This is a genomic window from Stenotrophomonas sp. GD04145, from assembly GCF_029835135.1.
GTDB classification, from domain to species: domain Bacteria; phylum Pseudomonadota; class Gammaproteobacteria; order Xanthomonadales; family Xanthomonadaceae; genus Stenotrophomonas; species Stenotrophomonas maltophilia_P.
Genome location: NZ_JAODZG010000012.1, coordinates 1 through 96,019 on the forward strand (window position 1 = coordinate 1; position 96,019 = coordinate 96,019).

General features: G+C 67.0%; 83 protein-coding genes and 1 riboswitch. Of the genes, 39 read left to right on the forward strand and 44 right to left on the reverse strand.

Annotated elements, in window-relative coordinates; all coding sequences use genetic code 11:
* Positions 1-55 precede the first annotated feature (55 nt).
* The 3 genes from N7367_RS08700 to N7367_RS08710 are packed head-to-tail and all read right to left on the reverse strand — an operon-like array spanning position 56 to position 3,383.
* Positions 56-1,123, reverse strand: coding sequence for a homoserine dehydrogenase (locus N7367_RS08700; RefSeq protein ID WP_128990781.1), 1,068 nt, complete (start codon positions 1,121-1,123; stop codon positions 56-58).
* Positions 1,120-2,355: an O-succinylhomoserine (thiol)-lyase gene (locus N7367_RS08705; protein ID WP_279942204.1), complete on the reverse strand. Its 1,236-nt coding sequence runs from the start codon at positions 2,353-2,355 to the stop codon at positions 1,120-1,122. The genes N7367_RS08700 and N7367_RS08705 overlap by 4 nt, the downstream gene beginning before the upstream one ends.
* A complete protein-coding gene (locus tag N7367_RS08710; protein WP_053519886.1) occupies positions 2,352-3,383 on the reverse strand; it encodes a homoserine O-succinyltransferase in 1,032 nt (343 codons plus the stop codon). The genes N7367_RS08705 and N7367_RS08710 overlap by 4 nt, the downstream gene beginning before the upstream one ends.
* 77 nt (positions 3,384-3,460) lie before the next feature.
* A riboswitch (SAM riboswitch) is annotated at positions 3,461-3,579 on the reverse strand.
* Between the two features lie 135 nt (positions 3,580-3,714).
* Between N7367_RS08710 and N7367_RS08715 the strand changes: the two genes are divergently transcribed.
* From N7367_RS08715 to N7367_RS08730, 4 genes are all read left to right on the forward strand, one after another.
* The gene (locus N7367_RS08715; RefSeq protein ID WP_053519887.1) at positions 3,715-4,599 is read left to right on the forward strand and encodes a M23 family metallopeptidase; all 885 of its coding nucleotides are present in this window, start codon (positions 3,715-3,717) and stop codon (positions 4,597-4,599) included.
* 66 nt (positions 4,600-4,665) lie between these two features.
* A complete protein-coding gene (locus tag N7367_RS08720) occupies positions 4,666-6,270 on the forward strand; it encodes a peptide chain release factor 3 (protein ID WP_065174802.1) in 1,605 nt (534 codons plus the stop codon).
* 113 nt (positions 6,271-6,383) lie between these two features.
* A complete protein-coding gene (locus N7367_RS08725) occupies positions 6,384-7,022 on the forward strand; it encodes a hemolysin III family protein (protein ID WP_053519889.1) in 639 nt (212 codons plus the stop codon).
* A gap of 85 nt (positions 7,023-7,107) precedes the next feature.
* Positions 7,108-9,081 (forward strand): AsmA family protein, encoded by a 1,974-nt coding sequence (locus N7367_RS08730; protein ID WP_128990773.1) that lies wholly within the window; start codon positions 7,108-7,110, stop codon positions 9,079-9,081.
* Between the two features lie 302 nt (positions 9,082-9,383).
* Here the strand turns inward: N7367_RS08730 and N7367_RS08735 are convergent, their stop codons facing one another.
* From N7367_RS08735 to mtgA, 3 genes are read right to left on the reverse strand one after another with little or no spacing between them, the layout of a single operon-like run.
* Positions 9,384-9,815 (reverse strand): CBS domain-containing protein, encoded by a 432-nt coding sequence (locus N7367_RS08735; RefSeq protein ID WP_053520201.1) that lies wholly within the window; start codon positions 9,813-9,815, stop codon positions 9,384-9,386.
* Entirely contained in the window at positions 9,775-10,794 is a 1,020-nt protein-coding gene (locus tag N7367_RS08740; protein ID WP_279942205.1) for a glycosyltransferase family 2 protein, read from the reverse strand. Before N7367_RS08740 ends, N7367_RS08735 begins: the two co-directional genes overlap by 41 nt.
* A 45-nt stretch (positions 10,795-10,839) precedes the next feature.
* The gene (gene mtgA / locus N7367_RS08745; protein ID WP_053520199.1) at positions 10,840-11,589 is read right to left on the reverse strand and encodes a monofunctional biosynthetic peptidoglycan transglycosylase; all 750 of its coding nucleotides are present in this window, start codon (positions 11,587-11,589) and stop codon (positions 10,840-10,842) included.
* A 77-nt stretch (positions 11,590-11,666) separates the two neighbouring features.
* On the opposite strand from mtgA, the gene N7367_RS08750 reads away from it, so the two are divergent.
* The 3 genes from N7367_RS08750 to N7367_RS08760 all read left to right on the forward strand — a co-directional run bounded on the left by N7367_RS08750 (position 11,667) and on the right by N7367_RS08760 (position 16,656).
* Positions 11,667-12,560, forward strand: coding sequence for an Hsp33 family molecular chaperone HslO (locus tag N7367_RS08750; protein WP_180876610.1), 894 nt, complete (start codon positions 11,667-11,669; stop codon positions 12,558-12,560).
* A gap of 117 nt (positions 12,561-12,677) precedes the next feature.
* The gene (locus N7367_RS08755; RefSeq protein ID WP_128990771.1) at positions 12,678-13,526 is read left to right on the forward strand and encodes a hypothetical protein; all 849 of its coding nucleotides are present in this window, start codon (positions 12,678-12,680) and stop codon (positions 13,524-13,526) included.
* Positions 13,527-13,911: 385 nt separating this feature from the next.
* Positions 13,912-16,656, forward strand: a complete 2,745-nt coding sequence (locus N7367_RS08760) for a TonB-dependent receptor (protein ID WP_065174797.1) — start codon at positions 13,912-13,914, stop codon at positions 16,654-16,656.
* Positions 16,657-16,795: 139 nt separating this feature from the next.
* Here the strand turns inward: N7367_RS08760 and N7367_RS08765 are convergent, their stop codons facing one another.
* Positions 16,796-17,398, reverse strand: coding sequence for a TetR/AcrR family transcriptional regulator (locus tag N7367_RS08765; RefSeq protein WP_079222832.1), 603 nt, complete (start codon positions 17,396-17,398; stop codon positions 16,796-16,798).
* 141 nt (positions 17,399-17,539) lie between these two features.
* Here N7367_RS08765 and N7367_RS08770 point away from each other — a divergent pair, with 141 nt between their 5' ends.
* The 3 genes from N7367_RS08770 to N7367_RS08780 all read left to right on the forward strand — a co-directional run bounded on the left by N7367_RS08770 (position 17,540) and on the right by N7367_RS08780 (position 21,473).
* Positions 17,540-18,457, forward strand: a complete 918-nt coding sequence (locus N7367_RS08770) for an alpha/beta hydrolase (RefSeq protein ID WP_065174796.1) — start codon at positions 17,540-17,542, stop codon at positions 18,455-18,457.
* A complete protein-coding gene (locus N7367_RS08775) occupies positions 18,454-20,931 on the forward strand; it encodes an acyl-CoA dehydrogenase (protein ID WP_065174795.1) in 2,478 nt (825 codons plus the stop codon). The genes N7367_RS08770 and N7367_RS08775 overlap by 4 nt, the downstream gene beginning before the upstream one ends.
* 74 nt (positions 20,932-21,005) lie before the next feature.
* Positions 21,006-21,473: a hotdog fold domain-containing protein gene (locus N7367_RS08780; protein ID WP_279942209.1), complete on the forward strand. Its 468-nt coding sequence runs from the start codon at positions 21,006-21,008 to the stop codon at positions 21,471-21,473.
* 469 nt (positions 21,474-21,942) lie between these two features.
* Here the strand turns inward: N7367_RS08780 and N7367_RS08785 are convergent, their stop codons facing one another.
* Both N7367_RS08785 and N7367_RS08790 read right to left on the reverse strand, forming a co-directional pair.
* A complete protein-coding gene (locus N7367_RS08785; RefSeq protein WP_279942210.1) occupies positions 21,943-22,293 on the reverse strand; it encodes a DUF1304 domain-containing protein in 351 nt (116 codons plus the stop codon).
* A 29-nt stretch (positions 22,294-22,322) separates the two neighbouring features.
* Entirely contained in the window at positions 22,323-23,651 is a 1,329-nt protein-coding gene (locus N7367_RS08790) for an MFS transporter (RefSeq protein ID WP_279942211.1), read from the reverse strand.
* A 284-nt stretch (positions 23,652-23,935) separates the two neighbouring features.
* On the opposite strand from N7367_RS08790, the gene N7367_RS08795 reads away from it, so the two are divergent.
* The gene (locus tag N7367_RS08795; RefSeq protein WP_279942212.1) at positions 23,936-25,336 is read left to right on the forward strand and encodes a serine hydrolase; all 1,401 of its coding nucleotides are present in this window, start codon (positions 23,936-23,938) and stop codon (positions 25,334-25,336) included.
* A gap of 140 nt (positions 25,337-25,476) precedes the next feature.
* Here the strand turns inward: N7367_RS08795 and N7367_RS08800 are convergent, their stop codons facing one another.
* From N7367_RS08800 to nudE, 10 genes are all read right to left on the reverse strand, one after another.
* Complete coding sequence (locus N7367_RS08800; RefSeq protein ID WP_065174792.1) at positions 25,477-25,977, reverse strand: histone; 501 nt, start codon at positions 25,975-25,977, stop codon at positions 25,477-25,479.
* A gap of 774 nt (positions 25,978-26,751) precedes the next feature.
* Entirely contained in the window at positions 26,752-27,147 is a 396-nt protein-coding gene (gcvH, locus tag N7367_RS08805; RefSeq protein ID WP_053520260.1) for a glycine cleavage system protein GcvH, read from the reverse strand.
* A gap of 93 nt (positions 27,148-27,240) precedes the next feature.
* Positions 27,241-28,353, reverse strand: a complete 1,113-nt coding sequence (gcvT, locus tag N7367_RS08810; RefSeq protein ID WP_279942213.1) for a glycine cleavage system aminomethyltransferase GcvT — start codon at positions 28,351-28,353, stop codon at positions 27,241-27,243.
* Between the two features lie 102 nt (positions 28,354-28,455).
* Positions 28,456-28,890 (reverse strand): NfeD family protein, encoded by a 435-nt coding sequence (locus N7367_RS08815; RefSeq protein WP_053520258.1) that lies wholly within the window; start codon positions 28,888-28,890, stop codon positions 28,456-28,458.
* A gap of 1 nt (position 28,891) precedes the next feature.
* Complete coding sequence (locus tag N7367_RS08820) at positions 28,892-29,851, reverse strand: SPFH domain-containing protein (RefSeq protein ID WP_053520257.1); 960 nt, start codon at positions 29,849-29,851, stop codon at positions 28,892-28,894.
* Positions 29,852-29,917: 66 nt separating this feature from the next.
* Positions 29,918-30,220: a DUF962 domain-containing protein gene (locus N7367_RS08825; protein ID WP_053520256.1), complete on the reverse strand. Its 303-nt coding sequence runs from the start codon at positions 30,218-30,220 to the stop codon at positions 29,918-29,920.
* A gap of 68 nt (positions 30,221-30,288) precedes the next feature.
* Positions 30,289-30,615, reverse strand: coding sequence for a YnfA family protein (locus tag N7367_RS08830; RefSeq protein ID WP_053520255.1), 327 nt, complete (start codon positions 30,613-30,615; stop codon positions 30,289-30,291).
* The gene (gene mazG, locus N7367_RS08835) at positions 30,612-31,451 is read right to left on the reverse strand and encodes a nucleoside triphosphate pyrophosphohydrolase (protein ID WP_279942214.1); all 840 of its coding nucleotides are present in this window, start codon (positions 31,449-31,451) and stop codon (positions 30,612-30,614) included. The genes N7367_RS08830 and mazG overlap by 4 nt, the downstream gene beginning before the upstream one ends.
* A 12-nt stretch (positions 31,452-31,463) precedes the next feature.
* The gene (gene cysQ / locus N7367_RS08840; protein ID WP_279942215.1) at positions 31,464-32,267 is read right to left on the reverse strand and encodes a 3'(2'),5'-bisphosphate nucleotidase CysQ; all 804 of its coding nucleotides are present in this window, start codon (positions 32,265-32,267) and stop codon (positions 31,464-31,466) included.
* Entirely contained in the window at positions 32,264-32,827 is a 564-nt protein-coding gene (gene nudE, locus N7367_RS08845) for an ADP compounds hydrolase NudE (protein WP_053520252.1), read from the reverse strand. The genes cysQ and nudE overlap by 4 nt, the downstream gene beginning before the upstream one ends.
* Before the next feature lie 77 nt (positions 32,828-32,904).
* Here nudE and bioA point away from each other — a divergent pair, with 77 nt between their 5' ends.
* Together bioA and N7367_RS08855 are read left to right on the forward strand one after the other, a co-directional pair.
* The gene (gene bioA, locus N7367_RS08850; protein WP_279942216.1) at positions 32,905-34,296 is read left to right on the forward strand and encodes an adenosylmethionine--8-amino-7-oxononanoate transaminase; all 1,392 of its coding nucleotides are present in this window, start codon (positions 32,905-32,907) and stop codon (positions 34,294-34,296) included.
* The gene (locus tag N7367_RS08855; protein WP_279942217.1) at positions 34,287-35,024 is read left to right on the forward strand and encodes a 16S rRNA (uracil(1498)-N(3))-methyltransferase; all 738 of its coding nucleotides are present in this window, start codon (positions 34,287-34,289) and stop codon (positions 35,022-35,024) included. The genes bioA and N7367_RS08855 overlap by 10 nt, the downstream gene beginning before the upstream one ends.
* 70 nt (positions 35,025-35,094) lie before the next feature.
* Here the strand turns inward: N7367_RS08855 and N7367_RS08860 are convergent, their stop codons facing one another.
* From N7367_RS08860 to pilG, 7 genes are all read right to left on the reverse strand, one after another.
* A complete protein-coding gene (locus tag N7367_RS08860) occupies positions 35,095-35,559 on the reverse strand; it encodes a chemotaxis protein CheW (protein WP_053518915.1) in 465 nt (154 codons plus the stop codon).
* Entirely contained in the window at positions 35,556-36,872 is a 1,317-nt protein-coding gene (locus tag N7367_RS08865) for a chemotaxis protein CheB (RefSeq protein WP_279942218.1), read from the reverse strand. The genes N7367_RS08860 and N7367_RS08865 overlap by 4 nt, the downstream gene beginning before the upstream one ends.
* Complete coding sequence (locus tag N7367_RS08870; RefSeq protein ID WP_279942219.1) at positions 36,859-43,389, reverse strand: Hpt domain-containing protein; 6,531 nt, start codon at positions 43,387-43,389, stop codon at positions 36,859-36,861. Before N7367_RS08870 ends, N7367_RS08865 begins: the two co-directional genes overlap by 14 nt.
* Before the next feature lie 100 nt (positions 43,390-43,489).
* A complete protein-coding gene (locus N7367_RS08875; RefSeq protein WP_053518921.1) occupies positions 43,490-45,526 on the reverse strand; it encodes a methyl-accepting chemotaxis protein in 2,037 nt (678 codons plus the stop codon).
* A 41-nt stretch (positions 45,527-45,567) separates the two neighbouring features.
* A complete protein-coding gene (locus N7367_RS08880) occupies positions 45,568-46,098 on the reverse strand; it encodes a chemotaxis protein CheW (protein WP_053518924.1) in 531 nt (176 codons plus the stop codon).
* Positions 46,098-46,460: a response regulator gene (locus tag N7367_RS08885; RefSeq protein WP_053518925.1), complete on the reverse strand. Its 363-nt coding sequence runs from the start codon at positions 46,458-46,460 to the stop codon at positions 46,098-46,100. The genes N7367_RS08880 and N7367_RS08885 overlap by 1 nt, the downstream gene beginning before the upstream one ends.
* Before the next feature lie 18 nt (positions 46,461-46,478).
* Positions 46,479-46,880 carry a twitching motility response regulator PilG gene (gene pilG / locus N7367_RS08890; protein WP_005418455.1) on the reverse strand — a complete coding sequence of 134 codons (402 nt, stop codon included), beginning with the start codon at positions 46,878-46,880 and terminating at the stop codon, positions 46,479-46,481.
* A 241-nt stretch (positions 46,881-47,121) separates the two neighbouring features.
* On the opposite strand from pilG, the gene gshB reads away from it, so the two are divergent.
* Together gshB and N7367_RS08900 are read left to right on the forward strand one after the other, a co-directional pair.
* On the forward strand, positions 47,122-48,069 hold the full coding sequence (gshB, locus tag N7367_RS08895; RefSeq protein WP_263175378.1) for a glutathione synthase: 948 nt from the start codon (positions 47,122-47,124) through the stop codon (positions 48,067-48,069).
* Positions 48,069-48,953: an energy transducer TonB gene (locus N7367_RS08900; RefSeq protein WP_279942220.1), complete on the forward strand. Its 885-nt coding sequence runs from the start codon at positions 48,069-48,071 to the stop codon at positions 48,951-48,953. Before gshB ends, N7367_RS08900 begins: the two co-directional genes overlap by 1 nt.
* A 155-nt stretch (positions 48,954-49,108) precedes the next feature.
* On the opposite strand, the gene tsaB is transcribed toward N7367_RS08900, so the two are convergent.
* Positions 49,109-49,822, reverse strand: coding sequence for a tRNA (adenosine(37)-N6)-threonylcarbamoyltransferase complex dimerization subunit type 1 TsaB (gene tsaB, locus N7367_RS08905; RefSeq protein ID WP_065174785.1), 714 nt, complete (start codon positions 49,820-49,822; stop codon positions 49,109-49,111).
* Between the two features lie 9 nt (positions 49,823-49,831).
* Entirely contained in the window at positions 49,832-51,874 is a 2,043-nt protein-coding gene (locus tag N7367_RS08910; protein ID WP_180876597.1) for an ATP-dependent DNA helicase, read from the reverse strand.
* A 402-nt stretch (positions 51,875-52,276) separates the two neighbouring features.
* Here N7367_RS08910 and hemC point away from each other — a divergent pair, with 402 nt between their 5' ends.
* Positions 52,277-53,188 (forward strand): hydroxymethylbilane synthase, encoded by a 912-nt coding sequence (gene hemC / locus N7367_RS08915; protein WP_279942221.1) that lies wholly within the window; start codon positions 52,277-52,279, stop codon positions 53,186-53,188.
* A gap of 68 nt (positions 53,189-53,256) precedes the next feature.
* Here hemC and N7367_RS08920 read toward each other — a convergent pair whose 3' ends face one another.
* Positions 53,257-54,033 (reverse strand): DUF481 domain-containing protein, encoded by a 777-nt coding sequence (locus tag N7367_RS08920; RefSeq protein WP_065175204.1) that lies wholly within the window; start codon positions 54,031-54,033, stop codon positions 53,257-53,259.
* A 106-nt stretch (positions 54,034-54,139) separates the two neighbouring features.
* A complete protein-coding gene (locus tag N7367_RS08925) occupies positions 54,140-54,742 on the reverse strand; it encodes a hypothetical protein (protein WP_279942222.1) in 603 nt (200 codons plus the stop codon).
* A gap of 83 nt (positions 54,743-54,825) precedes the next feature.
* Here N7367_RS08925 and N7367_RS08930 point away from each other — a divergent pair, with 83 nt between their 5' ends.
* A complete protein-coding gene (locus tag N7367_RS08930) occupies positions 54,826-55,797 on the forward strand; it encodes a YafY family protein (protein WP_111186222.1) in 972 nt (323 codons plus the stop codon).
* A 25-nt stretch (positions 55,798-55,822) separates the two neighbouring features.
* Positions 55,823-56,617: a MetQ/NlpA family ABC transporter substrate-binding protein gene (locus N7367_RS08935; RefSeq protein ID WP_053520324.1), complete on the forward strand. Its 795-nt coding sequence runs from the start codon at positions 55,823-55,825 to the stop codon at positions 56,615-56,617.
* 73 nt (positions 56,618-56,690) lie between these two features.
* Here the strand turns inward: N7367_RS08935 and glpK are convergent, their stop codons facing one another.
* The 3 genes from glpK to N7367_RS08950 form a co-directional block, all read right to left on the reverse strand.
* The gene (glpK, locus tag N7367_RS08940) at positions 56,691-58,190 is read right to left on the reverse strand and encodes a glycerol kinase GlpK (protein WP_065181792.1); all 1,500 of its coding nucleotides are present in this window, start codon (positions 58,188-58,190) and stop codon (positions 56,691-56,693) included.
* A gap of 63 nt (positions 58,191-58,253) precedes the next feature.
* Entirely contained in the window at positions 58,254-59,765 is a 1,512-nt protein-coding gene (gene glpD, locus N7367_RS08945; RefSeq protein ID WP_279942223.1) for a glycerol-3-phosphate dehydrogenase, read from the reverse strand.
* 158 nt (positions 59,766-59,923) lie between these two features.
* Positions 59,924-60,559 carry an OmpW family outer membrane protein gene (locus N7367_RS08950; RefSeq protein ID WP_053520322.1) on the reverse strand — a complete coding sequence of 212 codons (636 nt, stop codon included), beginning with the start codon at positions 60,557-60,559 and terminating at the stop codon, positions 59,924-59,926.
* Positions 60,560-60,746: 187 nt separating this feature from the next.
* Between N7367_RS08950 and N7367_RS08955 the strand changes: the two genes are divergently transcribed.
* The 3 genes from N7367_RS08955 to lpdA all read left to right on the forward strand — a co-directional run bounded on the left by N7367_RS08955 (position 60,747) and on the right by lpdA (position 65,058).
* Positions 60,747-61,262 (forward strand): DNA-deoxyinosine glycosylase, encoded by a 516-nt coding sequence (locus N7367_RS08955; protein ID WP_279942224.1) that lies wholly within the window; start codon positions 60,747-60,749, stop codon positions 61,260-61,262.
* A 167-nt stretch (positions 61,263-61,429) separates the two neighbouring features.
* Positions 61,430-63,142 carry a dihydrolipoyllysine-residue acetyltransferase gene (gene aceF / locus N7367_RS08960; RefSeq protein WP_279942225.1) on the forward strand — a complete coding sequence of 571 codons (1,713 nt, stop codon included), beginning with the start codon at positions 61,430-61,432 and terminating at the stop codon, positions 63,140-63,142.
* A 107-nt stretch (positions 63,143-63,249) separates the two neighbouring features.
* On the forward strand, positions 63,250-65,058 hold the full coding sequence (lpdA, locus tag N7367_RS08965) for a dihydrolipoyl dehydrogenase (protein ID WP_065175199.1): 1,809 nt from the start codon (positions 63,250-63,252) through the stop codon (positions 65,056-65,058).
* A 784-nt stretch (positions 65,059-65,842) separates the two neighbouring features.
* Here the strand turns inward: lpdA and N7367_RS08970 are convergent.
* The gene (locus N7367_RS08970) at positions 65,843-66,661 is read right to left on the reverse strand and encodes a hypothetical protein (RefSeq protein ID WP_053518741.1); all 819 of its coding nucleotides are present in this window, start codon (positions 66,659-66,661) and stop codon (positions 65,843-65,845) included.
* Between the two features lie 460 nt (positions 66,662-67,121).
* Between N7367_RS08970 and N7367_RS08975 the strand changes: the two genes are divergently transcribed.
* The 9 genes from N7367_RS08975 (at position 67,122) to N7367_RS09015 (ending at position 74,322) form a co-directional block, all read left to right on the forward strand.
* Positions 67,122-67,487, forward strand: a complete 366-nt coding sequence (locus N7367_RS08975; RefSeq protein WP_180876808.1) for a hypothetical protein — start codon at positions 67,122-67,124, stop codon at positions 67,485-67,487.
* Positions 67,488-67,517: 30 nt separating this feature from the next.
* Positions 67,518-68,318, forward strand: coding sequence for a F0F1 ATP synthase subunit A (atpB, locus tag N7367_RS08980; protein WP_053518739.1), 801 nt, complete (start codon positions 67,518-67,520; stop codon positions 68,316-68,318).
* Positions 68,319-68,391: 73 nt separating this feature from the next.
* The gene (atpE, locus tag N7367_RS08985) at positions 68,392-68,697 is read left to right on the forward strand and encodes a F0F1 ATP synthase subunit C (protein WP_005411133.1); all 306 of its coding nucleotides are present in this window, start codon (positions 68,392-68,394) and stop codon (positions 68,695-68,697) included.
* 106 nt (positions 68,698-68,803) lie between these two features.
* Positions 68,804-69,274, forward strand: coding sequence for a F0F1 ATP synthase subunit B (locus N7367_RS08990; RefSeq protein ID WP_053518738.1), 471 nt, complete (start codon positions 68,804-68,806; stop codon positions 69,272-69,274).
* Between the two features lie 2 nt (positions 69,275-69,276).
* Positions 69,277-69,804, forward strand: coding sequence for a F0F1 ATP synthase subunit delta (locus tag N7367_RS08995; protein WP_053518737.1), 528 nt, complete (start codon positions 69,277-69,279; stop codon positions 69,802-69,804).
* 44 nt (positions 69,805-69,848) lie between these two features.
* Entirely contained in the window at positions 69,849-71,396 is a 1,548-nt protein-coding gene (gene atpA, locus N7367_RS09000; protein WP_053518735.1) for a F0F1 ATP synthase subunit alpha, read from the forward strand.
* Between the two features lie 81 nt (positions 71,397-71,477).
* On the forward strand, positions 71,478-72,341 hold the full coding sequence (atpG, locus tag N7367_RS09005) for a F0F1 ATP synthase subunit gamma (RefSeq protein WP_053518734.1): 864 nt from the start codon (positions 71,478-71,480) through the stop codon (positions 72,339-72,341).
* Between the two features lie 38 nt (positions 72,342-72,379).
* Positions 72,380-73,786, forward strand: coding sequence for a F0F1 ATP synthase subunit beta (atpD, locus tag N7367_RS09010; RefSeq protein ID WP_049429233.1), 1,407 nt, complete (start codon positions 72,380-72,382; stop codon positions 73,784-73,786).
* A gap of 113 nt (positions 73,787-73,899) precedes the next feature.
* Positions 73,900-74,322 carry a F0F1 ATP synthase subunit epsilon gene (locus N7367_RS09015; RefSeq protein WP_005419509.1) on the forward strand — a complete coding sequence of 141 codons (423 nt, stop codon included), beginning with the start codon at positions 73,900-73,902 and terminating at the stop codon, positions 74,320-74,322.
* A gap of 67 nt (positions 74,323-74,389) precedes the next feature.
* Here N7367_RS09015 and N7367_RS09020 read toward each other — a convergent pair whose 3' ends face one another.
* Entirely contained in the window at positions 74,390-74,773 is a 384-nt protein-coding gene (locus tag N7367_RS09020) for a GtrA family protein (RefSeq protein WP_053518733.1), read from the reverse strand.
* Positions 74,774-74,853: 80 nt separating this feature from the next.
* On the opposite strand from N7367_RS09020, the gene glmU reads away from it, so the two are divergent.
* Positions 74,854-76,221, forward strand: a complete 1,368-nt coding sequence (gene glmU, locus N7367_RS09025) for a bifunctional UDP-N-acetylglucosamine diphosphorylase/glucosamine-1-phosphate N-acetyltransferase GlmU (protein WP_065175197.1) — start codon at positions 74,854-74,856, stop codon at positions 76,219-76,221.
* Entirely contained in the window at positions 76,190-76,741 is a 552-nt protein-coding gene (locus tag N7367_RS09030; RefSeq protein WP_197600912.1) for a GNAT family N-acetyltransferase, read from the forward strand. Before glmU ends, N7367_RS09030 begins: the two co-directional genes overlap by 32 nt.
* 94 nt (positions 76,742-76,835) lie before the next feature.
* Here N7367_RS09030 and N7367_RS09035 read toward each other — a convergent pair whose 3' ends face one another.
* From N7367_RS09035 to N7367_RS09070, 7 genes are all read right to left on the reverse strand, one after another.
* Positions 76,836-78,188, reverse strand: coding sequence for an ATP-binding protein (locus tag N7367_RS09035; protein WP_053518729.1), 1,353 nt, complete (start codon positions 78,186-78,188; stop codon positions 76,836-76,838).
* Positions 78,185-79,531 (reverse strand): sigma-54 dependent transcriptional regulator, encoded by a 1,347-nt coding sequence (locus N7367_RS09045; protein WP_074899853.1) that lies wholly within the window; start codon positions 79,529-79,531, stop codon positions 78,185-78,187. The genes N7367_RS09035 and N7367_RS09045 overlap by 4 nt, the downstream gene beginning before the upstream one ends.
* 122 nt (positions 79,532-79,653) lie before the next feature.
* A complete protein-coding gene (locus N7367_RS09050) occupies positions 79,654-80,046 on the reverse strand; it encodes a PDZ domain-containing protein (protein WP_279942226.1) in 393 nt (130 codons plus the stop codon).
* Position 80,047: 1 nt separating this feature from the next.
* Entirely contained in the window at positions 80,048-81,271 is a 1,224-nt protein-coding gene (locus tag N7367_RS09055; protein ID WP_053518725.1) for an FtsX-like permease family protein, read from the reverse strand.
* A gap of 16 nt (positions 81,272-81,287) precedes the next feature.
* Positions 81,288-82,592, reverse strand: coding sequence for an ABC transporter permease (locus N7367_RS09060; RefSeq protein WP_053518747.1), 1,305 nt, complete (start codon positions 82,590-82,592; stop codon positions 81,288-81,290).
* A 10-nt stretch (positions 82,593-82,602) separates the two neighbouring features.
* A complete protein-coding gene (locus N7367_RS09065) occupies positions 82,603-83,325 on the reverse strand; it encodes an ABC transporter ATP-binding protein (RefSeq protein ID WP_128988996.1) in 723 nt (240 codons plus the stop codon).
* A 24-nt stretch (positions 83,326-83,349) separates the two neighbouring features.
* Positions 83,350-84,627, reverse strand: coding sequence for an efflux RND transporter periplasmic adaptor subunit (locus tag N7367_RS09070; RefSeq protein ID WP_053518722.1), 1,278 nt, complete (start codon positions 84,625-84,627; stop codon positions 83,350-83,352).
* A gap of 203 nt (positions 84,628-84,830) precedes the next feature.
* On the opposite strand from N7367_RS09070, the gene glmS reads away from it, so the two are divergent.
* Positions 84,831-86,669 carry a glutamine--fructose-6-phosphate transaminase (isomerizing) gene (gene glmS / locus N7367_RS09075; protein WP_065181785.1) on the forward strand — a complete coding sequence of 613 codons (1,839 nt, stop codon included), beginning with the start codon at positions 84,831-84,833 and terminating at the stop codon, positions 86,667-86,669.
* A 448-nt stretch (positions 86,670-87,117) separates the two neighbouring features.
* Positions 87,118-87,549 carry a CBS domain-containing protein gene (locus tag N7367_RS09080; RefSeq protein ID WP_053518718.1) on the forward strand — a complete coding sequence of 144 codons (432 nt, stop codon included), beginning with the start codon at positions 87,118-87,120 and terminating at the stop codon, positions 87,547-87,549.
* Positions 87,550-87,614: 65 nt separating this feature from the next.
* Here the strand turns inward: N7367_RS09080 and N7367_RS09085 are convergent, their stop codons facing one another.
* Positions 87,615-88,043 carry a VOC family protein gene (locus tag N7367_RS09085; protein ID WP_053518717.1) on the reverse strand — a complete coding sequence of 143 codons (429 nt, stop codon included), beginning with the start codon at positions 88,041-88,043 and terminating at the stop codon, positions 87,615-87,617.
* Positions 88,044-88,190: 147 nt separating this feature from the next.
* Entirely contained in the window at positions 88,191-88,709 is a 519-nt protein-coding gene (gloA, locus tag N7367_RS09090) for a lactoylglutathione lyase (RefSeq protein ID WP_053518716.1), read from the reverse strand.
* A 356-nt stretch (positions 88,710-89,065) separates the two neighbouring features.
* Between gloA and N7367_RS09095 the strand changes: the two genes are divergently transcribed.
* From N7367_RS09095 to N7367_RS09115, 5 genes are all read left to right on the forward strand, one after another.
* Positions 89,066-89,473: a CopL family metal-binding regulatory protein gene (locus N7367_RS09095; RefSeq protein ID WP_053518715.1), complete on the forward strand. Its 408-nt coding sequence runs from the start codon at positions 89,066-89,068 to the stop codon at positions 89,471-89,473.
* A 94-nt stretch (positions 89,474-89,567) separates the two neighbouring features.
* Complete coding sequence (locus N7367_RS09100) at positions 89,568-92,282, forward strand: TonB-dependent receptor (protein ID WP_279942227.1); 2,715 nt, start codon at positions 89,568-89,570, stop codon at positions 92,280-92,282.
* A gap of 55 nt (positions 92,283-92,337) precedes the next feature.
* On the forward strand, positions 92,338-93,030 hold the full coding sequence (locus tag N7367_RS19375) for a hypothetical protein (RefSeq protein WP_345781893.1): 693 nt from the start codon (positions 92,338-92,340) through the stop codon (positions 93,028-93,030).
* Positions 93,027-94,838, forward strand: coding sequence for a 2Fe-2S iron-sulfur cluster-binding protein (locus N7367_RS19380; RefSeq protein ID WP_345781894.1), 1,812 nt, complete (start codon positions 93,027-93,029; stop codon positions 94,836-94,838). Before N7367_RS19375 ends, N7367_RS19380 begins: the two co-directional genes overlap by 4 nt.
* Positions 94,839-94,935: 97 nt before the next feature.
* The coding region (locus tag N7367_RS09115; protein ID WP_279942228.1) for a PLP-dependent cysteine synthase family protein at positions 94,936-96,019 on the forward strand (1,084 nt) is incomplete at its 3' end.

Consider the following 96,019-nt stretch of genomic DNA (forward strand, 5'->3'; position numbering starts at 1 on the left):
GCGCAGCGGTGCGGATAACACCGGGCCATGCCCGGCGGGCGCAGCGGGACCCTGCTCATCCCACGATGCGCAGCACGTCATCCAGCAATGCGGCAGCAGTGACTTCCGCGCCCGCTCCCGGCCCCTGGATCAGCAACGGCTGGGTGCGATAGCGGTCGCTGTGGATGGCGACGCGGTTGTCGGTGCCCGCCCCCTGCGCCAGTGGATGATCGGCCGGCAGTTCACGCAGCCCCACCTGTGCGCCGTCAGCGTCGACCCGGCCGACGAAGCGCAGAACACGGCCGCTGTCCGTCGCCTGCTGCCAGCGCGCCCGCAGCGGTGCGTCCAGCTGCTCCAGTTCGGCCAATGCGTCGTCCAGCGGCAGCGCAGCCAACGCCGAAGGCACCAGTGAATCCACGTGCACCTGTGCGGCATCCAGCGCCAGTCCGCTGCTGCGCGCCAGAATCAGCAGCTTGCGCCGCACATCCTCGCCGGACAGATCCAGGCGCGGATCCGGTTCGGTGTAACCCGCGGCCAGCGCCTCGCGCACTGCAGCCGAGAACGGCGAACGGCCGTCATAGCGATGGAACAACCAGGCCAGGGAACCGGACAACACCCCCTCGATCGCGTGGATGTGATCCCCCCCGGCCACCAGCGCGCGCAGGCTGCTCAACAGCGGCAGTCCCGCCCCCACGGTGGCACTGTCGCCGTACCGGGCGCCGCTGTCGGCGCAGCTCTCGGCGATGGCCTTCGCGCGTGACAGCTGCCCGCCCCGGCCCAGCTTGTTGGCCGTCACTACATGCACCCCGCGCGCCAGCCACTGCGCATGGCGGGCGGCCACGTCTTCGCTGGCGGTGGCATCAACCACCACATCGCCACGCTCCAGCCCTTCGGCACCGGCCCACGGTGGCACGCTCTGGCCGCCACGCGGTGCGCGCCGCGCCAGTTCGAGCGGCAGGGCCAGATCGCGGTCAATGGCCAGCGCAGTACGCGAGTTGGCCAGCCACTGCACGCTGGGCAGTTCCAGGCCGCGCGCCTGCAGGGCCTGGTAGCGCTGCACGAACGCAGAGCCCACCGTCCCGGTGCCCAGCAGTGCCAGGCGACCGCCGCCCAGCGCCGGAATCTCGGCAGCCAGCGCGCTCATGCGTCCACCACCTGTTTGCGACGTGCGGCAGCGTCGATCACCGCTTCGGCGCGGGCCAGCGCCGCACCCAGATCGGCCAGCAGGTCGCGCTCGGCCTCGATGCCGACCGACAGGCGCAGCAGCCCTTCGCTGATGCCGGCGGCAGCACGCGCCTCAACGCTCATCGCTGCGTGGGTCATGGTCGCCGGATGCGCGACCAGGCTTTCCACGCCGCCCAGCGATTCGGCCAGGGTGAAGCAGCGCAGTCCATCGACAAACACGCGCACGGCAGCGTGCGGATCCTCGCCGGCGCAGTCGGCCAGCTCGAACGACAGCATCGCGCCGAAGCCGCTCTGCTGGCGTGCGGCGATGGCATGACCGGGATGGTCGGCCAGGCCGGGGTAATACACCCGGGCCACGGCGGGGTGCGCGTCCAGCAGCGCGACGATCGAGGCCGTGTTCTCCTGGTGCACACGCAGGCGTGCATCCAGCGTGCGCAGGCCGCGCAGAGTCAGGAAAGCATCGAAGGGAGAGCCGGTCAGCCCGAGTGCGTTGCCCCACCACACCAGCTGTTCGTGCAGCGCGGGATCACGTGCGATCACCGCACCGCCGACGACATCGCTGTGGCCGTTGATGTACTTGGTGGTCGAATGCAGCACCAGGTCGGCACCGAAGGAGAGCGGCTGCTGCAGCGCCGGCGACAGGAACGTATTGTCGACCGCCACCAGCGCCCCGGCCTTGTGCGCCGCCTCGATGACGAAGCGCAGGTCGGTGATGCGCAGCAGCGGGTTGGACGGGGTTTCCACCAGCACCAGCCGTGGCTGGGTGGCCAGGGCCTGCGCCAGCGTGCGCGGGTCGGTGAGGTCGGCGGTGACCAGTTCGAAATGCCCCTTCTTCGCCAGCGCGTTGAACAGGCGCCAGCTGCCGCCGTAGGCATCGTGCGGTACCACCAGCGTGTCGCCCGGCTGCAGCAGGGCATTCAGCACCAGGTTGATGGCGCCCATGCCGGTAGCGGTGACCACGCCACCGGCTCCGCCTTCCAGTTCGGCCAGTGCTTCGCCCAGCAGGTCGCGCGTCGGGTTGCCACTGCGCGTGTAGTCGTACTGGCGCTTGTTGCCGAAGCCTTCGAAGCTGAAGTTCGACGACAGCACGATCGGTGGAGTGACCGCGCCATGGGCGGTGTCACGATCGATGCCGGCGCGGACGGCGGCAGTGGTGCGACAACAGGACGGCTCGGCGGCGTGCAGGCTCATGCGGACTCTCCAGAAGTGCGGAAGGCGGTAGCGAGGATCGCGTCGATGCGATCGGTTTCTTTGAGGAAGGCGTCGTGGCCGTATGGGGAGCGCAGCACGCGCAGGCTGCCGCGCGGACCCAGCCCCTCGACCAGGCCGACCAGGTCGGCCAACGGCACCAGCCGATCGCCTTCCACGGCCACCACCACGGTTGGCGGCAGGATGGCGGTGGGATCCACGCGATGCAGGTCGATCGATTCGGACAGGCGCAGGTAGGCGGTCACCGGGGTGCGCGCGACGTACTGCGCGCCCGCCGCGTCGAGGTAGTCCTCGGCGGCCACACGGACGCGGCCGTTGACCACCTCGGGCGGAGCGTCGAAGCGCTCGCCGAACTCTTCCGGCGTGCGGTAGCTGAGCATCGCGAACTGCCTGGCCAGTGCCAGGCCATGGTCTTCACCGCATTGCAGCTGTCCCAGGGCGACCGCCCGGCGCTGCAACGCACGCCACGCCGCGGCATAGGGGTGCGGACGGTGCGCACCACTGGCCAGCACCAGCTGGCGCACGCGGGCGCGATGGCGGACAGCGAACTGCTGCCCCACCAGGGCGCCATAGGAGTAGCCGACAAACGCCTTCAGTGTGCGGATGCCCAGGTGATCCAGCAGCAGGGCCAGTGCGTCGGCCTGGTCGGCCGTGTCGATCGGCACGTCCAGCGCGCCATCCGCACCGATGAAGTCGAACGCCAGAACGCGCAGCTGCTGCGGATCGAGCGTGCGGCCACTGCCAACCAGTTCCTCGGCCCAGCCCTTCTCGGCGAACTGCGCGTTGGACGCCACATGGCGATGGGCGGAGATGCCGCCAGCCAGTACCACCACCGGTGCATCGACCGGTCCCACCCATTCGTAGCGAACGCGTACCGGGCACGCGCCGGCGTGGCGCATCGACAGCACCGCGGCGAACTCGCCGCGCTCGGCGTGCACGCGGTCTTCGACCGGCACGCTGACGGGGACAAAGGGTTCGGGGCGAAGCGTGGTGCTGGGGGCGAAGCTCATGGCGGGATCCGTTAGGGGAATCGGCCATCGAGCCTTCGCGGGGCTCGCGTTCGAGATGCACCTGCGGTGCATGGTTCGAACCATCTTCCGGTGGACGCCACGGTCCCCGCAGGATTTGGCACCTACGCCGGCACTTGCGCGCCTGCGGGCTGCCCCGGCTTCAAAGGGCCTGTCCCTCTGCCGGTCTCGATGGTGGAGCCACGATGCCATCGCTTTCCGCCCATGTCAATCCCTTCATGCGGATAAAGCGATGAATGCCCGGAGCGATCGCTGCGGCCCACCTTTCGCGGATCAGGTACAGTCGCGGCGGTCCCCCTGTCCGGAACGCCCGATGCCGCGCCTGCCCTTGTCCTGCCTGCTGCTGCCGCTGCTGGTCAGCACCACCGCCGGAGCTGCCGACTGGCGGCAGGGCTGGGGCCTGGTGCCCTCACCGGCCCCCGCCCCCGGCACGCAGGGCATTGGCCAGGCGGTCCCCATGGCGCAGCTGCGGCTGCAGCAGGTGGGCGAATACTGGCAGGCCCGGATCGACAACACCCTGGCCGGCCCATTACAGGTTGAACTGCGCGCTGGACCCGGGCGCCCCATCGAGGGCCTGCCGGTACGGTCGCTGGTGCAGGGCGACAGCAGCTTCGTGGTCGGTCACCTGCCCTCGCCCGTGGGCGGCAGCACGCTCGACGTACGTCTGCAGTCGGTACCGGGTCGTCCCGACGCCCGCGCCGAAGACGTGGCCTACCGCCTGCCGTTCGACGCCGCACGCCTGCGCGTGGACCAGGCGCCGCAGGGCCGGTTCAGCCACGATGACGAGGAGAACCGCGACGCCGTGGACTTCGCCCTGCCCGAGGCGACGCTGGTGCTGGCCGCGCGCGAGGGAACCGTGATGCAGATCCAGGACGGCTTCCGTGGCAACGGCCAGGACCGCGAGCGCGACGGCGGCAGGGCGAATTTCATCCGTGTCCTGCACAGCGACGGCAGCATGGCGCTGTACGGCCATCTGCAGGCAGGCGGCATGCGCGTGCGTCGTGGCCAGGCCGTGCAGGCCGGACAGCCGATCGGCCTGTCCGGCAACAGCGGCTACAGCAGCGCCCCGCACCTGCATTTCGTGGTGCAGGTCAACCGCGGCATGGCGCTACGCTCGGTACCCGTGCGCATCTTCGCCTCCCAGGGACAGCTGCAGTTCGCCCGCCAGGGTGATGCCGAGGGCGCGGCCGGGCGCTGACCGGCCACGGCCGGTATAATCAGGCGCTTATCTCTTTGAAAAGCGCCCCGGGCGGGCGCCACTGCCATGTCCGAAGTCGCCACCGAAGCGTCGCGTCGCCGCACCTTCGCCATCATCTCCCATCCTGACGCCGGCAAGACCACGCTGACCGAAAAGCTGCTGCTGTTCGGAGGCGCGATCCAGATGGCCGGTTCGGTCAAGGGCCGCAAGGCGGCCCGCCATGCCACCTCCGACTGGATGGCGCTGGAGAAGGAACGCGGCATCTCCGTCACCTCCTCGGTGATGCAGTTCCCGTACGAAGGCAAGATCGTCAACCTGCTCGACACCCCCGGCCACGCCGACTTCGGCGAGGACACCTACCGCGTGCTGACCGCGGTGGACTCGGCACTGATGGTGATCGACGTGGCCAAGGGCGTGGAAGAGCGCACCATCAAGCTGATGGAAGTGTGCCGCCTGCGCGACACCCCGATCATGACCTTCATCAACAAGCTCGACCGCGAGGGCAAGGATCCGATCGAACTGCTGGATGAAGTGGAAACCGTGCTGGGCATCCAGTGCGCGCCCGTCACCTGGCCGATCGGCATGGGCCAGCGCCTGAAGGGCGTGGTCCACCTGCTGACCGGCGAGGTGCACCTGTACGAACCGGGTCGCAACTTCACCCGCCAGGATTCGACCATCTTCCCGTCGATCGACGCTCCCGGCCTGGCCGAGAAGATCGGCGCACAGATGCTGGCCGACCTGCGCGATGAACTGGAGCTGGTGCAGGGCGCCAGCCATCCGTTCGACCTGCAGGCCTATCGCGAGGGCAAGCAGACGCCGGTGTTCTTCGGTTCGGGCGTGAACAACTTCGGCGTGCAGCCCCTGCTGGACTTCTTCGTCGAGCACGCGCCATCGCCGCAGGCACGCGCCACCACCGGCCGCGAGATCGCCCCGGAAGAGAGCAAGCTGACCGGCTTCGTGTTCAAGATCCAGGCCAACATGGACCCGCAGCACCGCGACCGCGTCGCCTTCATGCGGGTGTGCTCGGGCCGCTTCAGCGCGGGCATGAAGACCTTCCACGTGCGCACCGGCAAGGAGATGAAGCTGGCCAACGCCCTGACCTTCATGGCCAGCGACCGTGAAATCGCCGCCGAGGCCTGGCCGGGCGATGTGATCGGCATCCACAACCACGGCACCATTTCCATCGGCGATACCTTCACCGAAGGCGAGGCCGTCACCTTCACCGGCATCCCCAACTTCGCCCCGGAGCTGTTCCGCCGTGCGCGCCTGCGCGATCCGCTCAAGCTCAAGCAGCTGCAGAAGGGCCTGGCCCAGCTCTCCGAAGAGGGCGCGACCCAGTTCTTCCGGCCGCTGACCAGCAACGATCTGATCCTGGGTGCGGTGGGCGTGCTGCAGTTCGACGTGGCCGCTTACCGCCTGAAGGACGAGTACGGCGTGGAAGCCACCTTCGAGCCGGTCAGCGTCACCACGGCGCGCTGGATCCACTGCAGCAACGAGAAGAAGCTGGAAGAGTTCCGCGAGAAGAACGCACTGAACCTGGCGCTCGACGCCGCCGGCCATCTGGTCTATCTCGCGCCGACCCGGGTCAACCTGCAGCTGGCGCAGGAGCGCGCGCCCGACGTGCGCTTTGCCGCCACCCGCGAGGCCGCGCACACCCTAACCGCTGGCTGAATCCGGCCAGTCAGGACATCGGACTTCCGTGTGGAGGCGGGCGTGCATGCGCCCGCCATCGCGGCGATGATAGGGGGGCGCGGGTCCCCCTCCCCGCGAATGATGCCTACGCCATGTCCTCGACTTCCGTTGCTTCGATCCGCGAAGAAATCGCCAGTGCGCTGACCCACGGTCTCGGCGCCGTACTGGCGCTCGGTGCGGGTGCCGTGCTGATCACCCTGGCCGCCATCTACGGCGATGGCTGGCAACTGGCAGGTGCGATCGTGTTCGGCATCGCGCTGCTGCTGCTGTACACCGCCTCCACCCTCTACCACGCCATCCAGCATCCGGTTGCCAAGGGCAGGCTGAAGGTCTTCGACCACTGCGCGATCTATGTACTGATCGCCGGTACCTATACGCCGTTCACGCTGATCGGCCTGCGTGGCCCGTGGGGCTGGGGTCTGTTCGCCGCGATCTGGACGCTGGCCCTGGCCGGCGTGGTGTTCAAGCTGTTCTATACCGGCCGCTTCAAGCGCCTGTCCACCGCCATCTACGTGGCCATGGGCTGGCTGGTGATCGTCGCGGTCAAGCCCATGCTGGCCTCCATCGATGGCTGGACGCTGGGCTGGCTGCTGGCCGGAGGTATCTCCTACACGCTGGGAACCTACTTCTATCACCGCGAATCGATCCCCTATTCGCATGCGATCTGGCACCTGTTCGTGATCGGCGGCAGTGTCTGCCACTTCGTCGCGGTGACCATGCAGGTGCTGTAGATATCCGTGCCACACGCGTTCCTGTGCACACCGCGCACATGAACGCTTCGCGCTGCGTCCACCCGCGCAGGGCAACCATGGCAGCGTGAATGCGACTGCCTCCCCTGCTCCGCCGCGTCCGTCGCGCTGGCGCTTCCGCCGCCCTGGCCCGCGAGGCCAGCGCTGGCTGGCGGTGCTGGTGTTCCTGCTGGCGGCCATCCTGGTATTGATCGCGCTCTGGGACTGGAACTGGTTCAAGGGGCCGGTCGAGCGGGCGGTACAGGCGCGGACCGGCCGCGTGCTGCAGATCGGCCACCTGGATGTCGACCTCGGCCGTACCAGCACGATCCGCGCCGACACCGTCACGTTCGCCAATGCGTCATGGGCGAAGCAGCCGAACATGGCCAGTGCCGACCGGGTCGAAATCGACCTGCGGGTGTGGCCCCTGCTGCGGGGCAGCGTGCAGCTCCCCGAGATCCGCCTGACCCGTCCCGACGTGCTGCTGGAAACCGCCCCACGCAAGGGCGAGCCGGGCAACTGGGATTTCCTGGGTGACAGCCGCGGCGGCGCCACGCCCCAGCTCAAGCGGCTGCGTATCGATGACGGCCGCCTGCAGTTCATCGACGCGGCGGGTCGCACCGACATCCATGTCAATGTGCGTAGTGGCCGGCCCAGGCAGGCGGATGCCGCGCCGCCCCTGCTGGTGCAGGGCAAGGGCCGTTGGCAGGGCAATCCTTTCACCCTTCGCGGCGGCACCGAATCTCCGCTGGAACTGACCGACAGCGATCATCCCTTCCGCATCCATCTTGATGGGCGTGCAGGTGCCACCCATGCCGTCGCCCGTGGCACCCTGACCAATCCCTTCCAGCTGCAGGTGCTCGACCTCGCTTTCGCGCTCAGTGGCCAGGATCTGGCCGACCTGTATCCCCTGCTGGGCATCGCCATTCCGCCTTCGCCGCCTTATGCCCTGGAGGGGCGCCTGAAGCGCGACCATAACGTGTGGCGCTACGAGCAGTTCACCGGCAAGGTCGGCGACAGCGATCTCGGCGGCAATGTGAAGTTCGAAACAGGTGGTGCGCGCCCGCGCCTGACGGCCACGCTGGAGTCCCGCCGGCTGGACTTCGACGACCTGGCCGGCTTTGTCGGCGCCCCTCCCAGAACCGGTGGCGGCGAGACCGCCAACGCCGAGCAGAAGGCCGAGGCCGCACGCGTGGCGGCGCGTACCAGGGTGCTGCCGGACACGCCGTACAATCTCGGCAAGCTGCGCGCGATGGATGCCGATGTGCGCTGGAAGGCACATCGCATCAACGCACCATCGCTGCCGCTTGACGATATGGATGCGCATCTGCTGCTGGACGATGGCGTGCTGCGGCTGGACCCGCTGAACTTCGGTGTGGCCGGTGGTGACATCCGCAGCACGATCCGCATGGATGCGCGGCAGCCGCAGATCGCCACCGCGCTCAAGGCCAGCGTGCGCGGCGTGCAGCTGGGACAACTGTTCCCGGATGCGAAGCTGGCCGAGCAGGCCAAGGGCGGCATCGGTGGCGAAATCGACCTCAGCGGCCGCGGCAACTCGATCGCCGCCATGCTGGGCAGCAGCAATGGCGATGTGGGCCTGGCAATGGGACGTGGCCACGTCGGCAATCTGGTGATGGAACTGGCCGGGCTGGACATCACCGAGGCAGTCAAGTTCCTGGTGACCGGCGACAAGCAGATTCCGCTGCGCTGCGCCTTTGCCGACTTCGGCGTACGCGAGGGATTGATGACCAGCCGCACGTTCGCCGTCGATACCACCGACACGCTGATTCTCGGCGAAGGCACCGTCAGCCTGCGCGATGAGTCGCTGGACCTGCTGCTGAAGCCACGGCCGAAGGACCGCAGCATCCTCGTGCTGCGCTCGCCGCTGCACATCGCCGGAACGTTCAAGGATCCTTCGTTCCGCCCGGACTTCAAGGCGCTCGGCGTCCGCGGTGCGGTCGCCCTGGCACTGGGAAGCATCGCGCCACCGGCCGCACTGCTGGCCACGATCGAACTGGGCCCCGGCAAGGACGCCGACTGCGGCGGGCAGTACGCGAAGTAGTAGCGTTTGTTGGATCGCGAATTGAGGGGCACGCGCGGAACGACAAAGTGTTGCCAACCCAGATTGGCCGCTACCCACCGCGCTCGCCGCAATGTATCCAGAAGCGGAGGGCATGGCCGTGCAGGACCGTTGGCGCCATGGATGGCGCCATCGAGCCCCATGGATGGGTTTACGGCGTGTCCTGCACGGCCATGCCCTCCGCCTTCCGGCCCATCAGCAAGGCGCCGCTTTTGCTTTGGCTTTGGCTTCGGCTTCGGCTCCGAACAGCGGGCCGGCGGGCCGGCGGGCCCGCCAGCGAAAACTCATCCCGCCACGATGTACTGCTGCAGCTGGTCCAGCTCGCGGCGCTGTGCATCGATCACCGACTTCACCAGATCGCCGATGGAAATCACGCCCAGCACTTGTCCCCCCTCCACCACCGGCAGATGGCGGATACGGTAATCGGTGACCAGCTGCAGGCAATGTTCGACCTGTTCGCCGGGCGCCACCGTCACCACCTTCGCAGTCATGATCTCGGCTACCGCCGTATCGCGTGAGGAACGATCGCGCAGGACGATCTTGCGGGCGTAATCACGTTCGGACAGGATGCCGACCAGTCGCGGCCCTTCCATCACCAGCACCGCACCAATGCCCTTTTCGGCCATCAGCCGGATCGCATCGATCACCGCCGCGCCGGGCGCGACCGCATGCACTTCAGGGGACTTGCCGTCCAACAGTTGCCGTACCGACGTCATCTGCCTGCCCTCCCAGGGTGGGTTGCACGACGGAGTCTGCCACGGACGATGCTAGCCAGGCGTCAACCAGGTACAGGGGACGCTGCTTGGACTCCTCATACAGGCGCCCCAGGTACTCGCCGATCAGGCCCAGCGCGATCAGCTGCACACCGCCCAGGAACAGGATCACCGCCATCATCGTCGGCCAGCCCGCCACGCGGTCGCCGTACATCGCGGCCTTCACGATCACCCAGACACCGAACACGAAGGCCACCGCCGCAGTGGCCAGGCCCAGATAGGTGGCCGCGCGCAGCGGCACGGTGGAGAAACCGGTGATGCCTTCCAGCGCGAAGTTCCACAGCCGCCACAGGCTGAACTTGCTGCTGCCGGCCACCCGCGGGTGGCGCTGGTACGGCACCGCCACCCGGCGGAAGCCAACCCAGCTGAAAAGCCCCTTCATGAAACGGTGACGCTCACGCATTTCACGCAACGCGCTCAGCGCGCGTGGCGACAGCAGGCGGAAGTCCCCGGTATCGGCGGGAATCGGCGTGCGCGACAGGCGGCCGATCACCCGATAGAACATCGCCGCGGTCGCACGCTTGACCCAGCTCTCGCCCGCGCGCGCGCGGCGCGTGCCATAGACGTTGTCATAGCCCTCGCGCCACCGCTCCACGAACTGCGGCAGCAGCTCCGGTGGATCCTGGCCGTCGGCATCGAGAATCATCGCCGCACCCTCGCGGACGAGATCCAGCCCGGCGGTCAGCGCGGCCTCCTTGCCGAAATTGCGCGACAGCTTCAGCGCCGACACGCGTGGCTCGGACTGCGCCAGCGTGGCGATCACCTCCCAGGTTCCGTCCTGGCTGCCGTCGTCCACGTAAAGGATGTGGCCATCGATGTCCGGCATCGCATCCAGTACCGCGCACAGGCGCGGGTGCAGTACCGGCAGCGCCAGAGCTTCGTTGCAGGCGGCAATGACGACGGTGAGGCGTTCACGGATCATGCCCGGATTGTACGTCGCCAGTTCGCAGCGGCGCAGACGCCCGCCTCAGTCCTCGGCCAGGTACGCAGCGCCGCCCAGCTGCCGGGCCTGGCGCTGGATCCACGCGGCGCGACGCTGTACGTAGGGACCGGGCGAGGCCGCGCTGTAGCGCCGCGGTGCCGGCAACACGGCCGCCAACCGTGCGCTCTCGGCCGGGCTGAGGCGCGCGGCGTCCTTGCCCCAGAAGGTCTTCGCCGCCGCCTGCGCACCGTACACGCCGTCACCGAACTCGGCGATGTTGGCGTACATCTCCAGGATCCGCTGCTTGGGCCACAGCGTTTCGATCAGCACCGTGTACCAGACCTCCAGGCCCTTGCGGATCCAGCTGCGGCCCTGCCAGAGGAACAGGTTCTTGGCCACCTGCTGGCTGATGGTGCTGGCCCCGCGCAGCCGACCGCCCCGCGCGTTGTGGTCACGCGCCTTCTCGATGGCCTGCAGATCGAACCCACTGTGTTCGGGGAAGCGCTGGTCCTCGGCCGCCACCAGCGAGATCGGCAGGCTCGGCGCCATCTGGTCCAGATCCCGCCACTGGTAGTGCAGCCGGTAGGCCCAGTCGCCCGCCCCCAGCGCCTCCCCGTAGCGCCACAGCATCACGCTGGAAATGGGCGGATCCACGAAGCGCAGCACCAGCACCTGCAGGCAGCTGAAGGCCACGAACAGCACCGGCAGCCACAGCAGCCGCTTCCAGTGCCAACGCCGGCGGCGCGGAACGTCCCCGGCCACCTTCACCTTGTCCTGCTCTCCCCCTGCCCCCATTAGTGGTGCATCCTTCTTCTGCCTGGCTGTCGGCACATTATCCGGCAACCACCCCTGTTTCCGCGCGATGTGAGCCGATGACCGCCCAACCTGATTCCCTGATCCGCTTCCTGCTTCCCGACGCGGGTGTCCGCGGCGTACACGTGCGCCTGCAGGCCACCTGGCAGGAAATCCTGTCCCATGCCCATTACCCGGACGCCGCAGCCGAGCTGCTCGGCGAAGCCTGCGTGGCCTCGGCGCTGTTCACCGGCCACACCAAGGTCGACGGCCGCCTGTCCATCCAGCTGCGCAGCAGCACCACGCTGCGCACGCTGTTCGCCGAATGCACCGCCGCCGGCACCCTGCGCGGCATCGCCCAGCTCAGCGAGGGCGCCGACGCGCCGCGCGACCTGTCCAGCCTGGGCGATGACGCCCTCCTCGCCATCACCATCGAGAACCCCGGGCTGGACCCGCGCGAACCGCAGCGCTACCAGAGCCTGGTCGGGCTCAGCGCCGCGGAACTGGACGAGGCCTTCGAGGACTACTTCCGGCAGTCCGAGCAGTTGCCGACGCGACTGCTGCTGGCCGCCGACCGCACGGGGGCCAGCGGCCTTCTGCTGCAGAAACTACCTGGCGACGAGGGCGACGAAGATGGCTGGTCACGCGCCAGTGCCCTGTTCGAGACCCTGGGCAGGGCCGAACTGCTCGCTACTCCCGCCGAGCAGCTGCTGCACCGCTTGTTCCATGAGGAGAACCCGGAGCTGATGGGCAGCAAGCCACTGTCCTTTGCCTGCTCCTGCTCGCGCGAGCGGGTTGCCTCGATGCTGCAGTCGCTGGGCGAGGAAGAGGCGCGGGCGGCGGCCGAAGCCACCGGCGAGGTCGAAGTCCGCTGCGAATTCTGCGGACGGGAGTATCACTTCCCGTTGACGGAGTTCGGCATACTGTTCCACGGTGCCGAGGGGGCTGTTCCGGCACCTGAACGCCTTCAGTAAGCGGCCGGTCTTGCACCTGGGGAGGATCAAGGCTTGTTAAGAAATCATAAACACCCTAGGATCGAGTCCCCGCCCCTGCGGGAACTTCCGTTGTCTGTCCCTGTCTGAACTGGTCCGATGCGTACCTATCTGCGTCTACCGCTGGCCCTGCTGATCGCCCTTGGCGCGGTCGCGGGCGCGCATGCGCAGAGCAAGGACACCCGCACGGTGCTGCCGGTGTGGAACAAGGGCAGCGGCAAGGTCGAAGCCCTGCTCTACCTGGAACCCACCGGTGAGCAGGCCGCCGGCGCCCGCTGGCATTTCGGCCGCAATTCGCTGGACGCAGCCTTTGGCCTGTCGTCGGGCGACTCGCTGGGCCTGCTCTGCAGCAACAGCAGCAGTACCAGCATCAGCGGTCTGGCCAGCCACTGCATGCTGGCCAGCCTGGGCGACGACGATGACCTCAGCAGCCGCCGCTTCACCGGCACGGCTGCCCTGAACCGGGGCAGCAGCCGCCTGGGCATCACCGCCGGTACCGGTCGCGAAACACTGCCCGCCTGGCTGGCCGGCCCGAACAAGACGCCGTCGCTGCGTGCCGAGCAGAACGACCTGACCGTGTTCGCGCAGAAGAACATCGGCCGCGAAGGATTCGTATCCATTGCCGGCACCTACGCCAAGGCACGCCTGGTTCCGCTGGCCGATGCCTCGCCGGCGCTGGTCGATCGCTGGGACAGCAAGAGCCTCAGCCTCGGCGCCGGTTACGGCAACTTCACCGGCAGCATCATCGGTCGCGTGGTCGACGTACCCGGCCGTCCCGGCAAGTGGGAAGGTCTGGGCATCGGCCTGACCTGGCGGACGCCGTGGTCCGGCCAGCTCACCGTCGGCGCCGAGAACGTGATCAGCCGCGGCAAGAACCCCTTCTCGCCACGCAACGAGAGCAACGACGACGGCACCGTGCCGTATGTGCGTTACGAGCAGGATCTCTGACCGCTCACACCTCCCTCATGCAGTGACATCGCGGGCGCCGGAAGGCGCCCGTTGCGTTTGCGTGCACCGCCTTCCTTTTGCGCCCCCTCCGGCGCTGTCGCAATGTGTGCGTTTCTCGCCGCCGCGACATGTTTCGATACATATCAATGGAAACTTTTTTCATCATTTTTTTTTAACAAACGAGGCGCCATGCCACAAACCCTACTGCAAGCCATTGAAAAGTATTGACATTCCATCAATTTACACAAATCACAGCTTTGATTAACACAGCTTTAATTCTTTGCAGGCGCCCGCTACTATCGGCTCAGCCTCGCGATTTGGAAGCGCACTTTCGCTTCCCCGCCGGGCATAACCCCAGCCAAGATTTCTTGGAGAGAGAGAGCCAATGAATTTCCAGTCCAACAAGCTGCGTGACGCTGTTGTCGTCGCGCTGATCGCGGGTGCGGCCACGTCCGTAACCGCCCAGGCGCAGGAAGCGACCAACCTGGATCGCATTTCGGTGACCGGTTCGCGCATCAAGAGCACCGACATCGAAACCTCGCAGCCGGTCCTGAGCCTGACCCGCGCCGACATCGAAAAGCAGGGTGTGACCTCGGTTGCCGATATCCTGCAGCGCGTCGCCGCCAACGGTGCCGCACTGAACCGCACCTTCAACAACGGTGGTGACGGTTCGGCCGGCGTCAGCCTGCGCAACCTCGGCGCCGAGCGCACCCTGGTGCTGGTCAACGGCCGTCGCTGGACCACCGGTCTGGACGGCAGCGTCGACCTGAACACCATCCCGACCGCGATGATCGAGCGCATCGACGTCCTGAAGGACGGCGCTTCGACCATCTACGGTTCGGATGCCATCGCCGGCGTGGTGAACATCATCACCAAGCAGAACTTCGACGGCGCCGAGGCAAACTTCTACAAGGGCCAGTACAGCCAGGGCGACGGCGATCGTGAAGCCTATGACTTCACCATCGGCACCACCACCGACCGTGCGTCGCTGGTGCTGGGTGCGTCCTACGTGAACGAGAAGGAGGTCATGGCCGGCAATCGCAAGATCTCCGCTGGCGGCCCGCCGTTCTTCAGCGGCCAGAGCGGCACCGGCATCCCGGGCTCCTACGTCCGCAATGATCAGCGCTACGTCATCATCAATGGCGTGGAAACCCCGTTCGTCAGCAACGTGCACGGCTACAACACCGCGCCGGACAACTACCTGCTGACCCCGAACGAGCGCACCTCGCTGTTCGCTGTGGGTTCGTACAACATCACGGACAACATCTCCTTCCGCACCGAGGCGATGTACAACGAGCGCAAGTCCGAGCAGCTGCTGGCGGCCATGCCGGTGACGGGCATGACGCTCAGCGCGGACAGCATGTACAACCCGTACGGCCAGGACCTGACCGGCGTGAACCGTCGTTTCAATGAAACCGGCGGCCGTTCGTTCAACCAGAACGTCAAGAACTGGCACTTCTACGGTGGCTTTGAAGGCTTCTTCGAGTTCGCCGACCGCAACTTCGACTGGGATGTCGGCTACCGCTACGACAAGACCGACCAGAACGACCTGACCTACGGCCTGTTCAACATCCAGCGTCTGGATGAGGCGTATGGTCCGTCGGCGCTCCGCGATGGCCAGGCTGTCTGTCTGACCGCAGGCGGAGCCGTCATTCCGGGCTGCGCACCGATCAATCCGCTGGGTGGCGAAGGTTCGATCTCGCAGGCGGCACTCGACTACACCTCGTTCACCGCGCACGATTCGGCCAGCCTGGTGTCGAAGAGCTACTACGCCAACATCTCCGGTGAGATCGTGCAGCTGCCGGCCGGTGCGCTGGGCTTCGCTGCCGGTTATGAGAACCGCAGGGAAAGCGGCCAGTTCGACCCCGACGCCTTCATCGCAGCGGGCCTGAGCACCGGCAACGGCGCTGCGCCGACCAAGGGTGCTTACGACCTGGACGAGTTCTACCTGGAACTGTCGATCCCGGTCCTGGCCGATCTGCCGGGCGCCCAGCTGCTGGACTTCAGCGTGGCGACCCGTTACTCGGACTACAGCAACTTCGGTAACACCACCAACAACAAGTTCGGTTTCCGCTGGAAGCCGATCGAAGACCTGATGGTGCGTGGTAACTATTCCGAAGGCTTCCGCGCTCCGAGCATCAACAACCTGTACCGCGGCGACACCGATTCGTTCGAGACCTACGCCGACCCGTGTGCCCGGGCCAACAACCCGACCGGCGCAGTGCTGGCGCAGTGTATCGCCCAGGGCGTTCCGGCGAACTTCGTCCAGCCGAACACCGATGGCGAGTCTGGCCCGCTGCAGACCGTCGAGCCGTTCACCTGGAAGTCGAACCCGGATCTGAAGCCGGAAACCTCGACCAGCAAGACGCTGGGCCTGGTGTGGAGCCCGAGCTTCGTCTCCGGCCTGAACGTGACCCTGGACTGGTGGCAGATCAAGATCGAAGACGCCATCACCCGTCCGGCGATCGGCGACATCATGGATCGTTGCTACGGTGGTACCGCGCAGCAGCAGGCAGCCTACTGCGGTCTGATCACGCGTGACCCGAACTACGGCACCATCAACGAGCGCTACACCATCACCAACGTCGACATGCCGCTGATGAACCTGGCGTCGTACAAGGTGGAGGGCTGGGATCTGGGCGTGCTGTACAAGCTGCCGGAAACCTCGTTCGGCCAGTTCACCGTCAGCCTGGACGGCACCTACCTGAGCAAGTGGGAGACCAAGTCGACCGAAGATGCTCCGGTTGATGGCCGTCAGGGCCGCTATCTGGACCAGGATCCGTACTGGCGCGTCCGTTCCAACCTGTACGTCGACTGGTCCTACGGTGACTTCGGTGTCAACTACGGCCTGCGCTACAAGTCGGGCATGACCGAAGACTGCCTGCTGGGCGCATCCACCCGTGCCTACTGCTCGGATCCGGAAGGTCGCAAGAACCACATTGGTGCCACCACGTACCACGACATCCAGGTGCGCTACAACACCCCGTGGAAGGGCACCATCATGCTGGGCCTGAACAACGCGTGGGACAAGGATCCGCCGGTCTCGTACACGGTGTCCTACAACATGTTCGACCCGCAGTACGACCTGCCGGGCCGCTACATGTACATGCAGTACAAGCAGAAGTTCTGATCGGTTGATCGATCGATGACTGCAGCAACGGCCCCGCAAGGGGCCGTTGTTCTTTCTGCACTGCCGGCGCGTACCACCCTGCACCGGCAACAAAAAAGCCGCGATCAGGTCGCGGCTTTTTCGTGGGCAACGGAAACCGTCAGCCGTTCGGAATGAGCGTCTCGATCAGGTGTTCGACATAGGCCTCGAAATCCTCCCGCGCCTGCTTCGGCTGCTGCAGCTGCAGCGACAGCTGCAGGAAGCCCACATAGGCCGCATAGGCCAGGCGCGCACGATGGCGTGCGTCGGTGGAGCTCAGGCCTGCCTGGCGGAACGAGGCGACCAGGTAATCGAGGCGACGCTGCGAAACGCGGTCGATCACCGGCCGCACCATCGGATGGTCCAGCGCCTTCAGCAGTTCGCTGTAGATGATGTGCGGCTGCACTTCGTGCGCCACCATCTGGAACAGCTGACGCAGGCGCGCGCGCGGATCCGGCACGTCTTCCAGGCTGCCGAACACCTGCTCCTGCTCGAACAGCTCCCACCGCTCCAACGCCGCCTGCAGCAGGGCGTCGCGCGAGGGGAAATGCCAGTAGAAGCTGCCCTTGGTGACGCCGAGGCGCCGCGCCAGCGGTTCCACCGCGACGGCACCCACGCCTTGTTCAGCAATCAGATCGAGGGCCGCCTGGGCCCAGTCTTCGGCGCTCAGGCGGCTGTTGCGGCCGGCGCGCGGTTCGCCGGCAGAAGCGTCAGGTTGATTCATGGAGTGATTTAACCATACGGCGGGGTTCGTTGCAGTACGCGGATGCAGCCGAAGGGCTCCGCTGTGCAGACCGGCCACCTGACGCGCCGCACCATACCATGCAGTATTGACATCCCCCGCAACCGATCCATACTAGCAAGTATGGTTACTTCCCCCACACCCGTTGCGTTCCACGACCTGCGTCTGGAAGCCGCGCACGGCACACGGCTGGCCGCCACGGCCAGCGATCACGGCCGCCGCGGCCGGGTGCTGTTCGCCCACGGTTTCGGGCAGACCCGGCATGCCTGGAACGCCACGGCCCGCGCGCTGTCTGCTGCCGGCCTGCAGACGCTGGCCTACGACGCCCGCGGTCACGGCGATTCGGACTGGAATGCCGCCGACCTGCCCTATCACGGCGAGCAGTTTGCCGACGACCTGATCGTGCTGGCCGGCGAACAGCCGCGCCCGCCGGTGCTGGTCGCCGCCTCGATGGGCGGCCTGTTCGGCCTGCTGGCCGAATCGCGCTGGCCGGGCCTGTTCTCGGCGATGGTGCTGGTGGACATCACCCCGCGCTGGGATACCGCGGGCGTGGAGCGCATCCTCGCCTTCATGACCGCCCATCCCGATGGCTTCGCCTCGCTGGCCCAGGCCGCCGACGTGATTTCCGCCTACATGCCGCACCGGCCTCGCAAATCCGAGCAGTCGCTGCGCGCGCTGCTGCGCGAGGATGGTCACGGCCGCTGGCGCTGGCACTGGGATCCGCGCCTGGTCGCCGAGCTGGCCCGCGACAGCGAGCAGCACCAGGATGCGCTGGCCGATGCCGCGCGCCAGGTGAAGTGCCCGATGCTGCTGGTCAGTGGGGGTCGCAGTGACCTGGTCACGCCGCAGACCGTGGCCGAATTCCTGGCGCTGGCCCCGCACGCGCGCCACGTGCAGTTGCCGCAGGCCACGCACATGGTCGCCGGCGACGACAACGACGCCTTTACCGCTACTGTGTTGGACTATCTGGACGTGTTGCCTGCGGTGGACGCCGCAGCTTCGTCCGTCACAAACGAGCACGTCACCGGAGCACGCTCATGAGCATCGTTCTTCCCTTCCTTGCCCTGCTGCTGGCAGGTGCATTCGCCGCCTACCACCGCATGCGGCTGGTCACCTGGACGCTGATCAGCGCCGCGCTGCTGGTCGCCTGCTGGTTCATCCCCTACGTCAACCAGACCGCCACGATCGTCGCCGCCGCCGTGCTGGCCGTGATCGCCGTACCGCTGCTGCTGCCGTTCATCCGCAAGCCGCTGCTGACCGGTCCGATGATGAAGGTGTTCCGCAAGGTGCTGCCGCCGCTGTCGCAGACCGAGCGCATCGCACTGGAAACCGGCTCGGTCGGTTTCGAGGGCGAGCTGTTCACCGGCGATCCGGACTGGAACATCCTGCTCAACTATCCCAAGCCGCAGTTGACCGCCGAGGAGCAGGCCTTCCTCGACGGCCCGGTGGAAGAGCTGTGCCGGATGGTCAACGACTGGGAGATCACCCACGTCCACGCCGACCTGCCGCCGGAGCTGTGGGCCTTCATCAAGAAGAACAAGTTCTTCGGCATGATCATCCCGAAGGAATACGGCGGCCTGGGCTTCTCTGCGCTGGCCCACCACAAGGTGATCCAGAAGCTGGCCTCGGTATCCTCGGTGGTCAGCTCGACCGTCGGCGTGCCGAACTCGCTGGGTCCGGGCGAACTGCTGGTGCATTACGGCACCCAGGAGCAGAAGGACCAGTACCTGCCGCGTCTGGCCGACGGTCGTGAAGTGCCCTGCTTCGGCCTGACCGGCCCGTTTGCCGGCTCCGATGCCACCTCGATTCCCGACTACGGCATCGTCTGCCGGGGCGAATGGAATGGCGAGCAGGTGCTGGGCGTCAGGCTGACGTTCGACAAGCGTTACATCACCCTGGCTCCGGTCGCATCGCTGATCGGTCTGGCCTTCCGCATGTACGACCCGGATGGCCTGATCGGCGAGACCCGCGACATCGGCATCACCCTGGGCCTGCTGCCGCGCGATACCGCCGGCGTCGAGATCGGCCGCCGCCACTTCCCGCTGAACTCGACCTTCCAGAACGGCCCGATTCGCGGCAAGGACGTGTTCATCCCGCTGACCCAGCTCATCGGCGGCGCTGCCATGGCCGGCAAGGGCTGGAACATGCTCAACGAATGCCTGGCCGTGGGCCGTTCGATCACGCTGCCGTCCACCGCCAGCGGTGGCGCCAAGGCCGGCGCTGCGGTGACCGGCGCCTACGCGCGCATCCGCAAGCAGTTCGGCCTGTCGGTCGGCCGCTTTGAAGGCGTGGAGGAAGCACTGGCCCGTATCGGCGGCAAGGCCTACAAGATCAGCGCGCTGTCGCAGGCCACGGCTGCCGCCGTCGACCGCGGCGACGTGCCATCGGTACCGTCGGCGATCGCCAAGTACCACTGCACCAGCATGAGCCGCGAGGTGATCTCGGACGTGATGGATGTCATCGGCGGCAAGGGCATCATCCTCGGCCCGCGCAACTTCGCCGGCCGCAGCTGGCAGGCTGCGCCGATCGCGATCACTGTGGAAGGCGCCAACATCATGACCCGCAGCCTGCTGATCTTCGGCCAGGGTGCGATTCTCTGCCACCCGTGGGTGCTGAAGGAGATGAAGGCTGCACAGGATCCGGATACCCGTGCCGGCCTGCAGGAATTCGACCGCAGCCTGTTCGGCCACATCCGCTACGGCATTTCCAACGCCGTGCGCTCGTTCTGGTTCGGCCTGACCGGCGCCCGCTTCGGTGCCGCCCCGGGCGATGCCTACACCCGCCGTTACTTCCGCAAGCTGGACCGCTATTCGGCCAATCTGGCGCTGATGGCCGACATCTCGATGATGACGCTCGGCGGCAAGCTGAAGTTCAAGGAATCGCTCTCCGGCCGCCTGGGCGATGTGCTGAGCCACATCTACATGACCAGCGCCATGCTCAAGCGCTACCACGATGAGGGCGCACCGCAGGCCGACCAGCCGCTGCTGGCGTGGGCCTTCCATGACAGCGTGCACAAGATCGAAGAATCGCTGTCGGCCGCCCTGCGCAACTTCCCGATCCGTCCGATCGGCTGGCTGATGTGGGCACTGATCTTCCCGCTGGGCCGCCGCGCCGAAGCACCGGGTGATCGCCTGAGCCGTCGCGTCGCCGCTCTGCTGATGGCGCCGAACGAAGCGCGCGACCGCCTGGCACAGGGTGTGTTCCTGACCCCGTGCGAGAACAACCCGGGCGGCCGCATCAACAGCTATCTGGCCAAGGCCATCATGGCCGAGCCGGTGGAGCGCAAGTTCCTGAAGGCGCTGAAGAGCAAGGGCATCGAGGCGCTGGACTTCCAGAGCCAGCTGGACGAAGCCGTGGCCGAAGGTGTGATCACCCAGGACGAGCGCACGCTGCTGGAAGAGCTGCGCACGCTGACCCTGGACACCATCACCGTGGACGACTTCGACACCCACGAACTGCGCGCGGCCAGCTACTACGACCGCCAGCACAAGGACCCGCACTCGCAGGCCGCCTGATCGCCCGCGACACGCGTTGCCTCGACGGCGGGCCTCGGCCCGCCGTCGCTTTATCCGCCCAACGGAATCCCACCATGTCCACGCCCCTGCTCTCGCTCTACAACCGCCTGCAGCGCTGGCCTGCCGGCACCTGGCTGTTCTCGCGCGCGGTGTGCTTCGAGGCGCCCTACTTCGCCAGCATCGCGCCGCGCATCACCCGCCTGGAAAACGGCCGCTGCGAAGGTACGCTGGCGGACCGACGCAGGGTGCGCAACCACATCGGCACGGTGCACGCGATCGCGATGTGCAATCTGGCCGAACTGACGGCCGGGCTGATGGTTGATGCATCACTGCCGAAGGGCATGCGCTGGATCCCCAAGGGCATGCAGGTGCAGTACTTGGCCAAGGCACGCGGCACGCTGCAGGCGGTGGCACTGCCGGCGCAGCCGATCGTGGTCGCGGCCCAGGGCTATGCGCTGCCGGTGACGGTGAGCGTGCGCGACCGTGCAGGGACCGAAGTGTTCAGCGCCGTCATCGACATGTGGATGTCGCCGGCCAAGTGAGGTTCCGGCCAACGGCGCAGCCCCTCGTGGGTTGGTCGCGGCACGCGGTTATCGGTTGGGCCGGATGGGTCGAGCCAGGCGGGGACGCCGTGAACCCATCCCTGGGGGCTTAGCCGCGCCATCCATGGCGCGGATACCCCGCCCGGCCCGACCCATCCGGCCTCTGACAGATCTGTGCGGCGTCCAACCCACGCAGAAGAAAAAAGAAGAGCAGAAGCAAAAGCGGCCCATCGGTCGCTTTTGCTGTTGCTGTTTGCTCTTTTTTTTTCTTCTCCGTGGGCTGGACGCCCGCGGAAACTATCAGGGGCCGGGCGGGTTGGGTTCGCGGGGGTGTCCGCGGCATGGATGGCGCGGCCAAGCCTACAGGGACGTACTTGCGGCGTCCCCCGCGAACCCAACCTGCCTGGCCAAACCCATGACACGCTCTACGCGGCCAACCCACGAGGGGCTGCGCCGTTGGCCGGAACTCTCACACCAGCGCGCGCAGCACCAGCGCCAGGATCGCCGGCAGCGCCTGGATCATGAAGATCCGGCGGCTCACGCTGTACGCGCCATAGCACCCCGCCACGACCACGCAGACCAGCGAGAACGTCACCAGCACCGGCTGTGCCATCACCAGCCCCGCCACGATGCCGGCCGCCAGGAAGCCGTTGTACAGCCCCTGGTTGGCCGCCAGCACCTGTGTGGTCTGCGCCTTCTCCGGCGTGTTGCGGAACGTTTTCAGCCCCAGTGGCCGCGTCCACAGGAACATCTCCAGCACCAGGAAGTACACATGCAGCGCGGCAACCAGCAGCGTCAGCAGCAACGCGATCCATGACATCGGGGGTTCTCCTCAAATGGGGGGCGACCTCAACGGTCGCGGGGCAGCTTCTTCTCTTCGCGCAGCACGCCGAACGCGGCCAGCGTCATGAACGCGGCCACCGCAACGCCTCCGATGAACACCACGTGCGAACCGAACAATGCCAGTCCCTTGTGCACCCAGGTGAAGCTCAGGTCGGCCCCACGATAGACCACCGTGTCGATGGCCGCACCGGCCTTGTAGCGCCATTGCCGGTCGACACGGGTATAGATCGTCTCGCGTGCCGGCTTGGCCAGGGCGAACTCGCTGGCCCGGGTCATCACCTGCACCACCGCCACCATCAGCGGCATCGGCGACGCCGCCAGCACCGAGAAGCCGATCAGGATCGCGAAGCCGGGAATCAACAGCGCCGGAGCGATGCCGTGGCGCGACAGCAGCCAGCGGGTCAGGCCCAGCTGCATCAGCAGGGCCAGCGCGTTCACCGCCAGATCGATGCGCGAGAAAAACGCGGTGCTCGCCGCAGGGTCGGTGAACGACGCGCGCACGATGCTGGCCTGCTGGTTGTACAGCAGCGTTCCCACGCCGACGCCGAACACCACCATGATGGCCAGCCAGCGCAGCAGGGGCTCGCGCGCGATCAGCTTCAGGCCATCGAGCACGCTGCCGCCCATCGGCTGCTCGCCGGAGACCAGTTGCTGCTCGCGTTCACGCAGCACCGCCCAGTGCCGCAGGCGCCAGATGCACAGCAGGCACACGATCAGGAAGCCGGCCGAGACCAGCATCAGGTTGGCGATGCCCACCCGCTGCACCAGCGCACTGGTGATGATCGGGCCGAGGAACGCGCCGAGCGTGCCGGCCGCGCCGATGTAGCCGTAGTACGCACGGGCCTGCACGTTGGAGAACACATCCGCCATGAAGCTCCAGAACACGGCGACGGCGAACAGGTTGAACACCATGACCCAGAAGAAGAAGGCCATGCCCCGCCCCGGCACGCCACTGTCGAACAGTGCGTAGAAGCCCAGCAGGGTCGCGATGAAGAAGCCATACACGGCCGGCAGGAACACCCGCCGCGGAAAGCGGCTGACCAGCCAGCCATAGACCGGCTGCAGCACCAGCATGATCACGAACACGCAGGAAAACAGGAACTGCAGGACGAAATCCTTCAGTGCGATGCCGTGGCTGGCGAACCAGGCGATCAGCACCGGCGGGAACACCGTCTCCAGGTCGGCCGAGGCCGCCATCGCCTCGCGTACCGGTCGCAGCACGTAGTAGCCGCTCAGCAGGCAGAAGAAGTAGAGGAACGACCACCACAGTGCCGGGGACTCGCGCAGCGCTGCCAGCAGCCCGCGCAACGGCCTCCCGTCCTGCGGCGAACTCATGCGGCGCCCCACGCCAGCAGGCAGCGGTTGGACAGCGGCATGGCGGGCTCCGGGGGGCGGCAAAGCGCGTACGTTAGCCAATGCACTGCAACATCGCCAGCGCGGCACGCCGGTGGCACCGCAGGGGACTCGCACGGGCGACCGCCGACACGTTCGGATACACAATCCGGCAGCGTCAAAATTCCAACTTTTTCAACGAGATGCGCATTCATCTTCGCTTTGTTTGTGCACAGGCGAAAAGCGGCGCTAGAATCGCCATCAGCAGTCGCGCACGGGTCCAACCGATGAAAAAGAACAGCCTGCGTCGTCCGATCCGTTCGGCGGCCACCGGTTTGCTGGGCATGCTGATGCCCGTTGCCTTGTCCACCACCGCGCAGACCCCGCCGGCCTTGCCGCCGATGCCGGCCAACATCGAGACCGCGGCCGCGCCGGCCGTCGCTCATACCCAGCCGGCCGCTTACCGTACCGGCCTGACGCCGCAGGTGCAGGCGCCCGCCCCTGGCTTCAACGTTGCCAACATCGAATCGATGGCGCAGCAGCTCACCTATGGCGAGCGCGTGCCGGGTATGGCGGTGGCGATCGTGCAGGGCGGACGCGTGCTGAGTGCGCGCGGTTACGGCGTCACCGACGTCAACAATCCGCTGCCGGTCGATGCCCATACCGTGTTCCGGCTGGCCTCGCTGTCCAAGGCCTTCGCGGGCACCATGGCCGGCCTGCTGGTCAATGACGGCACGCTGCGCTGGGACAGCAAGGTCACCGACTATGTGCCCGGCTTCCGCCTCAACTCGCCGGAAGCCACCGAGCGTCTGACCGTCGCCGACGTGCTCAGCCACCGCGTCGGCCTGCCCTACAACGCCTACGACCGTGACATCGAAGGCAACGCCGAGTACTACGCACTGACCCAGAAGCTGGCCAACACCAGCCTCAAGTGCCTGCCAGGCGACTGCTACGCCTACCAGAACGTGGCCTTCAGCCTGATCGGCGACGTCGTCTACGCCGCCTCCGGCAGCTTCTACGAGCAGGCGGTCGAGCGCCGCATCTTCAAGCCGCTGGGCATGAACGATGCCAGCCTCGGCCTGGCCGGCATCCAGGCCAGTTCGCGGTGGGCTCGTCCGCATGTGCGCAGCCGTAATGGCTGGGTGTCGCTGACGCCGAAACCGACCTACTACCGGGTCGCGCCGGCGGCCGGCGTCAACGCCAGTGCCAGCGACATGGCACAGTGGCTGTTGGCCCACACCGGTCATCGCCCCGACGTGCTGCCGGCACCGCTGCTGGCCACCCTGCATTCCAGCCTGATCAACACGCCGGGCGAAATGCGGTCGGGTTGGCGCCGCGAGCGTCTGCATTCGGCCGGCTACGCGCTCGGCTGGCGCACCTTCGATTACGCCGGTCATGACGTGGTATTCCACGCCGGCGCCGTGCAGGGCTACCGTGGCCTTGTCGCTCTGGTCCCGGAGCGTGATCTCGGCATCGCGATCATGTGGAACGGCGAAAGCGGCCTGCCCAGCGGCCTGCTGCCGACCGTGCTCGACTCCGCGCTTGGCCTTCCCTCGCAACGCTGGCTGGACGTGGATACCGACTTCGGCAGCGACAACCTGATGGCCGAGGGCGCAAGCCCGGCGCAGCAGGACAAGCGCAAGGGCAAGGGTGCATCCAGCAACCGCGCGGTCGCCTCGCCGCGCTGAACCGGCACTCCCTGGCATCACCGGAAGGGCGGCCCATCGGTCGCCCTTTTTTCTTGCGGGCTGCAGGCAGGGGATAAAAAAACCCCCTCCTCGCTGGGCAGCCGAGGAAGGGGTTTCAGGGTACGGCTATCGGGAAGTACTTAGATCAGCGGCGCCGGAGTTGCCGGCAGAGCGACCGGAGCGGCCTTCTTCTTGCGGGCGGCCGGCTTGCGCTTGGCGACCTTCTTCGCTGCCTTCTTCGGGGCAGCCTTCTTGGTCGCCTTCTTGGCCGCCTTCTTCGCAACCTTCTTTACGGCCTTCTTGGTCGCCTTCTTGGCGACCTTCTTGGCCGGCTTGCGGGCAGTGGTCTTCTTGGCGGCCTTCTTTGCAGTCTTCTTCGCTGCCTTCTTGGCGACCTTCTTCACTGCCTTCTTCGCGGTCTTCTTCGCCGGCTTCTTGGCTACCTTCTTTGCCGCCTTCTTCACTGCCTTCTTCGCAGTGGTCTTCTTGGCGACCTTCTTCGCAGCCTTCTTCACCGCCTTCTTGGCGGTCGCCTTCTTTGCGACCTTCTTCACTGCCTTCTTGGCAGCGGCCTTCTTAGCGACCTTCTTCACCGCCTTCTTGGCGGCGGGCTTTTTCTTCGCAGCTTTCTTGGTTGCCATGGGATGGCTCCTCGTCAGTGATAGGGAGTTGAAACGCCCAGGTGGATCAAACCCGCGGATGCTGCGTGCGGGGACCGCCGGCGCGTCAGGCGCGCCGTTACGGATGCGGCAATGCCTGCCTCGATCGGCGGAGCAGGCATCGGAACGGGAGTTGCCTTGCATTTCTCCGGGGGAAGCGGGGCCATGTCCACCGTCTTGGGGATCGCGGTGGCTTTCGAGGGGCTGCTTCGCATCGGACGATTGATTCTGCGCACTCGGTTGGGCAGGCAAGGTCTGCTGAGGCGAAACCTAATCACGCTTTTTTTTACTGTCAACAACCCCCGCGAAAAATTTTCACATTGGCGCCGTCCCGGACACCGTCTCCAGCGTCCTCGTTTCGCTTCCGCAGACACCGCTGGCGTGCGCAACACGACCGCCACGCGCGCCACTGCGTGCGTGCACGCTCAAGAAAAAACACTTGAAATAAGCACTCTGCGTAGATGCGTGCCATTCCTGCGCCACCTCGCGCGCGCACCCGGGCTACGTATCGCAGCGGCCTGCCGCGCCACCACAACGGGGCCGCAACGAGGCAGGAAAAGTTTTCACATTCGAACGCGCCGGCGCGGGGTGGAAACGCGGATTTGCGCAAAACTGCGCGCGTCCGAAGACACCCTTCCGAAGCGCCTGATGCCGCGTAGTGGGTGTGCAGCGAACCGGGCGTCATGAGTCCGGCGCGGTCGCCGGAACGAAAACGGCCACCCGAAGGTGGCCGTTTTCAAACCAGGAAACAACGACTCAGTGGTCGTCGTTCTCAAGGACTTCGGCGTAAGCGTCCGGGTCCAGCAGCTCGTTGATCTCTTCGGCGTTGGACAGCTCGACCACGAACATCCAGCCTTCGCCGTAGGCATCTTCGTTGATGGTTTCCGGCTTGTCCGACAGCGCCGAGTTGACCTCGACGACCTTGCCGCTGATCGGGCTGTAGACGTCCGAGGCCGCCTTCACCGACTCGACGACAGCGATCTGCTCGCCGGCCTTGGCGTCGGCGCCGACCTCCGGCAGTTCGACGTAGACCAGGTCACCCAGCAGGCCCTGGGCGTGGTCGGAAATACCGACGGTAACGCGGCCATTGCCTTCGACACGGGCCCACTCGTGGGACTTGAGGAACTTGAGGTCGCCGGGGATCTCGCTCATGGGACTGCTCCAGGATTTGCAGGGGGTGGAAAAAACGGGGCTAGTGTAACCAACCGGCCGCCACTGCTGTCAGTGACGTCCGGCACGTTCGGATCAGGCGTCGGCGAGCACGCCGGGCTGGGCCTGGCCTTCGCGCACGAAGGGGAACTTGACCACGCGCACCGGCACCTGCCGGCCACGGATATCGACCGTGACCTGGCCGAGGTCACCTGCCGGCACGCGGGCAAAGGCGATGCCCTTGGCCAGCGTCGGCGAGAAGGTGCCGGACAGGATTTCGCCCTGGCCGCCGGCCGTGGTTACCACCTGGCCGTGGCGCAGGACACCCTTCTCGTCCATCACCAGGCCGATCATCTGCCGCGCATTGCCGGCGGCCTTCTGCGCTTCCAGCACGTCGCGACCGATGAAGTCACGGCCTTCGTCCAGCGACACCGTCCAGGCCAGTGCGGCTTCGTACGGGCTGATGGCTTCGTCCATGTCCTGGCCGTACAGATTCATGCCGGCCTCCAGGCGCAGGGTGTCGCGGGCACCGAGGCCAGCCGGCTTCACGCCTGCAGACAGCAGGCGGTTCCAGAACCCGACCACGGCCTCCTGCGGCAGCAGGATCTCGAAACCGTCCTCACCGGTGTAACCGGTACGGGCAACGAACAGTTCGACGCCCTCATCGGACCGCACCTGCAGCGCGGCGAAGCGGCCGAGCTTGCCCAGCGCCTCGCGGTCGGCGGCGCCGACCAGACCAATGACGAGCTCGCGCGCCTGCGGCCCCTGTACGGCGAGGATGGCCAGGTCAGGGCGCTGTTCAACGGACACGTTGAACGGAGCGGCCTGCGTACGCAGCCAGGCCAGATCCTTCTCGCGGGTGGAGGCGTTGACCACCATGCGGAAGAAGTCCTCGCCCAGGTAATAGACGATGAGGTCATCGATGACGCCGCCTTCGGCATTGAGCATGCACGAGTACAGCGCCTTGCCCGGCGCCTTCAGCTTGTCGATGGAATTGGCCAGCAGGCGGCGCAGGAACGGCTTGACCTGCTCGCCGCGCAGGTCCACCACGGTCATGTGGCTGACATCGAACACGCCGGCCTCGCGACGCACCAGGTGGTGCTCGTCCAGCTGCGAGCCGTAGTGGATGGGCATGTCCCAACCCCCGAAATCGACCATCTTGGCGCCGAGGGCGCGGTGGGTATCGTTGAGCAGCGTCTTCTGGGTCATGACCGTTCCGGCAGCAGAGGAAACAAGAACCCCCATTATCCCAGATCGATCGCCCACGGGCGTGCCGCACCGCAGCGGTTCGCGCACGTACCGCCCGCAGGCTCAGCTGGCCGCTTCAACCACCAGCGTGCTGCCCTGCACCGCGACCACCCGCACCCGTGCCCCGGCCGGCAGTTCCGGACCGCTGACCTGCCAGTACGCATCGTCGATGCTGACCCGACCCTGCCCGTCCGTGATGCCCTGCTGCAACGGCACCACCCGACCGATCAGCTGCTCGGCGCGGCGGTTCAGCAACGGCTTGTCGCTGGCGCGTGCCCGCGACCTGCCCCAGCGCCGGTAGCACTGGATCGACAGCACGCTCAGCACGACGAAGGCGACCACCTGCCACAGCAGCGGGATGCCGGCAAAGATCGCCACCAGCACGAACACCGCTGCAGCGCCGATGCCGATCCACAGCATGAACGCGCCCGGCAGCAGAGCCTCCGCAGCGAACAGGAGGAGGGCCAGCGCCCCCCAGGCGACGACGTCCCAGCGCATGTCAGCCTCCGATCGGCGGCGGTCGCTTGCCGGCCGCCTTGTTGTCCTGGCTCGCCAATGCCTGCTTGGCCAGCTCGGCCACGCCGGCGATGGAGCCGATCACCCCACTGGCCTCCATCGGCATCAGCACCAGCTTCTGGTTCGGCGAGCTGGCCAGTTCCTTGAACGCTTCCACGTACTTCTGGGCGACGAAGTAGTTGATCGCCTGCACGTCACCCTCGGCGATCGCCGCCGACACCACCTTGGTCGCCATCGCTTCGGCTTCCGCCAGGCGCTCGCGTGCCTCCGCATCGCGGAACGCTGCCTCGCGCCGCCCTTCCGCCTCCAGCACGGTGGCCTGCTTCTCGCCATCGGCGCGCAGGATCTCCGACTGCCGCGAACCTTCCGCCTCCAGGATCTGCGCACGCTTCTCGCGCTCGGCCTTCATCTGCCGCGCCATTGCGTCGAGCAGATCGCGGGGCGGCTGGATGTCGCGGATCTCGATGCGGTTCACCTTCACGCCCCACGGGTTGGTGGCATGGTCGACCACGCTGAGCAGCTGGGCATTGATCACCTCGCGCTGGCTCAGCGATTCGTCCAGGTCCATCGAGCCGATCACGGTACGGATGTTGGTCTGGACCAGAGCGATCATGGCCACTTCCAGGTTGGCCACCTCATAGGCGGCCTTGGCGGCGTCCAGCACCTGGAAGAACACCACCCCGTCTACGCGCACGGCGGCGTTGTCCTTGGTGATCACTTCCTGGCTGGGTACATCCAGCACCTGCTCCATCATGTTCACCTTGCGCCCCACGCCGTACACGATGGGGATCAGGAAGTGCAGGCCGGGGGTCATGGTGTGGGTGTAGCGGCCGAACCGCTCGACAGTCCATTCATATCCCTGCGGCACCATGCGCACGGCCTTGAACAGGATGACCACGGCCACGAAGGCCAGTACCACGGTAAAGAACATGGTCGGGAACATCAGGCTTTCCTTATCGGTAGACGTCCAACCCCGAGCATAGCGTGTGAATGCGGCGTGCACACGTTCTCACCACCGCACCCGCCCGCGCAGGATGTCGATGAACATCACCCAGTCGCCCAGGAACGAGTACAGCGGGTGGCGGAACGTGGCCGGGCGGTTCTTCTCGAAGAAGAAGTGCCCCACCCACGCGAACCCGTACCCACAGACCAATGCCGTCAACAGCAGCAGCGGCTGGCCGCGCAGGATCGCCGCAGCGACCAGCAGCAGTACGCCGCAGCTGCCGATGAAGTGCAGGCGCCGCGACACCGGATGGCGGTGCTCGCTGAGATAGAACGGATAGAAGTCACGGAAGCTGGAGAAACGGGACATGTGCGCACTCCCAATGCCACGATCGGCCCCATCATGCCCCTTTCCGGCGGGCCTCGCACTGCCGGCGGTCAGCCCGGCTGGCGCGGCCCGAACATGATCACCGCCATGCCCGCCAGGCACAGTGCAGCACCCAGCAGATCCCAGCGGCTGGGCCGGATGCCATCGACCAGCCACAGCCAGAACAGCGCGGTGCCGATGTACACGCCACCGTAAGCGGCATAGACGCGGCCACTGGCGGTCGGATGCAGGGTCAGCAGCCAGGCGAACAGGGCCAGACTGGCCGCCGCCGGCAGCAGCAGCCAGACGCTGCCTCCTTTGCGCAGCCACAGCCACGGCAGGTAGCAGCCGACGATCTCGGCCAGCGCGGTCAGCAGGAACAGGCCGAGTGTCTTCATTCGTTCTCGGCGGCCTTGGCGTGCTGCCAGAGCGCTTCCTGCGCGTCCAGGTCCAGCGAGGCGAGGGATGTGCCCTGTGCCTCGGCCTGTGCCTCCATGGCCCGGAAGCGACGCTCGAACTTGTGGTTGGCACCGCGCAGCGCGGCGCCCAGGTCGATGTCGGCGTGGCGGGCCAGGTTGGCGCAGACGAACAACAGGTCGCCCAGTTCCTCCTGCAGCCGCGCCTTGTTGCCGGCGATGTCGCCGCGCTCGAACTCCTCGCGCAGTTCCTGCAGTTCCTCGGCGGCCTTGTCCAGGACCGGCAGCGGGCCCGGCCAGTCGAAGCCCACCTTGGCCGCGCGCGACTGCAGCTTCACCGCGCGTTGCCACTCCGGCAGGCCCCGCGAGATTCCAGCCAGGGCGGAATGGTCCTGTTCGCCCTTGGCTGCCCGCTCCGCGCGCTTGATCGCATCCCAGTTGCGCATGACCCCATCGGCATCATCGACGCTGACATCGGCGAAGACATGCGGATGGCGGCGCTGCATCTTGTCGCTGATCGCGCGGGCAACCTCTGCGAAAGCGAACGCCCCCTGCTCTTCGGCCATGCGAGCATGGAATACCACCTGCAGCAGCAGGTCGCCGAGCTCGTCGCAGAGATCATCGAGGTCACCGCGATCGATCGCGTCGGCGACTTCGTAGGCTTCCTCGATGGTGTATGGGGCAATGGTCGCAAAGTCCTGCTCCAGGTCCCACGGGCAGCCGCCCTGCGGATCACGCAGGCGGGCCATGATCGCCAGCAGGCGTTCCAGTTCGGTGCTGGCGGCACTGCCGGCGGTGGGGGTGTCATGCGCGCTCATGCGGCCTCCAGGTCAGTCGGACAACCAGTCGCGCCACGGCAGGCTGGTATCGCCAAGGGCGATGAAATCGCCGTTCAACAGCGTCTCGCGGCGGTTGTAGCGGAAGGGCTTGCCGGTCGCCGCCGAGAGGACCGCGCCGCCCGCCGCGTGCAGCACGCACTGGCCGGCGGCGGTATCCCATTCGGAGGTCGGGCCGAGCCGCGGGTACACATCCAGGCCCGCCTCGGCAATGCGGCAGAACTTCAGCGACGAGCCCTGGGCGATGGTCTCGATGCGGCCCATGCGCGCCAGCAGCGCTTCGGTTTCCGGCGAGCGGTGGGAGCGGCTTGCCGCCACCCGCAGCGGAGCGGTCGCCGGGCTGCGCGTGCGCAGCACGGTGTCGTGCAGTCCCTGCCGGCGGTACGCCAGTTCGCCGCGCATGGCGTGCCACAGAATGCCGGTGACCGGCGCCAGCACGACGCCAAACGCCGGGGCACCCTGGTAGATCAGGGCGATGTTGACGCTGAATTCGCCGTTGCGCTTGACGAACTCGCGGGTACCGTCAAGCGGATCGACCAGCCAGTAGGCGCCCCAATGGCGGCGCAGTTCCCAGGGCACCTGGGCCGACTCTTCAGACAGGATGGGCAGATCCGGGGTCAGTTGCCGCAGACCCTGCTCGATGACCTGGTTGGCAGCCAGGTCAGCGGCGGTCACCGGACTGTTGTCGTCCTTGATCCGCACGTCGAATCCGTCGGCGTAGACCTGCATGATGGCCTGGCCGGCTTCCTGCGCGATGGCGATCGCGGTCTCGCGCAGATCCGTGGTCAGCTTGATCATCGGGCTCCCTGCAGCCACTGGCGGGCGATGAACAACGCCGCCAGTGAGCGGCCCTCGGAAAAGTCCTCGCGCAGCATCAACCGGTCCAGCTCGGACAGCTTCCAGGGCACCACCTCCAGCTCCTCGGGCTCGTCCCCGATCAGCTTTTCCGGGTACAGATCGCGCGCCACCACCAGCCACGACTGGTGGCTCATGTACGTCGGCGCCAGCGTCATGGCGCGCAGCACATCGACGCGATGCGCGCCATAGCCGGCCTCTTCCTTCAGTTCGCGATCGGCGGCCTGCTCGGGGGTCTCGCCGGCATCGATCCGGCCCTTGACCAGGCCAAGCTCGTAGCGATGTACCCCGGCGGCGTATTCACGCACCAGCAGCACCGTCTCGTCGTCGAGCATGGGCACCACCACCACCGCACCGTGGCCACGACTGACCAGACGCTCGAAGCGGCGGCGTTCACCATTGGAGAATTCCAGATCCAGATGCTGGCGCTGGAAGGGACCGTTCTCTTCATCGGTGATCCGATGGATGATCGGCAGGCGACGGCTGGCACGGTCATCGTTCATGCGGAATCTCCGCGGCGGCCGACGCGGGCGCCGGGGCCGATAGAATGTGCAGGCAGCAACATGTTCATGAGCCCGAAATGCTAGCAGACCCAACCCCCTCCCCGCTGGCCCTGCACTGGCGGCAACGCGACCTGCAGGTGCTGTGGCATCCGTGCACACAGATGCGCGAGCATCCCGACACCCTGCCGCTGGTGCCGATCGCGCGCGGCGAGGGTGCGTGGCTGATCGACCATGACGGCAACCGCTATCTGGATGCCGTCAGCAGCTGGTGGACGAATCTGTTCGGCCACGCCGAGCCCCGCATCGGCGGCGCCATCGCGGCCCAGGCCGGCCAACTGGAACAGGTGATGCTGGCCGGCTTCAGCCATGAGCCGGCGATCACCCTGGCCGAACGCCTGCTGGCACTGGCCCCGCGGCAGGCCGGGCGCGATCCGCTGGCCAAGGTGTTCTACGCCGACAACGGCTCGGCCGGGGTGGAAGTGGCATTGAAAATGGCCTTCCATTACTTCCATAACCGCGGCGAGACCCGGCGTACGCGTTTCATCGCGCTGGAAAACGGCTACCACGGTGAAACGCTCGGTGCGCTGGCGCTGGGCGACATCCCACTGTACCGGCGGGTGTACGCGCCGTTGCTGGCCGAAGGGCTGTTCGCACCCTCGCCCGACGCCTACCTGGCCGAGCCAGGGCAGAGCGCCGCCGAGCGTGCGCGCCAGGCCGCCGATGGCCTGGCGACGCTGTTCGACCAGCACCCCGGTGAAGTATGCGCGGTGATCCTGGAACCCCGCCTGCAGTGCGCCGGTGGCATGCGCATGCATGATCCGGTGTATCTGCAGCGCGTGCGTGAGCTGTGCGACGCGCACGGTGCGTTCATGATCGCCGACGAGATCGCCACCGGCTTCGGTCGCACCGGCACGATGTTCGCCTGCGAACAGGCCGGGGTGATGCCGGACATGATGTGCCTGTCCAAGGGCCTGACCGGCGGGTTCCTGCCGCTGGCCGCGGTCCTGGCCACGCAGGCCTTGTACGACGCCTTTCTCGACGACTCCCGCGAGCGTGCGTTCCTGCACTCGCACAGCTATACCGGCAATCCGCTGGCGTGCGCTGCGGCGCTGGCGACGCTGGACATCTTCGGCAGCGACGATGTGATCGCGCGCAACCGCGGCACCGCATCGGTGATGGGCACCCTCGCGGCACCGTTTGCCGACCACCCGCATGTGGCCGATGTGCGCCAGGCCGGCATGGTGGTGGCATTCGAACTGTCGCGCGGCGGCGACAGGCGCACGCCCTTCGACCCCGGACTGCGGCTCGGCCTGCACGCGTACAAGGCAGCACTGAAGCGCGGCGTGGTCCTTCGCCCGCTGGGCGATGTGCTGTACTGGATGCCACCGTACTGCGTGGACGACGAACAACTGGATCTGCTGGCGCATACCACGCTGGCCGCCATCGACGAGGCGATTGCATGCGCGTGACCCGCTGTCCCATCGACCTGCCGCTGCACAGCGGCCAGACCGTGACCCTGCCCGAGGAGACCGCCAACCACCTGGTGCGGGTGATGCGCCTGCGCGAAGGCGATGGCTGCGTCCTGTTCAACGGCGATGGCCATGACTACGCTGCGACGCTGACCGTGGTCGGCAAGCGCGAAGTGCAGGCACGCATCGACAGCGTGCAGGCCATCGACATCGAATCGCCGCTGGCCATCACCCTGATGCAGGGCATCGCGCGCGGCGAAAAGATGGACCTGATCCTGCAGAAGGCCACCGAACTCGGCGTCAGCAGCATCCTACCGGTGAACGCGGAACGTACCGAGGTGAAGCTGGACGCGGCCCGCGCGGAAAAGCGCGTGGCGCACTGGAACAACGTCGTGCAGTCGGCCTGTGGCCAGTCCGGGCGCGCGTGCATTCCACGGGTGGGTGCCCCGCTGTCGCTGGCGCAGGCGACCGCTGCGCTGCCCGCCGATACGCTGCGGTTGACCCTGGACCCGATGGGTTCGCACCGGCTGTCGACATTGGCAGCGGCGCCCGCGGGCGGCATCGTGATCGCGATCGGTCCGGAGGGCGGCTGGTCGCCACGCGACCGCGAGCAGCTGACAGCCGCCGGCTTCCAGGGCCTGCAGCTGGGCCCGCGCATCCTGCGCACGGAAACCGCCGGGCTGGCCGCGATCGCCGCGTTGCAGGCGCGGCTGGGTGATCTCGGTTAGGTCCACCGACAACCTGCACGCCAACGGCAGCGCCGGGCCATGCCCGGCGGCCTGTGTCCGGGGGGCGGCCTCAGGCCGCCAGTGAAGCCAGCGCGCTTTCCAGTGCGTCCAGATTCGGCAGCAGCGCGCTCTGCTCACCCAGCAGTACGCGCATGTGCACGATCTGCGGCAGGGTCTCCTCCGACGCATCGGCCAGCAGGCCATCGCGCGGCACCGAGATCAACTGCGGGAAGTTCTGGGTCAGCAACGCGTAATACGGCCGCTGCTGATCGCCGCTGAGCGCCTTCAGTACCACCACCTTGTTGTGGACACCGGCTGCCTCGTCCCCCAGCCCCGAAAGCCGTGCGAATGACACCAGCGGCACCTGCCAGCCATGCCAGGCGATCTCGCCGACCAGCCAGCGGGGGGCGTCGGCCACCGGCTGCACCGGCACCCGCGACATCATTTCAGCCACCGTGGCATTGGGCAGCAGCACGCGTTCGTTGCCGGCCTGGATCAGGACACCACGGATTTCATCGTTGCTGGCGTAACTCATGGAGCCTCTCCGTTGTGGTCACCCTCGCCCCAGCGCGCGGCGATGATCTGCGCCAGTTCCTGCGGTTCGCCAGCGGCCATGCCGGCGGCCACCACGGCGGTGGCGGCGGCCGGGTCGTAGCATCCCTCCCCCACCTGCCCGGCCACCCACGCGCCCGCGGCAGCCAGGTCCAGCGCCGGCCCGACATGGCCCAGATCGGCACCGCTGAGCAGTACCAGTGCGGTGTACTGGGCCGGCAACGCGGCAATCGAGATGCCCTGCGCGTCGGTCAGGAAATGCAGACCGTCGCTGGCCGCGCGGACGCCGATGTCATCGGCCAGCACATGCACCTGCCCGGGCGTGGCGCGCTGGCCGGCTTCGGCCAGCTGCACCGGCAGCGGCGAGACACGCGCCATCTGCTTGACGAGATTGCCGTAGCGGCCCCCATCCAGGCGCATGTGCACCAGCACCGGCACCGCCAATGCCGAAGGCAGCGCGCCCAGCAGGCGACGCAACGCATCAGGGCCACCGATCCCGGCCAGCACCAGCAGCGCACCCGCGCGTGCGCCGGGCGGGGCGGCCGCATCCAGGTCGACCAGGCTCAGGTGGTCGGTATCGAACGACGATGAGCGCGCCTCGACCTCCGCTGCGGCGTACGCCGGGGTGGCGGCATCGGCCGACTCGTCCACCAGCGACCACGCGGTGTGATCGAACGGCACCGGCGGTGCCGCGGGGGGTTCCATCCGTGCGACCGGCGCTTCCGGCGGTTCGGGCACGATCGGCTGCAGCGCGGCCAGAGCGTGTTCGAATGCGACCGGTTCATGCAGCTGCGCCGGCGGTGCGTACAGGCCATCGGCTGGCACGTCGTCGGCCCAGCGGTGTGCCTGTTGCAGGTGCGTCTGCAGCGCTGCCTCCTGCGGCGCAGGTGGCGGCGCAGGACGGCCTGGCTCCAGCTGCAGGGTCGGTTCGTCCTCGGCGCCCGGCGGCAGCACCTGCTGGTGTCCATGCAGCTTGGCGGCCAGGTGACGCCCCCAGCGCTGCGCCTCCCAGCCGTTCCGGCGCGCGGCCAGCTCGGCTTCGTCGAACACCAGGCTCAGGCCGGGGGCCGACAGCACGGGCTCCAGGCGTTCCAGTGCGTCCTCGATCGCCGCTTCCAGTGCGATCACCACGAACTGCGGCCGCGCGTCATGCAGCGCCTGCGGTTCAAGGCCATTCGGGTCGTCTTCCAGCACGATCTGCACGTCGGCGTGCGCCAGTGCTTCGCGCAGGCGCTCACGCGCCGCGCCAGGCCGGGCCAGCAGGGCGACGGCCGGGTTGGCTTCACTCTCGGACACGGGCGATCCCCAGCAGGTCGTACACGTTACGCATCAGGTCCAGCTCCTGATAAGGCTTGCCCAGGTAGCGCTGGACGCCGATTTCGAAAGCGCGCTGCCGGTGCTTGTCGCCGCTGCGCGAGGTGATCATCACGATCGGAACGTCCCGGTAACGCGGGTCGGCGCGCATCGCGGTGGCCAGCTCGTAGCCGTCCATGCGCGGCATCTCGATATCCAGCAGCATCAGGTCGGGAACACGCTCCTCCAGCCGCTCCAGCGCTTCCACGCCATCGCGGGCGACGCTGACTTCAAAGTTGTGGCGCTCCAGGATGCGGCCGGTGACCTTGCGCATGGTCAGCGAGTCGTCGACCACCATCACCAGCGGCACCTGCCGTTCCTGACGCGGCGCGTTGACCAGCACCGGCGGCGTCGGGTTGGCCAGGTAACGACGCACCAGCGGCGCCACGTCCAGGATCACCACCACACGGCCATCGCCGGTGATGGTGGCACCGTAGATGCCCGGTACCGACGCGATCTGCAGGCCGACCGGCTTGACCACGATTTCGCGGTTGCCCAGCACCTGGTCGATCGCCACGGCAGCTCGCAGGTCGCCGGCGCGGACCAGCAGCAGCGGCACCTGCGCCTGGCCCTCGGCACGTGCCGGGGCCTGGCCGACCAGGCTACCCAGGTCGTACAGCGGATAGTCTTCGCCGCTGTAGCGATAGCTGCTGTCGGCGGCCTCGAAGCGCTCGCGCGAGAGGCGGCCGATACCGCTGACCGAAGCCACCGGCACGGCAAAGGTGGTTTCGCCGATCTGCACGAACACGGCCTGGGTAACGGCCAGCGTCTGCGGCAGGCGCAGGGTGAAACGCACGCCCTGGCCACGCACCGACTGGATATCGACCGAGCCACCCAGCTGGCGCACTTCATTGCGCACCACGTCCATGCCCACGCCGCGGCCTGCCAGCTGGCTGACCTGGTCGGCGGTGGAGAAGCCCGATGCGAAGATCAGATTGTCCAGTTCGTGATCGGCAGGCTGCGCGTCGGCGGCCAGCAGGCCACGGTCGATCGCGCGGCGACGGATCGCCTCCCGATCCAGGCCGGCGCCGTCATCGGCCACGTCCAGCACGATTTCCGAGCCTTCGCGATGCAGGCGGATGGCAATTTCGCCCTCTTCCGGCTTGCCGGCGGCACGGCGCTGCTCCGGCGCCTCCAGGCCATGGGCCACCGAGTTGCGCAGCATGTGTTCCAGCGGCGCGACCATGCGGTCGAGGACGTTGCGGTCCAGTTCGCCATGGGTGCCTTCCAGGGTCAGGTGGACCTGCTTGCCGGTGTCGATGCCGGCCTGGCGCACCACGCGGCGCAGACGCGGCACCAGGCCGTCGAACGGCACCATCCGTGCACGCATCAGGCCATCCTGCAGTTCCGAACTGACGCGCGACTGCTGCTGCAGCAGGGCATCGTACTGCCGCGAGAGATCGTCCAGCACGCCCTGCAGGCCGCCCAGGTCGGCGGCGGACTCGTTCAGCGCACGGCTGAGCTGCTGCAGGGTGGAGAAGCGGTCCAGTTCCAGCGGATCGAACTTCTGGTCGGCCTGGTCCTGCTCACGCTGGTAGCGGGCAACGATCTGCGCTTCGGTCTCCAGGTCGAGGCGACGCAGCTGGTCGCGCAGACGCGCGTTGGTACGTTCGAGCTCGCCCATCGCGCCGCGGAAGGCACCGAGCTGCTGCTCCAGGCGCGACCGGTAGATCGCCACCTCACCTGCGTGATTGACCAGCCGGTCGAGCAGATCTGCGCGGACGCGCACCTGCTCCTGCTGGGGACGTGCCAGCGGATCGTCCTCGACCGTGCTTTCGACCGGCAACGGCGCGGACAGCGGTGCATCGACCAGGGCAACGGTCGCGGGTACGACGGTGGTTTCAGTCTCCACCGGGCCAGCCGTGCCGACGGCGGCAGCCGCTGCCGGATCGGTGGCGGTACGTGCCTCGAAAGCATCGACCAGGTCCTGCGCCGGCTCCACCACGCGATGCTCGCCGGTACGGGTCAGCAGCTGGTGCAGGCGATCGAAACCGCGCTCGAGCAGCTGCACGTCGCGGCGCTCGATCTCGGTGCGCCCCGCCGCGACCACCTCCAGCAGCGATTCGATGCTGTGGCCGAGGTCGCCGATGGCGTTGATGCCGGCCATGCGTGCGCCGCCCTTCAGCGTATGCAGGTCACGCTGCAGGCCGGCGAGCACTTCGCGGTCCTGCGGCGCATCGCGCAGCTCGCTGATCAGGCCATCGCAGTGATCAAGCAGGTCCTTGCCTTCTTCGACGAAGATGTCGACCAGCTCGCGGTCATACACAGTGAAGTCAAGCAGATCGGCAGGCTCCTCGCCCACGCTGCCTTCCGGTTCCGGTTCCGGCATCGGCTCGATCGGCTCGTGTGCCGGCACGTCATCTTCGGCAACCGGACCCTCGACCGGCGTGGAACCGCCCGGTCCGGCAGCACCGCTGCCCTGGCCCGGCGCGTCTTCCATCTCGAAGAACGGCGACGGCGGCGCGGCTGCCGGCTGCGGATCGACCGCAGGCTCTGCAAGGGACTCCCCGGCATTCACCGTCGCCGGGGACGGCGGGTCGGCGCTCTCTCCTTCACCGACCGCCGTCTCCCCGCCGACGTCCGCATCCTCGGCAAAGGCATCCGCCTCGCCCGGCGCGAGTTCGCTGGCCTGCAGGCCGAGCACGGACCACTGCCCGTCGTCGGCCGGAGTCTGCTCTTCGTCGATCACATGCAGGCCGGCTTCGAGCGCAGCTTCCAATGTGACCGGTTCCGCAAAACCCGGCGCAGCCATGTCATCCTGCAGGCTCGACAGCGTGCTGTCGAGTGGCAGTGCAGCAGCGTCATCACTCGCATCGAACCCTTCCACGTCATCCCACGACGTATTCAGGTCGATCGTTTCGGTGAACGCAGCGGCGTCCGCCGCCTCATCCGCATCACGGTCGTCGACCGGCAGCGCGCTGGCGTCCAGGTACGGCGACAGGTCGTCCGCGCCTGTCAGCGCGGCGTCTTCGGCCAGCGCGGGGGGCGCATCGGCGACCGCCGGCGACACGACCGCTGCGGATTCATCGGCAGCAGCCGCGACGGGTGGCAGCGTGGCTGCGGCCTCCTGTCCGGTACCGCCCAGCGACGGCCAACCGGCGTCGAAGTAGCGCGAAAGGTCATCACTGGCCGTGAGCTCGGCCACGTCCAGTCCGTCCTTCGCCGGATCGGCTGCGGGCACGTCATGGGTGTCAGCAGGTGCACTGTCGATCCCGGCGTTGATTTCGGCGTCGATGTCGCTCTGCGCATCGGCAGGAAGCTGCGCGTCCACCTCGTGCGCAGGCTCTCCATCGGTCGCGAGCGCCTCTTCGTCATCCAGCCCCACCAGCGGCCAGCGCGCTTCCGGCAGTTCGCCGGCCAGGGCCTGCAGGCGCTGTACCAGCGCAGGCTGAGGCGCAATGCGCGGCTGCTCCGCCTGCAATGCTTCCATGGTCGCGGTAATGGCCTGCGCGGTCGCATCGAGCGCAGCAACACCGTCGTCGCCCGGCACCACATCGGCGGCCAGGGCCCGCTTGATATAGGATTCGGCGCCGCCCGTGACCGCCGTGATCTCCGGCACCTCGGTCATCGCGAAGGCGCCGTTCATGGTGTGCACGGCGCGCAGCAGCGCATCGCTCACCGGCTGTGGTGCCTGCTGCGCCGAGCGCAGCCACGCCTGCAGGGTTGCCTGGTGGACCTCCACCTCGGCTTCGAGGATCTCGCGCAGCACGCTGTCGATATTGGCCGGAGTCCCCTCGACCGCGGTCGCGTTCCCGGCGTCGGCTGTCGTCGCCGCTTCCGCTTCGAGAATGCGGCTGATCTCGTCCTCGCCCTCTTCCGCCGCCGGCGCCACCGGTGCGGGCGCCGCAGCCGGCAGCGGCACGTAGAACGTCTCTTCGCCGGCACCCACGCGATCGGCGACGGCCTGCATCGCCTGCAGATCGACACTGATGCGCTGGCCATGACGCAGTGCGTCGCTCAGCTGCGGCAAGGCGGCATGCGCGTGATCAACCATCGCCAGCACGGCCGGCGTGGCCGGACGGCTGCCGTCAAGCACACGGTTGAGCATGCCTTCGATCTTCCACGCGAACTCGCCCAGCGTCCGCGCACCGACCAGACGGCCGCTGCCCTTGAGGGTGTGGAAGATGCGGCGGATCGGCCGCAGCCGGTCCAGATTGTCCGGCTGCGCGTGCCATGCCGGCAGCAGCGTTCCGAGGTTGGCACGCTCGTCGTCGAACTCTTCCAGGAACACCTCGCGGATGTCCTCGTCGATGTTCTCCGCATCATCGTCGAAGCCGGCATCGAAGCCCGCTTCGGACGCGGCCGTGATCGCGACCGGCGCGTCGGCGGCCGATGGCATCGCCCGCGGGTTGAAGTCCTCCGCGGCGGCGCTCAGTTCAGCGAAGAACCGGGCATCGGCTTCGCTGAAATCGATCGGTGCGATGGTGTCGATCTCGATCAGGGCCACCGCCGGTGCTGCGTCTGCGGCAGGCGATGCGTCCGCGGCGAGCGTGACCGGATCCGTTGGCTCTGCATCAACGCTGTCCAGCACCGGATGCAGGTCTGCGTCGTCTTCCAGCACCAGCGTTTCCATCGCATGCAAGGACAGCACGTCGTCGGCGTTGTCCAGTGCATCGGCGTCGAAACGGAATACGACCTCATCAGCCGCCACGTCCGCGGCGCCATGCTCGGCGGCCACCGGATCGAATACCGGCGCCGACGTGATGTCCGGTGTACCGGATCCGGACGCGAACGCCACCGTGTTGTCGCCGGACACCGACGGTGCATCCGCCATGTCGTCCACCTGGGACAGCGTCCACTGCGGCACCTCGGCCGGTACCGGATCGATCGTTTCGTCGCTGGCCAAGGCCGGCGCATGGGCATCATCCGCGTGCGTGGCACCGACCTCTACAGCCGCCAGGTCCCATTGCGGCACGGCCGGGGCCGGTGCGCTGGACGCGGCGAACACCAGCGAGCCACCGGCATCGGGCGTCGTCCCGGGTACCGCGACCGGTGCCGACAACCCACCGAACATCAGCCCGTTGTCGGTCACTGGCGGTGCCAGCGGCGGATCGAAGACGAAGTCCGGCAGGGCGGCAGCCACACTGCCGGCGGCGGGCGCGGCCGTGCTCACATCGATGTCGACGTGGCCGGGCTGCAATGGCATCACCTGCAGGTCTACCGCCTCGCGCTCGACCGCTTGCACGCCCTGCGGCGCCTCGTCGATCGCGGCGCGCTCCGGCAGCGGCCAGTAGCGCAGCGCTTCCAGGCTGCTGCGGGTGATCTCCAGAATGTCCTCACGGCCCGGACGACGATCACGCAGGGCTTCGAGGTAGTACTCCAGGCTGGCCATGGCGTCGGCGAGCGTATCCAGCTGGCGCCCGCTGGGCACACGCTGGCGACCGATCAGCTCGGCGTCGATGTACTGCTGGACGCCGCGCAGGTAGTCGGCGGCGGTCCCCAGGTCGAGCATCCGCAGTGCACCGGCGACGTCGCCGAGCAGGCGCGGTACGTCCTGCAGTTCCGCGTGGTTCCAGCTGGTTTCGATGAACGCGACAAAGTGCTCGCGGGCCGCAGCGAAATTGGCGATGGCCTCGTGTGCCAGCACCTCGACGGTACGGCGGTTTTCCACGGCGGCAGGGTCATCCTCGCCGCTGCCATCCGCACCCAGATGGGCAACCTGGTCATCCAGCGACGCATCGACGTAGAGCAGCGCGCCGGCGATGTCCAGCAACAGGTTCTCGTCGATCTGCTGGCGGCCCTCGACCACGCCGCGCAGCGCGTCGCGCTGCTGCACGACCACGCCGCGGGCCACGCCCAGGCCCATCATGCCCAGCGTATCGGCCACGGCCCCCAGTTCGTCGGCCTGCGTCTGCAGCTGTTCTGCTGCACCGCCGGTGCGCAGATGCAGGTCCAGCGCATCCTTGATGCGCAGCAGCTCTTCCTTCACCGCGCTGCCGACCGTATCGAGCAGTTCGCGGTTGCGCCCGCTCAGGCTGCCGCGCGCATGGTCGAGCTCGGCTTCGGTGGCGGTGACGCTGTCGGGAGCGAACGCGAACAGGACGCTCTCGTTGATGCCGGCCGCACCGCGCGCGGCGCGGATGTCATTGAGCAGCGGCAGCAGCACGATCGGAATGTCGCGGTGGCCGTTCTGCAGGCGCTCCAGATAGTCGGGCAGCAGCACGCTGCCGCGCATCAGCGTGGCGCAGGCCTCGTCGCGATCAGACGCCTGGCCGCTGCCGATCGCATTGGCGAGCTGCTCCAGCTCCTCGGCCACCATTGCCGGGGCGTACAGTTCGACCATGCGCAGGGTGCCCTGCACTTGGTGCAGGTGGCCGGCGCAGATACGCATGCGGCTGGCATCGGACGGATCCTCGGCGTAGTACTCGACCTCGTTGCGCACCTGGCGCAGGGTCTCGTCCAGCTCGGGCTTGACCCAACCCAGCGCTGCGTGGCTCATCGCATCGCGCAGAGTGCTCATTGACAGGCTCCGGTCGCCGCCGCGCGAAGGCCGCGCTGGATCTGGCGTGGGGAATGGAAATGCTTCATCGACGGGTTCCTTGCTCTTCGCCCTGCCCGCGTCACGCCGGCAGCTTGAAGTCGGCGACCGAACGACGCAGGTCGGCAGCCAGCTGCGCGAGGTGGCCGATCGACTCCGCGGTCTGTCCGGCACCCTGTGAGGTCTGGCCGGTGATCTGGCGGATCACGCCCATCGTGCGGGTGATGTCCGACGCGGCTGCGGACTGCTGCTGGGCCGCGATGGAGATGTTCTTGATGAGGGTGTTCAGTGCATTGGACACGCGCTCGATCTCGGTCAGTGCCGTACCGGCGTCTTCGGCCAGACGTGCACCGGACACCACTTCGGCGGTGGTCTGTTCCATCGAGGTGACGGCCTCGTTGGTGTCGGCCTGGATGGCCTGCACCAGGTTCTCGATACGGCGCGTGGCGCCCGATGTGCGCTCTGCCAGGCGCTGCACTTCGTCGGCCACGACCGCGAAGCCGCGGCCCGCTTCGCCCGCCGACGCGGCCTGCACCGCTGCATTCAATGCCAGGATGTTGGTCTGTTCGGAAATGTCGTTGATCAGTTCCACGATCGAGCCGATCTCCTGCGACGACTCACCCAGGCGCTTGATGCGCTTGGACGTTTCCTGGATCTGGTCGCGGATCTGGTCCATGCCCTGGATGGTCTCGCGGACCACGCCGGCACCCTCGGCGGCAATCACCACCGAGCGCTGTGCCACGTCGGCCGATTCGGCCGAGTTGCGCGAAACCTGCTCGATGCTCGCTGCGATTTCGCCGATGCGGTCCGAGGCCGAGGTGATCTGGTTGGCCTGGTGGCCGGCTGCTTCTGCCAGCTGCATGGCCGTCGCCTGGGTTTCCTGGGTGGACAGCGCGACCTTGGCCGAGGTGTCGTTGATGGTCGTCACCAGGTGGCGCAGCTCGTCGACGGCGTAGTTGATCGCGTCGGCGATGGCGCCGGTCATGTCCTCGGTCACCGACGCCTTGACGGTCAGGTCGCCCTCGCCCAGCGAGGAGATTTCGTCCAGCAGGCGCATGATCGCCTGCTGGTTGCGGCTGTTGAACTCCACCTGGGTCTGGTAGCGCAGCTCCTGCTCACGCGAGCGGCTGCGCACGTTGGTGGAGACGAAACCGATGATCGCGATCAGCGACAGCGCACCGGACGCTACACCGATCCAGAAGTTCGGGAACAGGCGGGTATCGGACACCGAGCCGAACGAAGAGAAGGCTTCGAACAGCTTGCGGCTGTCATCCAGCATGTGCGCCGAGCCCTGGCCCAGCGCGGTGGCCGCCGACTGCGCGGCGAACAGCTGGCGCGAGCTGGCCAGGATCGCATCGGCATCGGCCTTCATCGCCTGCCACTGGGTGTGCGACTGCTCCAGCGCGGCCACGGCGGCCGGGCCACGCACTGCGGTGATGCCCAGTTCCTCGTTGCCGTTGCGCAGGCCGTCGAGCACCTGCGAGAACACGGTGATGTCACGCGCCAGTGCGTCGCCCGCGGCGGCCGCCGAAGAGCCGCCCGCACGCATTTCGGTGACCCGTCGGGCCATCGAGCCGGCCACCACGACCTGCTGCAGCGCGCTGTATACCTGCGCGGCCGGTGCACCCGAAGCCGACATCGCGCGCACCACCTCGTTCAGCTGCGCCTGCAGCCCCGGCACCGCGCCAGTGAAGTTGTTGGCATTGCCGGCCAGGGCCAGCACCGCCGGCTCGCTGGCGACCAGCTGCCCGGCCTGCTTGCCCAGCGGCGCCCAGGTTTCACCCAGCGTCGAGATCGCCCGCGACACGCCCGGTTCCTTGCCGTAGCGCCCCTGCAGCGTCGAGACATTCTGTTCGATCGCGTTGCGGGTGGCCTTGAAGGCAGTGAACGCCTGGGCATTGCCGCCCACCGCGTCACGCCCCTGGTTGGCCAGCTGCTGCGACAGCACCTGCAGGTCCGCGGCCTTGGAACCGGCATCGGCCAGGCGGCTGCCCTGCCAGGTCGCTACGCCGGTATTGACGCCGAACAGGATCATCGATGCCAGCAGCAGGGCCAGCCAGAGGTTGCTGCCGCCCAGCCGAAGCTTGCCGGTCTTGGTGGCGTCCGAAGCAGTACTCATCGTTCAACCTCGATCTTCAGTGCAGGGGGCGATGCCCGGCCTCAGGCCGCGGCTTGCCGGAATTCAGGAGTGCGCGACAGCAGCGAGAGCGAGAACACGCCCCAGTCCTGGCCGTCAGCATGGAAACCGCGCTCGACGAAGTGCCCGTAACGACCCTCGGCCAGGCTGCCGGCCTCGATCTGCTGGTCGGCTTCGAAGCTGCGCTGGCCGAACAGTTCGTCGATGGTCAGTGCGACGTCACCGCCGGCCTGGCGCATGATCAGCACGCGCTGCCCTTCCTGCTGCACGGTGCGTGTGCCTTCCAGGAAGTACTTCAGGTCGACCACCGGGAACAGGTTGCCGCGCAGGTTGCCCACGCCCAGCAGCCAGGGCTGCGCGCAGGGCACGGGCGTGACCGGCGGCATCGGCACGATCTCCACCACTTCGCGGAAATCGGACACCAGCCGGCGCTGGCCGACGCGATAGCCGACGCCTCGCCACAGGTCCTGGACGAATTGCCGGCCCGGCAGCTGCACCGCATGGGCCAGGCTGCGCCGTTCGTAGGCTTCGAGAATGTCGAAAGGCGAGCGCATCAGGCCACCAGTTCGTTGATCCGCGCGATCAGTTCATCCTCGCGCGGCGGCTTGACGATGTAGTCGGCCGCACCCTGGCGCAACCCCCACGCCTTGTCGGTCTCCATCGCCTTGGTACTGACGATGATCACCGGGATGTGCCGGGTCGCGGCGTCGCGGGCCATCGCCCGGGTGGCCTGGAAACCGCTCATGCCCGGCAGGACCACGTCCATCAGCACCAGCTGCGGCACCTGGTCGCGGACAAGCTGCAGGCCATCCTCGGCGTTGTCCGCTTCCAGCACCTCGTGGCCGGCACGGCGCAGCCACTGGGTGAACACCGCGCGGTCGGTCGGTGAATCCTCGATCAGGACGATACGAGCCATTGTGCCTTTCCCCCCTGGTCAGGCGTTGACGTATGTGCGGATGGCACCCAGCAGTTCTTCGCGCGTAAAAGGCTTGGTCAGGTACTGCTCCGACCCGACGATGCGCCCCCGCGCCTTGTCGAACAGGCCATCCTTGGACGACAGCATGATCACCGGGGTCGCCTTGAACAGCTGGTTTCCCTTGATCAGCGCGCAGGTCTGATAGCCATCCAGACGCGGCATCATGATGTCGACGAAGATGATCTGCGGTTGCTGGTCGGCAATCTTCGCCAGCGCTTCAAAGCCGTCGGTGGCGGTGACCACCTCGCAGCCTTCGCGCTTGAGCAGCGTTTCCGCAGTCCTGCGGATGGTCTTCGAATCATCGATGACCATCACCCGGAGTCCTGCGAGTTCCCCGCCCGCAGTCGTGTTTTCAGTCATTGCCTATCCCCAAGCGCACGGCCCGGTCTCAGGCGGGGGCCGCTACGAAAGCGTATCTATATCGCACTTTCCGCGCCCGCTTCAAGGCCGGCCCATCACGCGGGCCGTGCTACCGGGCTGAACGTGACGGGGTTCGCATACGGTGCGCGGCCCGGCGGACGGACGCAGCGTTGCATCGCCGCAGGGAGGCGCACGGCGGGCGTTGCCGCTACCATCAACGCCTTGCCTGACAGGTGCGCCCATGCCGTTGAACGTCATCGTGGTGATGGACCCCATCGCCCACATCAAGATCGCCAAGGACACCACCTTCGCCATGCTGCTGGAAGCCCAGCGCCGCGGCCATGCCCTGCACTACGTGCGGCCGGGCGGACTGGCCCTGGAAGGTGGCGTGGCGGTGGCCCAGACCGCCCCGCTGCGGGTCCGCGACGACCCCGCCGGCTGGTACGAGCTGGGCGGGTTCAGCCGGACCGAGTTCGGTCCCGGCCAGATCGTGCTGATGCGCAAGGATCCACCGGTCGATGCCGAATACGTCTACGACACCCAGGTGCTGGACGTGGCCGCTGCGGCCGGCGCCTGCGTGGTCAACAATCCGCAGGGCCTGCGCGACTACAACGAGAAACTGGCCGCGCTGCTGTTCCCGCAGTGCTGCCCGCCGACCCTGGTCAGCCGCGACGCCAAGGCATTGAAGGCCTTCGCGCTGGAACATGGCCAGGCCGTGCTGAAGCCCCTGGATGGCATGGGAGGGCGCTCGATCTTCCGCAGCGGCCAGGGCGACCCGAACCTGAACGTGATTCTGGAAACGTTGACCGACGGCGGACGCAGGCTGGCGCTGGCACAGAAGTTCATCCCGGACATCAGTGCCGGCGACAAGCGCATCCTGCTGATTGACGGCGAGCCGGTCGACTACTGCCTGGCGCGCATTCCGCAGGGCGACGAGTTCCGCGGCAACCTGGCCGCTGGCGGGCGCGGCGAAGGCCGTCCGCTGAGCGAGCGCGACCGCTGGATCGCCGCGCAGGTGGGACCGGAAATGAAGCGCCGCGGCATGCGCTTCGTCGGCCTGGATGTGATCGGCGACTACCTGACCGAAGTCAATGTCACCAGCCCCACCTGCGTGCGCGAACTGGACGCGCAGTACGGCCTGAACATCGCCGGCACGCTGTTCGACGCGCTCGAGGCCGGCCTGCACTGATGCCCGCCGCACCCGCCGTCCTGCCACCGCCGCCGCGCGAAGCGCAGCGGCTGGGTGCCACCCTCACCCTGTCGGTGCTGGTCCACGTCCTGCTGATCCTGGGGGTGGGTTTCGCCGTGAAGGGCGAGGCCCCACTGGTGCCCACGCTGGAAGTGATCTTCAGCCAGACCCGCACCGCGCTGACGCCGAAGCAGGCGGACTTCCTGGCCGCCGCCAGCCAGGAAGGCGGCGGTGACCACGACCGCGCGCAGCGTCCGCGCGACAACCAGGCCGGGATCGTGCCGCAGGCCCAGGCCGGGGTCAGCCCGGTGCCACAGCAGCAGCAATCCGCAGCGCCCGTGCCACCGCCGCAGGCCCGCGTGGTCAGCAGCCGCAATGGCCAGGACACGGTGGCACGTGCGCAGGCCCAGCCAACGCCACTGGAACCGGTGCCGGACACACCGATGACCGCACGCGAGCAGCGCGATGCGGAGATGGCGCGGCTGGCGGCCGAGGTCCACCTGCGCTCGGCGCAGTACGCCAAGCGACCGAACCGCAAATTCGTCTCGGCCAGCACGCGCGAGTATGCCTATGCCAATTACCTGCGCGCCTGGGTCGACCGCGCTGAGCAGGTGGGCAACCTGAACTATCCGGACGAGGCACGGCAACGCCGTCTCGGCGGCCAGGTGGTCATCAGCGTTGGCGTGCGTCGCGATGGCAGTGTGGAAAGCAGCCGCATCCTGCGTTCAAGCGGAACACCGCTGCTGGATGAGGCCGCGCTGCGGGTGGTGACGCTGGCACAGCCGTTCCCGCCGCTGCCGCGTACCGAGGACGGAATCGACATCCTGCAGGTCACCCGCACGTGGGTGTTCCTGCCCGGCGGCGAACTGCGCGACGACCGGTAGGGGGTGTTGCCCGGGCCTGCGGCCCGGGACCCGCTGAAGGCAACGGCAACGGCAACGGCAACGGCAACGTCAACAGCAAAAGCGGCGGTCAGTGTAGTGACGCCTGGCGGGGCGGTGCCGGGCGGTGGGGACGCCGCAGGTACGTCTGTGCAGGCTCAGCCGTTGGCCTTCGCCTTGGCCTCGCGCGCGGCCTGCTGCTCGACCAGGGTCAAGGCCACGTTGTCGCGCAGGTAGGCCGGTTCCACCCTCTCCGGCGCGATGCCCTCGCCACGTGCCAAGGCCGGCACCGCCAACGCCAGCACGTCCGATGCCCGCGGCAGCGCCGCGGCGTCGAACCCCCGCAGGCCCGCCCCCAGCTGCGTGACCAGCGCGCCCTCGGCCGCACCGAATCCAGTGCCGACACCGAACACCGACAGATCGTCCGGCAACGCTACTGCGGCCGGTGCGCACACCCGCTCTGCATCGCACGGCATCGGCAGGCCGTCCACGCGCTCGAAACGCGCGACGTAGAGTTCGCCCATCCGTGCATCGATCGCCGACAGGATCTGCCTTTCTTCTGCCGGCGCACGCAGCGCCAGCACCTGCAGGGTCGATACCGGCAGCAGCGGACGGTCCAACGCCAGTGCGATGCCCTGGGCAAGGGCGATCGCCAGGCGCACCCCGGTGAAGGCACCCGGACCACGACTGAGTGCGATGCCATCGAGCTGGCGGCGGCTGATACCGGCCTCGGCCAGCAGCGCGTCGGCCCACGGCAGGCTCAGCTCGGCATGCCGACGCGGGGCGATCTCGAAGCGTTCCAGGACCTGCCCGTCTACGTGCAGGGCAACGGAACAGGCTTCGGTGGCGGTTTCAAAGGCGAGCAGTTTCATCGGGTCGGATCAGAACAGGGGGAACGTGCCACCCGGGGCGGGGTGCGTGGCCGCCACAGGGGCGTCCGGCGCTCCAGCATCGGTGGCGGGGTGCCATTGTGGCGCAAAGAAGGACTGCACATCGGCCAGACTGCGGGTACGGCGGAAAGGTGGCAGCGAATCGAGGAAGATCCGGCCATAGCCACGGTTGAGCAGCCGCGGGTCGCACAGCACCAGCACGCCGCGATCGCTCTCACTGCGGATCAGCCGGCCGACGCCCTGCTTCAGCGCGATCACGGCCTGCGGCAGCTGCTCGTCGCGGAACGGATTGCCCCCCTGGCTGCGGATCGCCTCCAGCCGCGCCTCGTAGACCGGATCGTCCGGCGCGGCAAAGGGCAGCTTGTCGATCACCACGACGCTCAATGCTTCGCCGACCACGTCCACCCCTTCGCGGAAACTGGCCGAGCCCAGCAGCACGCCGTTGCCGGAATCGCGGAACTGCTGCAGCAAGGTGGCGCGCGGCGCCTCGCCCTGCACGAACAGCGGCCACGGCCCATCGCGCAGCGCCTCAGCCGCTTCGCGCAGGGCCCGGTGCGAGGCGAACAGCAGGAATGCACGGCCCTGCGAGGCCTGCAGCACCGGCCGCAGGACCTGGATGAGCGAGGTGCCGAACCCCCGCGCGGCGGGATCGGGCAGGCCTTCGGGCAGGTAGCACAGTGCCTGCTCGGGCCAGTTGAATGGACTGGACTGGACCAGTGTCTGCGGATCATCCAGGCCGAGCCGGCGGGCGATGTGATCGAAGCCACCACCGACGGTCAGCGTCGCCGACGTGAAGATCCATGCGGCACGACTGCGCTCGCGATGCTCACGCAGCGGACCGGACACATCCATCGGCGTGCGCTGGCAGCGGAATCCGCGCGGGGTAAGTTCGTACCAGAGCACATCGGCGCTCGCCGCCTGCGCAGGGTCGGCATCGAAATCAAGCGCCGGTTCGTCATCGCCCAGCCAGCGCCCCAGACGCGATACCGCCTCGCGCGCACGTGCGTGGCAGGCATCGAGGCCTGCGGCGGCTTCGCGCAGCGGCTGCAGCGCCTGCTCCAGATTCACCAGGCCGGTCATCACCGCATCAAAGCCATCGCGCACCTGCGGCATCGCCAGTGCGCGCCACTGCGTGCCACGGGATGGCAGGCCATCCATTGCCGAGCGCAGCGCACGCAGTGCCTCCTGCAGCTGATCGACCGGCGCCTGCAGCGCTGACTGTGCGCCACCGACACCGCGCGCCTCGGCCAGACAGTCCCGGCCCAGCTCCTGCCAGGGTCGCATGCCGAAGCCCTCACCGAAGAACTGCGCTGCCAGTTCAGGCAACTGGTGCGCCTCATCGATGACGAAGGCCTGTGCGCCCGGCAGCAGCTCTCCGAAGCCCTCCTGCTTCAGCGCAAGATCGGCCAGCAGAAGATGATGGTTGACCACCACCACGTCCGCAGCCTGTGCGCGTTGCCGCGCGCGCACCACGAAGCAGTCATCCCAGAACGGACACTCGGTGCCCAGGCAGTTGTCGACGGTGGAGGTAACCATCGGCAGCAGGGGTGAGTCATCGGCCAGGCCTTCCAGTTCCGCGATGTCGCCATGTTCGGAACGACCGGACCAGGCCAGGATGCGCTGGAACTGCGCCGCCTGCTCCGGGCTGGAGAAGCGTGGCTCGCCACGCGCCTGCTGCAGGCGGTAACGGCACAGGTAATTGCTACGCCCCTTCAGCAGCGCGCTGCGCAGGCCGACCCCCAGTGCCTGGCGCACGCGTGGCAGGTCGCGATGGTAGAGCTGGTCCTGCAGCGCGCGGGTACCGGTGGAAATGATCGTACGCAGGCCGGACAGCAGCACCGGCACCAGGTAGGCGAAGGTCTTGCCGGTGCCGGTGCCGGCCTCGGCCAGCAGCAGGTCGCGCTGCTGCAGCGCATCGGCGATGGCCTCGGTCAGGCGCAGCTGTGCCGGACGCGGGACGAAGGCATCCAGGTGCGAGGCAAGCGCGCCGCCTGCGCTGAGTGCTTCGCGGCTGGCGTGGACAAGGTCGGACATCAGACGGAAAGGATACCGGGCCGGGCGCTGCCCGGCACCCGATTCAGGCTAGAGCGAGAGCAACAGCGCATGTTCATGGCTCTGGGTGGCTGCGTGCCGGGCTGGTCGGGAGGGGCCAGAGCCGTTTTCCCGTGTGAAACGCACGCAGCGCGCGACCCGCTTCTGATTGTCTTTTTCTCTTCCGTGGCTGGCAGCACACGGGAACTGTCAGAGGCCGGGCGGGGTGGGTTGCGCAGGGGCGTGAGCCGCATGGATGCGGCGACCGAGCTTACATGGACGTACTTGCAGCGGCCCCTGCGCAGCCCATCCCGCCCGGCCAAGCGCAATGATCCAGTAGTCCGCACCAGCCACGAGGGGCTCCGCCGTTGGCCGTATCCGCGCCGAAGGCGCGATAATGACCGGATGGAAACCGTCCGCATCGCCACCCGCAAGAGCCCGCTCGCCCTCTGGCAGAGCGAACACGTCGCCGACCGCCTCCGCCAGGCCCATCCCGGCCTGCACGTGGAGCTGGTCCCGATGAGCACGCGCGGCGATGAAGTGCTCGACCGCTCGCTGGCCGCCATCGGTGGCAAGGGCCTGTTCCTGAAGGAACTGGAGCTGGCCATCCTGCGCGGCGACGCCGACTGCGCCGTGCATTCGCTGAAGGATGTGCCGATGGAACTGGATGCGCCGTTCGTGCTGCCGGCCGTGCTGCCCCGTCATGACCCGGCCGACGGCTTCGTCTCCAACCTCTATGCCTCGCTTGATGCGTTGCCCATCGGCGCGCGCGTCGGCACGTCCTCGCTGCGCCGCCAGGCCCAGCTGCGTGCGCTGCGCCCGGACCTGGAACTGCTGGACCTGCGTGGCAACGTCAATACGCGCCTGGCCAAGCTCGACAACGGGGGCTACGACGCCATCGTGCTGGCCGTCGCCGGGCTGGAGCGCCTGGGACTGGGCGATCGGATCGTGCTGCGCCTGCAGCCGCCGCACTGGCTGCCGGCGCCGGCGCAGGGCGCCGTGGCCGTGGAGTGCGACGGCAGCAATGCGCCGCTGATGGCCTTGTTCGCTGCGCTCGATGACGCCGCGACACGCGCCTGCGTGGAAGCGGAGCGGGCAATGAACCGCGCGCTGCATGGCAGCTGCCATGTGCCGGTGGCGGCGATCGCGCAGTGGCAGGGGCAGGACCTGCACCTGCAGGGGCTGGTCGGCAGCGCCAGCGATGGCCGTGCGGTGCGCGCCGAAGGCGTGGGCCCGGCCAGCGACCCGGACGCGCTGGGCCAGCGCGTGGCGCAGAGGCTGCTCGATGGCGGGGCGGGTGAGCTGCTGAACGCCTGACCCGGCCGATTCCCTCGGCCAGGCGCTGCGGAACAGAAACGAAAACGGGCGCCAGGCGCCCGTTTCGCTTATTTGAACTTGTAGACCACGTTCATGGTGGTCAGCGTATCGGTCTTGCGCTTGTCCACCGCGACGTCGCTGTTGTAGCGGGCCTGCCAGCCGGCCTTCAAGGCCAGGTGTTCATTCATGCTCACCGACAGGCCGAAATCGTTCTGGCCGAAGGTGTTGTACGACCCCGATTCGACCAGCAGCGTGTTGACCAGATCGGTGTTCTCGGTAAGCGAGTACTTCATGTCGAACAGGCCACGACCGATCAGCCCGGTACGGGTGCGATCATCCTCGGTGCTGTGGGTGCGGCGCACACCGGGGCCGACCTGGGCATCGAAATAGAAGCGCTCGGTACTCCACAGGCGGGTGCCGTAACCCAGACCGAACGAGCTCTGGCGGTCGTAGGTGGCGAAGTCATCTCGCTCGGTACGCACCGTGGCCGTCAGCTGGCGGTGCTCGCCCAGCTGCAGCGCGCTGCCGGCGCTGCCGGTGTAGCGGTTGGCGGTGGTGTTGTTGCGGCGGGTGGTGGTGCCGTCGTCGTTGGTCTCGGTCACCTTGGAGCTGGAACGCAGGCCGAACAGGTCCATGCTGTGCACCCAGTCACCGTCGGTGTAGCGCAGGCGCAGGCGGCCGTTGAAGCTCTCGGTGCTGCTGTTGCCGCGTGCCGAGGCGAAGCCGAGCTCGCCGCCGCTGCCGCTCCAGGGCGAGGACATCGCCGCCAGTTCGGATGCATCCTGCGCGTATGCCAGCGGGGCGCAGAGCAGCAGGGGAATCAGCAGGGACACGCGCAGGGACATCGAGGCTTCTCCGAAGCGGTTAACAACCCGTGATGATACTGGAAGCGTGATGGCCGTCCGCCCCATGGCGCTGGCCGCTTCAGCAGGCGTTGTCACCGCTCCCCATTCAGGGCAGCTCGATGCGGAGGGAGGGGTCGTTGAAGCGCGAATAGCGCAGGCGCAGCTGGAACACCTTGCCGTTGCTGCTGCCGCTGCGCACGATCTGGCGTGGCAGGCCCTGCCCATCCACCCAGTACTCCAGGCGCTCGCCGGGGCCGGCGCCACGCAGCCGGTAGCGGCGGGTCTGGACCCCGTCCAGCGTCTGGCTGCCCAGATCCTCGGCCTGCAGCGCCGCGGGCGCGACGTCGGCCGGCAGCGGCGTCCGCCATTGCTCGAGCAGACCGGGCGGCGTCGGCACCTGGCGGATGGCCCCGTCGGCCTGCAGGAACATCGTGTCACCGATGATGGTCTGTGCACCGGCCGCCGTCTGTACCCGGAATCGGTCCGGGGCCACGAAGTCCATCGCACTGCGGACCGGCTGTGGCGTACCCAGCACTTCCAGTTCCGCGTGGAAGCTGCGCAGGGCGGCGAACCGTTGGCTGGCGGCCAGTACCGCCTGCGCCGGGTCGGCCTGCGGAACGACCGCGTCGTCGCCGGACGGCGCTGGGGGGCGACCACAGGCAGCCAGCAGCAGGCAGGCCAGCAGGGGCAGGGCGGGCAACCGGCGCATGGGAGGGCTTTCGCAGAGGGCGGGGCGCCCACGATAGCCCAAACCCCCCACACAAGACCCGCGACTCGGACATAATCGGGGGCATGGACCGATACGAACGCATCACCGCCCTGCATCGTCTGCTCAAGTCCGCGCGCTATCCGGTGACGGTGGCGACCCTGCAGGACAAGCTCGGTTGTTCCCGTGCCACCGTCTACCGCGACCTGGCGTTCCTGCGCGACGCGCTGATGGCGCCGATCGAGGGCGATGGCGAGGCCGGCTTCCGCTATCACGCCGACGAAAGCGACCGCTTCGAACTGCCCGGCCTCTGGCTCAGCTCGGAGGAGCTGCATGCCCTGCTGGCATCGCAGCACCTGCTGGCCCGTACCGGCGGGGGCGTGCTGTCTTCGGTGCTGGCACCGCTGCAGCAGCGCATCGAAAGCCTGCTGGCCGCGCAGGCGGGGGTCTCCAGCTGGCCGGTGGACCGGGTGCGGGTCATTCCGCATCGCGGCCGCAAATTCGACGAAGGCAGCTTCCGCAGCGTGGCTTCGGCCGTGCTCGAGCGGCGCCAGCTGGGCTTCGAGTACCGCGCCCGTTCCACCGACGAACCGACCAAGCGCACTGTTTCGCCGCAGCGCCTGACCCACTACCGCGACAACTGGTACCTCGATGCGTGGGACCACGACCGCGAGGCCCTCCGCAGCTTCGCGGTGGACCGGATCCACAAGGCGCGGGTGATCGACCACACGGCCCGTGACGTGGCCGACAGCGAACTGGACGAGCAGCTGGGTGCCAGCTACGGCATTTTCTCCGGTGCGCCGAAGGGCTGGGCCACCATCCTGTTCAGCGCCAAGGCTGCGCGCTGGGTCGCCGATGAGCACTGGCATTCCAAGCAGCAGGGCCGTTTCCTGGCCGACGGCCGCTATGAGCTGAAAGTGCCTTACAGCGTGTCACGCGAACTGCTGATGGATGTGCTGCATTACGGCTCGGATGCCGAGATCGTCGAACCGAAGATGCTGCGCGAGCAGGCCAAGGCGCTGCTCGAGCTGGCCCTGAGCAACTACGATAGATCCTGACCTCCCCCCGAGAATCATTCCGCCCATGAAGAAGACCCTGTTGCTGCCCCTGCTCGCCGCTGCGCTGGCCCTGACCGCCTGCGGCAAGTCCGGCGAGCCTTCGCAGAAGCTGGTGGTGGCCGCCACGGCCGTGCCGCACGCCGAAATCCTCGAGGTGGTCAAGCCGATCCTCAAACAGGAAGGCGTGGAACTGGACGTGCGCGTGTTCAACGACTACGTGCAGCCCAACGACCAGCTGGTGCAGAAGCAGGTGGACGTGAACTACTTCCAGACCGAGCCGTACCTGGACGCCTACAACCGCGACCGCAAGACCGATCTGGTGACGGTGATCGGCGTGCACATCGAGCCGTTCGGCGCATACTCGCGCAAGATCAAGTCGCTGGCCGAACTGCGCGAAGGCGCGGATGTGGTCATCCCGAACGATCCGAGCAACAACAGCCGGGCGCTGATCCTGCTGCACAAGGCCGGTGTGATCGAGCTGAAGGATCCGACCAATGCGCTGGCAACCCAGCGCGACATCGTCTCCAATCCGAAGCAGCTGAAGTTCCGCGAGCTGGATTCGGCGATGCTGCCCCGCGTACTGGATCAGGTGGACCTGGCCCTGATCAACACCAACTATGCATTGGATGCGGGTCTGAACCCGACCCGGGATGCGCTGGCGATCGAAAGCAAGGACTCGCCGTACGTGAACTTCCTGGTGGCCCGGCCCGACAACAAGGATGACGCGCGCGTGCAGAAGCTGGCCAAGGCGCTCACCAGCGCACAGGTGAAGACGTTCATCGAGACCAAGTACAAGGGTGCCGTGCTGCCGGCGTTCTGATGTTGGGGCAGCGCCGGGCCATGCCCGGCGGATTGGGGATTGATTCGCCGGGCATGGCCCGGCGCTACCGCCCTCAATCGACGTGGAAGGCCAGGGTGGCGGCGACCGCCTGCTGCCACCCGGCATACAGCGTCTCGCGCCGTGCTGCCGGCATCTGCGGCTCGAAACGGCGGTCCAGTCCCCATTGCGCGGCGATCTGTTCGCGGCTTTCCCAGAATCCCACCGCCAGCCCGGCCAGGTAGGCCGCGCCCAGCGCCGTGGTCTCGGTCAGCCGTGGCCGCAGCAGCGGAACGCCCAGAATGTCGGCCTGGAAGCTGGCAAGGAAGTCGTTGCCGATCGCGCCGCCGTCGGCACGCAGCTCGCTCAGGCCGATACCTGCATCGGACTGCATGGCATCGAGTACATCGCGGGTCTGGTAAGCCATTGCTTCCAATGCTGCACGCACGAAGTGCGACCTGCTGGTGCCCCGGGTCAGGCCGAACATCGCTCCACGCACGTCGCTGCGCCAGTAAGGCGCACCCAGGCCCACGAACGCCGGCACCAGATAGACGCCAGCGCTGTCGCCGACCTTCGCGGCCAGCGCCTGGCTGTCGCTGGCCCGATCGATCATGCGCAGGCCGTCGCGCAGCCACTGCACCACCGAGCCGGCGATGAAGATCGACCCCTCCAGTGCATACTCCACGCGCCCGTCCAGGCCCCAGGCGATGGTGGTCAGCAGGCCATTGTGCGAACGCACGGCCTGCGTTCCGGTGTGCATCAGCATGAAGCAGCCGGTGCCGTAGGTGTTCTTCACCATGCCCGGCTGGAAGCAGGCCTGGCCGAACAGCGCGGCCTGCTGGTCGCCAGCGATACCGGCGATCGGAATCGGGTGGTCGAAGAAGAACTGCGGCCGGGTGTGCGCGTACACCGCGCTGGAGTCACGCACCTGCGGCAGCATGGCGCGCGGAATGTCCAGCAGCGCGAGCAGCTCGTCGTCCCAGTCCAGGGTGTGGATGTTGAACAGCAGCGTGCGTGCGGCGTTGCTGTAGTCCGTCACGTGTGCCTGGCCGCCACTGAGATTCCAGACCAGCCAGCTGTCGATGGTGCCGAACAGCAGTTCGCCACGCTCCGCGCGCTGTTGTGCGCCTTCCACGTGATCGAGGATCCAGCGCACCTTGGTGGCCGAGAAGTAGGCATCGATCAGCAGGCCGGTGCGTTCACGGATCAGCGCTTCGTGCCCCTGCGAGCGCAACCGCTCGCAGATGGCCTGGCTTTGCCGGGACTGCCAGACGATGGCGTTGTGGATCGGCTGGCCCGTGGCGCGTTCCCAGACCACGGTGGTCTCGCGCTGGTTGGTGATGCCCAGTGCGGCGATGTGGCGCGGGTCGATCTGTTCGCGGCTGAGCAGCTCGGTCAGCGTGGCGTAGACGCTGGTGAGGATCTCGCGCGGGTCATGTTCCACCCAACCGGGCTGCGGGAAAATCTGGGCGAACTCACGTTGCGCGCTGCCGACGATGTCGCCGGCGTGATCGAACAGGATCGCGCGCGAACTGGTGGTGCCCTGATCGATGGCCAGCACGTAGCGGGGCGTCATGCGGCGTCTCCGGTAGCGATGGGGAAATCCTACTGCATCGGCAGCGACGGGCCATGCCGGGTGTCACCGCGATCGGCCGGGCATGGCCTGGTGCTGCTGTTCCTCCAACCAGTCCTGCAGGCGTGCCACCTGTGCGGTGTCCAGCCGCAGTCCCAGCTTGCTCCGCCGCCACAGTATGTCCTCGGCGGTATGCGCCCATTCGTGATCGCGCAGGAACACGACCTCATGGGCGTGCAGCCCACCGCCGAAGTGTTCGCCGAGATCGTCCATGCCCTGCACCCCGTGCAGCAGCTCGGTGCTGCGGCTGCCATAGGCCTCGGCCCAGCGCCGCGTAGTGTCCTCAGGCAACCACGGTGCGAGTCTCCGCAGGTGAGAGCGTGCCTGCACGGCATCGCCCCAGTCGCTGCCCGGCAGCGGCGTCCCGGCTGCCGTCCATGCCGGCCCCATCTGCGGCAGGTGGGGCCGCAGCAGATCCAGCGCTTCTTCGGCCAGAACGCGGTAGGTGGTCAGCTTCCCCCCCAGCACGTGCACGGCCGGCGCGCCCTGCACCTGCAACTGCAGGCGATAGTCGCGGCTGAGTCGTGCCGCGCGCGGATCCGGGTCGGCCAGCAGCGGGCGCACGCCGGCAAACTGCCAGACCACCTCCGTCGCCGTGATCGGCTGGCGCAGATAGCGGTTGGCCGCCTCGCACAGGTATGTCACTTCCGAAGGCAGCACGTGGCAGCGCGCCGGATCGCCCTGATAGTCGGTGTCGGTGGTACCCACCAGCAGGTGGTCGTGGGTGAAGGGCAGCAGGAATACGACCCGTCCGTCGGGCTGCTGCAGCAGGCAGGCGCTGTCATCGGGCCAGGGCCGGCGCAGCACGATGTGGCTGCCCTGCACCAGGCGCAGGGCCGGTGTGCCGCTGCGCGCCTGCATGCGTTGCAGCAGGCCTCCGGCCCAGGGACCGGCCGCGTTGGCCACGGCATGTGCATGCACCGTCTGCTGCTGTCCCGCTGCATCGACCAGTACCACCCGCCAGTGGCCCTGCTCGCCGTGCAGTTCGACGCAGCGGGTGCGAACCTGTACACGGGCACCGCGTTGCGCTGCATCCAGCGCGTTGAGCAGGACCAGGCGTGCATCGTCCACCTGCGCGTCGGCATAGCTGAAGGCCTGGTGCAACGATGGCGACAGCCACGTGCCCAACGGGTCGTGTGGCAGGTGCAGTGCGCGCGAAGCCGGAAACGCTGCGCCGCGATGGCCGAGGTGGTCATACAGCCACAGGCCGAGCCGCAGCATCCAGCGTGGCCGCAGGTGGGGTTCCCAGGGCAGCACGAAGCGCAGCGGCCGGACCAGGCAGGGCGCCTGCCTGCGGAGCACATCGCGTTCGCCGAGCGCCTTGCGCACCAGGCCGAACTCGCCCTGTTCCAGGTAGCGCAGCCCGCCATGGACCAGCTTGCTGCTGGCGCTGGAGGTATGTGCCGCAAGATCGTGCTGCTCGCAGAGCAGCACGCGCAGGCCGCGGCCTGCGGCGTCGCGTGCGATGCCGGCGCCGTTGATGCCGCCTCCGATCACCAGCAGGTCGACGTTGTCCATCCCCATCACCGGCCTTCCGTCCTTTGCAGAGTCAAGCCCTGCTCGACGTCCGGAGAAAAGCAGTCGAGCACGGCCCGACTCTACACAGAATGCGGGTGACGGAAACGACGACGGGCCCCGAAGGGCCCGTCGCGTACAGACAGTGAAGCAGGCGGTGCTTAGAAGCGGGCGCCGATACCCACGCCGACAGTCCACGGATCCAGCTTGGCTTCGCCGATCTTCTCGCCACCAACCTTCACGTCCGGGCGGGCGCGCATGTAGCGGGCATCAGCACGGGCGAACCAGGTGGAGTTGATGTTCATGTCGACGCCGACGGTGCCGATCACGCCCTTGGCATCCTTCAGGCGGATGTCGGAGCTGCTGCCGTCAGCCAGCGATTCGTTGCTGAAGGCCGACTGGAAGTAGCCCACGCCCACGAACGGGCGGAACACGTTGTCGGCCTGGCCGAAGTGGTACTGGCCGCTCAGCGCGACCGGCTGCTGCTCGACGCTGCCCAGGCGGGTGTTGCCCGGACCCTTGACGCGGTGATCGAACTTGTCGGCAGCGCCCCACAGCTCAACGGCCCAGTTGTCGTTGACGTAGTAGCTGAAGCTGACGGTCGGCGCCGGGCCGCCATCGAGCTTCTTGACGCCGGTGATCGGGTCATTCTTCGGCTGCAGCAGCGTGACGCCGCCAACCACGGCAAAATGCTTGCCCGAGGCGGTGTCGGTGGTGCTGCTGTCCTGGGCGAAAGCGGCCGGCGCGAAGGCGGCGGAGGTCAGCAGGGCGAGACTCAGGATACGGATGGAGCGCATGGGGGTATCTCCTAATGTTTCTTGTTTTTGGGCCCCCGGTTGCGGGGCGAGCACACCGTAGTCGCCTCAACATGAATCGAATCCGACGCGCGTTAAAAAATAGTTCGCTCTGTTCAGCGATGAGTTCGAAAAGCCTGTTTTCATGGGGTTTTTGCTCTGGAGGAATGTTCATGCAGTTGCACAAACCGTGAGCGCGCCAACGCTCTGCATCGGCCTGCCCGCGCAGGTGAACACGCGATCGCGCGTGTTGCTGCTTGGTTCAATGCCGGGTGCTGCGTCGCTGCACGCTGGCCAGTACTACGCGCATCCACGCAATCGTTTCTGGCCGCTCATGTCCGATATCTGCGGCTTTGACGCCGGTTTGCCCTATCCGCAACGCATGCGCGCGCTGAACGCCGCCGGTGTCGGGGTGTGGGATGTGATCGGCCGATGCGAGCGCCGGGGCAGCCTGGATGCGGACATCGTGCGTGGCACGGAAGTGGCCAACGCGCTGCCGGAACTGATCGCCCTGCTGCCTGAGCTGCAGCTGATCGGCTGCAATGGTGCTGCGTCGATGCAGGCATTCCAGCGCTGGGTGCTGCCTGTCCTGGGGGCGCCACCGCGTGTGCTGGCGCTGCCCTCGACCAGCCCGGCCAATGCGGCCTGGTCGCTGCAGCGCCTGCGTCAGGCCTGGCAGCCGGTGGCCGATGCACTGGCGACATGAAGCGGACATGGTGCGGACAATACGCTACCCACTGGAGGTGCCTGCGCCCCATGGGCAACAGCGTGTCCCGGCTGCGTGCGTACTGAAAACACCTGTAACGGTTGGCGCTGGCCCCCGCTGGCCGCACAATAGACGTTTCCCTACACCAGATTGCCGGAGTTATCCCCATGGCCGAAATCAAGGAAGCACTTGTCCCCGATATCGGTGACTACAGCGATATCCCGGTAATCGAGGTGCTTGTCGCCGTTGGCGATACGGTCAGGAAGGACCAGGGCCTGGTGACGCTGGAAAGCGACAAGGCGACCATGGAAGTGCCGTCTTCGGTGGCCGGTGTGGTCAAGGAGATCAAGGTCAAGGTGGGTGACACCCTGTCCGAGGGCAAGGTCGTGGCGCTGATCGAAGTGGCGGCAGACGAGGCCGCAGCGCCGGCCGCTCCGGCCCCGGCCCCGGCCAAGGCCGCTGCCCCGGCGGCTGCCACCCAGAGCGCCCCGGCCCCGGCGGCTGCCGCGCCGGCCGCCCCGGCTGCCGGTGGCGGTGCGGTTGAAGCCCGGGTGCCGGACATCGGCGATTACACCGACATCCCGGTCATCGAAGTGCTGGTCGCCGTGGGCGACACCGTCAAGAAGGATCAGGGCCTGGTCACGCTGGAAAGCGACAAGGCGACCATGGAAGTGCCGTCCTCGGTGGCCGGTGTGGTCAAGGAACTGAAGGTCAAGGTGGGGGACACCCTGTCGCAGGGCAATGTGGTGGCCATCATCGAAGCCGAGGGTGCTGCTGCGCCGGCGCCGACCCGCGAAGCGGCTGCGGCGGCCCCGGCCGCTGCCGAGACCGCCACCAAGGTCGAGCCGGTCGCTGTGCCGGCCCAGCCGGACAAGCTGGCGGCTCGTGAGATCGCGTCGGCCGGCGCTCCGTCCAGCCCGCCCGTACAGTTCAACGCCGATGGCGTGCTGCCGGCCAAGGTGCCGTATGCCACCCCGGCGGTGCGCGTGTTCGCCCGCGAGCTGGGCGTGGACCTGCTGCAGATCAGCGGTACCGAGAAGGGCGGGCGCATCACCAAGGGTGACGTGCAGAAATTCGTCAAGGCCGCGCTCAGTGGTGGCGTTCCGGCCGCGGGCGGCACCGCTGCCGCCGCGGGCGGCGGGCTGAACCTGTTGCCGTGGCCGAAGGTCGATTTCAGCAAGTTCGGCGAGACCGAAGTGCAGCCGCTGTCGCGCATCAAGAAGATCTCCGGCGCGAACCTGGCCCGCAACTGGGCGATGATTCCGCACGTCACCCAGTTCGACCAGGCCGACATCACCGATCTGGAAGCACTGCGCGTGGCACTGAACAAGGAGAACGAGAAGGCCGGCATCAAGCTGACCATGCTCGCCTTCCTGATCAAGGCCAGCGCCGCAGCGCTGAAGAAGTTCCCGGAGTTCAACGCCTCGCTGGACGCCAGCGGCGAGAACCTGACCCTGAAGAAGTACTTCAACATCGGGTTCGCCGCCGATACGCCGAACGGCCTGGTCGTGCCGGTGATCCGCGACGTCGACAGGAAGGGCGTGGTGCAGATCGCGCAGGAAACCGGCGAGCTGGCCAAGAAGGCGCGCGACGGCAAGCTGGGCCCGGCCGACATGAGTGGCGGCTGCTTCTCGATCAGCTCGCTGGGCGGGATCGGTGGCACCGCGTTCACCCCGATCGTCAATGCGCCGGAAGTGGCCATCCTGGGCGTGTCCAAGTCCTCCATCCAGCCGGTCTGGAATGGCAAGGAATTCGCACCGAAGCTGCTGCTGCCGCTGTCGCTGAGCTACGACCACCGCGTCATCGATGGCGCCCTGGCCGCACGCTTCACCACGTACCTGTCGCAGGTACTGGCCGACATGCGTCGCGTGCTGCTGTAAGGCACCCGCTTCGCCCCCACCGTGTGGCCGTCGCCCTTGGCGCGGCCGCCTGACGAAACGCAGTGACAGCCCGCCGGCCACCCCGGCCGGGCATGAGGAAAACCACCATGGCCACGATTGAAGTCAAGGTTCCCGACATCGGCGATTACAGCGATGTGCCGGTGATCGAAGTGTTGGTCGCCGTCGGCGATACGGTGAAGAAGGACCAGGGCCTGGTGACCCTGGAATCGGACAAGGCCACGCTGGAAGTGCCGTCCTCGGCCGCCGGTGTGGTCAAGGAACTGAAGGTCAAGCTCGGCGATACGCTGTCCGAGGGGGCCGTGGTGGTCCTGCTGGACACCGAAGGAGCCGCCGAGGCCCCGGCCAAGGCAGCCGCACCTGCGCCTGCGGCCGCCGCCCCGGCCAGCAAGCCGCCGGTGACCCCGTCGCATCGTGCCCCGGCCGAACCGGCCGCACCGAAGCCGGCACTGGCCAGCGGCAAGCCGGCCGACATCGAATGCGAGATGGTCGTGCTGGGCTCCGGCCCGGGCGGCTACACCGCCGCGTTCCGCGCAGCCGATGTCGGCCTGGACACGGTACTGGTCGAGCGCTACGCCAGCCTCGGCGGCGTCTGCCTCAACGTCGGCTGCATTCCGTCCAAGGCACTGCTGCATGCGGCGGCGGTCATCGATGAAGTCGCCCATGCCGGCGATTTCGGCGTGGAGTTCGGCAAGCCGACGATCACTTTGGACAAGCTGCGCCAGTACAAGGAAAAGGTCGTCAACCAGCTGACCAAGGGTCTGGCTGGCATGGCCAAGCAGCGCAAGGTGCGCAACGTGCAGGGTGTCGGCCGGTTCCTGTCGGCCAACGAGCTGGAGATCACCGCCGCTGACGGCAGCACGCAGCTGCTGCGCTTCCAGAAGTGCATCATCGCCGCCGGTTCGCAGGCGGTGAAGCTGCCGAACTTCCCGTGGGACGACAAGCGTGTGATGGATTCCACCGACGCGCTGGAGCTGGCCGAAGTGCCGGGTTCGCTGCTGGTTGTCGGTGGCGGCATCATCGGCCTGGAAATGGCGACCGTGTACGGTGCGCTGGGCAGCAAGGTCACCGTGGTCGAATTCATGGACCAGCTGATGCCGGGCGCCGACAAGGACCTGGTCAAGCCGCTGGCCGACCGCCTGAAGAAGCAGGGCATCGACGTTCACCTGAAGACCAAGGCGTCGGGCGTCACCGCCGATGCCAAGGGCATCACCGTGACCTTCGAGGCGGCAGAGGAAGGACAGTCGCCGGCGCTGGCGCAGGGGACCTTCGACCGCGTGCTGGTCGCCGTGGGTCGTTCGCCGAATGGCAAGAAGATCGATGCCGAGAAGGCTGGCGTGCAGGTCACCGAGCGTGGCTTCATCCCGGTTGACCGGCAGATGCGTACCAATGTGCCGCACATCTTCGCCATCGGTGACATCGTCGGCAATCCGATGCTGGCCCACAAGGCCACGCACGAGGGCAAGCTGGCGGCTGAAGTGGCGGCCGGCCACAAGAAGGAGTGGGTGGCCCGCGTGATTCCGTCGGTGGCCTACACCAATCCGGAGATCGCCTGGGTGGGCGTGACCGAGACCGAGGCCAAGGCCAAGGGCCTGAAGGTCGGCGTGGCCAAGTTCCCGTGGGCGGCCAGTGGCCGCGCGATCGGCATCGGTCGCACCGAGGGCTTCACCAAGCTGATCTTCGACGAAGAGACCCACCGCATCATCGGTGGCGCGATCGTCGGTGTGCATGCCGGTGACCTGCTGGCCGAGATCGGTCTGGCCATCGAGATGGGCGCGGAAGCCGAAGACATCGGCCACACCATCCATGCCCATCCGACGCTGAGTGAATCGGTGGCGATGGCTTCGGAAATCTACGACGGCACGATCACCGATCTGTACATGCCGAAGAAGAAGTAAGGCGCTTGCGCCGGGCCATGCCCGGTGAAACGGAAAGCCCGGCTCAAGCCGGGTTTTTTGTTGGTGGCTTCTGTGGCTTCGGTGACTGTGGTCGCGAGCTTCCGGGCCGCTGCGCGGGTGGCAGGCATTTGGACACATGTCCCCCGTCGTCCGCCTGCGGCGGTCGCCTCCTCCTTTACTGTGTCCAAACGCCTGCCACCCACGCAGCGGCCCGGTGTACGGACGGTCCAGCCGCAGAGCCACTTCAACAGACGCGTCGAGGCCTGACACGCGGAGGGAGAGGGGGCTGCGTGCGAAGTAAAGGAGGAGGTGACGGCCGCAGGCCGGCGCCGGGGGACATTCGCATGCAGCCTCCTCTCACTCCTGCGCACCCGCGATCCTGCGATTGCGGCCTGTGTAATCGCGAGCGTCCGGGCCTCTGCGTGAGCGGCAGGCGCTTGGACAAATGTCCCCCGCCGTCCGCCTGCGGCGGTCGCCTCCTCCTTTACTTGTCCAAACGTCTGCCACTCGCGCAGCGGCTCGGCGTGCGGAGGGTCCAGCCACAGAGCCACTTCAACAGGCGCGTGGCGGCCTGACACGCGGAGGGAGAGGGGGCTGCGTGCGAAGTAAAGGAGGAGGTGACGGCCGCAGGCCGGCGCCGGGGGACATTCGCATGCAGCCCCCTCTCCCTCCAGCGCTTCGACCATGCCGCTTTTACCCCGGCAGGACAAAGCAGCACAAAAAAACGCGGCCCCCGATGTTCCGGAGGCCGCGCCAGGAGAGAGTGCGATGGAAGGGGCAGGAATCAGAACACGAAGCTGACGCCGGCCACCGGGCCCTTGAATTCCTGCTTCAGACCGATGGTGCCGTCGCTGCCCTTCTTGTCCGCATCCAGCTTGAACCAGTCGTAGCCGGCGAACAGGCCGAAGTTCTTGGTCAGGCGGTAATCGACGATGGCATTGGCGCGGCTCAGGTCACCCTTGTAGTCGTCGAAGCTGCCCCAGCGGGTGTTGAGGTACTGACCCTGCAGGGTGATCATCCACTTCTCGGACGGGGTGAAGCTCAGGCGTGCACCGACCACCGGTGCCACACCGTCGGTCTTCTCGTCCAGGAACTGGCCTTCATACACGGTGCCCAGGTCCGCATAGCCCTTGGTGCTGACCTTGGCGTACTCCGCACCCAGCTGCAGGCCCAGATCGAAGGTGTCGGTGTCGACAACGGAGTAGTCGTAGACCAGGCTGGCCACCTGGTACTTCAGCTCGGCCTTGACGAAGCTGTCAGCCGGCACGTTGACGCCGCCGAAGGAGATGTCCTGGCCCAGCGTCTCGCGCCGGTCCTTGTCGTACTTGAAGTAGTTGAACAGGAAGCGCTGGCGGTCGCTGAGGCGGAACATGCCGTCTACCCGCGGTTCCCATTCCTTGCCGCCGAGCTTGAAATCTTCCGAGAAACCGACGTCCTGGCCGGCGACAGTGGTGTTGCCGCGCAGCGTGTTGTCCGAATCGATGTTCATCGCACCCAGGCGCAGGGCGAAACGGTCATCGCCTTCGGCGGCATGGGCGGCGCTGGCGAACGATGCGCCGGCGGCAAGCAGGGAGAGGGCGAGCAGGGTGGGGACGGAGCGCATCGAAGAGTCCTTGTAGTGGTTCATCAGAATGAAGCCCACTGTGCAGGACGCACTCGTCCACCATGCGTGAACGTATGGTCGATGGCGTGTGCACGGTTCAGCGCTGTCACGACCATGAAAAAGGATGGCCCCGGAGCCGGGCTTCGGGGCCATCGTGGACCTGCGGGGCGAAGCGTCGACGAGGTTGCTGCAGGCAGGTCGGAAGGTCGGACCGGCAAGGTCGCGGAAAGTTCCCAGGCGTGCGACCAAAGTTCAATACGCTGCACCGCAGCATCATGTGGACGTCATTGTCCCTTGGGCGGCACGCAAAAATGTAACCGTTACCGCAACTTGCGCCCTTCCGGGATGAACAGGCAGCGGTTGTCTCGCAAATTGTCCCATTGCTATAATTTGGCGGCTCGATGAGGCCCCCCTGCTGTAGCCGCCTCAGCCCTCCACTTGCAACCACGCGGGACGTCCTGTGCTGAACTCCGTTGAAGCGGGTCGGCGACTGATGCTGCGCGCCGCGGTCTACCCGCTGGCCGCAGTGGCTGTCCTGGCCCTGGCCTTCCTGCTGGTAGGGCCGAAGTACGCGCTCGGTGCCCTGGCATCCGGCGTGGCGATCTCGGCCGGTGGCTGGGTCGCGGCACGGATGGCGCTGGGCGGGGGTGCCCTGGCTGCGGGGTCGGCAATGGCACGGCTGATCATTGCGATCGTGGCGAAGTGGGTAGTCGTTTTCGGCGTCCTGCTGGTGGGGTTCCTGGTCTTCAAGCTGCCTGCATTGGCGCTGTTGGCCGGTATCGCCGTCGGCTTGATGTTCCAGGTCCTGGCGATGGCCAGGCGTTGACAGAATTCAATTAACTAAGGTTCCGGACACATGGCGGGCGAGGCTCTAACCCCTACCAGCTACATCCAGCATCACCTGCAGAACCTGACCGCACCGGTCGGCAACGGCGACGGGATGTTCTGGCATATCCACGTCGATACCTTCCTCACCGCGGTCCTGATGGGCCTGGTGATCGTGGTCGCCTTCTGGCTGGGCACCCGCAAGGCCACGGCTGGCGTGCCGGGCAAGTGGCAGGCCTTCGTGGAGATCTGCCTGGAGTTCGTCGACCGCCAGGCCAAGGACACCTACCACGGCAAGAGCAAGCTGGTCACGCCGATCGCCATCACGATCTTCTTCTGGATCCTGATGATGAACCTCATCAAGATGATCCCGGCCGACTTCATCGCCAAGCCGCTGGAGCTGGCGGGCATCCATTACTGGAAGCCGGTGCCGACCGCCGACGTCAATGCCACCCTGGGCATGGCCATCAGCGTGTTCTTCCTGATGCTGTTCTTCGCGCTGAAGTCCAAGGGACTGGGCGGCTTCATCAAGGAGTTCCTGACGGCTCCGTTCGGCAAGTGGATGATGCCGTTCAACCTGATCCTCAACATCGTCGAGTGGCTGAGCAAGCCGATCTCCCTGGCGATGCGACTGTTCGGCAACATGTTCGGCGGCGAAATCGTGTTCCTGCTGATCTGGGTGCTGGGTGGTGCCGGTTTCTTCGGCGCCATTGCCGGTGGTGCGTTCGGCCTCGGCTGGATGCTGTTCCACCTGCTGGTGATCCCGCTGCAGGCCTTCATCTTCATGATGCTGTCGATCGTGTACCTGAGCCTGTCGGAAGACGCTCACTGAGTTTCAAGCTTCAACGCGTTTCAACCTTCATCCGTTTCATCACCCTTAGCAACTTAAGTTCCTGGAGATAACCATGTACTTCGCCGTCCTGACCAACTTCGCGCAGATTCAGAGCTCCACCGCCCTCGCCGTCGGCATCATGATCGGCCTGGCCGCGCTGGGCGCCGGTCTGGGTCTGGCCATCATGGCTGGTAAGTTCCTGGAGTCGGCCGCCCGCCAGCCGGAACTGATCCCGGTCCTGCAGGTCCGCATGTTCATCACCGCCGGCCTGATCGACGCCGCGTTCATCATCTCGGTCGCCGTCGGCCTGCTGCTGGCCTTCGCCAACCCGCTGTCGGCCGCCTTCGCCGGTGCCGTCACCAAGGCTCTGGCCGGCTGATACAGCGGTTTGAGACGACCGGGTGCTGATGCACCCGGTTTCGGATGAAGGCCGGATGCGCCGCCCCGGCGGCGCGTCCACCCCGAAACCAGCGATCGAGCTAACCATGAATATCAATTTCACCCTTCTTGCGCAGGCGCTCGCCTTCGCTGGTCTGATCTGGATCATCGCGACCAAGATCTGGCCGCCGCTGATGAACGCGATCGAAGAGCGCCAGCAGAAGATTGCTGAAGGCCTCGCTGCTGCCGACCGCAGCCAGAAAGATCTGGCCCAGGCGCAGGAGAAGGTCAACGAAGCGCTGAAGGAAGCCCGCACCAAGGCCAACGAGATCATCGACCAGGCCCACGCGCGCGCCAACCAGATCGTCGACGCAGCCCGTACCGAAGCGATCACCGAAGCCACCCGTCAGAAGGAACTGGCCCAGGCTGAGATCGACGCCGCCGCCAACCGTGCCCGTGAAGATCTGCGCAAGCAGGTGTCCGCGCTGGCCGTGACCGGTGCCGAAAAGCTGCTCAAGCGCGAAATCGACGCCAACGCCCACAAGGCGCTGCTCGACGAGCTGGCCTCGGAGATCTAAGGATGAGCCAGGCCCTCACGCTTGCCCGCCCGTACGCCCGCGCCGCGTTCGCGACCGCGCGCGACGAAGGCGCGTTCGCGCCGTGGTCGGACGCCCTGGCGTTCTCCGCCCACGTCGCCGCCGACCCGCGCGTGGCGGCCCTGCTCGCCAACCCGGAGCTCGGTCGTGACGACGCTGTCGCCCTGCTGGCGCCGGCGACCCACGGCGAAAGCTTCTCGCGCTTCCTGGCCATCCTGGCCGAATCGCATCGTCTGCCGCTGCTGCCGGAGATCTCCGGCATGTTCGACGCCCTGCGCGCCGAAGCCGAGCACGTGGTCAAGGCCACCGTGACCTCGGCCGCCGAACTGTCGGCCGGCGAGCTGGACGCGATCAAGGTCGCGCTGCGCAAGCGCTTCAACCGCGAGGTCGATGTGACCACCGCGGTCGATGCCTCGCTGATCGGCGGCGCCGTGATCGACGCCGGCGACGTGGTCATCGATGGTTCGCTGAAGGGCAAGCTGGCCCGCCTGCAGACCGCGCTCGCTAACTGAATTCATTTAACGTCCGGCCCCGCTGCCGGCACTAGGACTTGACGATGGCAACCACGCTCAACCCCTCCGAAATCAGCGAACTGATCAAGAACCGCATCGAGAAGGTCAAGCTGGCCGCGGAATCGCGCAACGAAGGCACCGTGACCAGCGTGTCCGACGGCATCGTGCGCATCTTCGGTCTGGCCGACGTGATGCAGGGCGAAATGATCGAACTGCCGAACAACACCTTCGCCCTGGCCCTGAACCTGGAGCGCGACTCGGTCGGCGCCGTGGTCCTGGGTGACTACGAGCACCTGCGCGAAGGCGACGTCGCCAAGACCACCGGCCGCATCCTGGAAGTGCCGGTCGGTCCGGAACTGCTGGGCCGCGTCGTCAACGCGCTCGGCGAGCCGATCGACGGCAAGGGCCCGCTGGGCACCGACGTGACCGCTCCGGTGGAGCGTGTTGCTCCGGGCGTGATCTGGCGCAAGTCGGTCGACCAGCCGGTGCAGACCGGTTACAAGTCGGTCGACTCGATGATCCCGATCGGCCGTGGCCAGCGCGAGCTGATCATCGGTGACCGCCAGACCGGCAAGACCGCCATGGCGATCGACGCGGTGATCAACCAGAAGGGCACCGGCATCAAGTGCGTGTACGTTGCGATCGGCCAGAAGGCATCGACCATCGCCAACATCGTGCGCAAGCTGGAAGAGAACGGCGCCCTGGCCCACACCATCGTCGTGGCCGCCACCGCGTCCGAATCGGCTGCGATGCAGTACATCAGCGCCTACTCGGGCTGCACCATGGGCGAGTACTTCATGGACCGCGGCGAAGACGCGCTGATCGTTTACGACGATCTGTCCAAGCAGGCCGTTGCCTACCGCCAGATCTCGCTGCTGCTGAAGCGCCCGCCGGGCCGTGAAGCCTACCCGGGTGACGTGTTCTACCTGCACTCGCGCCTGCTGGAACGCGCTGCCCGCGTGTCCGAGGAGTACGTCGAGAAGTTCACCGAAGGCAAGGTCACCGGCAAGACCGGTTCGCTGACCGCGCTGCCGATCATCGAAACCCAGGCCGGCGACGTGTCCGCCTTCGTTCCGACCAACGTGATCTCGATCACCGACGGCCAGATCTTCCTGGAAACCGACCTGTTCAACGCCGGCATCCGCCCGGCCGTGAACGCCGGTATCTCGGTGTCGCGCGTCGGTGGTTCGGCGCAGACCAAGATCATCAAGAAGCTGTCGGGCGGCATCCGCATCTCGCTGGCCCAGTACCGTGAGCTGGCTGCGTTCGCGCAGTTCGCTTCGGATCTGGACGAAGCCACCCGCAAGCAGCTGGAACGTGGCCAGCGCGTCACCGAGCTGATGAAGCAGAAGCAGTACGCGCCGATGTCGATCGCCAACCAGGCGCTGTCGATCTACGCCGTCAACGAGGGCTACCTCGACGACGTGCCGGTCAACAAGCTGCTGGCGTTCGAAGAGGGCCTGCACGCCCACTTCGCCAACACCCAGGGCGAGCTGATCAACAAGGTCAACGCCACCGGCGGCTGGGACAACGATATCGAAGGTGCCTTCAAGAAGGGCATCGCCGACTTCAAGACCACCGGCAGCTGGTAACAGCGCATGGGGAACGGGGCCTGGCCCCGTTCCACCGTTGAACAACGCGGGGCATCAGCCCCGCGCCACGGGAAACAAGAGATGGCAAGCGGACGCGAAATCAAAACCAAGATCAAGAGCGTGCAGAACACCCGCAAGGTGACGCGCGCCCTGGAGATGGTCTCGGCCTCCAAGATCCGCAAGGCGCAGGATCGGATGAAGACCTCGCGTCCGTACGCGCAGGCGATGAAGCAGGTGATCGGCCACCTGGCGCAGGCCAGCACCGATTACCAGCATCCGTTCCTGGTCGAGCGCGAGCAGGTCAAGCGGGTCGGTTTCATCGTGATCTCCTCCGATCGCGGCCTGGCCGGCGGCCTGAACAACAACCTGTTCCGCAAGATGCTGGGCGAAGCCAAGGCATGGCAGGACAAGGGTGCGGAAGTGGATCTGGTGACCATCGGCCAGAAGGCATCGACCTTCTTCCGCCGCGTCAAGGTCAACATGGTCGGTAGCGTGACCCACATCGGCGACGTGCCGAAGCTGGAATCGCTGATCGGTGTGATCAAGGTCATGCTCGACGCCTTCACTGAAGGCAAGGTCGACCGCGTGTACCTGGTCTACAACCGCTTCGTGAACACCATGACGCAGAAGGCCAGCTTCGATCAGCTGCTGCCGCTGCCGGCGGCCGAGAAGCAGGTCGCGCACCACGACTGGGATTACCTGTACGAACCCGATGCCGCGACCGTGCTCGAGCACGTGATGACGCGTTACATCGAGTCGCTGGTGTACCAGGCATTGCTGGAAAACGTCGCCTCCGAACATGCCGCACGCATGGTCGCGATGAAGGCGGCGAGCGACAACGCCAACAAGCTGATCGGTACGCTGCAGCTCGTCTACAACAAGGCGCGCCAGGCAGCGATCACCCAGGAAATCTCCGAAATCGTCGGCGGCGCGGCAGCAGTCTGACCGCGTTCGTTCAAAGCACACATTTAGAGGATGCAGCAATGAGTCAGGGCAAGATCGTTCAGATCATCGGCGCGGTCGTCGACGTCGAATTCCCGCGTGAGTCGGTGCCGAAGGTGTACGACGCACTGAAGGTCGACAACACCGAAATCACCCTTGAAGTCCAGCAGCAGCTGGGCGACGGCGTGGTGCGTACCATCGCCCTCGGTTCCACCGATGGCCTGAAGCGCAACCTGGTCGCCACCAACACCGGTCGTGGCATCTCGGTGCCGGTCGGCGCCGGCACCCTGGGCCGCATCATGGACGTGCTGGGCCGTCCGATCGACGAAGCCGGCCCGGTCGCTGCCAGCGACAACTGGGAAATCCACCGTGCGGCACCGTCGTACGAAGACCAGTCCCCGGCCACCGAGCTGCTGGAAACCGGCATCAAGGTCATCGACCTGATGTGCCCGTTCGCCAAGGGCGGCAAGGTCGGCCTGTTCGGCGGCGCCGGCGTCGGCAAGACCGTCAACATGATGGAACTGATCAACAACATCGCCAAGGCGCACAGCGGTCTGTCCGTGTTCGCCGGCGTGGGTGAGCGTACCCGTGAGGGCAACGACTTCTACCACGAAATGAAGGACTCCAACGTCCTGGACAAGGTGGCGATGGTGTACGGCCAGATGAACGAGCCGCCGGGCAACCGCCTGCGCGTCGCGCTGACCGGCCTGACCATGGCCGAGTACTTCCGCGACGAGAAGGACGAGAACGGCAAGGGCAAGGACGTGCTGCTGTTCGTCGACAACATCTACCGCTACACCCTGGCCGGTACCGAAGTGTCGGCACTGCTGGGTCGTATGCCGTCCGCCGTGGGTTACCAGCCGACCCTGGCCGAGGAAATGGGCGTCCTGCAGGAGCGCATCACCTCGACCAAGAACGGTTCGATCACCTCGATCCAGGCCGTCTACGTTCCCGCGGACGACCTGACCGACCCGTCGCCGGCGACCACCTTCGCCCACCTGGACTCGACCGTGACCCTGTCGCGTTCGATCGCCTCGCTGGGTATCTACCCGGCCGTCGATCCGCTGGACTCCACCAGCCGCCAGATGGACCCGCTGGTCATCGGCCACGAGCACTACGACACCGCCCAGCGCGTCCAGCAGACCCTGCAGAAGTACAAGGAACTGAAGGACATCATCGCCATCCTGGGCATGGACGAACTGTCCGAAGAAGACAAGCAGGCCGTGTCGCGCGCCCGCAAGATCGAGCGCTTCTTCAGCCAGCCGTTCCATGTGGCCGAAGTGTTCACCGGTTCGCCGGGCAAGTACGTGCCGCTGAAGGACACCATCCGTGGCTTCAAGGCCATCGTCGATGGCGAGTACGACCACCTGCCGGAGCAGGCGTTCTACATGGTCGGCGGCATCGAAGAAGCGGTCGAGAAGGCCAAGAAGATGGCCGAGAAGGCCTGATCCGGGAGGGGCGGGAGCGATCCTGCCCGACCTGACGCCGGCGCCGGGCAGCCGCCCGGGCCGGTGGACCTCCACGGTGGCATCGCGCCACCGCGAACAGCGAAGAGATTTGCATGAGCACGATCCGTTGCGACATCGTCAGCGCCGAGCAGGAAATCTTCCGTGGCGAAGCGACCCTGGTCGTGGCCACCGGTGAGCTGGGCGAACTGGGCATCGCGCCCAAGCACGCACCGCTGATCACCCGCCTGAAGCCGGGCAAGGTGGTGGTGACCACGCCGAACGGCGAGCAGCTGGATTTCGCCATTTCCGGCGGCATCCTGGAGGTTCAGCCGCAGGTGGTGACCGTGCTGGCCGACACCGCGATCCGCGCGCAGGACATCGACGAAGCCTCGGTCCGCAAGGCCAAGGAAGAAGCCGAGCGCATCCTGGCCAACCGTGGTGAAGCCATGGAAGTGGCCGAAGCCCAGCAGAAGCTGGCCGAGGCCGTGGTCCAGTTGCAGGCGCTGGAGCGCCTGCGCAAGAACCTCAAGCACTGAGGCTCGCCACACCCACAAAAACGCCGGCCTCGTGCCGGCGTTTTTGTTTGTGCGCCATCACCGCCGGTCAGCGGTAGACCACGTGGCGCATCAGCAGGAACGACACCGCCGCCAGTCCGCCCTCGACCAGCGGCTTGGCCAGCCACGCGTAGCGCAGGCCCAGAGCCTGGTCGACCAGGCTGACCAGCAGCGTGCTGGCCGCCGTCAGCAGCAGCCACAGCGCGCAGAAGCGCGCAAAGCGCTTCCAGCCCAGCTTGTGCGTGCCCGGCTCGGCGAACGTGTAGCGACCGTTGAGCCAGAAGCCCAGCAGCATCCCCGCCAGCCGGCCCGTGACGTTGGCCGGTGCAACCGGCAACCCCAGTGCGGTGGCCGCCACGAAGACCACCCAGTCGACCAGCAGCTGCACGAGCCCGATGACGAGGTAGGTGCTTCCCTGGCGGATGAGGCTCATCGGCATGCTGAAGAAGGAGGGGCATCCATGTTAACGGGCCACGCTCTAGAATCGGTGTCATCGAACCACGGATTCCCCCCATGACCCAACCCCTGCACGTGATCATCCTGGCCGCAGGTGCCGGCAAGCGCATGAAGTCGGTGCTGCCGAAGGTGCTGCAGCCGATCGCCGGGCAGCCGATGCTCGCGCATGTCATCGCTGCCGCCCGCGAGCTCGACCCCGCTGCGATCCACGTGGTATATGGCCATGGTGGCGAGGCAGTGCGGCGCCACTTCGCCGACCAGACCGACCTGCAATGGGCCGAGCAGGCACAGCAGCTGGGGACCGGCCACGCGGTCGCGCAGGCGATGCCGCAGGTGCCCGACGCCGCGCAGGTGCTGGTGCTGTACGGCGATGTGCCGTTGATCCGCGCGCAGACGCTGCGCGACCTGCTGGCGCAGCCGGGCCGGCTGGCCGTGCTTGTGGCCGATGTCGATGACCCGACCGGTTATGGCCGCGTGCTGCGCGACGCCGAGGGCCGGGTCGGCGCCATCGTCGAACAGAAGGACGCCAGCGATGACCAGCTGCGCGTGCGCACGATCAATACCGGCATCATCACCGCCGAATCGACCGCGCTGCGCCGGTGGCTCTCGCAGCTGTCCAACAGCAACGCGCAGGGCGAGTACTACCTGACCGACGTATTTGCCTTTGCAGCCCGTGAGTTCACCCCGGCCGAGATGGCTCTGGTGGCCGATGTGCAGGAAGCAGAAGGGGCGAACGATCCCTGGCAGCTGGCGCAGCTCGAGCGCGCGTGGCAGCGCCGCGCAGTACGTGCGCTGTGCGCGCAGGGCGCGCGCGTGCTGGACCCGTCACGGCTGGATATCCGCGGCAGCGTGACGGTCGGCAGCGATGTGCTCATCGATGTCGATGTCATTCTTGAGGGCAAGGTGGTGCTGGGAGATGGCGTGACCATCGGCCCGTTCAATCGACTCAAGGACGTGACGCTCGGGCCGGGCACCGAAGTGCGCGCGCACTGCGACCTGGAAGGGGTGGTCACCGAAGGTGCCGCATCGGTCGGTCCGTTCGCCCGGTTGCGCCCGGGCACCGTGCTCGCCGATGGCGTCCACGTAGGCAACTTCGTGGAGACCAAGAAAGTGACCCTCGGCGTGGGCAGCAAGGCCAACCACCTGACCTATCTGGGCGATGCGGTGATCGGCAGCAAGGTGAACATCGGCGCCGGCACCATCACCTGCAACTACGACGGCGTGAACAAGTCGACCACGACCATCGGCGACAATGCCTTCATCGGTTCCAACAGCTCGCTGGTGGCGCCGGTGCTGATCGGCGAGGGCGCCACCATCGCCGCCGGTTCGGTCATCACGCGCACCGCGCCGGACGGCAAGCTGACGCTGGCACGCGCACGGCAGGAAACCATCGATGGCTGGAAGCGGCCGGTCAAGAAATCCTGAGCCACGGATTCCGCATGCCGACGAGCTCGGCGTGCTGCCGGCGATCGAACAGCGTGCCGGCGAACTGCTGAAGGGCCACGAAGCCTATCCGGTGTTCGCCGGCCACGGCCTGGATCTGCAGGCGCTGCGGGACGGCCTCCGGCGTGGGCAGCTGTGGGTGGTGGATGACGCCGAGGGCGGCGGCATCGCCGGTTACCTGCTGGCAGGCGGGCTGTGCGGCGAATTCCATGTGCTGCAGATGGATGTGGACCCGGCGCATGCGCGTCGTGGCCATGGTCGTGCTTTGCTGCGGCACGCGTTGGCAATGGCCAGGACCCAGGGCTATCGCTCTGCGGTGCTGACGACGCTGGCAGACGTGCCGTGGAATGCGCCGTTCTATGCCGGCGAGGGATTCGTGGGGCTTGCGCAGGAGGAATGGGGTGACGGGCTGCAGGCCGTGATGGCGGAGGAAGCCGCATTGGGGTTTCCGATGCATCTACGGGTGGCGATGCGGCGTGTCCTGTCTTCGATGGATGGCTGAAGGTCGTTCCGGGGTGCCTTCGCCAATGATGTCGGGCAGCGCCGGGTCATGCCCGGCGGGCGGAGCGACCGCTTCCGCTTCCCGGAGCGTCACCTCACCCCGCCGGCAGCAGGATCGAAACACACAACCCACCCTCACTGCGGTTCTGCAGCGACACCCGTCCACCGTGCGCCTCCACGATCTCCCGGGTCAGCGCCAGTCCCAGCCCGGTGCCGTTGCGCTTGGTCGAATAGAACGGCATCAACGCATTCTGCAGTACCTGCTCGTTCATGCCTTTGCCGCGATCAAGCACATCCAGACGCAGCCACTGGGGCAGGCGGGTCAACTGCACCTGCACGTCATCGTTGGGCGGATCGGCTTCCGCGCAGGCTTCGTGCGCGTTCTTCAGCAGGTTCAGCAGTGCCTGCCCGAACTGCGCGATATCGATGCGGCTGCTCATCTCCTCGTCCGGCTCCTGCTCCATGCCGAACGGAATCTGCTGGCGCAGGCTGGACAGGAACGGGGCCCAGTGCACGGTCTGCAGCTGGGGCTGTGGCAGCTTGGCGAAGCGTGCGTATCCGCGGATGAACCCCTCCAGGTGGCGGGCGCGATCTTCGATGGTGGTGAAGATCTCCGGCAGGCGGTCGAACCGCTCACGCTTGACCAGTTCCCCTCCGGAATGCGCCAGCGAGGCAATCGGTGCCAGCGAATTGTTCAGCTCGTGGCTGATCACCCGGATCACCTTCTTCCAGGTCTGGACTTCCTGCCTGCGCAGCTCGGCGGTGAGCAGACGCACCAGCAGCAGATCATGGGGCCGTCCATTGAGATGGAACGCGCGCCGCGAGAGATGGTAGACCTGCTCGTCATCCTCGTCGCCGTCCTCGCCTTCGGCCTGCACCGCGAACAGGCTGTCGCCGCCGCGGGCGATGGCGTCGCGCAGTTCCACCGGCACCTGCTCCAGCACCTCCTCCAGGCGCTGGCCCTCCAGCTTCCAGCCACCATGCAGCAGCTTGCGCGCAGCCAGGTTGGAGAACACCACACGGGCGATGCCATCACCGCCTGATGCGATCAGCAGCATCGCCACGGGCGTGTTCTGCACCATCGTGTCCAGCAGCAGTTCGCGTTGCACCAGACCCTGGCGCTGCTCGCGCAGCACGTCGCCCAGCTCGCGATGCGCCTTCACCAGGTCACCCAGTTCGTCATTGCCTTCCCAGTGAACGCCGAAGTTGTACTCGCCATCGCGGTAGCTGCTGGTGGTGCCGGACAACGCACGCATCAGCGAGCGGACCGGTGCGGTGGCGCGGCGCAGCGCCCACCACATCAGGGCAAGCAGGATCACCGTGGATACGATGGCCACCGCCCAGCCGTGGTCGAGCCAGTAGGCCAGCAGCCAGGGCAGCGCGGCAGCCAGCGCCAGCACCGGCAGCAGGCGCAGGAACAGGCGGAAGGTGAACGAGCGTCGCTTCATTCGCGCGGAATGCCGTGGCGGTCCATGCGCCGGTACAGTGCCTGGCGGCTGAGACCGAGTTCGGCGGCCGCCTGCGCGATGACCCCATGATTGCGCGCCAGTACCTCCTCGATGCGCGTGCGGTCCGGATCGTTGCCGGCGCTCGGCGCCGGGCGTGGCGCAGCCGGAGCGCGTGGCAGGTTGAGATCGGTCACTTCGATGCGGTTGCCGGTGGCCAGCAGCTCGGCGCGCTGGATCACGTTGCGCAGTTCGCGCACGTTGCCCGGCCACGGGTGCCGTTGCAACGCGGCAGCGGCGGCGCTGGACAACGGCTTGCCGCCCGCCAGGAAGCGTTCGGCCAGCGGCAGGATGTCGCCGGGCCGCTCGGCCAGCGGCGGCAGCACCAGCTCCACGGTGTTGAGGCGGTAGTACAGGTCCTCGCGGAACGTGCCGTCGCGGATCATCGCCGGCAGGTCGGCATTGGTGGCGCTGACCACGCGTACCTTGACCTGGCGTTCGCGGTTGGAGCCCAGGCGCTCGAAGCGACCGGTCTCCAGCACGCGCAGCAGCTTCATCTGCCCGCCCAGCGACAGGTTGCCGATCTCATCCAGGAACAGGGTGCCTCCATCGGCCGCCTCGAACTTGCCTTCGCGCGCCTTGTTGGCACCGGTGTAGGCACCTGCCTCGGCGCCGAACAGCTCGGCTTCGATCAGCTCGGACGGCAGCGCACCACAGTTGACCGTGACGAACGGTCCCTTTGCCACCAGCGAATTGGCCTGGATGATCTGCGCGATCTTCTCCTTGCCGGCGCCATTGGGTCCGGTGATCAGGACCGGCAGTTCGGAGCGTGCGACCTGGCAGGCCAGGGCGATCACGCGTTCACTGGCAGGATCGGCGAAGACGGCACCACTGAGGTCGTACTTCTGTTCCAGCGCGGTGCGCTGGCGCTGCTCGCGTTCGCGCCGACGGTCAAGTTCGCGACGTGCTTCGGACAGTTCCAGCAGGTTGTTGACCGTGGTCAGCAGCTTGCGGTCGTCCCAGGGCTTGGCCAGGTAATCGGCCGCACCGGCCTTGACCAGGTCCACCGCGCTGCTCAGATGGGTCCAGGCGGTCAGCAGGATCACCGGCAGGTCGGGGTGGCGTGCGCGGATCTGTGCGAACAGAGCCTCACCTTCCTCGCCGGAGGTGGTGTCCTCGCTGAAGTTCATGTCCTGGATCACCAGGTCCACCGGCTGCGATTCGAGCAGGGCCAGGCCTTCGGCCGGGCTCTGTGCCTGCAGCGTGTCGATGTCGTGCAGGGAGAACAGCACGTCCAGCGCGGTGCCCACGCTGGCGTTGTCGTCGATGATGAGGATCGCGGGCATGGACCGGTTCTGGAAAAGGGATGGGCAGCGCCGGAGAGAGCTGTAGGTTCCAGGGCGCCGGCAGGAGCCGGCGCCACCCATCAAGCATAGCTAAAAGCTGCCGCCCTGCAGCCGGTGCCGGATCACCGTCGTGGCGGCGGCGGAGCCGGCGGCGGTGGTGGTGCGGTGGGCGGTGACAGCAGGGGCCGCCAGCCAGCCAGGGACACCGGCACGGTCAGCGTCTTTCCATCGCGCTGCAGCAGCAGCCGTACGCTGGATGCGTCGGTGGCCTGCATCGCGGCTGTCAGCTGGTCGACCTGCTGCACGGCGGTATCGTCCACGCGCAGGATGCGGTCGCCACGGCGCACGCCGAAGCGCGCCTCCGGATGCGCCGCATCGACCCGCACGTGGCCGCCCGAGGAAGCCAGCGCCACATGGGCGCCGTCGTCCTGCCAGCTCAGGGTCTGCTGGTTGCTGCTGCCGGCAAGGGCCGGCAGCGGCAGCATCAGCATCATCGCCAGGAAAGGTGCGCGCATGTCAGGCCCCCCGCGTGGCGACGGCCGGAGGCACGGCGGCCGCCCGGCGCGCAGGGCCGAACACGGCGATCTGGCCCAGTGCCCACAGCAGCACCGCACCCAGCGGCAGGTACAGCAGCGGCATGCGAGGCAGCTCGTACATGTTCATCAACCACAGATTGATGGCGTAGGCCGCCAGCATGCCCAGCACGATGCCCAGCGAGGCCAGCAGGAAGTTCTCGGTCTGGAAGTAGCGCAGCACCTGGCCGCGGGTGGCACCGAGGGCACGGCGGATGCCGATCTGCTTGCTGCGCTGCTGCACCCAGAAGCTGGCCAGGCCGACGATGCCCAGCGCCGTCACCACCAGCAGGGCGATGCATACGGTGACCAGCAGCCCGACCATCGCCCGGTCGTTCTTGAAGTAGTCGTTGCGCTGGTCCTCATAGCTGAGCTTCTCGCGCACCAGGCGGTTGGGATCGTTGCGTTCCAGGGCCGCCAGGGCACCCTTCAGCACTTCATCGCGGCGTTCAGGCGTGGTGCGCAGCATGTACGGGCCGCCGCTGGCGAAGTCGGTGCGCACCGGCAGGATCATCGACAGGGTGGTGTTGTTGTTCCAGTCCGTCGGCGGCGCGAGGTGGGCAACCACGCCCACCACGTGCAGCGCCTGCCGACCCATGTAGAAGGTCTTGCCCAGCGGGTTCTGGCCCGGGAACATCTTCTCGGCCACGGCCTGGTTGAGGATCACCGCCGAAGCCTTGTCCGGTGTGGTGCTGGCCGACTTGCGTGCGTCCTCGAAGTCGATGTACTCGCCGGGCAGGAAGTCACGGCCGGCCACCAGCTGCAGGCCCAGGGTGGACAACGCACCTTCGTTGAACATGTACAGCGTCGCCGAGGTCGTCGGCCGTTCCTGGTCGCGCTCGCGCGAGATGCTGGTATTGGACGAGCTGGGGCGGAACGGCAGCTGGTTGACCTTGGTCACGCTGGTCGCACCGGGAACGGCGCGCAGCGCGGCCAGGTCTTCCTGGGTACGCGCCATGGCATTGGTCTGGGTACCGATGCCACTGGTACGGACGATCACCAGTTCGTTCTCGGCCAGGCCGCTGGGCTGGGTGATCTTCTCCACGCGCTGGCTGACCAGGAACAACGCGTTGCAGACGATGGCGCAGGTCAGCGCGATTTCCAGCACGATCAGGGCAGCGGCGGTCTTGTGCCGGCGCAGCGTGCTGAGGATGGGGCGGATATCCATGGCAGTGTCCTTGTGCTTACTGCGACTTGAGCTGGATGGCGGGGGTGACCTGCATGGCACGCCAGGCCGGAAGGAATCCGGCGGCCAGGCTGGCCAGCAGGGTCAGGCCGAGTGCGAGCAACAGCATGCTGCCGTCCAGATGGGCCAGCTGGGCGTACTCCACCGGCTGCCTGCGCACTGCGGCCAGACCGATCAGGGCCAGGCCGATGCCGAGCACACCGCCGACCACGCCGATGGCACCGGCTTCGACCAGGCACTGCAGGAAGATCTGCCCACGGCTGGCACCCAGCGCACGCCGCACGCCGATCTCACCGCTGCGGCGCAGGAACTTGGCCAGCAGCAGACCGACCGTATTGACCAGGCACACGCCCAGGAAGCCCAGCGCCAGCCACATCTGCAGGCGCACGTCGCTGGGCACCGCACCGTTGAAGTCCAGCCACTCCATGACGCTGCGCACACGCACGTTGGCGGGACGCTCGAAGCGGCCTGCAGCGCGCTGCTGGTCGGAGTAGTTCACCAGATAGCGGCGGTAGTCATCGACCTTGCCCGGCTCCAGCTCGACCCAGTACTGGATCCAGGTGCAGGCCGCACTGAGCGAGTGGCTGTCGCCGCCCGGGCCGCCGTCGCGGAAGCAGTTCATGTTGCCGTTGTTGCCGAAATCCAGATCCATGGCAGTGGAGAACGGCACCAGCAGGTCCTCGTCCTTGCCGTAGGAACCGGTGGTCAGGTCGAAGAACTGCGGTTCGGGATTCCATTCCTTCATCACGCCGATCACGCGCAGCGACTGGCTGTTCACGCGGATCTCGCGGCCCACGCTGTTGGCGCCTTGGAACAGCTTTTCATTGATGGCCTTGGACAGCACCACCACGCGGCTGTGTGCATCGTCGTCGCTGGCAGACCAGGCGCGGCCGTACTGCATCGGCACGTTGAACATCGGGAAGAAGTCCGCCGAGGTCCAGCGCGTATCCACCGAGAACGGCTTGAGGGTGCTGCCCTCCGGCTCGACGATGGCACTGCCGCCACTCATCATCGCCTGGTGCACGGCGCGCTTCTCGCGCAGCAGGGCTTCGGCGTCGAACCGCGTCATCTGGCCTTCCGGCTCCTCGTCCGTCAGGTAGCCGGAGCGCGGCCGCGGATCGAGCTGCGCGTAGAACAGGCGGTCGCTCTTCTCCGGAATCGGATCGCCGGACAGGACATGGAACACGGTCAGGGTGGTCATCGAGGCACCGATGCCCAGTGCGATGGCCACCACCATCAGCGCGGTCAGTACCTTGTTGCGGCGGAAGCTGCGTACCGCCAGTCGAGCGTAGTAGGCGAACATGGGCATGCCCTCACTCGTTGACGGCGGCGATGCGGCGCGGGGTGGACAGCACCGGCTCGCGCACCAGGTCGGTGACCTGGCCATCGACGATGTGCACGTTGCGCTGCGCACGCGCGGCCAGTTCTGGATCATGGGTGACCATGACGATGGTGGTGCCGGCCGCGTTGATTTCCTCCAGCAGCTCCATCACGCCACGTGCCATCTGCGTATCCAGGTTGCCGGTCGGTTCGTCGGCCAGCAGCAGGCGCGGGCTGCCGGCGAGGGCACGGGCAATCGCCGCGCGCTGCTGCTGGCCGCCGGACAGTTCGTTCGGGTAGTGCTTCATGCGTGAGCCCAGGCCGACCTGGGTCAGCGCCTTCTCGATGCGCTCACGGCGCTCGCCGGCACTCATCTTGCGGTAGCGAAGCGGCACGTCGACGTTGTCGAACAGGTTCAGGTCCGGAATCAGGTTGAAGCCCTGGAAGATGAAGCCGATCTTCTGGTTGCGCAGGCGGCTGCGCGCATCATCACCGAGCTGGCTGACATCCTCGCCATCAAGCAGGTAGGTGCCGCTGGTGAAGGTCTCCAGCAGGCCGGCGATGTTGAGGAAGGTGGTCTTGCCGGAGCCGGAGGGACCGGTGACGGCGACGAACTCGCCCTCCTTGACCTGCAGTTCCAGCGAGCGCAGTGCATGGGTTTCCACCTGTTCAGTGCGGAAGACCTTGGCGACCGAACGCATTTCGAGCATGTACATGGGGTGTCCTCTCTCCAGGATGTATCAGTTGACGGAGACGCGTTCGGCGTCCTTGAACAGGTCGCTGCCGGAGACCACGATACGGTCGCCCGGCTGCACACCCGACTTGATTTCCACTTCGCCCAGGCTGCTGACGCCCAGTTCCACCGGACGGCGCACCGCCGTGCGGCCATCCATCACGTAGGCCACGCCGTTGCCCTGTTCGACGAACGGGCCGCGCTCGACCTTCAGCACGTTCTTGCGGGTATCCAGCAGCACCCGGACCGACATGCGCTGGCTCTGGCGCAGGCCTTCGGGCTGCTTGTCGGCGAAGCGCACGCGGGCATTGACCTCGCCGTTCACCACTTCCGGCGACACCGCGCTGATCTCGCCCGGGAACGGCTGGCCGTTGCCGCCGGTGAGCTGTGCGGGCATGCCGATGGCCAGATCACGAGCGAAGCTTTCCGGAACCTTGATCTCGACTTCGAACTTGGACAGGTCCACCACGCCCAGCACCGGCGCATTGGCCGCCAGGTTGGTGGACTGGGTGGCCTGCACCTGGCCTACCTGGCCATCAAACGGCGCGCGCAGGGTCAGCGCATCGACCTGGCGCTGCACTTCGGCCACCACCGCCTTCTGGCGATCGGCCAGCAACCGCTTGTTGCGTGCATCCAGGTCGGCGCCCTGGCTCTGCAGGCGGGCATCGGTGGTAGCGTTGGCAAGGCTGATGTCGGCCTTCTTCAGGCTGTCCTGGGCCTTGGCCAGGTCGATCTGCGGCACGGCACCGCCGTCGAAGCCGCGCTGGTAGCGTTGCAGGTCGCGATCGGCAGCCTGGCGCTCGATGGTGGCCTGATCGGTTTCCTTGCGCGACTTGGCGCGGGCCAGCGTTGCGTCCAGCGCGGCGCGGCTGGCCTCGGCTTCCAGGCCAGCCAGGGTGGCCTGTTCCTGGGCCAGCTTGCTGCGCAGTTCCGGGCTGTCGATGATCGCCAGCTCCTGTCCCTTCTTGACCACGTCGCCGGCCACGACCTTCAGGTCCACGGTACCGGCGGAGATCGCATACAGCACCGGGCTGTTGGCGGCGATCACACGGCCGTCGGCAGCGATGTCACGCACCAGGTCGCCACGTTGCACTTCGGCGATGCGCACCCGGCTGCTGTCGAACGAGCGGCTGGCGTTTGCCCAGGCGTACACGGCCCAGCCGATGCCGGCGAGCAGGGCGATGCTGCCCAGTGCCGGCCAACGGTAGCGATGCCAGGCGGCGGCGGTCGGGCGGGCCGGGGTGGAGGAAACGATCTGGTCCTGGGCGGAAGTGTCGCGGATCATCGGGTTCGTGCCTGACGGTGGTGATCCATACCAAGCACGTTGCGTGCCAACTTTATTTCCTTTCCTATCAATAAGTTGCAATTCGAGTGGCGGTGTCCGGGTGTCCGCGGACACCTGTGCGGACACATTCATTAAGCGGACAGGAGGGGGAAACCGGACACGCACGCTAGAATGCCGCGACCGTCTTCAAGGAAATGCGTGACATGTGTGGAATCGTGGGAGCGATCGCTGATCGCGACGTGGTGCCGGTGCTGATCGAAGGTCTGAAGCGACTGGAGTACCGCGGCTACGATTCTTCAGGCATCGCGGTGATCGACGCGACCGATCGCCCTGACGTGCACCGCGTCCGCCGCACCGGCCGGGTCGCCGAGATGGCCGCTGCCGCCGCCGCCGAGGGGTTCAATGCGCAGCTGGGTATCGGCCATACGCGTTGGGCCACCCATGGCGGCGTCACCGAGGCCAATGCGCATCCGCACATCAGCCAGGGCGTGGCCCTGGTCCACAACGGCATCATCGAGAACCATGAAGAACAGCGCGAGCGGCTGCGCGCGCTGGGCTACACCTTCGAGTCGCAGACCGACACCGAAGTGATCGCCCACCTGATCCATCATCATCTGCAGAGCGGTGACGATCTGCTGGTGGCGCTGCAGCGCACCGTGAAGGAACTGACCGGCGCCTATGCACTGGCCGTGGTCAGCCGTGCCGAGCCGGAGCGCTTCGTCTGCGCACGCATGGGCTGCCCGCTGCTGGTCGGCCTGGGCGAGGGCGAGAATTTCGTTGCCTCCGATGTCTCGGCGGTGATCTCGGCCACCCGCAAGGTGATCTTCCTGGAGGAGGGCGACACGGCCGAGGTGCGCCGCGAGGGTGTGCGCATCTTCGACGAGCACGATCATCCGGTACAGCGCGAGGTGCACCTGTCCGACGTGTCGCTGGCCTCGCTGGAACTCGGCCCTTACCGCCATTTCATGCAGAAGGAAATCCACGAGCAGCCGCGCGCGCTGGGTGACACCATCGAGGCGGCGATCGACGCCGGTGGCTTCCCGGCCGAGCTGTTCGGCAGGAATGCCGAGGCGGTGCTGGCGGGCATCGAAGGCGTGCAGATCCTGGCGTGTGGCACCAGCTACTACGCCGGCCTGACCGCGCGCTACTGGATCGAGTCCATCGCCGGCCTGCCGTGCAGCGTGGAGATCGCCAGCGAGTACCGCTACCGCGCGGCGTACGCGAACCCGAAGCACCTGGTGGTGACGATCTCCCAGTCCGGCGAAACGCTGGACACGATGGAGGCGCTGAAGTACGCCAAGTCGCTCGGCCACCAGCACACGCTGTCGATCTGCAACGTGCCGGAAAGCGCGATTCCACGCGCCAGTGAACTGGTCTGCTATACCCGTGCCGGGGCCGAGATCGGCGTGGCTTCGACCAAGGCGTTCACTACCCAGCTGGCCGCGCTGTTCCAGCTGACCGTGGTGCTGGGCAAGCTGCATGGGCGCGTCGATGCCGCACAGGAAGCCGACTATCTGGAGCAGCTGCGCTTCCTGCCGGGCAGCGTGCAGCACGCGTTGAACCTGGAGCCGCAGATCGCGGCCTGGGCCGAGCGCTTCGCGCGCAAATCCAACGCGCTGTTCCTGGGCCGTGGACTGCACTATCCGATCGCACTGGAAGGTTCGCTCAAGCTCAAGGAGATCTCCTATATCCACGCCGAGGCGTATCCGGCGGGCGAGCTCAAGCACGGTCCGCTGGCGCTGGTGGACGAGGACATGCCGGTGGTGGTGATCGCCCCCAACGACAGCCTGCTGGAGAAGGTGAAGTCGAACATGCAGGAGGTCCGTGCGCGCGGTGGCGAGCTGTTCGTGTTCGCCGACCAGGACAGCAACTTCTCCGAAAGCGAAGGCGTGCATGTGATCCGTACGCCGCGCCACGCGGGCGTGCTCAGTCCGGTGGTGCATACCATTCCGGTGCAGCTGCTCGCCTACCACACCGCACTGGCGCGTGGCACCGACGTGGACAAGCCGCGCAACCTGGCCAAGAGCGTGACGGTGGAGTAACCGCCATCGGCTGCATGGGATGCTTCAGGTGAAGGGGGCCGCGTGGCCCCCTTTCGTTTGCGCCGCTCACAGCGCCAAGTGGGACACCCGCAGGGTGTTCTGTCCGCGTTCGGCAGCAGGCCATCAATCTTTAACGCGCGGCACCGCGCGTGTTCAGCGGCGGTTTCAGCCGCAGTGCCATTCTCTGGATCGTCGGCAGGTTCCCACGACGTACTGTCCTATCGATGCCGGTAGTGACCGAGGATCGCAGTCGTAGAATCGAGCCGACCGAGATACGGGTTGCGTTGCCGGACCCGCCTCGTTCGCGTTGCAGCACCTCGCCTTGCCGATGCATTTCCCATGGGCAGACCGGTGCGCCAGACGTGCGCTGAAAGGTCTGTTCCCGGGGAGGGGGCGAATCGGAAGAGCACACTTTTTTGACTTCAGTGACCTGCAACAGGAAACAAGAATGAACGTCCGCGAACTCCTGCAATCCAAGAAAGAAGCTGTCATCACCATCGATGCGGAAGACACCATCGGTGCCGCCGCCCACAAGATGAGCGCGAACAGGATCGCTGCCCTGGTGGTGATGAAGGATGATGCGCCGGTCGGCATCATCTCCGAGAAAGACATCGTGCGTACCCTGGCTGACGATGGCCCGCAGGCCGGCCGCCGGGTGATTTCCACCTTGCCATCCACGGGACTGGAAGGCATCGCACCGGAGGCCACCCTGAAGCAGGCCATGTCGTTGATGACGTACTCGCGGCGCCGTCATCTGATGGTCACCGATGGCACGCGGCTGGTCGGCATCCTCAGCCTGGGCGACATCGTGAAGAATCTGCTGGGCGAGCTGGAGCTGGAAAAGGCCGTGCTGCAGGACATCTACATGGCCGCGCATTGACGCCGGCGCAGTAGAAAAAAGAAGCCGGGCACTGCCCGGCTTCTTCGTTCACGGCATCGGTGGAATCAGAACGTCACCTTCACCGAATCGGCGCTGTAGCGCGCCGGGCCGTGATAGACCACCTCGATGTTGTTGCCATCCGGGTCAAGCACGAACGCGCCGTAGTAGCCCGGATGATAGGGGCGCTCGCCCGGTGCGCCGTTGTCGGTGCCGCCAGCGGCGATGGCGGCAGCATGAAACGCATCGACGGTCGCCGCATCGCGCGCCTGGAATGCCAGGTGGTGGCGTCCGGTCAGCTGGCCGGCAGCGGCTTCGCTGCTGGCGGTGGAAATGAACAGCTCGTCAGCCCAGAAATAGTCCGGCCCTTCGCCGGCAACCGGAATGCCGATCGTGTCGAACACCGCCTGGTAGAAGCGGCGGCTGGCCGGCAGGTCGCGCACCACCAGCTGCAGGTGGTCGATCAATCGACCGCGGTGCAATTCCATAGTTTCCATGCGTACCTCTACAGAAAAGGGGACAGTGTGGATAGCGCCGGGCCGCGCCCGGCGAGCGCGCAGCGCGGCCTGCTTCCCATGCGATGAATATCGGAGCAAGGCCGCCGGGCATGGCCTGGCGCCAGCGCAATTGTGCCCCTTTCCGGATCAGGCGTTGGCGATGATTTCCACCCAGTAGCCGTCGGGGTCCTTGATGAAGGCGATGTTCTTCATGCGACCGTCGGTCAGGCGCTTCTGGAACGGCACGCCCAGATCCTCGAAGCGTTGGCAGGCAGCTTCCAGCTCGGGCACCGAGACGCAGATGTGGCCGAAGCCGCGCGGATCGCTGTTGCCGTCGTGGTAGACCGGGCCATCCTGGGCTTCAGTGCCGTGGTTGTGGGTCAGCTCCAGCACGCCCGGCAGGCCGGCCATCCACAGGCGGCGCTCGGCATCGTCTTCCGGCACCACGGCGCCGGACGGCACGTAGGCCAGGAAATACAGGCTGAACTGCGCTTCGGCGAAGTCACGCTTGTCGATCAGCCGGTAGCCCAGCACGCGGGTGTAGAAGTCCAGCGAGGCGGTGATGTCCTTCACCCGCAGCATGGTGTGGTTGAACACGAAGCCGGTGGTTTCGGCCGGGGCCTGGGCGGCGACGCCGGGGACCTGTTGGAGGGAAGAAAGGCTCATGATTCGCGTCCTGTCAGCAATAGAGGGAAATGACCCGCGGAGAGTGGCTGGAAGTTGCATCTGAAACCGGCAGTTGCCGGAACCCGCACTTCGCTTGCATCCTCGTTGTCGATCTGGGATCGTCAGGTCATGTTGCAGCGCAGGATAATCGGTGTGCGTCCGCAATGGGATGAGCGCTTCCGCAACGCCGGGTGAAATACCTGCAACCGGAGCAGTACGGCGCGGCAGTGGGACGCAGGGGAATCCGGCAGGGATGGCGAGACGCCCGCGCATCGTCGCGGGCGGTTGACAGCCCGTTGCCTGCCGCGCTAATGATTGTATGTATATACAAATAACCGAGGGTCTTCAGGGGTCCCATGCCTTACCGCCGATGGCTGCCGCTGCTGCTGATGGCCGTGCTCCTCTTCGAAGGTGTCTTCGGAGCGTGGGCGGGGACGCGCATGGCGCTGCCTGGCGGGGACGCTGCAGGCTCCGCGGGCCGGGCGATTGCGGGCTGCCAGGCAACACCGCGCAGCGCGGCACCGGCGTCGGGCCACACCCGCCATGATCAGGCGCCGGTGGCCGCCGGCGACGTGCACAAGGATCACTGCAGCTGTGTCGATGCGGCCGGCTGCGACTGCCGCTGCCTGTTGAGTCTCTACCCTCCGATGCCATCGCTGCTGCTGCCCAGCGCCCATCCGCGCATCGCGCTGGACATTGCGCTGCCGGCACTGATCCTGCCTGCCAGCAAACTTTCCCGCGTATTCCGACCTCCCATCGCCTGAGCGGCTGTCCCCGCGTCGACATGACGCCGTCGTGTCCCTTTGCCCGAATCGTGGCGGGGGCACCCAGAGACAGTATTCCTGCGGGAGAGAGAACATGTATCTGAAGTCCAATGCCATGGCTGCGGCCATCGGCAGTCTGCTGTGCGTCTCCGTTGTCCACTCCGTCGCCGCGCAGGATGCGCAGTCGCCCGATGCGAAGGCACGCACGCTGGATACCGTGCAGGTGACCGGCAGCCACATCAAGCGCGCGCAGCTGTCAGGCGTCGGCCCGGTGAGCGTGGTCGATGCCGAGGCCATCGAACGTTCCGGCGCCACCTCGGTGGAAACCCTGCTGCAGCGCCTGCCGGCCTCGGCAGGGTTCGCGGGCAGCCAGAGCAATGCGTACTGGGCCGAGAACGGCTACGGCACCACCCAGGTCAATCTGCGCGGTCTCGGCATCAACCGGACCCTGGTCCTGCTCAACGGCCGGCGCATCGTCAATGGCGGCACCGGCGCCAACAGTTCGGTCGACCTCAATGTCATTCCGGTCTCACTGATCGAGCGCGTGGAGGTGCTCAAGGACGGTGCATCGGCAATCTATGGCGCCGATGCGGTGGCTGGCGTGGTCAACATCATCACCAAGCAGGGATTCGAGGGTGCCGAAGCGGTGGTGCGCTATGGCCAGACCAGCCAGGGCGACGGCGAGGAAACCTCGGTCGATGTCAGCTGGGGTGTCAGCAGCGAACGCGGCTCGCTGATGGCTGCGGTCAGCTACTTCGACAGCGGAGCGGTCAACATGGCCTCGCGCGCGCCCTGCGGCCTGATCGAATCCGATGGCCGGCTGGTCTGCTCCGGCAGTTCGTCCACCATCGGTGGTCGTGCACTGCTGGCGGATGGCCGACGGGTCAACTTCAACCAGGTGCCCGGAGGCGACGGCGATTTCTACGAGCCCTATTCGGCGGCCAAGCACAACTACAACGGCAATCCCACGCTCAACGCGGTCAACCCGATCGAGCGGCTCAGCCTGAGCGTGTTCGGCGACAGCCAGTTGAATGACAGCACACGCGCGTTCATCGAAGCGATGTACACCAACCGCCAGTCCAGGCAGCTGGCGACCTCGGGTGGGCTGGGTGTCTACCGGCCGATCAACATCGCCGCCGACCATCCGACCAATCCCACCGGGCAGGATCTGCTGCTGCAGCGCCGGCGCCTGGAAGAGGCCGGTCCCCGCCACTTCTTCCAGGAGACCGACACCTACCGGGTGGTAGCGGGCCTGAAAGGCCAGTTCGGCACCAGCTGGGACTGGTCGGTGGCCTTCAACTGGGGGCGCAACACCGGCGTGGATGGTTCGGACAATGTCGCCAACCTCGATCGCGTCGACCAGACGCTGGACCGGTCCCTGTGCAGTACCGCGCCCGGCGCAGCGATTCCCTGCGGCGACTATCTCGGCTACGGGGACCTGAGCCGTGACGTGCTGGATTACATCCTGTACACCTCGCGCGATACCGGCGGAAACGAGCAGAAGAGCTTCACCGCCAATCTCAGCGGGCAGATCTTCGAGCTGCCGGCAGGCTGGGTGGGATTCGCCGCGGGCGTGGAGGTGCGCAGGGAGCGCGGTTGGCGTGATCCGGATCCGTTGACCGTGCTCGGCATCGGCAACACCAACCAGCAGGATCCGATCACCGGGCGATACACGGCCAAGGAAGCGTACATGGAGCTGGCGGTGCCGCTGCTGCAGGACGCGGTCATCGCAGATTCGCTGTACCTCAACCTGGCCGGCCGCGTGTCCGACTACGACCTGTTCGGGCGCGACTTCAACTACAAGGCCGGGCTGGACTGGCAGGTCAGCCCTTCGCTGAAGCTGCGCAGCACCTATGCCACGGCATTCCGCATTCCCAACATTCCCGAACTGTTCGGTGGCGTGTCCGAGGGCAACCTCACCACCACCGACCCCTGCAGTGGCTGGAGCGGACTGCAGGCCAGCTCGGTCGTGCGTGCGAACTGCCAGGCCGATGGCGTGCCGGCTGGTTACGTGCAGCCGGGCAACACCATCCTGACCACGTCCGGCGGCAATGCGGATCTCGAGCCGGAAGATGCGACCTCCTTCACCGCCGGGGTGGTGTGGACACCCACGTTCGCACCCGGGCTGACGCTCACCCTGGACTACTACCGCATCCGCATCGAAAACGCGATCCAGCGCATCGCCGGTTCCACCAAGCTGGCCATCTGCTACAACACTCCCTCGCTGGCGCATCCGTTCTGCGACGCCAGCAACTTCACCCGCGACCCGCGCACCGGCGAAGTGAACTACCTGTCGTCGCAGCCGGTGAACACGGCCGATGAACAGGTCAGTGGCTACGACCTGGGCGCACTCTACGAGTTCAAGCCGTGGGGCATGGACGCCAGCATCAGTGCCGACATCTCCTACCTTCAGCGTTATGACGTGCGCCCGTATGCCGGAGCAGAGGTGATCACGTATGCCGGCAGGATCACCGGCGGCCGTGGCAGCTATGCCAAGTGGCGTGGACTGATGTCGATGAACGCGTCCCGTGGGCAATGGTCCGGTACCTGGACCACCCAGTACATCGGCCGGGCCGACGACATCAATGCCGCGCGTGGCGACATCGGTGATCATGCGCCATCGGTGTTCTATCACAATCTCCAGCTCAGGTACGCGGTCAGCAAGGCGCTGGATGTGGCGCTGGGCGTGGACAACGTCTTTGATCGCTCGGCGCCGTTCATCCAGAGCTATACCGACGCCAACACAGACACCATGACCTACGACCTGCTCGGTCGTCGCTGGTATGCACGCATCGGCTACCGCTGGTGATCGCACGCGCCCCCGTCGCCTGCGGCGGGGGTGCTCCGCAAGGGAGAGAAGGTAGATGAAACCCGCATTCTGGGCGCGCCGCGCCCACAAATGGATCGGACTGGTGATCGGTGTGCAGGCGCTGCTGTGGATGCTCAGCGGGGTCTACATGACCGTGGTGCCGCTGCAGGTGATCCATGGCGACCACCTGGCGCATGTCCGTGGCGAACCGCTGGCGCCGGTGCATGATCGGGTCGGTGTCGATGTGCTGGCCGCGCGTTATCCCGGCCTGCAGTCGTTCCGCCTCAAGCGGCTGCTGGAGCGTGAGGTCTACGACGTGCAGCGCGGACCGGAACGCTTCCTGGTCGATGCCCGCAGTGGAGAGCGCCTGCCGCGGCTGGACCGGGATGGCGCCATCGCGCTGGCCACAGCGCTGTACCAGGGCGCAGGCGAGGTCGCGCGGGTGGAATGGGTGACCCGTGCGCCGTCGGAAGTGAAGACGCGACCGGTGCCGATGTGGGCCATCCATTTCGCTGACCGCGGAAGCACCACGCTGTACCTGTCACCGGACAGCGGCGAACTGCTGGCGCGCCGGCACAGCCTGTGGCGCTGGTTCGATTTCCTGTGGATGTTCCACATCATGGACTACGAGCAGCGCACCGACGTCAACAATGGCCTGCTGCGCGTCGCATCGGTGATCGGACTGGCATTCGGTCTCAGTGGCGTGTGGCTGCTGTTCTACAGCTTCGGCCAGAGGAGGCGCGCATGACGCCGTGGCTGCGCCGGCTGCACAGGTGGATCGGGGTGCTGGTCGGACTGCAGTTCCTGGTCTGGCTCGGCAGTGGACTGGGCATGAGCCTGCTTGACCCGGACCGGATCGCCGGCACTCCGCAGCGGGCTGCGCCCGCGGCGCCCCTGGCATGGCCGGCAGACACCGTCTCACCGGCCGATGCACTGCGAGCCGCACGATGGCCGGCCGCGACCCTGGACAGCGGCTGGCTGCTGCAGACGCCGGTGTATCGACTGCAGTCAGCGGAAGGCACCGAGGTGATCGATGCGCGTGATGGCAGGCGCATCACCATCGATCCGGTGATCGCGCTGCGCGTCGCGCAGGCCGCCTACCGTGGTCAGGGCGTGCCCGCAGTGCCGGTGCATCTGGCGCACAGTCTGGAGACGCGCAGCCATCCCGATCCGGTCTGGCGGGTGGACTTCGGTGATGCGCAGGACACCACCGTCTACGTCTCCGCCGACAGTGGACAGGTGCTCGAGCATCGCACCGCAACGTGGCGGCTGTTCGATGTGTTCTGGATGCTGCATATCATGGACTACGCGGCGCGGGCCAACTTCAACAATCCGCTGGTGGTGGGGATGGGGCTGGGGGGGCTGTGGATGGCCTTGACCGGCGCGTGGCTGCTGCTGGCAAGCGTCCGCCTGCATGAGTTCGTTCCACATCGATGGCGCAGCCGCCGGCAGTTGGCAGTGTTCGCCCCGGGAGGCACGCACCTGCGCACCGTGGCCGCGGCGCAGGGGGACAGTGTCTACCTGGCGCTGGCCCGCGAAGGCGTGAACCTGCCTTCCAACTGCGGCGGCGGGCAGAGCTGTGGACTGTGCGAAGTCCGGGTCCGTGGACAGGCTGGAACCCCTTCCGCCGCAGATCGGGCGCACCTGGCCGGGTCGCGCCTGAAGGTCGGCTGCCGGCTCGCCTGCAACCTGCAGGTGGAGGCGGATATGGAGATCGAGGTAGCCGGCGGTGCCAGCCTGTGGACCGAGCATGAGGCAACGGTCGAGCGGATCGAAGCGGTGACCCCGTTCCTGCGCGAGATCCACCTGCGTCCGGACCACGCCGCCGACGCACTCTATCAACCCGGCTGCTACCTGCAGCTGCATGTGCCCGAATACGAGCTGCCCCGTTCCGCGCTCTGGCATCCGGACGAACACCGGCAGGACTGGGCATCGTTGGCCCTGCCGGAAACCCTGCACAACAAGACGGCGGTGCGTCGTTCGTACTCGCTGGCGATGCCGGTTGCCGCCGAAGCGGGGCGCCTGGTGCTGCTGGCCCGGTTCAGCCCTGGCTGGCAGCAGGGCAAGCGGCATCCGCCGGGCAAAGGGTCCAGCTATCTGTACTCGTTGCGCCCCGGCGATCGCGTCCGCTACAGCGGACCGTTCGGTGATTTCGCGCTCAGCGGCGTGTCCCGGGAAAAGATCTTCATCGGAGCCGGCGCCGGCATGGCGCCGCTGCGGGCGATGATCGAACATCGGCTTTCCGAGGGAGGGCAGGAGCGCATCCACTACTGGTACGGTGCCCGCAGCGACCGCGATTGCCCCTACATGGCGCAGATGCAGGCCCTGCAGGCAGCGCACGCGAACTTCAGCTGGCATCCCGTCTGGTCCGGGCAGGGAACTGGCCGGCGCGTGCATGACGCCATCCATGAGGATCTGCTGCAGCGGCATCCGGATCTTTCCGGCTGCGAGTTCTACCTGTGCGGGCCACCACCGATGCTGGCCGCGACCCGGCAGCTGCTGCAGCGGCTGGGGGTGACGGAAGAGCGGATCGCATACGACGATTTCAAGATCTGAAGTGGAGGCGCCGTGGCCGTGCAGGGCGGCCGCGGCGCCCGTTGCAGCGGTGCGGGCGGAGTAGAATGCGCAGCTGTACTCACCGAAGTGGCGTTCCATGTCCCAGCGCGCCTGGGTGGCTGCGGCCATCCGCAAGATCGAAGCCGATTTCAACCGGTCCGCCGATACCCACCTGATCCCGATGGCGCTGCCCGGGTTCGAAGGCATCGATGTCTACCTGAAGGATGAATCCAGCCACCCCACCGGCAGCCTCAAGCACCGCTTGGCGCGTTCGCTGTTCCTGTACGCGCTGGCCAACGGCTGGCTGCGCGAAGGGCGGCCGGTGATCGAGGCGTCGAGCGGCTCGACCGCCGTGTCCGAAGCGTATTTCGCACGCCTGCTGGGGCTGCCCTTCATCGCGGTGATTCCGGCCACGACCTCGCCGGAAAAGATCGCTGCCATCGAATTCCATGGTGGCCGCTGCCACCTGGTCGAGCGCGCCTGTGATCTCAACTGCGAATCGGAACGGCTGGCGCGCGAAACCGGCGGTCACTTCATGGACCAGTTCACCTACGCCGAACGGGCCACTGACTGGCGCGCCAACAACAACATCGCCGAGTCCATCTTCAAGCAGATGGCCGAAGAGCCCAGCCCGGTACCCGAGTGGATCGTTTGCAGCCCAGGCACCGGCGGCACTGCGGCCACGCTGGGCCGCTACGTCAGCTACCGGCGGCACGACACCCGCATCCTCTGCGCGGATCCGGAGATCTCGGTGTTCTTCGAGGGCTACCAGGCGGCGGTGGCGGGCGAGCAGCAGTGGCGTGACCTGACCTGCAGCGGTGGCTCCCGTGTGGAAGGCATCGGCCGACCGCGGGTGGAGCCGAGCTTCATTCCAACCAGCGTCGATGCGATGGTGAAGGTGCCGGATGCATTGAGCCTGGCAGCCATGCGCCACGTCAGCCGGCAGCTCGGTCGGCGCGTGGGAGGCTCCACCGGCACCAACTTCATCGGTGTGCTGCAGGCGGCGCAGTGGATGCGCGAAGCCGGCCGCCACGGCAGCATCGTCAGCATCCTGTGCGACAGTGGCGAGCGCTACGCGCAGAGCTATTACGACCCGGCGTGGTACGCACGACAGGGCATCGATGTGGACGGTGCCGATGCGCAGCTGGCCGCGGCCGTGGCTGGTCAGGGCCTGCCTGCGC

Coding starts and splice junctions, on each gene's coding strand:
- N7367_RS08750 (WP_180876610.1), top strand. CDS start 11,667: ATGACCGCCCAACCTGATTCCCTGATCCGCTTCCTGCTTCCCGACGCG.
- N7367_RS08820 (WP_053520257.1), bottom strand. CDS start 29,851: ATGTTCCCGACCATGTTCTTTACCGTGGTACTGGCCTTCGTGGCCGTG.
- N7367_RS08800 (WP_065174792.1), bottom strand. CDS start 25,977: ATGGCAACCAAGAAAGCTGCGAAGAAAAAGCCCGCCGCCAAGAAGGCG.
- N7367_RS08935 (WP_053520324.1), top strand. CDS start 55,823: ATGAAGAAGACCCTGTTGCTGCCCCTGCTCGCCGCTGCGCTGGCCCTG.
- nudE (WP_053520252.1), bottom strand. CDS start 32,827: ATGAACGATGACCGTGCCAGCCGTCGCCTGCCGATCATCCATCGGATC.
- N7367_RS09070 (WP_053518722.1), bottom strand. CDS start 84,627: ATGATCCGCGACACTTCCGCCCAGGACCAGATCGTTTCCTCCACCCCG.
- N7367_RS08920 (WP_065175204.1), bottom strand. CDS start 54,033: ATGTCCCTGCGCGTGTCCCTGCTGATTCCCCTGCTGCTCTGCGCCCCG.
- N7367_RS08910 (WP_180876597.1), bottom strand. CDS start 51,874: ATGTCCGACCTTGTCCACGCCAGCCGCGAAGCACTCAGCGCAGGCGGC.
- atpG (WP_053518734.1), top strand. CDS start 71,478: ATGGCAAGCGGACGCGAAATCAAAACCAAGATCAAGAGCGTGCAGAAC.
- N7367_RS08990 (WP_053518738.1), top strand. CDS start 68,804: ATGAATATCAATTTCACCCTTCTTGCGCAGGCGCTCGCCTTCGCTGGT.
- tsaB (WP_065174785.1), bottom strand. CDS start 49,822: ATGAAACTGCTCGCCTTTGAAACCGCCACCGAAGCCTGTTCCGTTGCC.
- gcvH (WP_053520260.1), bottom strand. CDS start 27,147: ATGAGCGAGATCCCCGGCGACCTCAAGTTCCTCAAGTCCCACGAGTGG.
- N7367_RS08950 (WP_053520322.1), bottom strand. CDS start 60,559: ATGCGCTCCATCCGTATCCTGAGTCTCGCCCTGCTGACCTCCGCCGCC.
- N7367_RS08995 (WP_053518737.1), top strand. CDS start 69,277: ATGAGCCAGGCCCTCACGCTTGCCCGCCCGTACGCCCGCGCCGCGTTC.
- N7367_RS08770 (WP_065174796.1), top strand. CDS start 17,540: ATGGTTACTTCCCCCACACCCGTTGCGTTCCACGACCTGCGTCTGGAA.
- N7367_RS08970 (WP_053518741.1), bottom strand. CDS start 66,661: ATGCGCTCCGTCCCCACCCTGCTCGCCCTCTCCCTGCTTGCCGCCGGC.
- N7367_RS09015 (WP_005419509.1), top strand. CDS start 73,900: ATGAGCACGATCCGTTGCGACATCGTCAGCGCCGAGCAGGAAATCTTC.
- N7367_RS08785 (WP_279942210.1), bottom strand. CDS start 22,293: ATGTCATGGATCGCGTTGCTGCTGACGCTGCTGGTTGCCGCGCTGCAT.
- cysQ (WP_279942215.1), bottom strand. CDS start 32,267: ATGATCAAGCTGACCACGGATCTGCGCGAGACCGCGATCGCCATCGCG.
- atpE (WP_005411133.1), top strand. CDS start 68,392: ATGTACTTCGCCGTCCTGACCAACTTCGCGCAGATTCAGAGCTCCACC.
- glmS (WP_065181785.1), top strand. CDS start 84,831: ATGTGTGGAATCGTGGGAGCGATCGCTGATCGCGACGTGGTGCCGGTG.
- N7367_RS08925 (WP_279942222.1), bottom strand. CDS start 54,742: ATGCGCCGGTTGCCCGCCCTGCCCCTGCTGGCCTGCCTGCTGCTGGCT.
- N7367_RS09100 (WP_279942227.1), top strand. CDS start 89,568: ATGTATCTGAAGTCCAATGCCATGGCTGCGGCCATCGGCAGTCTGCTG.
- N7367_RS09035 (WP_053518729.1), bottom strand. CDS start 78,188: ATGAAGCGACGCTCGTTCACCTTCCGCCTGTTCCTGCGCCTGCTGCCG.
- atpB (WP_053518739.1), top strand. CDS start 67,518: ATGGCGGGCGAGGCTCTAACCCCTACCAGCTACATCCAGCATCACCTG.
- N7367_RS09065 (WP_128988996.1), bottom strand. CDS start 83,325: ATGTACATGCTCGAAATGCGTTCGGTCGCCAAGGTCTTCCGCACTGAA.
- bioA (WP_279942216.1), top strand. CDS start 32,905: ATGCTAGCAGACCCAACCCCCTCCCCGCTGGCCCTGCACTGGCGGCAA.
- N7367_RS08735 (WP_053520201.1), bottom strand. CDS start 9,815: ATGACGTCGGTACGGCAACTGTTGGACGGCAAGTCCCCTGAAGTGCAT.
- N7367_RS08825 (WP_053520256.1), bottom strand. CDS start 30,220: ATGTCCCGTTTCTCCAGCTTCCGTGACTTCTATCCGTTCTATCTCAGC.
- gloA (WP_053518716.1), bottom strand. CDS start 88,709: ATGAGCCTTTCTTCCCTCCAACAGGTCCCCGGCGTCGCCGCCCAGGCC.
- N7367_RS09085 (WP_053518717.1), bottom strand. CDS start 88,043: ATGGAAACTATGGAATTGCACCGCGGTCGATTGATCGACCACCTGCAG.
- N7367_RS08775 (WP_065174795.1), top strand. CDS start 18,454: ATGAGCATCGTTCTTCCCTTCCTTGCCCTGCTGCTGGCAGGTGCATTC.
- N7367_RS09095 (WP_053518715.1), top strand. CDS start 89,066: ATGCCTTACCGCCGATGGCTGCCGCTGCTGCTGATGGCCGTGCTCCTC.
- atpA (WP_053518735.1), top strand. CDS start 69,849: ATGGCAACCACGCTCAACCCCTCCGAAATCAGCGAACTGATCAAGAAC.
- atpD (WP_049429233.1), top strand. CDS start 72,380: ATGAGTCAGGGCAAGATCGTTCAGATCATCGGCGCGGTCGTCGACGTC.
- N7367_RS08885 (WP_053518925.1), bottom strand. CDS start 46,460: ATGGCTCGTATCGTCCTGATCGAGGATTCACCGACCGACCGCGCGGTG.
- N7367_RS08880 (WP_053518924.1), bottom strand. CDS start 46,098: ATGCGCTCGCCTTTCGACATTCTCGAAGCCTACGAACGGCGCAGCCTG.
- mazG (WP_279942214.1), bottom strand. CDS start 31,451: ATGAGCGCGCATGACACCCCCACCGCCGGCAGTGCCGCCAGCACCGAA.
- glpK (WP_065181792.1), bottom strand. CDS start 58,190: ATGACGCCCCGCTACGTGCTGGCCATCGATCAGGGCACCACCAGTTCG.
- N7367_RS08795 (WP_279942212.1), top strand. CDS start 23,936: ATGAAAAAGAACAGCCTGCGTCGTCCGATCCGTTCGGCGGCCACCGGT.
- N7367_RS08705 (WP_279942204.1), bottom strand. CDS start 2,355: ATGAGCCTGCACGCCGCCGAGCCGTCCTGTTGTCGCACCACTGCCGCC.
- N7367_RS08930 (WP_111186222.1), top strand. CDS start 54,826: ATGGACCGATACGAACGCATCACCGCCCTGCATCGTCTGCTCAAGTCC.
- N7367_RS08790 (WP_279942211.1), bottom strand. CDS start 23,651: ATGAGTTCGCCGCAGGACGGGAGGCCGTTGCGCGGGCTGCTGGCAGCG.
- glpD (WP_279942223.1), bottom strand. CDS start 59,765: ATGGACAACGTCGACCTGCTGGTGATCGGAGGCGGCATCAACGGCGCC.
- N7367_RS08710 (WP_053519886.1), bottom strand. CDS start 3,383: ATGAGCTTCGCCCCCAGCACCACGCTTCGCCCCGAACCCTTTGTCCCC.
- N7367_RS09045 (WP_074899853.1), bottom strand. CDS start 79,531: ATGCCCGCGATCCTCATCATCGACGACAACGCCAGCGTGGGCACCGCG.
- glmU (WP_065175197.1), top strand. CDS start 74,854: ATGACCCAACCCCTGCACGTGATCATCCTGGCCGCAGGTGCCGGCAAG.
- N7367_RS19375 (WP_345781893.1), top strand. CDS start 92,338: ATGAAACCCGCATTCTGGGCGCGCCGCGCCCACAAATGGATCGGACTG.
- N7367_RS08780 (WP_279942209.1), top strand. CDS start 21,006: ATGTCCACGCCCCTGCTCTCGCTCTACAACCGCCTGCAGCGCTGGCCT.
- N7367_RS08755 (WP_128990771.1), top strand. CDS start 12,678: ATGCGTACCTATCTGCGTCTACCGCTGGCCCTGCTGATCGCCCTTGGC.
- N7367_RS09060 (WP_053518747.1), bottom strand. CDS start 82,592: ATGTTCGCCTACTACGCTCGACTGGCGGTACGCAGCTTCCGCCGCAAC.
- N7367_RS09020 (WP_053518733.1), bottom strand. CDS start 74,773: ATGAGCCTCATCCGCCAGGGAAGCACCTACCTCGTCATCGGGCTCGTG.
- N7367_RS09080 (WP_053518718.1), top strand. CDS start 87,118: ATGAACGTCCGCGAACTCCTGCAATCCAAGAAAGAAGCTGTCATCACC.
- N7367_RS08700 (WP_128990781.1), bottom strand. CDS start 1,123: ATGAGCGCGCTGGCTGCCGAGATTCCGGCGCTGGGCGGCGGTCGCCTG.
- N7367_RS09050 (WP_279942226.1), bottom strand. CDS start 80,046: ATGCGCGCACCTTTCCTGGCGATGATGCTGATGCTGCCGCTGCCGGCC.
- N7367_RS09030 (WP_197600912.1), top strand. CDS start 76,190: ATGGCTGGAAGCGGCCGGTCAAGAAATCCTGAGCCACGGATTCCGCAT.
- N7367_RS08715 (WP_053519887.1), top strand. CDS start 3,715: ATGCCGCGCCTGCCCTTGTCCTGCCTGCTGCTGCCGCTGCTGGTCAGC.
- N7367_RS19380 (WP_345781894.1), top strand. CDS start 93,027: ATGACGCCGTGGCTGCGCCGGCTGCACAGGTGGATCGGGGTGCTGGTC.
- mtgA (WP_053520199.1), bottom strand. CDS start 11,589: ATGGGGGCAGGGGGAGAGCAGGACAAGGTGAAGGTGGCCGGGGACGTT.
- N7367_RS08725 (WP_053519889.1), top strand. CDS start 6,384: ATGTCCTCGACTTCCGTTGCTTCGATCCGCGAAGAAATCGCCAGTGCG.
- lpdA (WP_065175199.1), top strand. CDS start 63,250: ATGGCCACGATTGAAGTCAAGGTTCCCGACATCGGCGATTACAGCGAT.
- hemC (WP_279942221.1), top strand. CDS start 52,277: ATGGAAACCGTCCGCATCGCCACCCGCAAGAGCCCGCTCGCCCTCTGG.
- N7367_RS08760 (WP_065174797.1), top strand. CDS start 13,912: ATGAATTTCCAGTCCAACAAGCTGCGTGACGCTGTTGTCGTCGCGCTG.
- gcvT (WP_279942213.1), bottom strand. CDS start 28,353: ATGACCCAGAAGACGCTGCTCAACGATACCCACCGCGCCCTCGGCGCC.
- N7367_RS09055 (WP_053518725.1), bottom strand. CDS start 81,271: ATGGATATCCGCCCCATCCTCAGCACGCTGCGCCGGCACAAGACCGCC.
- N7367_RS08830 (WP_053520255.1), bottom strand. CDS start 30,615: ATGAAGACACTCGGCCTGTTCCTGCTGACCGCGCTGGCCGAGATCGTC.
- N7367_RS08870 (WP_279942219.1), bottom strand. CDS start 43,389: ATGAGCACTCTGCGCGATGCGATGAGCCACGCAGCGCTGGGTTGGGTC.
- gshB (WP_263175378.1), top strand. CDS start 47,122: ATGCCGTTGAACGTCATCGTGGTGATGGACCCCATCGCCCACATCAAG.
- N7367_RS08860 (WP_053518915.1), bottom strand. CDS start 35,559: ATGAGTTACGCCAGCAACGATGAAATCCGTGGTGTCCTGATCCAGGCC.
- N7367_RS08720 (WP_065174802.1), top strand. CDS start 4,666: ATGTCCGAAGTCGCCACCGAAGCGTCGCGTCGCCGCACCTTCGCCATC.
- N7367_RS08855 (WP_279942217.1), top strand. CDS start 34,287: ATGCGCGTGACCCGCTGTCCCATCGACCTGCCGCTGCACAGCGGCCAG.
- pilG (WP_005418455.1), bottom strand. CDS start 46,880: ATGACTGAAAACACGACTGCGGGCGGGGAACTCGCAGGACTCCGGGTG.
- N7367_RS08740 (WP_279942205.1), bottom strand. CDS start 10,794: ATGATCCGTGAACGCCTCACCGTCGTCATTGCCGCCTGCAACGAAGCT.
- N7367_RS08875 (WP_053518921.1), bottom strand. CDS start 45,526: ATGAGTACTGCTTCGGACGCCACCAAGACCGGCAAGCTTCGGCTGGGC.
- N7367_RS08765 (WP_079222832.1), bottom strand. CDS start 17,398: ATGAATCAACCTGACGCTTCTGCCGGCGAACCGCGCGCCGGCCGCAAC.
- aceF (WP_279942225.1), top strand. CDS start 61,430: ATGGCCGAAATCAAGGAAGCACTTGTCCCCGATATCGGTGACTACAGC.
- N7367_RS08815 (WP_053520258.1), bottom strand. CDS start 28,890: ATGCGCTGGGACGTCGTCGCCTGGGGGGCGCTGGCCCTCCTCCTGTTC.
- N7367_RS08900 (WP_279942220.1), top strand. CDS start 48,069: ATGCCCGCCGCACCCGCCGTCCTGCCACCGCCGCCGCGCGAAGCGCAG.